A 106973-nucleotide genomic window follows, 5' to 3' on the forward strand; every position below is an offset into this window, starting at 1 on the left:
GTTGATCACCCACAGCGCGACCACTGACAGCAGGCCGCCCAGGGCCGCCACGACGGCGAGCGTCGAGAGGGGGATCATCGTCGATCGACCTCCCCCCGCATGCGGGGTGTCTGTTCGTCGTTCATCTGTTCGGAATCCGTCATGAGTTTGAGTTCCGTCGTTCGTTGAGGTTCTTCGCTATCCGATACAGCCCGTACACGGCCGTCACGAGGGCGATAGCCGTCGAGAGGCTCGAGAAGAGCCCGACCGGCAGCCACGCCACGTTCGGCGCCGCCGCCGCCAGCCTCGCCGTGACCATGTAGATCAGCCCGCTCTGGTTCAGGAAGAAGTCGAGCGCGAGCATGAGCGCGCCTCCGCCGTTGATCAGCAGATCCGCGCCCGCTGCGAACACTCCCCGATCCCGAGAGCGAGCCCGCCGTCGCGCTTGCTCATGTGATGATCACCACCAGTCGGTAGGTCGCGTACAGCAGCGCTGCCGTGATCGCCGCCACCGCGGCGAAGATCAGTGCCGAGACCAACGGGGCGAAAACCCCGGCCGACTCCGCGATCCCGCCTATCGCACTGATCGGCGTGTCGACAGCGACCGAGACGAACATGTCCCCGATCTTCCCCAGCTGCGAAGCGATCTCCGAGCCGCCGCCGAGGAGCACTCCGCGAATCGTCGAGATGACGTTGATCCCGGAGCCCACGACCGCTGAGACCAGTCCGAGAATCCCGCCGACGAAGATCGACAGCACGACGCCGCGAATGTACCCGTCCGGGTCGTTCGCGAACTTCTCCATCGCGGAGCCTCCGTTGGAGGAGCTCCCACTCGAACCGTCTCCGGAGGTGCTCCCGCTCGATCCGCCGCTCATCGTGTTGAGCGAGGAATCACTAGACAAAGCGAGACACCCCCCAGAGGATCAGGGACAGCGATAGCACGGTCACGAGCACTGCCATCGGGAACGCCAGCAGTCCCCACGATGTGATCGCCGTTCTGCCCGTCTCGATCGCAGCCTCTACCTCGCCCGCTCCGGCCTCGAACGGGGCGCTCAGCAGCTTCGCGTACCACGACCCGTAGCCCGAGATCACGCCGTTGATCCCGGTCACGATCAGATCGATGAAGGACGCGTACATCCACCCGAGGAGGGTGACGAACGTGCCGACGATCCCGGCCGCGAGGCCCTTCCGTCCGGTCCAGACGATAGAGCCCCCCTCGATGTACTGGTCCGGGTCGGTGTCGGCGCCGCTCATGTTACTCGTCCTCGTCGGAGAACACCGAGAGCGGGTTGATCTCCGTGTTCGTGATCCACCAGAGGAAGATGCTCATCCCACCGACCGAGACCAGCACCGCGACCGGGAACGCGAACGGCCCCAGCAACGACGCTGTACCCGTAGCCAACGACTCGGCGGAAGTCTCCGCGCCCGCGTCAGTGATGATCACCGGCGCGCCGATCGTCCCTCCGATGTAGTCAGCGATCGATCCCGTGAACGCGCCGATCGGCTCGAAGATCGTCGACTGGAGGTTCAGGATGAAGCTCGCGATCGCGATCCCGAGCGCCGAGAGCGACGAGCCGATCACCGCGCCCTGCGCGTAGCCACCGACGCCTTGCTCCTCGACGCCAGTAGTCCCGTCTTCGACCGCGTCTTGGGCAGTGTAGTCGTCGGCCATCCTACTGCCCCTGACCCGAGCCTCGGGCCTTCCAGATGCCCAGCGTGCCGACCACGCCGGTCAGAGCAGCCACGATCCAGCCGATCGGATCGCTCATGAACCCGCCGCTGTTGTTCGACATCGGTGCAGCACCGCCGCCGCCGGAGCCGGACGAGACCGCCATCTCGGTGACGATCCCCTCGTCCTCGGTCACGACCGCGTGGATGCCGATCTGGTCGCCCGCGCTAGCATTCTGCGAGATCGTCACCTCGGCCTCCATCTCGGCGTCTTGGAAGTGATTGGTGACATCAGTCCACGATACTTCATCGAGATTGTCCAGCGTCGGTAGCGAGGAGAGGTCGTGTGCGTACTCGACGGTCTGATAGGCGCTCTCCGGGTGCCGGACCTCGCCCACCAGCGTCCCCGCCTTGACTACGTCTACGTCGTACAGGCCTCCGGGAACCTCGAGCCCGCCAGCCATCTTGAAGCGATGGGAGTAGGTACCGCGCTCGACCGGCTCGATCGCCGCGTCCCAGTTACTCGCGGGCGACTCGTCTGCGCGGACCTGCGTCTTGTACTCGAGGTTCCGGATCGTCGCGTCGCTGAACTGCTCGGTCAGCGTCGAGAGCGACGTGATCCACGACATCCCCGTCGGCTCGACGAGTGTCTCCGTGACCACCGTCTCCTCCGCGGAGTCGTACACTTCGCGCTCGCCGAAGGGTCCACTCCGTGTCGAGTTCGAGGTTCAGGCCGTGGATCGTCAGGTCCGCGTTGGCTTCGGAGATCTCGATCACGATCTCCTCGAGCGTGTCGAGGTTCGTCCCGCCGGACAGCTTCCCGAGCTCGACTTGGTAGACGATCCCCTTGACCCTGTGTGGTCGCGATCGTCGACTCTGCCGCGGAGTCGGCCGCCGAGTCGATCGTCGTGACGACCGACGCACCGCCGGCGTCGACGGCCTTCACGTTGACCACTGCGCTGGCCTCGAGCGTGTTCACGTCCAGGACCAACTGGAGCATCTTCCGCTGCTCGCCGGAGTCGATCGTGAAGTTCGAGAACGTCGCCGAGGCCACATCGCCGCTCGTCTGACTCGAGGTCGAGACCGTGAGCGCGTCTTCGGCGTCGCCGACGGTGATCGAGCCGGCAGTGCTCGAGGCGTCGGTCGTCCACTCTTGGGCGTCGAGCGCGGAGACGGGCTCTTCCTCGCCGTCGGCGTTGGTCCGCGTCACGTCTCGCGGGAACGCGGTGTACTCGCTTGTGTCGATCTCGCTAGGGTGGAAGCCCACAGGGTTGTGGGTCTCGTCGTCCGCCTCCGGCGGCTCGGCGAGGACGGCCCCGAACTCCTCGGTGAACGACTTGATGTTCCCGTCGTTGTCGACGTAGTCGAGCTCGCCCATGTCGGCCACGTCGTGCTCGGTCACGCGGAACTGCGCGCCCCGTGAGCCGCGGCTGGGGCGTGTACTCGCTGTCGAAGTTGGGAACGAGGTCCTGCTGTTCGGTCTCGGACTGGGCGGCTGCCGTACCGGCCGTCGCTGCGGTCGCGGCGGCGGCGCCGACGCCGGCGAGGAACGCTCGCCGACCCATCGGCGTGTCCGAGATCGCCGGGAACGCGAAGGTGACACTCCCCGGGTGCGCGAAGTGTGCGGCCCCCAAGAACGCGTCTCGGTAGGTCGTAGTCGATGCTGTCTCGTCAGTAGTGTCTTCGGTCATGAACTCAGAATGGACGTTTCCGCCGTCCTCGGCGCGGTTGTCGTGCGTTTCTCGGAGTCCGTCGACGTAGGCGCGGAACCTCTCGCTGAGGTCGATCCCCGTCGGCGACCAGCTCGGCGTCACGCTGCGGCCCCCGCTGGGTCAGCGCTGTCGTCGACGCCGGCGCCGCGCCGAACTCGGTACTCGACCGCGAGGATCGCGAGGATCGAGACGATCACGGCGACGCCGACGCTCGCGACTAGCGCGAGATCGAGCGTCCAGTACGGCCCGAAAAACCCGTAGTCGTAGTAGGTCGTTCCCCAGCCCGCGCCGTCCGGGTTCTGATAGACGCTACCGTTCGGTTCCTCGTAGAACTCCCCACCCGCCAGCGCGATTTGGAACAGCACCGACTGGGCGATCAACGGCAGCCCCGCCGCCGCTACCAACTGGCGCGCCGACGCTCGAGGTCGGAGTCGATCCCGGATCATGCCAGCCCCACGATGAACTCGGCGCCGTAGTACGCGATCACGAGCATCGAGATCGAGAGCAGCATCGCGACCACGATGATCAGCGAACGGGCGAACTGCCAGAGGAGTCGGTTGAACTCCTCCATCGCGTCCGCTGCTGATCCGAGCCGCTCTCCTGCCTCGAGATCGACCCCACCCTCCGGCTCTGGGAGATCCTGCTCGCTCTGTGTTGCCGGGAGGTCGCCCTCACTCATACTGGATCAGGTCCTCGTCGACGCCGACCTCTTGCAGCGCGTCGGTGAGCGCCTCCGAGGTCTCCTCTGACACCCCTCGGATCACGACGCCGGGCTCTCCGGCGTCGGGCTCGCGCGCTCCGCATCGCGGGCAGAAGATCGAGTCGTCAGGAATCTCGATCCCGCAGGCTGAGCAGGTCGTCGAGGACGGCGCGATCCGGTCCGCGATCCGCTTCCGGACCGTCCTCACCATCGCCGCCTCCGGCGCTCCCAGCGCTGTGGGTCGTGCCTTTTCTCCGCCGTGTCGGGCTCTGTCTCAGAGCCCCGAGTGTCGTCGTCCATACTTGTCGTCGGCCGAGCCGCTCGGCCGATACTCGCGAATGGCAACGACAGCGCCTAAATCGCAGAAAATTGGGGGGAATCTAATAGACTTTATGAGAATCTGTTCGGTTCTCCCGTTTTATGATAGACCACGAGAGTCGAGACGTATGGGCATCGAGGAACGATTCGCGGACTGCCGGACCGCACAGGAAACCAAGGGCAGCGTGACGGTCACGATCCCCAGTCCGCTCGCCGAGGAGTGGGAGATCGAGCAGGGAGACCAGATACCGTTCTACGCGGAGGAGGGCGACGACACGGCCGAGATTCGCCGTCCCGGGAAGCGCGACGACTGAGTTCTAGAGAATATTCTCATAGAAGACACTGAAAGCAGCTATCCCAGAAGCAACTGTGATGCACATAAGGGCCGCAATAAGCCCGAAAAACACAATATAAACCCTGAGCGGTGAGCCACCAAACCCGGACGCGAACGGCGTTATCGAGAATATTGCAGCGAGGCCCATGAAGGATACTGAACCTAACACCAGAACAATCCCCAAATTGAGTGATTCTATTTCGAACAGTTCCCTCAGATTGGAGAACGCTACGAGAAGTAGAGCAAGCGCAGGCAGTGATAGAGCGATGAGACGGAGTAGATCGCCGTATGATGCCGGGTCGGCCATGTCAAACGGTCGGAGATGGTATTGTTTAGGCTTTACCCTGAGAGGCCGAAAACGATCGAACCCACGCCTGTACTACGCGAACCCCGCCTCCTCGAACGCCTCGTTCACGACGCTCGGCGTCGGCGCGTTCAGGTAGGGCTCGATCGCTTGGAACGAGTCCCAGCCGCCCACCTGCATGACCACGCGAGGGTTCATCTGTCGATCGACGAGGAGCCGCTGCGCGAAGCGCCGGCGGAGATCGTGGCTCGAGACGTAGCGGAAGTCGCCGTCGCCGGTGGCCTCGGCCGCGCGCTCGGCCGTGCGTTTGACCACCGCCCGGACGCCCCGCTCGGAGAGATCGACGAGCTGCTCGTGGCGGCCGATGTCCTCGGCGGTCTGGTAGCGGTGGATGTCGCCCTCCACGTCGCGCGGGAGGTAGGCGTCCCGGGGCTTCCCACCGCCGCCGGTCGTGTCCTTCCCCTCCGGAACGCGGAGCCGGAAGTGGTCGCCGTCCTCGGTCCGCTTGACGTGCTTCGGGCAGATTTGGGGAATCTCGAACGCCCGGAGGCCGACGTAGCCGCCGAGTTGAACGATCAGGTCGTCGCGATGGCTCGAGGCCGCGCGGCGGAGCTCCTCCAGCTCGTCGTCGGTGAGCCAGCACTTGTACTGATCCGGCTTGTTGGTGGCCTCCAATCGCATAGAGCCTTGTAGAAGAAGATCGCACATAATGGGTGAGAACCGACCGGGTTTCGGCCGTGATCGGGGCGGGTTTGCGGGGGGTCGCTTCCGACTTGTGCAAGAAGTAGGTTGAGTCAGTCCGATAGACTGTCCCCACTAATTTCGTTGACCGTTGAACTAACCGTGATTTTTATGATCGGGACGAGCCCAATTGCCCAATATCAATGAGGGCTGGCGAATTTTTCAGGGAGAAGTTCGGGGTCCTCTTTTGGCGTAGTTCAGAACGCCGAGAAGACCTATCTAAATCGAAAGCCCTCGAAATCACCGAGTCTGATCTAAGCAGGTGCCAAAAAGAGACGAGGTACCTACGGGCGGAAATCGACTGTAGCGACGACGAGATGGTCGAGAAACGCGTCCACTCTCTAAGAAACCAGATCCAGAGCATAGACGACACGCTCGAGTCTATCGAAAAGGAATACTAACAGAGGATATATTACGGAAGAAGGTATTCCATCAGACAACATCTTCTTCCATGAGTCAGCTTCCTTCGTTTATCGATCGTCAGGAAGAGCTACGGACTGTATTTGACGGAATCGAATCTTCTAGTGGGTCTTTCTACTCCATAGTCGGGCCTAGTGGTCACGGGAAAACACGCTTTCTCGAAGAAATCAGACAGCAGTACGCGGATGAAGACGACGTCTTCGTCCTCGATTTCCAGTTCAACAGCGGGCTAACTAGTATCAAACAGTTCGGGGCAGAATTCCAAGAACGGTGGAAAGAAGAAGTTCCGTCGGGAAAGACGAAGAGGGCCAAACAGGCCCTTCACCGGGTAATTCGTTCTAAGTACACGGACCCCGCCATCGACCTACTCTCTGCCGGAGGCGGCGCAGTCGTACCCGGACTTAGCACTCTCTCAGTGGGTAAGCACCTCCTCCCCGAAGAAGATTCAGACTCTAACGTCCCACTGTACGGAGAAATCTTGACCGACTTCCTCGGGGAATTCTCTAACCTAAACCCCGACTGCACGCTCTTGGTCCTCCTAGATCACTACGATCGAGTCGAAGCTAGGCAAGAGGAGTTCGACCGCCTCTTCAAAAGTCTCTCAAGAGACCTTCCGGAGAACGTCGTCTTCTGTGTTGGCTCTCAACGAAGATTGGCTACAGAGCACGACATCCCGATCACTACAGTCGAACTAGGTGAATTCGACACGGAGGAAACTGAAGCGTACCTATCGGAAGCAGGACTCGACCCATCGGAGGAAGAAATCTCAGAAGTCGTAGAAGTCACCAAAGGTAATCCTTACTACCTGAATCGGTTTGCCTCGATAGCTGTCGAAAGTAGCGTCGAGTCCGCACTCAACGACCTCCCAGAGTCTCAGATTCACAGCTACCTCGAGAGTGAATTCCTGAACGAACTCGCCGAGGACCAAGAACGATTACTTCGAAACATCTGTGCTCTGTCGGAATTCCGTCGAGATATTGTCTCAAAACTTATTGGGGAGGATACAACGAAAACGAGGAGAGAACTACAGAGCCTCTACCGCGAATCGGTGCTCGAGAAGATCGGCCACCACTCGTATCCGGTCTACAAACCACACGATCTGCTGCACGATTATCTCAGGAACTCTATATCTGAAGAACGTCTCGCAGAACAACACAGGGAGTGTGCCACAATATACGCGAACGACGTGACTGAAAGCCCTCTAATCGACGTTCTGGAGGATTTTCTGTGGGACTTTGTTCTGGGAAGCAACCCTAATTCCGAGGCAGTCGAAGAGTTTGCACGTACCACGGGGGATCGGTTCGCTACCGGTGTAATGGTTGACTTACACCTTGACCAAGTACCAACCAAGGAGTCGAAAGAACAGCAACTGGTGAATTTACTCCAAGATCCAGCTGTAAACGAAGACGAAGCGGAAACTAGTCTATCGCTCTACTACAGTGGGCAGGAGGACGTAGACTGGTCAGATGTCACCGAACGAGCGAACGGCGACGATCAGAGTTCAAAGCCTGTCGAAGAAATTCTGGAGACCGAGACAGACAAACCGCCGGAGAAGACCCTAGTAACCGAAGTCGCGAGAGCCGTCACCCTCGCGGGATCGTTGGAGGACCACAACAAGGACGACAAGATCGAGAAGACGTTCGAAGAGATCACCGAGACGATTCGCAGACTAACGACCAACCAAGACATCCATCTCGTAGCGGGCCTCGGGTACCTCATCTCGAAACTCGCAGAAGCGATGTTTTATGACAGCATCGGCGAGACGAACAAGGAAGACACAGCCCGAAACGAGGCGAAACAGTTCATCCAAGACTTCTACGGGCTTAGCCAAGACGACTATATATTCTGTAAAAACCTGCTGAAGACCCTAGACTATCACCTCCAGAACCCCGATCTCGATATCTCTGTTGACCCCGAGTCGGACCTCGAACAGGCCATCGAAACCCGAGGAGTCTACGGAGGAGCACAATCCGGGTTCCGGAGCATGATCGTTGAGTTAGCCTCAGATCTGAACCAAGCCCGGCAAGACAACGATCCCCTCATCCAAGACAGGCAAACCCTGAAAGACGCCAGTCGTGAAGCGGCGATCTACTTCGCGAACGAGGATCACGACGTAATCGCCGCGGTGATTCGCGATCTTGGAAACCTCGTCGAGTACGCACTCAGCTCTGACGGCGTGGCGTCTAAGGACGACATTGATTACGCCTTTGAGGACACGGAGTTCGCCGACCAACTCGATCACGTCTTCTCGACCGTGGAGTGGCACAGCGAAGAGTAACTGGCTTTGCCCACCAGTGATCTCTGCACGAAGAGCCGTCGTCTCAGAGGCTATTGGTCGTTTGCTGGGTCTTCCGCTGATACTTTCCACTGCTTGCCACCCTCAAGGGCTGTCCGAATGCTCTCGGCATCAAATCCTCCGCGCCATTCGGAACCATTCGGAACTGCAGGGGTTCCACTTATGGAGTGTTCCGTTGTCTAATCTGAGTAGATGCTGAGAGACGGGACCGTCTTCGACGAAGACCACCTCCCACGGGAGATAGTTGGCCGAAACAGCCAGATGAACGAGGTCACCGACGCTCTCGCGCCGATCGAGGACGGCTTTCGCGCCGAGAACTGCTACCTCTTCGGGCCGAGCGGTGCCGGAAAAACCACGGTCGCCCGAGCTGCCGTACGGGAACTCCGGCGCGAGGTACTCGAGGTCCCAACGGCATACGTGAACTGCTGGAAGGAATCGACGCGTTCCGGCGTCTTGGAGCGTGCCGCGAAGGACCTTGCCAACGCGGCCGTGCCGAAGAATGCCCCAGCGCGGGATTTGGTCGATAAGCTGGAGTCGTCGCTCGACTCGCCGAGTGTGATCATTCTCGATGAAGTCGACCAGCTTCGCGATCCGGACACGCTGTACGATCTCCATTCGATCTACGGGCTCTCTTGGATTTGCATCGCGAACCGCGAGGTCGACCTCCTTGCCCGCCTTGAGGAGCGTGTCCGCTCGCGAGTCTCAGTTGGATATCGGGTTCAATTCGACAGATACACTGCCGACACAGTGACGGAGATTCTCGCCCGACGCGCCAGTCAGGGTCTCGATCCGGGGGCTGTCGAGCGCGAGACGCTGAAGGAGATCGCCGAGATGGCCGACGGCGACGCTCGTCGGGCCATCACGGCGCTGCGGGTTTCGGCACGCAAGGCAGCCGACGAGGGACTGTCGTCAATTCCACGTCGTCTCGTGCGCGAATCAGTTCTTGACGCCGAAGAGGAGGTGCGCCAGAAAGCGATCTCGAAGCTGAACGACCACCAGCGTGTCCTCTACGAGTGTCTTGAGGAGGCCGGTCCGCTGATCCAGAAAGAACTCTACGAGCACTACAAGCGAGAACACCCCGACCCGATCACGCTCCGAGCGCTTCGAGAGCGGCACCTTCCGAAGCTCGAGCACTACAACCTGATCACCACAGATAGCGAGGGAGGTGCGAAAACGTACCAGATCGTGGAGTAGCCTCCGGAACACCGTTCGGAACTACCGTCTCCGCGTCCCCGTTGGGCGGTTTTGGCCTATCCGGAACCGTTCGGAACCTCCCGAGAGACACTCTTGGAGCTGTTCCCGGTTGTTGGAGATATGCTACACCAGAGGAACGACTCCCCATCATTGACGATCCCTGAACTCCCGTCACTCGATTCAGGTATTACGCTGGTCGAAGCTGAGAACGACCCGCGTCTACCTCTTCAGACCCTGATGGTGGACCGCCTGTTACTCGAAAGTGGTCGCGCAGTCTGGGTCGGGACCGGGCGATATTGCACGACAGACACGCTCGCCGAGGTGTCTCCGGATAGACGGGTGCTCGAACGGGTCGACGTGGCTCGAGGATTCACTCCCTATCAGCACACCGCGCTCATCGGAAACCTCGAGGCGAATCTCGGCGAGAACACCGAGGTGGTCGTGTTACCGGACATCGACGCCCTGTATCGAGGGAGTGATCTCCAAGGTGATGACGGGCAGGAGATGTTGGTTCGTGCCCTTGCCAAGCTGGCCGGGGTAGCCCGTGAGTACGAAATTCCGGTTCTGTGCACCCGTTCGAAGGCGGACGGGTTCAGCGAGCCAGTCGAGACCGCGGCGACATCGACTCTCGCCGTTCAGGACACACCGATGGGGCCGCGGTTCGTCGGCGATGAGTTCGAGACGATGGTCTACGAGCTGGAGGATGGCTGGGTTCAGACGACGATCGCGTTCTGGCAGGAGGTTCTCCAAGCCCGCCAGCCGATCCACGAGACCGCCAACATCTCTTCAGGGGTGTTTGCTCGTGGGACGGTCTAACCCAACGTACCGCGACAGTCTCCGGCGTCTCGAGGAGCAGTGGGGTGACTTCCGCCGGGCGCTCCGGTATCGTGACCAGCAGCACTGGGACGACCTCTGGGAACAAGCCGCTGGACACGCCGACGCCGCAGGGTACCAGAACACGGAACGGAAGCTCGATCTGGTCCTGATGTCGATCGTGCTCGCACAGGAGCGTCGGATCGCTACGCTCGAGGAGGAACTAGAGGGTACAGAGTGACCTACTGTATCGATTTCCCCGACGAGGAAACCGCAGTCGAGTGGTCGCTTACTGAATCCGGAGCGGAGCGCGAGGAGGTGAGCTACCGGCCTCGGTTCTACGTCAACACTACCGACGGTTCGCTCAACGAGGTCGAATCGTCGATCGGCGCGCATCCCGAGGTGGCCGAGGTCGAGAGGGAAGAACATCGCCCCGGTTGGCGCCACGATGCGTGCGAAATGCTGGCCGTAGAGGTGATGAATCTGGACGTGATTCTGCGGTTAGCGTCGACGATTACGCAGTTAGGCCGACCGGGAGAGTATCGCTGCTACAACGTCGACCTCTCGCCGGAGTTCCGGTACTGCGTCGAGACCGGCACCGATCCGGCGCCGGCCCGGGAGCCGACGATGATGGAACTCGAAACGCCGCCGATAACGGAGTCAGGTGGCCTGAGGTCAGTGACAGTGACGGCCTCGAGTGGGGAGACGTACGTCCTCGAAGAGGATCCGTCGACGATCGCCCGTGACGTGGAGGCGCTGATCCAGGAGCACAATCCGGATGTCCTGCGAGTTTCCACGGCCCAGTTGATCCCCCAGTTGTTCAACGCCGTCGACGACAAGCCGCTCCAACTGGGTCGGGAGCCGGGGTACACACAGTTAGCGACGAAGAGTACGTACGAGAGCTACGGCCGGATCGGACACTCGCCGGCTCGATACAACGTTCCGGGCCGCGTGCTCGTCGACGCCTCGAACTCCTTCTTTCTGAAGGAGGCCAACCTCCACGGGATTCTCGACCTCGTAGAGCGTTCGCACAAGCCGCTACAGGAGGCGTCGTGGGCGAGCATCGGGAACATCCTCACCGCCATCCAGATCCGCGAGGCGCTGGATCGGGATGTGCTCGTCCCCTGGCGTGCGTGGCGGCCGGAGTTCTTCAAGAGCGCTGCCACGCTGGAGGAGGCCGATCGTGGAGGGTACACGTTCTCACCGGATGTCGGTGTTCACGAGAACGTCCACGAACTCGACTTCTCCAGCCTCTATCCGAACATCATGTGTACGCGGAACATCTCGCCGGAGACGGTCTGCTGTGACTGTCACCCCGAGCGTCAGGACGTGTCGGGATTGGGGTACTCGATCTGCCCGGAGCCGGGATATCTCCCCGACGTGCTCCAGCCCCTGATCGACGATCGGGACGAGATCAAGCGCCGGATTCGCGAGGAGGACGGCGACACCGAGGTGCTCGAAGGAGCATCGTCGGCGATCAAGTGGATCCTCGTCTCCTGCTTCGGGTATCAGGGGTTCTCGAACGCGAAGTTCGGCCGGATCGAGTGCCACGAGGCAATCAACGCGTTCGCTCGTGAGATCATCCTTGAGGCCAAGGCGACGTTCGAGCAGCACGGCTGGCGCGTCGTCCACGGGATCGTCGACTCGCTCTGGGTGACGCCGATGGACGATCGCGAGCAGACTGGCCTGGAGGCGGTCGCCGAAGAGATCAGCGAGGACGTGGAGATCCGGCTGGAGTACGAGGCCGCGTACGACTGGATCGCGTTCTGCCCGCGGCGCAACGACGACGCCGGCGCGCTGACGCGATACTTCGGGAAGCGAGCCGGAGAGCCCGTCGACGAGGCGTCGAGCTACAAGCGTCGCGGGATAGAGGCACGGCAGCGATCGACGCCGGAATTCGTCGAAACCGCGCAGTTGGAACTGATGCAGGAGTTCGGACGAACGCGCTCGCCCGAGGGGGTGTGCGAGCGGCTCCGAGAGTTTATCGAGGAACTCCGCACCGGCGACGTGGATCCGACTCGACTAGCGATCACGAACCGCGTCTCGAAGCGCGTGGAGGAGTACACACAGACGACGAAGAACGTCGCCGCACTGGAGCGCGCGTCCGATCTCGGCTTGGAGAAGAACCCCGGGCAGGACGTGGAGTATGTGGTCGTCGACGACGAGAAAGACGGTCGGGCTCGCGTTGCCCTCCTACACGAGGAGCCTGAACGGTACGACGCCGATTTCTACCGGGATGAGCTTTGTCGAGCGGCTGAGTCCGTGCTCGCACCGGGTGGTTTCCGACGCAGCGACATCGAAGAGCAGTTGGCTGAGCGGGTGAACGGCTCCGTGTCTATGTTTTGATTCTTGTCTCCCTACTGGTTTTGACCCAGTATCGGCCACGTATACTTTGGGAGGGTACAAAACCGAACTATTCAGTATTTCCACTTTCACCGTGCTCCAGCCAAGTTTATTCTTCAAACACAGGAATCATCGTCTAATGAGTTGGCAACACCACTTTGATCGAGCTAGAAGATCACCCGTTCCAATCGATATAGACAAGGAGGAGGTAGGTCCGATTCCTCCAAGATTTGAAGCTCAAGGGCCGGGCATCAAGGGCCTCTGGAGAGTCTACGAGTGCGAAGAAGGGTTGGATCAGATGCAGATCATCGAGTTACCATCGAAGTATCGTGTGTCTGTTTCTAACCCTGTGTCAGATGATAACCAGATATCTCAGCCCGTACCCCAGTCGTCAAACGGAGCTGAGTCTTCAAAAGGGAAAGTTCTCGCAGCACTTGCCCTAGGTGGTATTGGACTTGCTGCCCTTGGGAAGGTTTTCGGCGAATCACGTAGTAGTACAGCTCCGGATCCAGAGCAAGCCCACCGGGTCTTTATCAGCCACTCTTGGGCATATGAGGAGCACTTCGAGGAGGTCAAAGAACTCCTTGACGATGCAAACGGCTTCGAATACTTTGACCACAGCGTTTCCTCGGACGACCCACTTGATGCTCGGCTTCCCAATCACCTCCGGAAGAAAATCCGAGATCAAATGCGTTCGGCTTCTGTCGTACTCGTGCTATCCGGGATGTACGTCACGTACAGTGATTGGATCCAAGAAGAGATTGAGATGGCAAACGAGATGGAAAAGCCAATTATTGGTGTGATTCCTGCAGAGAATGACCGTGTCCCCGGAATTGTTCAGGATCACGCAGTCGAGCTTGTTGAAGCCGACGGGAAGGCGATCCTGAACGCGATCGACGAATATGCAACATGAACGACGATAGTGAATCCCCTGATTCCGATCAAACGGAATTGATTGACCAGTATACAGCCTATGTGAACACGACGCTGAACGTCAGCAACCGGCGTATGCGGAACAACCGATTTTACGTTCTGTTGCTCTCTGGGACTCTTGCTGTCCTTTCTGTACTTACGGATACCCAGATAATTGAGGAGGTAGGCCTACTGCTTGCCGGACTTCTCGGATTCGCTCTTTGTATCCTCTGGTATCTCAGTATCGTCTCTTACAAGCAGCTAAACAGCGGGAAGTACAAAGTAATCAACTCGATGGAGGATGATCTTCCGGCGGAGCCGTTCGCCGACGAATGGGAGATTCTCGACGAGGGTGATAATTGGAGAAACTACATCACCCATACTCGTGTTGAGCGGAAGATTCCGTTTGTCCTCGCTATTCCTTACCTCCTTATCTCTGTTTACGCACTTTCCCAGATTATTTGAGGTTTATTTCGATGCTATGACTTCGATTCCAGAAGCTTCGTGATGAGGACAAGACCTCCGCCTAGGAACCATGTTGCACCCCCGGAAGCAGCGAGGCCGGCGCCTATCACGATGAGTGCGGCATCGGTCAACTGGATCGATAGTGCGGAAGTTACTGGATCAGAGATGGCGACCATGACGATCAGCGCCCCGAGGAGCATGAACCCGACTCCGAGAAACCGGGTCACCTCGAAAAATTCACGCATCTCTTTGTTGAACCGGGCGAGCCGGTCCAATTCGGGCGGTATTGGGTTCTGAATCTCCGTCGGTGGGAGGCCCCAAACATCTGCTCCACCCACCTGCTGCTTTATTACTCGATCGTCCTCCTGAAGGGCGTTAAGATGCTCTCGAACAGCCGTATCACTCAGGTCGACAGCACCTGCTATATCCCCGGTTCCAAGTACTAGCTTGTCGCTCTCCCGGAGGACGTTCAGCAGTTCTTCTGGATGGGTTCCGTTCCCGTCGTGCGTCGAGAGGATTCCATTCTTGGTCATGCTCATTATCGGAACAGTGTCTGGACCGCGACTGCGGTGACGAGTACTACTCCCACTATCCCGGCGAACAGATACAGTACACCCATGAGAGTGAAGTTAAATAATTCACTCGTTGCTACTGATCCGAACACGAGCATCACGATGCCGCCGATGATGAGCGCGAAGGCGGCCTCGATCGCTTCTACAAACTCACTCATTGTGATCTATCCTCCATTTCTGGGGTTTTCTCTTCGAACATCGCATCTTCCACTAGTGTAGGTGGCATAATAGAGCCTATAGACAGTTTAGAACAGTTTATTCTATCACAGCGGGTTGGAGATCGCCAATCTATAGTTCGTGGTCGGAAACACGGGGTTCGTGTCTGGAAACCCGACGCAGGCGTTCGTTTTTCCGGATCACCCTTGATCCGAACACGGTCGGCCGTGGTATGCCACGGTGGGAGCCAACCGTTCAGACTCCAGTTCCAGAGAGGGTTGTCCGGAACTCGGCCCGGAACATCGATACCCGGCTGAGTACTGCGGTTCTCTCTATCCGGAACCGTCCGGAACCCGCCGGACGAGACTCTTGTCGGTAACGTGGCTGTGTCTAGATATGGCCACTAAGAGCCAGACCGAGAGCGGTCGCACAGCGGAGTTCGTAATCGACCCGACCGAACGCCTCGACGCCGAGTCCATCGACGACGAGACGCCGACGCACGTCCTCGTCCAGGTGAGCAGTAACGGACGCTCGCAGATGGCCATCGTCGCCGCCGGAGCTGCCGGCCGGTGGAGCTTCGACTTCCAGATTGACTCCTCCGGAATCGAGGTCGAGCGTGCCTTCGAGGAGGGAATCCGGACCAACGTCGAAGACCTGCCTGCGTGGATGGTTCCAGTCAAAGACGCGGTCGCCGGTCTAGTCCTGTCGGGGCAGTAGCGGTCAGTAAATGCCCCACGCAATGAATGCAACGAGCCCGATGCCGAGGAGCAGAACGAACAGCGGCGTCCAGATGATCAGCTTGTGGAGGGTCTCGTCGCGCATTAGTCTTCCATCTCTTCGATCCCGATTTCGTCGTCAAGCCATTGCTCTCCCTTCCCGCTCAATTGGTAGTACCCCGACTCGGCTTTCTCGACGAGATCGTGGTCTTCCAACTTGGACAGTCTCAGCTGCACTGTCGAGTACCCAATATCGTGCCCGTGCCGATTCAGATTCGCCCAGAGTGCCTTCGGAGGAAGCTCTAGATCGTGCTCATGGAGAAACTCCAGCACGACCGTATCGTTCAGAGACATCCACTCTGGCCGGGGGCGCATTCGAACCCACGGTACGACTGCTGGGGCTTATTTCCAGCCGTTCAAGAAGTTTGGTAGGTTATATACACTCTCGAAATAGGTCTTTTAGCCTAACAGTTAAGGTCCTCCATGCCGATGCACGTTGTAACGAAGGTCTCTCGCGGACCCGTCGGTCGCCGATGGGTCCATGCTCGAAAACTGAAGCGGACCCCGTGCTGGTGACACGGGTCCGCGCGGGCCTTCGTGAGACAGGCACGAAAGCCATGTACGACGACGCCGCGCCGGGGCTTGAAACCTCGGTCCTGACCGTCCCGCCGCCTTCTGAGCCGCGCGTTCAGAATGGTGTGTCTCGACCCAGTGCTCTCCTCCCTACCAAAGTCGGGAGCACTGGGCCGAGCACCACGGCCTCGCACAGCCAGAGCATCACCCTCGGAGAGGGTTATCTCCGGACTTCACGAGACCATGAGTTCCAACGCTTCTGACGACGAAAAACGTACCGACAGCGAACAGTCTAGCAACAGTATCATTGACGGCGGGACACGGATGTCGCGCGACCGCTTCGAGTGCTTCGAGTGCGGTTTCGCGGCGGAAGACCGGGAGGGGTTCGATACGCACGGCCTCGCGATGGCCTGCCCGAAGTGCAAGTCGCTCCGCGTCGAACACGTCTTCACTGACGACGACGATCTCATCGCCGACGGCGGCGTCTCGTGGTACGACCTCACCGCGTTCAGGCGCGACTGCCTGCTGACGCTCGCGCGGATGGAGAACGACGACGCGCGGATGCACGGGCTCGGGATGAAGGAGCGCCTCGGGGCCCGGTACGGTGACGAGATCAATCACGGGCAGATCTACCCGAACCTCGACGCGCTCGTCGACGCCGGACTCGTCGAGAAGAGTGCGCTCGACCGGCGGACGAACAGCTACACGCTGACCGACGCCGGCTGGCGGATGCTCCGCGAGCAACGGGAGGGGTGGGTTGAGCTGGACGTTCGGCGCCCCGCTGTCGCCGACGGGGGTGATGACGAATGAGCGACGAGGATTCGATCTGTGACGACTGCGGACAGCCGTACGACCACACGACAACTGCCGGCCCCGGGAAGACCAAGCGCTCCTGTGGCTGTGACACGGTGCTGAAGCCCGTCGCCGACGACACCGAGAACGCGTTCGCGAACAGCGCAATCCGGGCGATGAACGCGGCCGGGGACGTGGAGACGGCCGCGCGGATCTACGAGGGCACTCGCGGGCGGTTGGTCGCCGACGGTGGAGAAGACCGAACCGTCGTTCAGGTCGGTCAGTTCGAGACCTACATCCTGCCAGACGATACCGTCGAAGACCTCTACGAGCGTGTCGGGTACTCTTCGATCAGCATCGACACCGAGACGACGGCTCTCTGTCGCCCCTTCAGCGATCGCGGCGCGCCGACACCGCCCGAGGATGACCAGATCATCCCGTTCGACCTTGAGGGCGTGGAGTACGGCGACAAGCTGGAACTCTACCGGCTCCCGGCTAGTGAGCGACCGGCGTACCCGGAAGCCAACGACGACGAGAAGGAACTCGTCACCGACGGCGGCGCTCGCGAGGAGACGATCGAGAACTGGCTGGTGATCAATTGGCGCGAAGGAACGACGCGTACGCGGAAGTCGAAGCCCGACGCCGCGAAACTCGGCACCCACGAACTCGCGACGAGCCTCACGCTGAACGTCACGATCCCGGATGTCGACGTTCCCGAACTCGTCGCCGACGTGGAGGTGCCCCAGCCCCGTGTGGAAGCGTCCGAACTCTCCGACTTGGAGACCGAGGACAGTCCCGACTGGATGGACGTGGCCGACGAGATCGTGGATGAGCACCCGGAGACCGATCCGTTCGACGAGATTGATCAGCTCGTCGTCGCCGTCCTCGAGGACACGCCGGGCCGGCCGGACGTGGAAGAGGTGAAGCGGTACCTCCAGCAGCAGCTCCGAGAGCTTCAGCGAGGTGAGAACCAGTGAGCGACCGTAGTTCTCCAGAGGACGCTCAAGCCAATTCTCTCCGCGCGAATGCTACGACTCGTCCTCGGTCTCTGAGGCGTATCCGAGTAGACCGCCGATCGCTCCGCCAACTAGTGCTCCTCCGGGACCACCGAGGGTTGCTCCGAGCGTTGCTCCTGTACCCATCGCGGTTGCTGTTCTCTTGCCGCCTTCAGAGTCATTCTCTGCCATACGTCGGGATAGTGTATGAGTATGTAAAAATGACACTACGGCGCGGTGAAAGTGGAACCTCTGACTATGGCTCCGCTGGGGAGGCCCACCTTGACTAGTGAAAACGACTCTGAAGTCGACGACGACGATCCCGACGTTTCCGACGTGATGGACCAACTCGACGACCTGCGAGAGTCCATCGACCCCGAGGCCGACCTCGAGCCGATGTCACCTCGCGAGGCTCGCGAGGACTGGCTCGACCGGCAGGAAGAGAAAGCCGATTCGACGGTCCGCTCCTACGAGGATCGGACGATCCACTTCATCCGGTTCTGCGATCGCGAGGGAATCGATGACCTGAACGATCTGACCACCCGCCACATCAAGCAGTACGAGTCTGAGCGACTCTCGAAGGGGATCACCGAGTCTACCCAGAAGAACGAGTGGGGGACACTGGGCCGGATGCTCGAGCACGCCGCCAAGCTGAACGCGGTGCTGCCCGAGGTCGCGGAAGCGCTCGACGTGCCGGAGCTCTCGAAGGACGAGCGGGTCAACACCGAGACGCTACCCGCCCAGCGTGCGCTGACGATCCTCGAGAACCTCGAGCGGTACGAGTACGCTTCGCGCGAGCACGTCTCGTTCATGCTGATCTGGCGGACGACGATGCGGCTCGGCGCGATCCACGGGCTGGACCTCCGGGATCTCTATCTGGAGGAGGACGACCTCGGACGCCTTCGGCGCCAGCTGCTCGAGGACGGCTACACGCCCGCGGTCGTCGACGACGTGATCGACGAGGCCGAGACGCCGTTCATCTACCCCCGGCACCGTCCGGAATCGGCGTCGGACACCACGCTGAAGAACGGCACCGACGGCGAGCGCGTGATCAACATCTCGGACGACACCGCCGAGGTGCTCGAGGCGTACATCCGGGTGAACCGTCACGAGATCGAGGACGAGGACGGCCGGAAGCCGCTGCTGACCTCGAAGAAGGGCGGCGGCCGGCTGGCAGATACGTCGATTAGGAACTGGATGTACATCCTCACCCAGCCGTGTAACTGGGGCGGGGAGTGCCCGCACGACCGCGATCCGGAGGAGTGCGTCGCTCGCGAACACGGCCGCGGAAGCAAGTGTCCGAGCGCGCGATCTCCCCACAGAATCCGGACGGGGAGCTACACTTGGCACCGCGACAAGGGCTGGCCGCGTCGTGATCTCGAGGAGAAAGCGAACACCTCGCTCGACGAAGTGTACGACCAGCCGTTCGAGCTGACGCGCGGGATGAGCCGTCGGCAGCACCTTGATCGGCTCGACGACAACGGAGGTGATTCCGCGTGACCCGAGTAGGAAGTGGACTCCTGACCTCGGCGGTCCCACTTCTTCGAGTCGATCAACAGCGCACAGCGGTAGTGCTGTCCGGGGGGCGTCGACGGCCGGCGCGCCCGTACCACCGACTACCTCGCTTCCGGGAGCGTTATCCGCACGGTCGTCCCCTGCGGACTGCCCTCCAGCAGGTCGAGCGTTCCGCCGGACATCTTGACGGTCCAGTAGATGATCCACAGCCCCAGCCCCTGCGTGTGGTTGAGCGGTGTTTCCCGCTGCCCCTCGATCGCTTCGACGTCGAACTTGGGGATTCCTCTCCCCCTGTCGCTGATCTCCAGCACCGCCATCCCGTCCTCATTTCGCCGGACGCGGGCAGTTATCGGCGTGTTCTCGGGGGTGTGTTCGATCGCGTTTTCGAGCGCCTCCCTGATCGCTTTGGGGAGCGCCGAGTGACACTTCACACGGCAGTCCGCTTCGAACCGTGTCCTGATCTCGACGCCCGGATGCTCCGCTCTGGCCCGCTCGATCTGCTCTTCCACCACCGCCGCGAGGTCGAACTCCGCGGTCTGGTCGTGCTCCCAGATGGAGACGATCTCCCTCGTCCGGTCGGTCGTCGTGAGCAGCCGTCGGAGGTGCTTCTCGATCATCCGAACGTCCTCGGTCGTCGCCCCCGACCGATCGGCCGCCTCGATGTTCTTGAGGTAGCCGAGCGAGACGGAGAGCTCGTTTCGAAGGTTGTGCCGGAGCACCCGTTGATTGATCGTGAGGAGGTTCGTGAGGTCCCGAGCCTCGTCGAGCCGTTCCTCGGACTCGATCGCGTACAGCCCGCCGCGGACGCCGACCGCCGCCCCGAGGCTGCTCGCGAACGAGAGGAGGAAAGACAGCTCCGTCTGGTCCCCTTCGAGCGTCCAGATCAGCCAGATGGAGAACGCCAACAGCGCGAACGACACTGTCACCCCCGCTCCGACCCCGACCGTTCGCCACTGTCCCCGATTCGTGATCGGCCGGGCCGGGAGCTGATAGCCGGTCACGAGGACCAGCCCCGACATGCTGCAGATGATCACCGATTCGAGCAGCGTTCCCAGCCCCTCCCCCTCGGTGAGGAGGTGAACGACCCCGAGCCCGAAACAGAGCAGCCCCAGAGAGTAGACGCCGTGTTTCGGCCGGACTCCGTGGGGTGAGAACGACACGAGCCTCCTATGCAAACTGTGCACATAGTAGTTACCTTATTCTCGATTTTCCGAAAACGAGTAAAATATCGGATACTGGACGGACAACCGACAGTTTCAGGCGGGATATTGCACTCGATCTACACGTACGGTCAGGGCCGTACCGGCACCGACCGACGGCCGCCCGCCGGGGACGGCCCGTGCCGGCCGTCACGCAACGATCTCGACCGTATCGCCGGGTTCGACGCCCTCGGCGGCGCCCGCCGGGAGTTCGACCACCGTGTCCGCGAGCCCGTGGGCCAGCCCCCGGAACGGCCGGAGGCGTTCGACGTTGACCACCTCGTCGTCGACCAGCCAGAGCACGTCGATCGGCCGGAACACGAACAGCGTGTGGATCGTCCGGCTCGCCGGCGCCTCGAACGGGAACGCCAGCGCGTACCCCTCGGGGATCGACCGGCGGAACATCAGCCCCAGCGCCTGCGCCAGCGGCCCCTCGGCCAACTCCACCTCGTCGGCGAGTACCCGCCGCTCGACGCCGTCGGCGTTCCCCTCCTCGTCTGTGGTGCCGGCCTCGTCGGCCGTCGGTGGGCGTGCCCCGCCGTCGCGGTGGTGGACGAGTCGCACGCCACCCGCTCCCGCCGCCGCCCTACTAAGCGTTCCCCCGGGACCGAGCGTTCAAGGCCGAGCGCGCCCCACCGCGGCTATGGAGGAGACGCCCGAGGGGACGCCGGTTGGCGTCGACGACCCCTACGCGGTCGCCGGGCGCTGTGACCACCTCACGAGCGACGGCCGCTGCCGGTACGCGCTGGATCACGCCGAGGGCGACCCCGAGTTCGCGGCCGAGCGCCGCAGCGAGGGGTACGCCTGCGTCGTCGCCGACACCGAGGCGGCGGCGACCGACGGCGAGTCGCCGGACTGGTCGCGCTGCCCGCACTACCGCTCGACCACGGACGCCAAGGCGTGTGCGCGCTGTGGGCTGGAAGAGGTCCGACTCGCCCACGACGAGGAGGCACGACCGCTGATCGAGGAACACCACCTCTCCTACGGCAACCGCGGCGAGGACGACGCCGACACCGCCCACGAGATCACGGTCGGCCTCTGTCGCTGGTGTCACACCAAGGTCCACCGCTCGTTCGCCCGGATCGACGACGACGCCAGCCCGGACCCGGAGGGGATCGCCGAACGCGAACGCCGTCGTAGCGAGGAACTCTCCGAGATGGGGTTCCGGTCGGCCAGCGAGCGCCGCGAGGAGTGACCGCCGCCGGCACAAATCACGCCCCGCTCGGGCGCGTCGGTCCGGTCATGCCCGCCGACCACCTCGGACACGTCCACCTGAAAGTCACCGACGTCGACCGCGCCGTCGCGTTCTACCGCGACGTGCTCGGCCTCGAGGTGACCGAGCGCGTCGACCGCTACGCGTTCCTCTCCCTCGGCGAGCACCACCACGACCTCGCGCTCCAGGGGATCGGCGCCGAGGAGGTCGACGACGGCGTCCCGGCGGCCCCGAGAGGCCCGCGCGTCGGCCTCTACCACTCCGCGTGGGAGGTCGACAGCGCTGACGAACTCCGGGCGACCGCCGAGCGGCTGGCCGAGCGCGAAGTCGCTGTCTCGCCGGTCGACAACGGGGTCAGCAAGGCGCTGTACTTCGATGACCCGGACGGCAACGGCGTCGAGGTGTACCTCGACACCCGCGAGGAGCGCGACATCGAGCAGTGGAACGGCCGGAACGAGCGGTTCGACCCGTTCTCGCTCTGAGACCGGAGCTGTGGTTGCACGGACGTGCCTATATCGCCCCGGTTCCGAGGCGCTTTTGAGCCTCGTCAGCCAACCCCGCCCATGACCAGGATCGTCGTCATCGACAATCACGGGCAGTTCACCCACCTGGAGGGGCGCGCGCTCCGGGACATCGGCGTCGACACCGAGATACTCGACAACGACACCGACCCCGCCGAGATCGACGCCGACGGACTCGTGCTCTCGGGTGGCCCCTCGATGGACCGCGTCGGGCGCTGTGCCGACTACCTCGACCTCGACGTGCCCGTGCTGGGCATCTGTCTCGGGATGCAGTTCATGGCCGAGGAGTTGGGCGGCAGCACCCACAGCGGCGAGTACGGCGGCTACGCCGACGTGACCGTCGAGGTCCTCGACGACGAGGACCCGCTGATCGGCGACCTCGCGCCCGAAACGCGGGTGTGGGCCAGCCACGCCGACGAGGTCGACGAGGTGCCCGAGGGGTTCGAGCGCACCGCCCGGAGCGACGTCTGCGAGGTCGAGGCGATGAGCGACCCCGCCCGGGGGTTCTACGGCGTCCAGTGGCATCCCGAGGTCGCCCACACCGCGGAGGGCGAGGCGGTGTTCGAGGCGTTCGAGACGATCTGCGAGAACTGGTAGCCGGCGGCGGCCCCCCACCGGGGACGGAAAGTCACGGGTTTTAGGCCGTCCGGGTCACAGCCAGTACCGATGACGGCGTCCCAGAGCAACCTCGCGGGGCTCTCGCGGTTCATCTTCCGGGCCCCGAACTGGTACACCAGTCTCGCTTTCGCCCTACTGGTGGCCGCCGTCGCGGGTATCGGCGCCTTCGACAGCGGCGAGGCCGACGCGGTGTTCCGCGGCATCCTCTTCGTCGGGCAGGACGCGTGGGAGGGGATCTTCTTCATCGGCGTCCCGACGGTCGTCGCCGGCTTCGTCACGCCCTGGGTCGACCGCTACACGGGCGGGCGCCTGACGTACAACCGCGCGTCGCTGCTCGCGCTGATCTGTGAGCTCCTGATCGTCGCGGTGGTGAGCGCCGCTGCTCTGGCCGCGTATCTCGTGCCCGAACTCGACCAGACGTTCGTCTTCGACGCGCTGATGTTCGCGCTGGCGTCGGTGTTCGCGCTCCGCCTGCTGGTGGTGATGGCGGTGTCGCGCACCTCGCTACCGGTGGCGGTGCTCCCCGCCAGCATCCAGACCGTGGCCGCGGCCGCGCTGCTGTTCGTCTACAGCGGCACGATCCGGTATCTGGCCGACGGCGGCTCGGCAATGGAGGCGTTCCTCACGCCGTTCCTCCACGAGTCCGCCGAGGCGCCGGGCGTGCTGACGACGCTCTCGCCCCAGCAGTTCCTCCTGCTGAACGTGCTCTGTGTGATCTACGCCGTCGCAGTCTGGGTGTTCCTCGTCGCGGTCGACCAGCCGTGGCGGCGCTCGATGGGCGTCTCGATGCTCGACTTCCTCCGGGGGTTCATCGGCCACGTCGCCGAGGGCACCCGGGAGCTGGAGGACTTCTTCGAACAGCTCGGGGAGGAGGCGATCGTCCCGGTTACGGTGCTCGCGTTCCGCCGCCCCGACGGCACGGAGAAGGCGCGGTTCGTGCTGCCGATGATCCACCCCGGGCCGATGGGCGAGATCGGCGGCGGGAACCTCCCCGAGCGCGTCGCCGAGACCGCCGAGGGGCTGGCGTTCCCGCCACACGCCACCGCCGGCCACGACTTCAACCTCGTCACCGAGCGCGAGGTCGACCGGCTGATCGACGCCGCCGACCGCGCCCACCGCCGCATCGAGTACGACGACGAGGCCACCCGGAGCGCCCGCACCGTCGCCGGCGACGCCAAGCTGCTCGGACAGGCGTTCGGCGGCGACGGCCTGCTCGTGAACACGTTCTCCCCCGACTTCGCCGACGACGTGGAGTACGGCGTCGGCCTCACCGCGAGGGAGGGCGCCCGGACCAACGGCCTCGACGACGTGTTGCTCGTCGACGCCCACAACTGCAACAACGGGCTGGACGGCCCGGATCTGGGCCACGTCACCCCCGGCAGCCCCCGCTCGTTCGACATGATCAACGCCGCCGAGCAGGCGGGCGCCCGGCTCGGCGACGCGCCCGAGGCGTCGCTCTCGCTGGGGACGGCGTGGGACGAGACCGACTGGGAGCCACAGGAGGGGATCGGCCCGCTTGGCATCCGGGTCGCGGTGACGGCAGTCGACGGGCAGGAGACGGCGTACGTGCTCGTCGACGGCAACAACATGGAGCCGTGGCTCCGGGACCGAACCGTCGACGAACTGCTGGAGACCGTCGACGCCGCGGAGGTGATGACCACCGACACCCACATCGTCAACACCGTCGAGGCCGACAATCAGGTCGGCGCCGAGATCGACCACAGCGCGTTCATCGAGGTCGTGTCCGACCTCGTCGAGGCCGCCCGCGCGGACATCGAGCCCGTCGAGGCGGGGATGGCGACCGAACGCGAGGAGGTGACGGTGTTCGGCAACGACCGCACCGAGACGCTGGCGTCCCACGCCAACGCGGTGGTCTCGCTGGGCGGGGCGTTCGCGGTCGCGGTCATCCTCGCGGTGGTCGCGATCAGCGTCCTGCTGTTCTTCGTGGCGTAGCGCGGTTCCACGGTCGGCCGCCGGCAACTCCCGACTCCGCGCCCGCGTCTCGCCGCTACCGACCGACTCCCGCCGTCGTGGTGGTCCGAATCCGTTCGAAGCAGTGATCGGACGACCGTCTTCGCGCTACTGCACCTACCCGTCACGAGTCACGTAGAAAGCGCTCACCCCGAGCGGGGCGCTGGTGGACAGTGAGCGTCGCGGGGGGAGATCCCCCGTCAGTCGAAAAGCTCGTCGACCGCGTCCTGCGCCGCGAGCGCCGCCTCGTCGGCGACCGTCTCGGCGTCGGGCTCGGCGTCCTCGGGCGGATTAACGTACACGTCCACGTCGAGCACGCCGTCCTCGAACGTGACCGTCACGTCGAGGTCGGTCAGCTCGGACTGCTTGTAGCGGTCCAGCACGACGCCCTCTGCGGCCGCGCTGGCGGTTTCGACGACCTCCTCGTCGGTCGGGTCCGCCTCGCTCATCTACGCGCCGGCGCCGGGGCCGCCGGGACCCATCGGGCCGCCGTCGCCGCCCTGCAGGAGCTGCTGGAGCTCTTCCTGAAGCTCCTCGAACTGCTCCTGGGTCTTCTGCTCGCGCTTCTCGAGCTGGTCGACGCGCACTTCGAGGCTGTCGACCTTCTCCTCGAGGTCGTCCTTGGCGCTCTCGTAGTCGGTGTGGACGAGGAGCTCGCCGATCTCTCGGTACATCGTCGTGTCCTCGTCGATGTCGTCGAGCGCCTCCAGCGCGGTCTGGGCCTCGTTGAGCGAGGTCTCGGCCTGCGTCTTCTGGGCCGCGAGCTGCTCGGTGGTCTCCTGAAGGTCCTGTAGCTCCTCGATCTTCTCTTGTGCCTCGGGCGGCAGACTACCCTGCATAGCTCGAACGAGGTCCTTCGGCCTGAAAAAGCCCCGTATTTAGGCCTGGCGCAGGTTCGCGGCGGCTCACCACTCCTCCGCCGGCGTTCCTCGCCGTGTTGCATCGGTTCACCTCGTTCACCATGCTGGACTGACCAACGTCCAGCCCGCCTCACCGTGCCGAGTAGACCCACGTCCAGCCCGCCTTACCGTGCCGGGCTGACCCACCGGACTTACGGCCTCCCCCGCCGTCGATCCGCCCATGCTCGAACTGATCGCCGGCGCGCTCTGGGCGATGCTCCCGGCGTACGTCCCGAACAACGCGGCCGTGCTCGCGGGCGGCGGCCGACCGATCGACGGCGGCCGGACCCTCGGCGGCGCCCGCCTGCTCGGCGACGGGAAGACCTGGCGCGGCACCGCGGTCGGCACCGCCGTCGGCGTCGCGCTCGCGCTCGCGCTCGACGCCGCCGCGCCCGCGGTCGGGGACGCGCTGGGGATCACGCTCCCGGGCTTCCCGATCAACGCGGCGCTCGGACTCGCCCTCGGCGCGATGCTGGGCGATATCGGCGCCTCGTTCGTCAAACGCCGCAGCGGCCGCGAGCGCGGCGCGGCGTTCCCGGGACTCGACCAACTCGACTTCGTCGTCGGCGCGCTCCTGCTCGCGCTACTGTTCGCGCCCGACTGGACCACCTCGACGTTCTCGCTCGCCCGCGTCGCCGTCGTCGTCGTCGTCACGCCGCTGCTGCATCTGGGCACAAACGGGATCGCCTACTGGCTCGGCGTGAAAGACGAGCCGTGGTGAGCGCCGCACCGACCAGTTTTTGCCGACCCCGCGCCCACCCACGCCCATGACCGACGACCTCATCGAGGCGCTCCGGGACGCCGACGCGGTCCAGTTCGGCGAGTTCGAACTCTCCCACGGCGGCACCAGCGACTACTACGTCGACAAGTACCTGTTCGAGACCGACCCGCGCTGTCTCCGCCTGATCGCCGAAGCGTTCGCCGAACGGCTCGACGGCGAGAAACTCGGCGGCGTCGCGCTGGGTGGCGTTCCCCTCGCTGCGGCGACGAGCATCACCGCCGACGTCCCCTACGTCATCGCGCGCAAGGAGCAGAAGGAGTACGGCACTGGCAACCGGATCGAGGGCCGACTCGCGGAAGGCGAGGAGGTCGTCGTCGTCGAGGACATCGCGACCACCGGCCAGTCCGCCGTCGACGCCGTCGAGGCCCTGCGCGAGGCCGGCGCCGAGGTGAACCGCGCGCTGCTGGTCGTCGACCGCGAGGAGGGCGGCCGCGAGAACCTCGCTGATCACGGCGTGGAGATGGAGGCGCTCGTGACCGCCTCCGAACTGCTGGACGAACGGTAGGCGGCCGGCGACCGCTGGACACGCCGCTGTTTCCGCTTTCCGCACGCGCGGCCTTCGACGTGTTCATGGTTGTGCAACCGTGAGGGTGTCCATGAACCGTGCAGAGAAGGCGGCCCTGCAGCTACGGGCCGTCGCCGTTCTGCGGACGCTGAAGCGCAGCCGAACGTACGACGAGCTTGCTGAGCTCACCGGCCTCCCGGCGGGCGACTTGAACCGCTACGTCAACGGGCACGTCCTGCCCGGCATCGAGCGCGCCCGCGAGACCGTCGAGAGCGTCGGCCGCGAGGCGCTGGCCGAGGAGCTCGAGTCCCGGATCAGCGTCGACGACGAGGGGTACGTCGACAACAGCGCGGCCGTGTTCGACCAGTCGTTCCTCGACCTCGTCGCGCCCGTCGCCGCCGAGTCGTTCGCGTTCGACCGCCCGGACGTGGTACTGACCGCCGCGACCGACGGGATCACGCTGGGCGCCGCGATGGCCTCCTACTTCGACGCCGACATCGTCTACGCCAAGAAGCGCAAGGAGACCGCCGTCGAGGAGTTCGTGGAGTCCCGCCAGCGGCTGGCCTCGGGGATCGAACTCACCTACTACCTCCCCGCCGACGCCATTTCCGCCGGCGACACCGTGCTCGTCGTCGACGACCTGATCCGCTCGGGGGAGACACAGGAGCTACTGCTCGACATCGTCGAGCAGGCCGACGCGACGGTCGGCGGCGTGTTCACCCTGATCGCGGTCGGCGACGAGGGGATGGAGCGCGCCCGCGAGATCACCGACGCGCCCGTGGGCGCACTGACGACGTTCGACGACCGCTGACGACGCCCGTCACCCGCTGACTATCCACGTTCGTGTGTACTCTTCCCGGATAGCCCCGCGAATACGCCACCCGAACGTCACGTTTGAGCGCGTTTGTGTATACCGTAGGGAAAGCCTCAAGTAGGACACCGGCTCGATGTGCACCCATACGGATGGGTCTCACAGAGACGCTGGCCGACTACTTCGACCTGGACAGCCACGACACCACCGTCAGGACCGAACTCTTGGCCGGGTTGACCACGTTCTTGACCATGAGCTACATCGTGGTCGTCAACCCCGCGGTGCTCGCGAACGCGATCACCATCGAGGGGATCGGCGACGGGCGGATGCGGGCGATGATCGCCGTCGTCACGCTGCTGTCGGCGGCGACGGCGACGCTTGTGATGGCGCTGTACGCCAACCGGCCGTTCGCGCAGGCCCCCGGGCTGGGACTGAACGCCTTCTTCGCGTTCACGGTCGTCCTCGGCATGGGCGTCCCCTGGCAGACCGCCCTCGCCGCGGTCGTCGTCGAGGGGGTGATCTTCATCGCGCTCACCGCCGTCGGCGCGCGGGAGTACGTGATCAGGCTGTTCCCCGAGCCGGTGAAGCTCGCGGTGGGGTCGGGGATCGGACTGTTCCTCGCGCTGATCGGCTTCGAGTCGATGCGGGTCGTGGCGGGCGATCCGGCGACGTTCCTGACGCTCTCGCCGGTGTTCGCGAAGGACCCGGTGGCGCTGATCTCGGTCGCCGGGCTGCTGTTCACGTTCGGGCTGTACGCCCGCGGGGTCCGGGGGTCGATCGTGATCGGCATCCTCGGCACCACCGCCGCCGGCTACGTCGCCGCGGCGTTGGGCTACACCGCCTACAACCCCGAGAACGTGACCGGCGCCTCGATCGCGACGGACATCTTCCTCACCGGCTCGACGACGACGTACAGCCTCGCGGCGTACGACATCCGGCCGCTCGTGGGCGCCTTCCTCTCCGGCTTCGCGAACGTCGACGCGTTCACGTTCGCGCTGATCGTGTTCACGTTCTTCTTCGTCGACTTCTTCGACACCGCGGGGACGCTGGTCGGCGTCGGCCAGTCCGCGGGCTTCCTCGACGAGGAGGGGAACCTCCCCGACATCGACAAGCCGCTGATGGCCGACGCGATCGGCACCACCGTCGGCGGGATGCTCGGGACTTCGACGGTGACGACGTACATCGAGTCCGCCTCCGGCGTCGAGGAGGGCGGCCGCACCGGCCTGACGGCGCTGACCGTCGCCGCCCTGTTCCTGCTCTCGCTGGCGTTCGTCCCGATCGCGGCGGGGATTCCGGAGTACGCCTCCCACATCGCGCTGGTGGTCATCGGCGTCGTGATGCTGGGCAACGCCGTCGAGATCGCGTGGGACGACCTCACCTACGCGATCCCGGCCGGGATGACGATCATGGTGATGCCGTTCACGTTCTCGATCGCCTACGGGATCGCCGCGGGGATCGTCTCCTACCCGATCGTGAAGCTCGCCGCGGGCGAGCGGAAGGAGATCCACGCCGGGCAGTGGCTGCTCGCGGGCGCGTTCGTGGTCTACTTCGCGGTGCGGACCAGCGGCGTGATGTAGCCCGCGCCGGATCGCAACACCTTCCCACGCGCCAACGTTTGCGCGAGTATGCAACGCAGTCTCCCACCCCGACTCTGGCTCGTTCGCGGGGTGGCGCTCCTGTTGGTCCTCTCGCTGCTCGCGCCCGCCGCGGGCGCCGCCCTCGGCGTCGGCGGTGAGGAACCCGCCGGCTCCGTGAGCGAACTCGAAGCCGGCACGATGGAACAGCCGGCGAACGACTCCACCGTGATCGGGATTCAGGGCTACCACTTCCAGGGCGAGGGCAACGCCAAGAAGCCCGCCCGGGTCGTGTCGACCAGCGGCAACGGCACCACCGAGTGGGTGTACGAGGACATGATCGGCGCGCGCTGGTTCTACGACGTGGACCCGATGGAGAACGGGAACCTCCTCGTGGTTTCGACCAACCCCGACGGGACGAACGTCTACGAGCTCGACCCCGAGACCAAGGAGCGCGTCTGGGAGGAGACGCTGCCCTACCACGACACCCACGACATCGACGTGTACAACGACACCCACCTCGCGATCGCCAACATGCGAAACTGGAACGAGTCCTGCGAGTGCTCGGACGATCGTGCGGTGCTGTACGACCGCGTCGACGGCGAGGTCGACTGGGAGTGGACGTTCCGCAACCACTACCCCAACAGCACGGACGGCGGCTTCGCGGAGGACTGGACCCACGTCAACGACGTGGAGGTGATCCGCAACGGTTCGGAACTGCTGCTCTCGCCGCGGAACTTCGATCAGGTGATCGCGGTGAACATCGAGTCCAAGGAGATCACCGAACGCCTCGGGGAGGACGGCGACCACTCGACGCTGTACGAGCAGCACAATCCCGACTGGCTGACGACGGAGGACGGCGACCCGACGATCCTCGTCGCCGACAGCGAGAACGACCGCGTGATCGAGTACACCAAGAACGATCAGGGCGAGTGGGAGCACGTCTGGAGCGCCGGCTCGTCGGCGTCGCTCTCCTGGCCGCGGGACGCCGACCGGCTCCCCAACGGCAACACGCTGATCGTCGACTCGATGAACCACCGCGTGATCGAGGTCACCCCCCAAGGTGAGATCGTCTGGGAGTACTTCGCCACGTGGGGTCCCTACGACGCCGAGCGCGTCGGCACCGGCGACGAGTCCAACGGCCCGACGATGCGCGATCAGGGCGTGAGCGGCCACAAGGCGATCTACGGCTCCGCCGGCGGGCTGTCGGCGACGTTCTCCTCGTGGCTCGCGGCGAACGCACAGGGGACGATCGTCGAGGGACCGGTCACCGAGTTCGCGGGACTCTGGGGGCGGCTGGCGCCGTGGTTCCAGCCGGTCTGGCTCGACTCCTGGGAGTTCACCGGCGTCGTCGGCGCGGTGCTGATCCTGTTCGGCTGGGGACTCTCCGAGGCCGTCCGCGAACGCGACCGGATCGCCGACGCTGCCCGCTCGCTACGGGAGCAGGCCGTCTGAGGTCGCCGGCTCGCTCGCCGCCGCCGCGTCCCTTTTGGGTCGCGGTCCCCTACTCACGGGCGATGGCGAACATCACGCTCTACGAACTCGAGGGCTGCCCGTACTGTGCGAAAGTGATCGACAAGCTGAACGAGCTCGGACTGGAGTACGACTCGGTGATGGTCCCCTCCAGCCACGACAAGCGCGACGAAGTGCAGGAGGTCTCGGGCCAGACCGGCGTGCCCGTCCTCGTCGACGAGGAGCACGGCGTCGAGGGGATGCCCGAGAGCGACGACATCGTCGAGTACCTCGAAGAGACGTACGGCAGCGCGGCGTAAGCGCCCGTATTTCGACTTCGTTTTCCGCGAATCGGCCGGGTAGCGACGGCTCGGTTACGACTGCGGTCGTGGTGCGGTGGACGCCTCGCGAGCGCCAGCGGTCGGCGCTCGCGGGGGGAGGGGTGGGGACTCGGTGCTGTGCCGTCGACGAGAGCCGCAGGCTCTCGTCTGCCAATCAGAAATCTCCGATTTCTGATGATGGGCCTCGTGCCCGGCACCCTGCGGTCGCAAGTGGCCAACGATCGAACTGCTGTCGCGGCCGCTGTTCCGGTAATCGGCGAAGCAAAACACGCGAGAAACCGCTACTCCTCCAAAGAATCAGGCTTCGCCCGGCTCCGCGGCGCGCTCGCGGATCAGGTCCCGAACCGCCTCGGGGTCGTCCGTCTCGGCGAGTTCGTCACACGACACCAGCGCGGTGCCCTTGATGGACTCCCGGCTGGCCTCGTCCTCGACGAAGTACACCGAGCGCGTCTTGGTGACCTGCCCGAGCGAGGACATGATCCGCGCGCGCTTCTCGGCGCTGGGGGTGAACTCCGAGTGGCCGGTCAGCAGCTTCGCGCCGTCGCGGCCGCGGCGTTCCTCGTCCTCGCTCACGCTGTTGAACGGCGCCCGCGTGGTCGGGTGGACGGTGAAGCCCGCCCGCGTCAGCACGCCCACGACGTGCTCGTCGTCGGGGTCCGCTTCCGGCGGGTCGGGCGTGGGTTCGGCGTCGCGGACCTCCTCGGCGCCCTCCATCACGTTCATCGGCGCCGTAAAGGGGCGGTCGAACAGCTCCTCCAGCTTCACCGCCACGTCGATGGAGGCGTTCATTCCGTCCTCGTACTTCGAGACGGTGCGCCGGGAGACGCCGAGTTCGGAGGCCAGCTTTCCGAGGCTCCAGTCCTGCTCCTGACGGCTCTCCGAGAGCAGGTCGCCGTCGATGTTGACGTACAGCCCACCGGGGGCCGCGTAGATCAGCGGCGGGACGTCCTCGACGAACAGGTCGAACGCGGTGTCGGGGTGGATCGCGGGCACGCCGTGGCGGAAGTACACCACCTCGGGCTTCAGCTCTTCGTCGCGGGTGCGCATCCCCACGACCATCGGCGTCGCCGAGAGATACTCCCCGAGGCGGCGCATCTCCCGCCCGGTGGCGGCGTCGAACGCGTCCACGTTGCCGAGCACTTTCAGCAGCACGAGCTCCTCGCCGCGGCGGGCCGCGACGTCGAAGCTCTTGGGCCGGATCGCACAGCGCTCGCTGACGAGGAACCCGGCGTCCTGCAGCATCGCCGTGACGTTCTCGATAAGCGCTGTACGGCTCATAGACGTATTTAGACGATTCGTCGTATAAATGCGTTGTGCAGAACCCCCTCCACGGCCGTCACGTTCCGCCCGACGCGAAACCCCCTTGCCCGCCGACCGCCTCCCTCCCCCCGTGACGGTCATCGGCGTCGACGACACCGACTCCCGACGGCGGGGGATGTGCACGACCTACCTCGCGGCCCGGATCGCCGAGCGGATCGCGGCGGCGGGGGGGCACGTCGACGAGCGACTGCTGATCCGGCTCAATCCCGCGGTCGAACGCAAAACGCGGGGGAACGCCGCGCTCGCGATCCACACCGATCTCGACGCCGACCGCGCCGCAGACATCGCCCGCGACGAACTCGAACCGCTGGCCGAGACTGACGACCCACGGACCTCGCCCGGACTCGTCGTCGCCGACTGCGAGGCCGACGAGGTTCCCGACGCCGTGAGGCAGTTCGCCCGCGACGCCGTCCGCGAGATGCACGACCTCGACGACGCGCTCGCGCTCGCCGACGACGCCGGCTTCCACACCGAGGGGTGGGCGGGCGGCCACGGCCGGATCGGCGCGCTCGCGGCGGTCGGCGCCGCCGGCGCCTTCTCCGAGTGGACGTACGAACTGATCGCCTACCGGGAGTTCGAGCGCTGTGGTACGCCGCGCGAGGTCGACGAGGAGACGCTGTTCGCCGCGGCCGACGACGCCTACCCCGACGCGTGGGACACCGTCGACCGCGGCGAGGGGGAGGCGGTCTGCGTCCCCAGCGCGCCCGGGCCGATCCTCTACGGCCTCCGCGGCGACGACCCCGACGCGCTCCGCGGGATGGCTGCGAGAATCGACTCGGAACCGGTCGAACGGACCGCGCTGTTCCGGACGAATCAGGGCACTGACGCCCACCTCCGCGACGCCGCTGTCGACGACCTCGCGGACCTCGAAGACGGCCGCGCCTACCGCGTCGACTGCGTCGTCGCGGGGGAGCCGGAAACGCGAGAGGGCGGCCACGTGTTCGTGCCGATTCGCGGGGAATCGGGGGACTCCATCGCGGCCGCGGCCTTCGAGCCGACCAAGCGCTTCCGCGACCGCGTGCGCGCGCTGCGCCCGGGCGACGAACTCACCGTCTGCGGGGAGGTGAGCGCCGGGACGCTCAAACTGGAGAAGTTCGCCGTCCGCGCGCTGAACCGGACGGAACTCACCACCCCGATCTGCCCGGACTGCGGGAACACGATGGAGTCGGCGGGGCGAGACCAGGGCTACCGCTGTCGGGACTGCGGGACGAGCGCGCCCGGGAGGGTCGAGGTCGCGGTCGACCGAGAGTTGGAACGCGGCTGGTACGAGGTGCCGCCGTGTGCCCGCCGGCACGTCGCGAAACCGCTCGTTCGCGGCGGGTTCGACGCGCCGACACACCCCGAGCGGTAGGCCCCGTCGTGTGATCTGCGTGAACACGCCCGTAACGTTGTTGCCCCGCCGCGACGAACGATGACCGAATGGCCCGCAGCCCGTCCGTCCCCGTCGTGCTTCTCGTCCTCTCGCTGCTCGCGGTGGCGGGCGTCGCGGCCGCGGTCACGACGCCGTTTGCGGGCGTGCTCACGGACCCGGCGCAGGTCAGCCTCGAGATCGAGCAGCCCCGGACCGCAGGCCCCAACGAGACGGCGGCGACGGTGACGTTCACCCACACCGGCGGTGACGCGATCCCCGCCGACAGCGTTTACGTCGTCGTCGACGGCGAGCGCGTCGCCGGTCGGGAGAACCTCACGCTGTCTCGCTCGTCGTCGACGTTCGAGATCGGCGAGCGGATCGTCGTCGAACAGACCGGGCCGAGCGGGCTCGTCGGCGGCGAGCGAGTGGTGCTCGTCTACGAACACGAGGGGACGGCGTACCGGCTCCGCGCGGTGACGGTTCCTTAGTTCAGAACCGCGAGAGCGCTGCCTCGACGGTCTCCCGGTCGTGGGCCAGCGACTCGCGTTCCTCGTACGTCGCGGGGGTGAGAAACGCCACCGCCGCGGCGTCGTCGCCGGCGACCGGCTCGCCGGTCGTCGCGTCCCGGCTCACAGCGAAGTGGACCGACGCGTGGTTGCGCTCCGGCCCGGTCGAGAGCCGGGTCCGGACCGGCTCCAGATCGTCCGGGTCGACCGCCAGCCCGGTCTCCTCCGCCAGTTCCCGCGCGGCCCCCTCGGCCAGCGGTTCGTCGTGTTCGGGGTGGCCGCCGGGCAGCGCCCACGCACCTTCGGCGGGCGGCTGTCCGCGGCGGATGCAGCAGACGCGCTCGCCGTCGACCACCGCGACGGCGACGCCCGGGACGGCCGTCCGCCAGAGCACGCGCTCACAGTCCGGGCAGTAGGCGCGCTCGCGGCCGTCGATCTCGCGGTGTTCGACTGGGGTGCCACAGAGCGGACAGTAGTCGGCGTCGACGGCGATCACGGACGGTGGTTCGTGGGCGCGGGGAAAACGGTTCGGTCCCCGGGGTTGATCTACCTCCGTCGAGAACGCGGTGCCGTGTCACAGGACCTGCTGCTCTACGGTCCCCTCGTCGTCGCTGCCGGCGCCGTGCTGTACTACTTCGCCCGTCCGCTGGCACGGTTCAGCGAACAGCTGGACGCTATCGGGAGCACGACTCCCGCCCACGAGGTCGAGCCGGCCGGCTGGAAGGTGTGGCTCTACCGCGGCATCGCGATCGTGCTCGTCGTCGCCGGAATCGGGCTGTTCGGCGAGGGCGTGCTCGCTTACACCTGATCGATCGCCGCCCGGCAGACCGCCGGGTCCCCGGTGTAGGCCCACGGGAGCGTCTCGAACTCCGCCGGAGCGACCCACTGGACCGTGTCCAAGTCGTCGGCGGCCGCCGGCTCGCCACTCGTTCGTGCGAACGAAACCGCGTAGTCAGCACAGATCACCTGCTTCTCCTCGGTGATCCCCGTCTCGTCCACTTCGGCGTCGAGATCCCGGACGCCGAGCAGGATTAGCGCCTCGGGGTCGACCGCGAGGCCGGTCTCCTCTTCCAGTTCGCGGGCGGCGGCCGTCGCTGGCTCCTCCCAGAGATCCACGTGGCCGGCCGGCATCGTGAGCCGGCCTTGGCTCGGCGGCGTCCCGCGTTCGCCGAGCAACAGCTCCCCCGTCGTCTCGTCCACGACGGCGACGGACGCCGCGATACTCGGACTGTGGTACACCGAGCGTTCACAGCCGGGACAGCGGTAGCGCGGCGCGCCGCTGGCGTCGAGTTCGCTTCCGCAGTACGGGCAGAACTCGGGCGGATACTCGGTCATCGTCCCGGCTCCTCCCGCGCCAGCGCCCGCTCGGCGAACCGACGGTTGTGCTCGCGCATCGGCTCGGGGAGCCCGCCCCGCTCGAAGAACCGCGCATCGTCGGCGTCGCTGCCCGCCGACGGCTCGCCCTCGACGTGGGCGCGGTCGACGACGTAGCGAACGAGGAAGACGTGCTGCTCCCGGAAGGACGCCCCGCCGGTCTGCTCGCGGAGGTGCGTGCCGAGCAGTCGAAGCCCGTCGGGGTCGGCGTCGACGCCTGCCTCCTCCCGGAGTTCGCGGACCGCCGCCGCCGGCGCCGGCTCGTCGGCTTCGAGGTAGCCGCCGGGCAGCGTCCAGAACCCCTCGCTCGGCCCGCCGGCACGCCGGACCAACAGGAGTTCGTCCCCGTCGCGGACGCCGACGCCGGCGGTCGGGACGGGGTTGCGCCAGACGAACTGCTCACAGTCGGGACAGAAGCGGCGCTCGCGCCCCTCGAACGCTCGGGAACGGAGGGCGGCGCCGCAGGTCGGACAGTAGTTCGCGTCGACGGCGACCATCGTCCGGACCTCTCCCGGCGGCGGCAAAAGCGGTTCGGCGCGGGCCGGGCTACGACTTCAGCCCGCTCCCGGTCAGCGGCACCACCACGTCCTCGGATTCCGCGATCTCCCCGCGCTCGCGCAGTTTCGCGAGCGCCGCGGGCGCGGCCGCACACGTCGGCTCGGTGTAGAACCCCGCCTCGTGGAGCCGCTCCAGTTCGCGATCGACCGGCCGCTCCCCCATCGCGATCGCGTCGCCGCCCGTCTCCTCGATCGCGTCGAGGATCGCGTCCTTCTGAACGGGATCGCGAATCTGGATGCCGTCGGCAACGTCGTTCGAGCCCGCCGCGTCGCCGTGAAGTTCGGCGGCGATCGGCGCGTAGCCCGCGGCCTGTGCCCCGTACATTCGGGGCACCTCGTGGATCCAGCCAGCTTCTTCCAGTGTGCGGAAGCCACGGTAGGCGCCGAGGAACAGCGTGCCGTGACCCAGCGGCGTGACCACCGCGTCGGGGGCGTCCCAGTCCCGTTGGAGCGCCGTCTCGTAGGCGAACGTCGCCGTGCCGGCGAAGAAGGCGGGGTTCCACGCGTGAGAGGCGTACCAAGCGTCCGAATCCTCGCTCACAGCCTCCGCCACGCAGGCGTCGGTCACGTCCTGCCGGCTCCCCTCGACGCGGACGGGCGTCGCGCCGGCGGCCTCGATGGCCCGGAGCTTGCTCGCTTTCACCGACGCGGGGACGTAGATCTCGGCGTCGATCCCCCCCCGGGCGGCGTAGGTGGCGATCGCCGCGCCGGCGTTGCCCGAGGAGTCCTCGACGACGCGATCGACGCCGAGTTCGAGCGCCCGCGAGAGCGTCGCCGTCGCGCCGCGGTCCTTGAACGAGCCGGTGGGGAACACGTACTCCAGCTTGAACTCGGCGTCCCAGTCTGGCGCCGACTGCAGGGGGGTCATCCCCTCGCCGAGGCTGACGCGCTGCTCGACGGGCAGGAGGTCGGAGAACGCCCACAGCCCGTCGCGCGTGTCGAACGCCGCGGGGTCGGGCGCGGGACCGTCGGGGCGTGGCTGGCGGGCGAACTCAAGCGGGTGGCCGCACGTACAGCGCCAGCGGTCGGCGTACTCGGCGCCGCAGTCGGGGCAGACGAGGGGGGTGGGATCCGTCATCGCTCAGTACGAGTCGATCCCCGTCGCGACAGAGCAGACGTACTCGCCGGTCGCGACCTGGGGCAGCCGGCGGGAGCGCCAGAAGATCCCCTCGCTATCGGCGGTGACGCGGCTCGTAAGCTGGCCGAACGGGTCGATCACGTCGAACAGCGTGTCGCCGGGGTGGATCTCCTCGCCCAACTCGGCGCGGAAGCGGATCAGCCCGCCCGACGGGGTGCGGTACTGGTCGAACCCCGCGGCGCGCGTCTGGCGGTCCATCGGCGCCTCGCCGTCGAGGAAGCCGTAGTGCCGGAGGACGTTGAACACCCCTTCGACGCCGTACTGGATGCTCTCCTCGTCCCAGCCCACGCAGCCGCCGAGCTCGGGGTCGATCGTTGGGATCCCCTCGTCCGGCGCCGCGCGGGCGAGCTGGCCGTCGGGTCCCTTCTGGTCGAGCACGTGGCCCGTCCCGAACGCCTTTGCGAGTTCGAGGCAGTCGGTGTGGAGCCGGTGGTGGCGGCCACACCGCACCCGAGCCTCGTTGAGCATCCGCGAGGTCGAGCCCTGGTGGAGGTCGAGCACGTAGTCCGCACGGCTGGCGGCGTCGAACGTCGCCGCCGCGATGCGCTCCGAACTGGTCCCCTCCTCGTCGCCGGGGTAGGCCCGGTTCATCTTCGTGTCGTCGATGGGGTTGCGATGCTCGGCGACCTCGAAGGCGTGGCTGTTGACGATCCCGACGATCAGCACCGCGCCCGAGAGTTCGGCGGGGTCGAGCCGCGGGACGACGCGGGTCAGGACGCCGAGGCCGTTGAGTTCGTCGCCGTCGGACACCGCCTGTAGGTACAGCGTGTCGCCGTCGTCGGCACCGTTGACCACACAGACCGGCAGGGAGACGGGGCTCCCGTCGCGGCGTTCGCCGACCCGCAGCCGCCCGGTGGCGGTCTCGCCGGGGGCCGCGGTGGCGTCGCCGAGCGTGAGACTCATTACTCGGTGATCGTCCGTTTCCGCCTTAGTGCGTTCGATACCGGGCAAGGGCACCGATACTGGGGACGCTGCTAACTCGGATCGGGAAATTTTCGGGTCCTTTTGGCGACGTGAGAGGGAGCGGATTCGGGGTTCTCGCTTCGACGGTAGACGCGGTAATTGCGTTCGTCGATCCGTCGACCACCGCGACAGCAACAGCATCTCGACGCTAGACCACTTGCGACCGCAGTGCGCCGGACACGAGGTCCGGCGCAGCACCGAGCCCCCACCCCTCCCCCCGCGCCGGCGACAGGTCGCCGGCGCGAGGCGTCCACCGCCACCGCACCGCGGTGGCTGTCGGCGCGCGACGTGAGCGGCTCCGTGCGCGAACGAGCGCGCGAGGGACGACTGAGTGAACGCAGTAAACGAAGGAGTCGGCTGGGGAGGTGTGAGGACTGTGCGGAGCGGTGCGGTCACAAGTGTGCTACGAACGAGGTGCTGTTGCTGTTCGCGGTCAAAATACCGAAGCAAACACCCCCGCTTCCACCAAAACGATGACGCCGATTACTCCGTAATAACGTTCGAGTCCAGATCCCGCGGGTAGTACGTCAGCCACTCGATCCCGTCCTCGGTGATCGCGATGGTGTCGGAGTGACGATACCCCTCGCCGTCGGTGTAGATCCCCGGCTCGATCGTGTACACCTGTCCCGGCTGCATCTCGGTGTCGGTGTCGTCGACCTGATCGTATCCGCCCCAGCCTTGATCGATGTACGGCGGCTCGTGCCCGCCGAGGCCGATGTTGTGGCCGACGTGGTGCTGGGCGAGGTCGGTGATCCCCTGCTCCTCGTAGAACTCCCACACCTGCTCGTCGACGTACGAGAGCGGGACGCCCGGTCCCAGCGCGTCGATCGCGATGTCCTGCGCTTCGAGCATCAGGTCGAAGTAGTGCTCCTGTTCGCTACTCACCTCGCCGACGAACATCGTCCGCTCCAGTTCGGAGCGGTAGCCGTCGACGTTCGCGCCCGCCCCGGTGATCAACACGTCGCCGCGCTCCAGCCATTGGTTGGGGGTGTGCCCGTGCGGGAGCGCGGTCTCGTGGGCGGAGATGTAGCCCGCGTGGGCCGGGCCGTCGCCGCGGACGTTCTCGACGAACTGGTCGCCCAGCGTGTCGAGCATCGCCCGCGAGGCCTCCATCGACGCCCGCTGGGAGACGGTCGCGGGGTGGGCGCCGGGCTCGGTGTACTCCGCGAGGTAGCGGTGGGCGAGGTTCCCCCACTTCGCCGACTCCCGGATCAGGTCGATCTCGGCGTCGGTCTTCTCCCAGCGCATCCGGGACACCCACGACTGGGTCTCCACGTCGACGAACTCCGAGAGCGCGGGGCCCTCGTACCCCATCACGCCCGGCGCGCCGTCGCTGTCGGCGGCGACCTTGTCGGCACCGAGTCCGTCGAGCATCTCCGCGACCGTCTCGATCGGTCGCCCCTGCGGGTAGTCGAAGTAGTGATGCACGGCGTCGATCCGGTCGACTTCTTCGACGCGCTCGACCTCCAGCCGCGGCACGACGATCTCGATGCGCTCGTCGGTGACCGCCAGACAGACCGGGCGCTCGGTCTGGACGTGCTCGAACCCGGAGACGTAGTGGATGCTCGTCGCGGCGAACCAGACGGCGGCGTCGGCGTCGGTGTTCGCGAGCTTCCCCCGTATCTCGCGGAGTCGGGAGCGGTACTCGGCGTCCGGGAGTTCGGTGGCCATGGCCATCGGATCGCGCCCAGCGCGCAAAAGCCTCAGGGTGGACCGCCCGGGCTGCCGGCTCGTCCGACCGCCGCGGGCGACGGCCGGGAGTGCCACTCCCACGCGTCGACCCCCCTCTCGGACCGAAAACGAGGTGTCCCCGGCCGATTCGACGCCGACCGGGGTTAGTGGGTTAGAGGAATTTATAAACAGTCTAAAGCTATCTAAACGGCTCGTAAAACGTCGCCCGCCCACCCGTTCTCGGCGTGAAACGTGACGAACCGTCGGGTACGAACGCACCCTTATACGTGGTCCCCGATCCTTGGGTGGAGTAGAGTCACCATGTCCACCTCCGAACCCTCCACGCCGGCGCAGATCGCCGGCGACAAACTCCCGCGGTCGGCGCTGTCGGCCGTGGCGTCGCTGCTCGTCCCCGTTCGCACCGCGGCGTTCTGGTCGGCAGTCGCACTCCCGCTGGTCTACCTCCCGCTCGTGGCGACGGGCGCGGTGTGGGACCGGCCGCTGATGTTCTGTGCGCTGCTGGCGCTGAACGCCGTCGCGTTCCTCGTCGGTCACGACCACGAGCCGACCCGCGCCTGAACTCGTTCGGTCCCCGGCCGGCCTGTCCGGCTCCCCGCGGCTCACTCCGCCTCTTCGTCCCCCGCTGACTCGTCTCCGACAGCGTCCACGTCGTCGGCGTCCTCCGGATCGTGGCCCAGCCCGAGCGCCGCCGAGGGCGCCGGCGAGAGCGGCTCGCCGTGGATCAGCTCCGGGACGACGACGTTGAGGAACTGCACCGCGAGCACGACCAGCAGCGGCCCGAGAAAGAGGCCGTACCAGCCGAAGTACGCCGCGCCGAGCACGTACGCGAACAGCACCAGCCCCGTGTGGAGCGAGCGCCCGGAGATGATCGGCCGGAGCACCGCCTGCGGCAGCAGGTCGAGGAAGACGAACGCCACGACGAGGAAGGACAGCGGCGCCCAGAGCAGGCCGGCGCCGTCCTGGGAGGCTAGCCAGACCAGATACCCCGTCACCGGGACGTAGACGAGCTTGCCGACGACCAGCGGGACGAACGTCGCGACGCCGGTCAGTAGCGCCAACAGCGTCGGGAACGGGATCGCGACTGCCGACGGGACGACCGCATTGTAGCCGTTATAGACGACGACCGCCAGCACCGTCACCAGCGAGACGGTGATCACGTTGCCGAAGTACACCGTCTGCAGGTCCGCGTCGACCGCCGAGACGTAGGCGTGCGGGACGCTCCCGTCGCCGCCGATCTCCTCGCGGAACCACTCGTCGACCCGGTCGCCGTCCCGCAGGAGGAAGAAGCTCATCGAGAGCGCGAGCGTGAGGTGGACCAGCCCGTTGGTGAAGACACCCAGCTGCCGGAGGCCGGCGGTCAACTGATCCCGGATGGCGCCGAAGTTGTCGAGCCGGGTGAGGTAGCCCACCGGGTCGCGTATCAACTGCCGGACGGCGTCGGGCGTCGACGACCGCTCGCCCACCGCCGCGAGCAGCCCCGGATCGAGCGCGATCGTCAGCTCCCGGATCGCCACGAGGCCGACGTAGCCGAGCAGGGTCAGCCCCGGGACGACGATGGCCAGCAGCGTCAGCGTCGCCGCGGCGCCGCGGTGGCCGACGGCGTCCTCGATCCGTTCACAGATCGGCCGCGCGCCGTAGTAGATGAACAGGCCGAACACGAACGTCCCCACGAAGTGGAGCGCGAACCGGCCGACGACGAGCAGCAGGAACAGGCCGACCAGCCACCAGGCGACGCGCTGCCGTTCCGCCTCGCGGGGCCACTGCATGGCTCCTCAGGCGGCGGGCAGGGACTTCGGTTTTACCCCTCGACAGGGACCCCGCCGCTACCCCTCCAACTCCCCGTCGAGTCCCCACTCCTCGGCCCGCTGCTCGGCCTCCGCACGAGCCTCCTCCTGGATCGCGGCGATACGCTCCTCGTCCTGCAGGAACGACTCGAGCGCGCTCGCGCCGGTTTCGCCGGCGTCGTCGGGTGCGTGTTCCCGCGCCCGCCCGGCGAGCGACGGGTCGTCAGCCAGCTCCTCGGCTGGCGCGCCGGGCGGCACGGTAAAACCGGGCGTGTCGTGGACCTCCTCGAGCGCGTCGTCGGGAAGCTCGTACAGCTCGACGGAGCAGGGGCCGGGACCGGCCAGCGCGGCGAGGGCGTCCGCCCCGCGGCTGTCGGCACGCGTGTTTCCGTGGCTGTCGCCACGCTCGCAGTAGGCGGCACGCGGAACGCCGTCGGCGAACGTGAGGACGCCCGGCTCGCCGTCGCCCAGCAGCGAGTCCGGGTCGATCCGGGCGTACCCCGTTAGATCCCGGGCGAGAGCGGCTTCGAGCGCGCTCGCGACGCCGACTCGGGAGCGGACGAGCCGGCCCTCGGGGATCTCCAGTTCGGCGTCGATCCCGTTCATGGGGGCTCGGGGATCACCGCCGAGCGGAACCGTTCGGCGACTGCCGCCTCGTCGCCGTCCCGCAGATCGAGGCGGTCGGCCGCCCGTCGGTACGCTCCCGCCGCCGCGGCGTCGGGCGCGTACGCGAGCAGGGGCTCGCCCGCCCGCCGGGCCGCCCGCGCGGCGTCGCTCTCGGGGATCGTCGCCAACGTCGGCCCGCCGAAGTACTGCTCGGCCTGCTCGGCGACGCGGTCGATCGCCTCGTCGTCCTGCACACGGTTGAACAGCACGCCGGCGGTCTCGGTGCCGTAGGAGCGGGCGTACTCCTGCACCTTCAGCCCGTCCGAGAGCGAGGGGATCGTCGGCTGGAGCACGACCACTGTACGGTCCGCCAGTACGAGCGGGAGCACCGCCGACTGCGAGCCAAGCGCCGCCGCGGAGTCGAACAGCAGCACGTCGGTGTCGGTGGCCAGTTCGGCGACCACTTCCCGGAGCCGAGTCGGGTCGGCGTCGCGAAACGCGGCGAGGGAGGTGCCACAGGGGACGAGCGAGAGCCCAAACCGCTCGTACACCGCGTCCTCGACCGCCGCGTCGGCGTCGGCCAGCAGCAGGTCCTGCAGCGTGGTGTCGGCGTCCGCGAGCCCGGTATGGAAACAGAGGTTCGCCATCCCGGTGTCGGCGTCGACGACCGTCACATCGTGGTCGTCGGCGAGCGCCATGCCCAGCGCGAGCGTGCTGGTGGTCTTCCCCACCCCGCCCTTCCCGCTCGCGACAGCCAGCGCTTCGACCATGCGTTCTTTCTCCTCGCTATCCGATTTAAACTTTCTCCCCGAGCGGTCGTGTCACTCCCACCACTCTCCGAGCACCCGTCGCCAGTTCCCGGCCGCGATCGCCTCCCGCTCCGCGCGGTCGAACCCCCGGGCTTCGAGCCCGTCGAGCACGTCCCGGAGTCCCGTCACGTCCCCGACGGCCTCCGGCACCGTCGCGCCGTCGAAGTCCGACCCCAGCCCGACGTGTTCGACGCCCATCCGGTCGGCGAAGTACTCGATGTGGTCCAGCAGCGTCGAGAGTTCGGCGTCCTTCCCGCGCTCCCCGTCCGGCCGGAGGTGGGCAGTCCCGAACGTACAGCCGACGATCCCGCCGCTGTCGGCGACGGCGTCCAACTGCTCGTCGGTGAGGTTCCGCGACGCCGGCGAGACGCCGTGTGCGCCGGCGTGGGAGACCACCAGCGGCGAGTCGACGGTCTCCGCCACGTCCCAAAAGCCCGCGGCGTTCAGATGGGCGAGGTCGACGACGATCCCCCGGTCCTCGCAGGCCTCGACCAGATCGAACCCCGCGTCGGTCAGCCCCGGCCCGATATCCGGGGTCGCGTCGTGCTCGAAGGGAACGCCGTGGGCGAAGGCGTTGGGCCGGGACCAGACGAGTCCGAGCGATCGCAGCCCGGTTTCGTATAGCGAATCGAGATTTACGAGCTCCGGATCGACGGCGCCCGCGCCCTCGATGTGGGGGATCCCGCCGACCGCGTTGCCGGCGAGACAGGCGTCGAGGTCGTCGATATCGCCGATCACGCGGAAGCGGTCGGTCGCCTCCGCCCACTCGTGGAGCGTTTCGAACTGCTCGTCGACGATCCGGCGGGCGCGCTCGGGGTCGACCGCCGGCGGGAGTTCGCTCCAGTCGTCTATCTCTCCCTCGTTGGGGACGAACGCGGCGAAGATTCCGGCCGCGAGCCCGGCTTCCTCCGCACGGGCGAGGTCGAGGTGGCCGTCGTCGGTCTCCTCCAGGAAGGCGCCGCCCGCGCGGTCGCTGGTCGCCGCGAGCAGCGTGTCGTTGTGGCCGTCGATGATGGGGGTCACGGTCGTTCCTCTGACCGCGCCGACTTCGGGCTTCCGGCGCCCGCCGCGGTTGCCGGAACGAAGCGCCACCCTTCAAGCCGGTCGCCGTCCCCTATCCGGTATGAGCGACGGTCTCTGTGTGGAGTCCTGCGAGCGCTGTCCCGCGCTCGTCGAGTCGCGGAGTCGCATCGTCAACGGCGACGGGCCGGCCGACGCCGACCTCCTCCTCCTCGGCGAGGCGCCCGGCCAGCAAGAGGACGAGGGCGGCGAGCCGTTCATCGGTCGCTCGGGCGACGTGCTCGACGAGGCGCTCCGGGACGCCGGGCTCGCGCGCTCGGACGTCCGGATCACCAACTGCGTGCGCTGCCGGCCGCCGGAGAACCGCGATCCTCACCAGGAGGAGCTGTCGAACTGCCGGAGCTACCTCGAATGCGAGATCGAGGCCGTCGACCCGGAGCTGGTGGTCACGCTCGGCAAGGTCCCCAGCGAGCACCTGCTCGACCGCGACGTGGCGGTGACGAAGGAGGCGGGCGACGTACAGGACGCCCGCGTCGGCGACCGCTCACAGCGCGTCCTGATCTCGGTCCACCCGGCGGCGACGCTGTACGACGCCTCCCAAGGGGACACGTTCTCGGAGGCGATCGCCCGCGCGGCCGACCTCGCCGGCATCGCCGACGGCGAGGACGGGCAGTCCCGGCTGGGCGATTACTGACGCTGCGGGTGACCGTTCCCGGCGCGACTACTGACGCCGCGAGCGTTCCCGCGACGACTACTGCGGCTTCTCCAGCAGCGCGCGCCACATCACCGACTCCTCGTCGCTGGCTGGATGCCCGTCGGCGGTGTCGACGACGTCCCACGGGGTGCCGACGGTCGCGTCCCGCAGCCGCTCGATGGAGAACAGCCGGAACACCAGCGTCTCCCCCACGTCGCCCTCGTACTCGCTGTGGAACACGCGGTGGGCCAGCCCCGGCTCCGGGTCGTCGCGCACGGCAAACAGGTCGACCTCGACCGCGAACTCGGGCTTGTAGCCGTCGAGCATCGCCGTCGCGTCCGTCGTCGTGACGTGAGCGAGATCCGCGAGGAACGCCCGCAGCGCGTGCTGGCTCGGGGCGAGCTGGAGCTGCGAACCGATCGACAGCGCGGCGTCGAAGCGGTCCCGCCCGAACTGCTCCCGGAGCGCGAACATGTCGCCGACGCGGGCGTCCTCGACGCCGCGGTCGCGCATCGTCTCGACGAGGTGCTCGCTGGGGTCGATCGCGACGGTCTCGACGCGCTCCTGGAAGTACAGCGCGTCCCGGCCCGCGCCGGCGCCCATGTCCAGTAGCGGCCCGTCGATCCGCGGCTCGAACCACTCGTCGGGCCGGTGGTCGCCGAAGTAGAACTCCTCGATGGTGTGTTCGCGGGTCTCGTCGCCGTCGCGGTCGATCAGCGGCTCGGCCCGCTCGCCGCGGTGGTGGTCGCGGATCGCCCGACCGAAGGGGTCCGTCATGACCCGTGCTTTGGCCGGGATGGGCAAAGGAATTCTGTGTAAGTGTCACACACTAACGTACCAAACGCCGCGACGGAAAGTCACTTGAGCGCCCGAACCGCAGGCTCGCGTATGGACTCCCACGCCGACGTGGTCGTCGTCGACTACGGCCTCGGCAACCTTCGCAGCGTCACGAAAGGGCTGGAGCGGGCGGGCGCGTCGGTGACGATCTCGGACGACCCCGAGCGATTCGACGACGCCGACGGGGTGGTGCTGCCCGGCGTCGGCGCGTTCCGCGAGGGGATGGAGAACGCCGACCCGTACCGCGACGCGCTCGAGGACGTCGCCGCCTCCGATCGCCCGCTGTTCGGCATCTGTCTCGGGATGCAGATGCTGCTCTCCGAGAGCGAGGAGGCCGACCACGAGGGGCAGGGCGCCGTCGAGGGCCTCGGCTTCGTCCCGGGAACGAACGTCCGCTTCCGCGGCGACCAGAAAGTCCCCCACATGGGCTGGAACGAGCTCGACGTGACCCGCGAGCACCCGCTCGTGACCGGCGTCGAGGGCGGCCGCGGCGGCTCCGTCGACGGCGAGCACGCCTACTTCGTCCACTCCTACTACGCCGACCCGGAGAACGACGACGCGATCGTCGCCGAGACCGACTACGGGGTGACGTTCCCCGCGATCGTCGCCAACGACGACGGGACGGTGTTCGGCACGCAGTTCCACCCCGAGAAGAGCGGGGAGACCGGGCTGACGATCCTGAAGAACTTCGTCGACCTCTGCTGAGGCGTTTCCGACTGTGAAACGCCGCGGGAGAGTTATGCTCCCCCGACACGAACGCCCGCTGTGTCCCCCACAGTTCCCTCCGTCCCCCGAGATTGGCGCGTTCCGCTGTTCCTCGGCGGCGCGTCGATCCCGTTCTCGCTCGTCACCTACCTCCAGTCCGGTTCGACGATGTCGCTCTGGCCCGTCGTGATCGCGGGGCTGATCGCCGGCTACCTGACCGACGACGCCGACCGCGTCGGCGCCCGGACCGGGTTCGTCGGCGGGCTGGCGGTGTTCTGGATCGTCGCGGAGATGGTGCTGCTGGTGCCCGAACTGACCGGGCCGTGGTGGTTCCTCGTCGCCGCGACCGGCACGAGCGTCGTCTTCGCGGTGCTCGGGGTGGCGCTCTCGGTGCTACTGGCGGCAGTTGCGGCGCGCGTCGGCGGGTGGCTCGCCCAGCAGGGCGGCCGGTACCGGCCCGCTCCCGAGGCCTGACTCCGCCCGACGCTAATGGTTCTCTCGGCTGTTCCCGAGTACCACCTGTCGTCGACGCAGGACGGTTCGCTCGACGCTGTCGCTCGTGAATTTGAGTGTACGAAAAGCAAGTACAGCCGCCGAGGCGGCTATTAGTTGCGGACGAGGTTCGTCGCGCGGGGGCCCTTGTCGGCCTGTTCGATGTCGAATTCAACTTCCTGCCCTTCCTCGAGGTCGTCGCCGCCGACATCTTCCATGTGGAAGAAAACGTCGTCGTCCGCGTCCTCAGTGGAAATGAAACCGTAGCCGCCCGTGTCGTTGAAGAAATCAACCTTACCGTTTGCCATTGCAAACAAACGTATGCCCCGTCACGGGATAACCCTTCCGAGGGTCGTGGTACCACGACCTGTGACCGACGAGCGTTCGGCGCCGTCGATCACCCAACGACGCCGAAGCCGTACTGCGCGTACGGCCAGAGGTGATAGAGGCCGACGCCGACGAGCACCGCCGGCACCGTGGTGTAGATCGTCGCGATGAGGGCGGCCTTCGCGTCGATCGCCAGCAGCGGGAACAGCGCGTCGCCGTCCTGACTGATCGCGTTGGCGGAAAGCGCCGAGAACGGCACCGCCTCCTCGATGGCGTACAGTTGGGCGAACACGATGTGGGCCGCACAGCCGGGGATCAGCCCCAGCAGGGCGCCGAACACCGGCGTCAGCACGCCCGCGGAGTTCGCGAGCGACTGGATGTCGAACGCGAAGATCGCCATCCCGTACTCGTAGAGCAGGTAGCCCGCGATCACCCAGACGGTCACCATCGCGGTCTCCATCGCGGCGTGCTGGAACGTCTTGTACAGCGTGCCGAAGCTGTCCCGGTTCCGACCGGCGTCGCCGGTCCCGATGTAGTGCCGGCCGACGAAGTAGAGGTAAAAGGAGAGCGTAGTGCCGAGCAGGCCGGCGACCGTGAACAGCCCGTCGTAGCTGAATCCGACCTCCCACGCTGGCTCCACGGCGCCCTTCGCGAGGTACATCGTCCCGGCGACCAGCGCGCCCACGAGCGTCACCCACCAGAGGACGTGGACGCCGTGGCTGACTCGTTCGAGTATCGCGGCGTCGGGCAGGTATCCGGGTCGGTCGCTGCCGCCCTCGCAGTCGGGCTGCTCGTACTCCGAGACGCTCGGGCCGCCCGCAGCGACGCTGCTGGTGGCGAAGCCACCGTCAGTGACGGGGCGGCTCACGCGCTCGACCGCGCGGTCGACGCGCCCGACGCCGAGGCCCCAGAGGTCGATCGAGTAGCCGAACGCGACCGCGGCGACGAACGCGAGCCCGTAGGCGTAGACTGCGGCCTCCGGCGCCAGCGCGAGGATGATGAACGCCGAGTCGCCCGCGGTCGCGCCCAGCGCGGCGACGACGGTGCCGAAGCTGACGGTGCCGCGGATGTACAGCGGCATCGCGATGATGGCGCCGCCACAGCCCGGCGTTACCCCGAGCAGCCCGCCGACCAGCGGCTGGGCGCGCTCGTGTTCCTGCAGCAGCTCGGTCAGCTTCCCGTCGAACCGGTACTGGACCAGGCTGAACAGTAGCACCGTCGCGCCGACGAAGCCGGACACCTGCACGAACCCCTCGCGCCACGAGCCGATCAGGACCTCGAGCGCCTCCCGACCGACGGGACCGAACAGGTCCGGCGGCACCTGCAGCGGGATCACGGGGAACCACCGCCTCGGGGTGCCCGCGGCGGCGGCCGAGCCTGTGTGTCGAGCATGAGTGTTCTTGTCGTACCATGGCCGGCCCAACTACATAGTTGTTCCCCACGTACTCTATTTTTAGATACCTCTAATTCTCTTCGCGGTGGGAACCGTTTTGCCCCGGCGGACCCGAATCCGGGTATGGACGCAGGGTTCGACGCGACGCTCCGGGCCGACGGCGTGGCCTTCGCCGAGCGCGACGCCGAACTGCTCCGGGCGGTCGACGAGTCGGGGTCGCTCAACGCCGCCGCGTCGTCGCTCGGGCGGTCGTACTCCCGGGCCCACGACCGGCTCACGGAGCTCGAGGACGCGTTCGGCTCGCTGGTCGAGCGCCAGCGCGGCGGCAGCGGCGGCGGCGGCAGCGCGCTCACCGACCGCGCCCACGAGCTGTTGGCGGCGTTCGACCGCCTGCGCGCGGGCTACAGCGCGATCGCGGAGACTACGGAGACGGTTCTCGACGGCGAGGTGGTCGAACGGGACGGCGAACTCGGCACCGTCGAGACCGCCGCCGGGACGGTTCGGGCGCTCGTCCCGCCCGACGCGGACTCCGTCGAGGTGGTGCTGCGCGCCGACGCCGTGACGCTGCACGACCCCGCGGACACGCCGACCGGCGACGCGACCAGCGCCCGAAACCGCTTTTCGGGCGAGGTCGTCGCGGTCGACCGCGGGGAGTCCGTCTATCGGGTTTCGGTCGAGGTGGGCGCCGACGCGCCGCTCGTGGCGCTGGTGACCGAGGAGAGTCGCGACCGACTCGACCTCGAACCCGGCCGGGACGTGGTGGCGTCGTTCAAAGCGACGGCGACCCGTGCGACACCGCGGTGACGGCCAACCGTGGTGGTGAGAGCGACACCGCGGTAGTTGGTAACTGCGAGAACTCTCTCAGCCGCCACAAAGTTCTCTTATCACACGCCAGTACCGCTTCGCGCATGCTCGACGCTGATTTCGAGGTCTGCACCGAGTGTGGCAACCTCCACATGGAGGGCGGCAGTGCCCCGTCACACGTCGAGGAGTGTGCGGTCTGTGGCGGGCGAACCGACGACGTGGAACTGGACGACATCGTCGGCCTGTAGCGCGCTCCCGCCGACGCGCTTTTCTCCACCCCTCGTGAACCCCGGGGTATGCAAGTCGTCACGCTGGGTCCGGCGGGGACGTACTCCCACCGCGCGGCGGGGTCGATCGCCGACGACGGCGCCGTCAGCTTCCGGGAGTCGGTGACGGGGATCGTCGCGGCCGTCGCCGACGGCGAGTTCGACCGCGGCGTCGTCCCCGTCGAGAACAGCATCGAGGGCTCCGTCGACGAGAGCCTCGACGCGCTGGCCGACCGCGCGGTGAGCGTCGTACAGGAGGTCGTCTCCCCGATCCGGCACGCCCTCCTCGCACAGGGGCCGGAGTTCTCGACCGTCGCCTCCCACCCGCAGGCGCTGGCGCAGTGCCGGGAGTATCTCGCGGAGCACTACCCCGACGTGAGTCAGGAGGCGGTGGCGTCGACCGCCCGCGGGGTCGAGCGCGCTCGCGAGGACCCGAGCGTGGCGGCGATCGGCCACCCCGCGAACGCAGGCTCGCCGGGACAGGGAGCCGGCGAGGACGGTGACGGTACCCTCCAGCGCATCGCCGAGAACATTCAGGACCACGACTCAAACGCCACCCGCTTCCTCGTCGTCGCTCCCGAGAGCGAGCGCTCGGAGGCGGGCGGGAAGACCAGCATCGTGGCCTACCCCGGCGCGAACTACCCCGGCCTGCTGCTCGAACTGCTGGAGTCGTTCGCCGATCGGGACATCAACCTCACCCGGATCGAGTCTCGCCCCAGTGGCCGCCGGCTGGGGGACTACTGCTTCCACGTCGACTTCGAGGCGGGGCTGTACGAGGCCCGGGCGCAGGAGGCGCTGGCGGAGATCGAGGAAGTCTGTGCGGACGGCTGGGTCAAGCGGTTAGGCTCCTACGACACGACTCACGTCGTCGGGTAGCCGAAAACCGCCCGACTGAGTCGGGATAGGGGGACCGGCGGTAACCCTTAACCATCCGTGGCGCCTCTTTTCGGGTATGAGTGGCCGCCGTGATCCGTTCGACGAGATCGAGGAACTGTTCGAGCAGCTGAACTCCGGGTTCGCCGACCTCACCGGGGAGATCGAGGGGGCCGTCGGCGGCGGCATCCACGTCGACGTGGCCGACGCCGACGACGAGATCGTCGTCGTCGCGGACGTGCCGGGCTACGAGGCCGACGACATCGACGTGTCGGTCAGCGACCGCCAGCTCACCATCTCGGCGGAGCGCGGGAGCGAGTCAGAGACCGACGACGACGCCCAGTACTACCGCCGCGAGCGCACCCGGCAGGCGGTCAGCCGCACCGTGACGCTCCCGACGGCCGTCGACGAGCACGAGGCGTCGGCGAGCTACGAGAACGGCGTGCTGACGGTCGAACTGCCCAAGGCCGACGGCGACGACGGGATCGACATCGAAGTGAGTTAGATCGGCTCTTTCGCGTTTTCGAGGCGGCTCTGTTCGGTCGTGGCGGCGATTGCGACGTTTCGGTTCGTTACCGCGACTGCATCTCGTTCGTTGGCAACTGAGACAGCACCGGCGACAGCAACAGCATCTCGTTCGTAGACCACTTGCGACCGCAGTGCGCCGGACACAGGGTCCGTCATCAGAAATCAGAGATTTCTGATTGGCAGACGAGAGCTTCGCTCTCGTCGACGGCACAGCGCCGAGTCCCCACCCCTCCCCCGCGGGCCGGCGACCGGTGCCGGCCCGCGGCGTCCACCGCTACCGCAGCCGGCGGTGGCGCGAAGCGCGAGCACCTCCGTGTGCGAGCCGAGCGCGAGGTCCTCGCGAGTGAAACGAGCGAGGGCACGAGGGAGCTTTGCTCCCTCGGAGGACGACCGAGCGAACGGACGTGAGCGAGTGAGTCGGCTGGGGAGGTTCGTGGGCTGTGCGGGGCGGCGCGGTCACAAGTGGCCAAGCTCACTCCGCGGTTCTGTTCGTGGCGGAACCAGCGAACTCCGCGGTCGTGCTTCTGGCCCGAACAACGAACACCACGACCCAAAACACCGATCGACCTACTCCCGTCCGTCCAACCACCGCTGCAGCGCCGCATCAGTCGCGATCGAGACGGCGAAGAACAGCACCGGTACGATCGCGTTGATCGCCCAACTCACCGCCGAGCCGGTGGCGTAGTCGTACGCCACCAGCGCGACGAACACCACGACCGCGGTCACGACCCGTCGACGGAGCGTCTTGCCGGCGATCTCCATACCCGAACTGGGTCGCTCGCCCCGAAGAAGCTCCCGGTCTCAGCCCCGCAGCGTCTCCACGGGGCGCTCGTTGGCCGCCTTCCACGCCGGGTACAGCCCGCTGAGCAGGCTCGCGACGACGGCGAAGGCGAAGCCGAACACGAGGTACTGCATGCTGGCCCACTCGAACACCAGCGTCGGATCGTTGAACAACACCTGATTCAGCAGCAGCCCCACCCCCAGCGCCACGACCGCGCCGACCGCGCCGCCGATGACGCCGAGCAGCCCCGCCTCGGTCAGGATCATTCGCAGCACCTCGCCCCGGCGGATCCCGACCGCCCGCAGCACGCCGATCTCGCCCCGGCGCTCGATCGTGCTCATCAGCATCACGTTGAGGATGCTCACCGCGGCGACGACCAGCGAGATCGAGCCGATCCCGATCAGCGCGAGGTTGAGCGTGTTCGTCAGGGAGTCGATGCTCTCCTGTACCGCCGCCAGCGTCGTGACGCTCACGATTTCCTCGCGGCCGTTCATCCCGCGCTCCACCCGGTTGGCGACCGCCTCCGCGGCCGCGCCGTCCTCGGCGACGATCGTCACCGTCGAGTAGTACTCTTGATCCGCCAGCGCCGAGACCGGCAGCACGACTGACGCGCCGCCGCCGAACCCCTGTTGGGGTTCGAGAATCCCCCGGATCCGGTAGAGCTGGCCGTCGTACTCGATCGGGTCGCCGATTTCGAGGCCGAACTCGTCGGCGACGGTGCTGCTCACCAGCGCGCCCGAGCGCAGGCGGTCGGGCACCTCGCCCGCCTGTGCGTCGTACAGCGCGCCGGCCTGCGTGAGGCCCGTGACGCTCACCCGTTCTGGCTCGCCGTCGGCGTCGATCGTCGTCGTCCCGGTCTTCTGAGCGATCACGTCGGCGTCGGCCACCAGTCGCTCGATGTTCCGGACCTGCGACTCGGTCAGCGCGGGCTCGGGGTTGTCCTCGCCCGCGGTCACCGTCACCTGGTTTGCGAGCCCGCCCAGTTCCTGGTTCGTGCTGTACTGGATCGAGGCGCCGGCCATCCCCAGCGACGCGATGGCGACGACGCCGATGACGATCCCCAGCGCCGCAAGCGCCGTCCGCGCGCGGTTCCGACCGAGGTTGCGCCACGCCATCAGCGCGCTGGGGAACCGCCAGAGCCACGCCTCGACGCTCACTCCTGGATCACCCCGTCGACGAGGTTGACCACCCGGTCTGAGTACTCCACGAGTTGCTCGTCGTGCGTCACCGAGACGATCGCGATGTTCTCCTCCTCCTTCAGCCGCGTCAGCTCGTCGAGGATCGTCCGGCCGGTGTCCTGATCGAGGTTCCCCGTCGGCTCGTCGGCGAGCACGATGTCGGGCTCGTTCACCAGCGCCCGCGCGATCGCGACGCGCTGTTGCTGCCCGCCGGAGAGCTGTCGGGGGGTGTGCTCCAGCCGCTCGCCGAGTCCGACGCGTTCGAGTAAGTCGATCGCCCGATCGTGGCGGTCGACGCCGGTGTCCCACATCGACGGCAGTTCCACGTTCTCGACCGCGGTCAGCATCGGCAGCAGGTGGAAGTCCTGAAACACGAAGCCGATCCCGTTGCGCCGCTCCTCGGTGAGTTCGTCCTCGGTGAAGTTCGTCACGTCCCGCCCTTCGAGCTTCACGCTCCCCTCGGTGGGCGTGTCGAGTAGCCCGATCATGTTGAGCATCGTCGACTTGCCCGAGCCGGAGGGGCCGATGATCGTCACCATCTCGCCGCGGTCGGCGTGGAAGTCGACGCCTTTCAGCGCCTCGATGGTCTCCTCGCCGCTCTGGTAGCGCTTCACCACGTCGGCGAGTTCGATGACGTGCATCAGTCCCTGTATCGGCGGTAGGCGATCGTGAGCGCGACCCCGAGCGCGACCGCCAGCAGCACGACCAGCGCGCCGAGCAGCAGCGACAGCCCCGAGCCGCCGGAGCCGCCCTGTCCACCGCTCGACGGCGCGGCGTCGCTCACGTCGAGTTCCACTACCCGCGAGAGCCGTTCGCCGTCGACGGTGTACTCGATCCGGACCGGCACCGCCGTCACCGACGCCGAGACGTTGGCGGTGAGCTGGAACGTCGCGAACTCGCTCGAGTCCACCGCGCCGACGAAGTACTCCTTGTTGGGGTTCACCGGCGTCACGCCCTCGCTCGCGACGACGCGCATCACGACCGAACTCGCGTCGAGGCTGCCCACGTTGGCCGCGTCGCCGCTGATCGTCACGACCCCGCCGCTCCGGCTCGCGTCGACGCCCGTGACGGTCACGCCCGTGCTCGGCGCCGGCGCGTACGAGATCGTCGTCTCGCTGGTCGCCGTCTCCCCGGCGGCGGTGTACTCGGCGACGATCGTCACCTCGCCGGCGGGGATCGCGCTGCCGTCGAGCGTAGCGACCCGGCTCCCGCCGGCGGGCACGTCCGCCAGCCGGGTTCTGGTGACGGTCTCGCCGTCGACCACCGCCCGGAGCTGCACGTCACGGAGCTCGACGTTGCCGAACTCCGACAGCGTCGCCCGCACGACCGACGAGCCGTTCGCGGTCGTCCCGGTCGCCGTCAACTGCGGGTCGAGGGTCGCTGGCTCCACGTCGGCGGTGACGTTGCGCGTCACCGTCCGCGTGACCCCCTCGTCGGTCTTGTACGTCAGCGTCGCCGAAAGCGTCCGGTCCCCCGGCTCGTCGAACGTCGTGGCGAACGTGTGGGTCGTCTGGGTCCCCGGCGCGATCGACGCCGAGACGCGCTCGGGGTTCTCCACGTCGGCGTCCCCGGTCAGCTCCAGCCGGACGTTCGAGAGCGCCCCGTCGTCGCCGTTGGAGACGCTCACGTCGATCGCGGTCTCCTCGCCGGCGACGGAATCGAGGCCGGCGAAGGAGAGCACCGCCTCGTCTGGCTCCTGTACGTCGACGTACAGCGGATAGCTCACGGACTCGAAGTCGCCGTCGCCGTCGCGCACGACCGCGTTGACGATCAGCTTCTTCTCGCCCGGCTCCTCGATCGACATAGTCAGCGGGATCGAGCGCGTGTCGCCGCGCGCGATCGAGCCAACGTCCTCGATCCGGGCCAGATCCTCGCCGCTCCCGGCCTCGCGGACGTAGAGGTCGGTCACCTCGACCGGGCCGGCGCTGGACTCCAGGTTCGCGATCGTCGTCGTCAGCGTGAACGTCTCCCCTGGCGCGGGCTGATCGACCGAGAGGTCCACGGACTCGATCGCCACGTCGGTGTTCGCCGCCGCGGCGGGGACCGCGACGCCGGCGACGATCGAGAGCACGACCATCGCGGCGACGGCGAGCGATCGCCGGGTCACGGCGACCCCTGCCCGGTCGTCCCGACGAACGCTACGTTTCCAGTCACGAACATGTGTCCCACTCCCGCTGAGACGACATTATAGCTTTCGGAAGGAATATTACAACAGCTCTGTAAGCGTCGTTCGAACAGATGAACGACGGGATCTCTCCGCGACGGCGACCGCGCTCCGCTCGCGCGCCACGTCGAGGGACCGATGCGTAGCGACGACGAGGCGTTCGACGCGATGGGGCGGCTGGGGTTCGGCACCAACGAGGCCGAGGTGCTCGTCACGCTCCACGAACTCGGCACCGCGACCGCCCGCGAGGTGAATCAGGCCGCCGACGTGTCGCGGCCGCAGGTGTACAGCGCGGTCGAGTCCCTCGAGAACCGCGGTTTGGTCAACGTCCAGCACGCCAACCCCCGCGAGTTCCAGCCCGTGACCGTCGAGGAGACGGAGTCGCTGCTCACGCGGCGGTTCGAGCGGGACATCGAGCGGGTCGGCGACCGGCTCCGGGAGGCGGCCAGCCGGCGCGAGGGGCCGAGCGAGGAGCGCGAGGACATCTGGACCGTTCGCGGCCGGGAGTCCGTCACTGAACGGGTCACCCAGCTCGTCCGGGACGCCGAGGTGCGCGTCGTGTTCGGCGCCGAGACGGCCGACCTGCTGACGGAGGGCATCTACGACGCGCTCACGGAACGGGCGGCGGCGGGCGTCGACGTGACGGTGGTCAGCACCGACCCGGCCGTCCGGGAGCGGTTCGCCGACGCGGACGTGACGGTGCTCGCCCCGGATATCCACGACGACGAGGCCAACCACACCGGCCGGATGCTGCTGGTCGACGACCACACCGTGCTCCACAGCGTGCTGGGCGAGGAGGCGCTCCCGGGTGCCAGCCGCGAGACGGCGTACTGGAGCGCCGACTCGGGGTTCGCCTCGACGCTCATCGCGATGATGGAGCGGACGCTGCAGAACCAGACGGCGTAGGCCTGCCACCGATACCGTTTTGTCAGCGATCGCCCAAGCCGCGGCCGTGCCAGTCCCCGCCACACAGCGCGCCGTCGCCGGTCTACTCGGCGCGACGGCCGTCTGGCGGACGCTCTCCGGCGTCGCCGCCCTCGTGCGCTGGCTCTGGCTCGGCGAGGTGGTCGGCAACGGCTCGATGGCGCTGCTGCTGATCTCGGTCGTGATCGGGCCGATCGTCGGCGCGGGGGCCGCCGACGCCGCACTCCGGCACGGCTACTGGTCGCGGGACCGCCGAGCGCACCGACGCCGGCTCGCCGCGGTCGCGGGGCTGCTCATGCTCCCGTTTCTCGCGACGACGGCGGCGGGCCGGCTCCTCGGGAACGGGCCGCCGTCGCTGCCGCTGTACGGCATCGTGACGCTGTCGGTGACGACGTTGGTGGTGCTGGCGCTCGCCGGCTCAGGCCGTCACGAGTGAGACCACGGCGACGCCGGCGCCGACCGCGAGTACGGGAACCGCGGCGCCGAGCGTGAGATAGCCTGCGAGCGCGCCCAGCGTGACGGGCACCATCGCGAGCAGACAGAGGAGACCGAGTCCGAACGCCAGCAGGGGGGCGCCGTCGCGAACCGTCGAGGGTGTGCTGCCGGCGTTGGTCATTCGTGTCCGTGAAGGGGCGGGTTCCGAGCAAAAGGGCTTCGGTCGGAAAATCGGCGTGTGAGAAGTCAGCACACCGCTCGACGTGCGCTCGTCGGCGCGTGTTCGCTCGCTGCCGGGCGCGCCAGTCAGAACTGATGGGTATTTTTACGCGGGGACGGGAGGAACGGGTATGGACTACGACCCGCAGGCGATCGAGGAGCGCTGGCGGCAGCGCTGGCGGGAGGCGGGCCGCTACGAGGCCGATCCCGCCCCCGAGGGGGGCGAGGACGCGACCTTCGTCACGGTTCCGTACCCCTACCCCAGCGGCGGGATGCACATCGGCCACGCCCGCACGTACACGGTGCCGGACGCCTACGCGCGCTACCGGCGCCAGCAGGGCGACAACGTGCTGTTCCCGATGGCGTGGCACGTCACCGGGACGCCGATCATCGGCGCCGTCGAGCGCCTGAAGAAGGGAGAGGAGGAGCAGCTCTCGGTGCTGCAGGACACGTACAACGTCCCCGAGGAGGACCTGAGCGACCTGGAGACGCCGATGGGCTACGCGGAGTACTTCATCGAGGAGCACTACAAGAAGGGGATGAAGTCCCTGGGCCTGTCGGTCGACTGGCGCCGGGAGTTCACCACGAACGACGAGCGCTACTCGAAGTTCATCGAGTGGCAGTACCAGCGCCTGAAGGAGGAGGGGCTGGTGGAGAAGGGACTCCACCCGGTGAACTACTGCACCGAGGAGGAACAGCCCGTCACCACCCACGACCTGCTGGAGGGCGAGGAGGCGGAGTTCCAGGAGTACACGCTGATCCGGTTCCGGGGCGATTCCCCGGATAACGGCGACGCCGTCTTCCCGATGGCCACCCTCCGCCCCGAGACGGTTCGCGGCGTCACGAACGCCTACGTCGACCCCGAGGCGACGTACGTCCGCGCGACCGTCGACGGCGAGACGTGGGTGATCTCCGAAGACGCCGCCGAGAAGTTCGAACTGCAGGACCGCGAGGTCGAGGTCGAGGCGGAGTTCGACGGCCGCGAGATCGTCGGCACGAGCGTCGAGAACCCCGTGACCGGCGACGAGGTGCTGATCCTGCCCGCCGGCTTCGTCGACGCCGACAACGCGACCGGCGTCGTGATGTCGGTGCCGGCCCACTCGCCGGACGACTACGTCGCGCTGCAGGAACTGAAAGAGCGCGCCGACGAACTGACCGAGTACGGGATCGACCCCGAGGCGGTCCGCGAGATCGAGCCGATCCCGATCCTCACGATCGAGGGGTACGGCGAGATCCCCGCGAAGTCCGCCGTCGAGGAGCACGGCATCGAGTCCAGCGACGACCCCGCGCTGGAGGAGGCGACGAACGACCTGTACAACGCGGAGTTCCACTCCGGGATTCTGAACGACGAGTACGGCGAGTTCGCGGGCGAGGTCGTCGAGGACGTCCGCGACCGCTTCCGCGAGCACCACGCCGGCGACGCGTTCGACACGATGCAGGAGTTCAGCGAGGAGGTCGTCTGTCGCTGCGGCGGCGACGTGGAGGTCGCCTACCAGGACACGTGGTTCCTGCGCTACAACGACGAGGACTGGATGGAGAAGACCCGGCGCGCCATCCAGAACCTGGACGCGATCCCGGAGAACACCCGCGGCGAGTACGAACACACCGTCGGCTGGCTGAACGAGTGGCCCTGCATCCGGAACTACGGGCTGGGCACCAGACTGCCGTGGGACGACGAGTTCGTGATCGAGCCGCTGTCGGACTCGACGCTGTACATGTCCTACTACACGGTCGCCCCGCACATCCAGGACGTGCCCGTCGAGGACCTGGATCCGGACTTTTTCGACGCGATGTTCTACGGCGAGGACGCCGTCGACGACCCGGACGAGAAAGCCCTGGAACTGGGCGAGGAGTGGGACTACTGGTACCCCGTCGACTACCGCTTCTCGGGCAACGACCTGATCACGAACCACCTGACGTTCTACCTCTACCACCACGCCGAGTTCTTCCCCGAGCCGAAGTGGCCTCAGGGGATCGTCGTGATGGGAATGGGCCTGCTGGAGGGCCAGAAGATGTCCTCCTCGAAGGGTCACGTCGTGCTGCCGGGCGAGGCGATCTCGGAGTACGGCGCCGACACCGTTCGGTTCTTCCTGCTGAACGCCTCGGAGCCGTGGCAGGACTACGACTGGCGCGAGGACGCCGTCGAGAGCACCCACGACCAGCTGCGGCGGTTCTACAACCGCGGGCAGGAACTGGTCGAGGGCGACGCGGGCCGGAAGGACGCGATCACCGACGTGGACCGCTGGCTGCTCTCGAAGCTCCAGACCACGATCGAGACCGCGACCGACGCGATGGAGCGCTCGGAGACCCGGACCGCCACGCAGGCGGCCTTTTACGGCTTCGACGAGCACCTGAAGTGGTACCGTCGCCGCGCCGACCTCGACCGGCCGGGCGCGCGCTGGACGCTGCGACACGTCCTCGAAACCCGGCTGCGCCTGCTGGCGCCGTTCACGCCGTTCCTCGCGAACGAACTCCACGAGGAACTGACGGGGACGGCCGCCGAAGACGCGCCGTGGCCCGAGGTGGACGACGACCTGCGCGCCCCCGATCTGGAACTGCAGGAGGAGCGCGTGCAGGCGCTGGTCGACGACATCAACGAGGTCGCGGACGTGACCGACACCGATCCGGAGACGATCCGGATCTACACCGCCGCCGACTGGAAGCGGACCGTGTTCGAGGCGGTCCGGGAGGCCGGCACGGACGTGGGCGCGGTGATGAGCGAGGTCATGAGCGACCCCGACCTGCGCGAGAAGGGCGACGAGGTGAACCAGGTCGCGCAGGACGCGGTGGAGTTCGCCCGCGACTACGACGACGAGGAGTTGGCGGCGCTGCTCGACGTGGACGAGCGCGGCGCCTACGAGGCTGCGGCGGCGTTCCTCGAACGCGAGTTCGATGCCGACGTGGAGGTGTACGCCGAGGACGACGCGGACGTGGTTGATCCGGCCGATCGGGCCGGGAACGCGATCCCGTTCCGGCCGGCGATCCATCTGGAGTAACTCGACCTTTTGCTGCGGTCGCTCGTTTTTCACTCGCTCCCTGGCAAAAGCTCGGCCATCACCAGAAGCCGTCGGCTTCTGGTTAGCAGCCAGAAATCGGAGATTTCTGGCGACAAAAACCGTCGTCACCCCCTTCGGGGGTTCCTCGGCCTGCTCGCTCACGTTGTTCGCTCGCAGTCCGCGTTCGGAGTGGCGACAGCATCTCGAAGCATGACTACTTGCGACCGCAGCGCGCCGGGCATGAAGCCCGGCGCAGCACCGAGTCCCCACCCCTCCCCCGCGGGCCGGCGACCGGTGCCGGCCCGCGGCGTCCACCGCTCCGCCACCGCACCGCCGTGGCGGTCGGCGCGCGACGTGAGTGCCTCCGTGCACGAACGAGCGCGCGAGGGACGACCGAGTGAACGCAGTGAACGAGGGAGTCGGCTGGGGAGGTCTGTGGGCTGTGCGGGGCGGTGCGGTACAAGTGGTCTAGCTCACTCCGCGGTGCCGTTCGCGGTTGCAGTCGTACAGATCACCTCACTCACACAGCAGTTCGAAAAGGAAGCTCCTGGCGATCTATCGACTCCGAAACCGACGAATCAGGCCAGACCGAGCAGGTCGAAGCCCGTCCCGTTGTCCCGCTCGCTCGCGTGCTCGTACACAACGTGCGCGGCGGCGACGTCCTGAATCGCCAGCCCCGTCGAGTCGAACACCGTCACGCCGTCCTCGGCGGTCCGACCGGCCTTCTTCCCGACGACGATCTCGCCGATCTCGCCGTAGAGGTCGTCGTCGTCGAGGACCCCGTTTGCCCACGGGACGTTGATCTCGCCGGAGTGGGTGGTCTGGGCGTAGTCGTCGATCACCAGCTTCGCGTTCAGCAGCACGTCGTCCTCGATCTCGTGTTTCCCCTCGGCGTCGGCGCCCATCGCGTTGATGTGCGTGTGTTCGCCCACGTCGTCCGGGCCGATGATGGGGTTCCGAACGGGCGTCACCGTCGAGAGCACGTCACAGTGGGCGGCGTCGCGAGGCGTCCCCGAGCGAACCGTGAAGCGGTCCTCGAACGTGTCGATGAACTCCGCGACGCGGGCCTCGTCGAGGTCCGAGACGACGACCTCCTCGATGTCCCGGATCTCCGAGATGGCCTCCAGTTGGCTGTACGCCTGCACGCCGGCGCCGACGATCCCCATCGAACTGGCGTCCTCGACGGCGAGGTGGTCGGTCGCGACGGCGGCGGCGGCGCCGGTGCGCTGCATCGTGAGCTCGGTCCCGTCCATGATCGACAGCGGGAACGCGTTCTCCGGCTCGGAGTAGATCATCGTCCCCATCACCGTCGGGAGGTCGAACTGCTCCTCGTTGTCGGTGTGGACGTTGACCCACTTGATCCCCGCCGCGTCCCACTCGCCCGTGTCGAGGTAGGCCGGCATCGACCGGAAGTCGCCGTTGTACTGCGGCAGGTCGATGTAGGACTTCGCGGGCATCTTCGCGTTCCCGTTCTCGTAGGCCGCAAAGGCCTCCTCGATCGCGGGAATCAGCTCCGCCATCGACGTGTTGTGGTGCACGTCCTCGCTGTTCAGAAGCAGCGTCTCCATGGCCCCGAGTACCGCCGGTAGGGCCTTAATTGTGTCACAATCGCCCGCAGCCACGGCCGTCTCCGGCTCCCGAAGTCGCCGAAGCTCAGCCCTCGAAGCCGCCGGCCGCCAGCGCGTCGTCGACGCCGGCGTCGTCGTGGATCACCGCCGACACCGCGGCGGCGATGTTCTCGGGCTGCTCGTGCTGGAAGATCGAACGACCCATCGACACGCCCGAGGCACCGGCGTCCATCGCCCCCCGAACCATCTCGACCGTCTGGCGGTTCGTCCCCTTGCTCCCGCCGGCGATGAGGACGGGCAGCTCCGTCGACTCGACGACGCGCTCGAAGCTCTCCGCGTCGCCGGAGTAGCCCGTCTTCACGAGATCCGCACCGAGTTCCTCGCCCAGCCGGACCGCGTGGCCCAGCGACTCGGGGTCGGTGCTGTCGACGCCTTCGCCCCGGGCGTACGTCATCGCGAGCACGGGCATCCCGAACTCGCGGGCCTGCTTCGTCACCTCGGCCAGCTGTTCGATCTGCCCCGGCTCGTACTGGCTGCCGACGTTGAGGTGGAGTGAGACGGCGTCGGCACCGGCCTGTACGGCCTCCTTCACGGTCCCGGTGACGCGCTTGTCGTTCTCGTCGGGACCGATAGTGGTCGAGGCGTTGAGGTGGATCACGTAGCCCGCGTCGTTCTTGTTCGGGTGGACGCGCGGGGCGATCCCCTTCTGGGTCAACACGGCGTCGGCGCCGGCACGAGTGACGGCGTCGATCGTCGATTCGATGTCGGCCAGCCCCTGCACGGCACCCATGGTGATGCCGTGATCCATCGGCACCATCAGGATGTTGCCGTCGGTCGAGAGTCGGTCGAGTCGGGCTGCTCTGCCGGCGTCGGTGGGTGTGAGTCGTGTCATGCTGAGAGTGGTGTGGTTGGTGTGGTACTCTGTGGCAAGCGGGGGCTTGAGGGTTGCGCTCCTCGCCGCCCTATTTTCCTTCCGCTTCCGGCGATTCTCGGGCGCCCCGGAGCGCGCCCTCTTTCAGTTCGCGGGCTTTCGCCCGCAGGTCGTCGGCCACGTCGGCGGTCGTGCGGTCGTTCTCGACGCCGTCGGCGACGATGTCCACGAGGGCGGAGCCGACGATGATGCCGTCGGCGCCGGCGGAGACGACGCGGGCGGCGTGGTCGCCCGTGGAGATGCCGAAGCCGACGGCCTTGGGCACGTCCCAGTCCGCGATCCGGGCGAGGCTCTCGGCGGTCTGGTCGGAGACGTCCGCCTGCGCGCCCGTGACGCCCAGTCGGGCCTGTACGTACACGTAGCCCGAGACGCGCTCGCGGATGGTCGCGAGGCGGTCGTCGGTGGTCGTCGGCGCGACGATGAACACCAGATCGAGGCCGAACTCGTCGCACGCCGCCCGGAGTTCGTCGGCCTCCTCGGCGGGCAGGTCCGGGATCACGAAGCCGTCGATGCCCACCTCCGCGGCGCGCTTCACGAATGGGCGCGGGCCGGGCGCGGTGTGGTCGCCCTCTCCCGCCGCGGTGCCGGAGTCGGCGCCGTAGCGGAAGACGAGGTTGTAGTAGGTCATGCAGACCAGCGGCACGTCCACGTCGAGGTCGTCGACGAACTCGAAGTACGCCTCGGGGGTGATCCCGCCCGAGAGCGACCGGACGACAGCCTGCTGGATCGTCGGCCCCTCGGCGATGGGTTCGGAGAACGGGAGGCCGAGTTCGACGCAGTCGGCACCCCCCTCTACGAGCGCCTCGACGTACTGCTTCGAGGCCGCGATGTCGGGGTCGCCGACCGCGAGGTAGGGGATGAAGGCCGGCTCGTCGTCGCTGAACGCGTCGGCGAGCCCGCTCATAGTCCACCCGAGAACTCGCTCATGTCCGGCGCGTTCGGGATCTCGCGCTTGTCGGTCTCCTCGATCACGGTTTCGAGGTCCTTGTCGCCCCGCCCGGAGAGGTTCACGACGATGCGGTCGCCGAGTTCGGCGGCTGCGTCGGTGTCACCCTCCGAATCGGGACCTAACACCTCCTCCAGATACGCCAAGGCGTGAGAGCTCTCCAGTGCGGGGATGATCCCCTCCTCCTGGGAGAGCCGGTGGAACGCCTCCAGCGCGGCGTCGTCGCCGACGTTGACCGCGGTCACGCGGTCCTCGTCGACGAGGTAGGCCAGTTCGGGGCCGACGCCCGCGTAGTCCAGCCCCGCGGAGACTGAGTGGGACTCGACGATCTGGCCCCACTCGTCCTGCAGCACCTTCGTCCGGGCGCCGTGGAGCACGCCCTGCCCGCCCGTCGAGAGCGAGGCGGAGTTCGGGGCGACGCCCTCCTCCTCGTCGACGGCCAGCGAGGAGCCGCCCGCCTCGACCGCGAGCAGATTCACGTCCTCGTTGTCGACGAACCGGGCGAACGCGCCCATCGTGTTCGAGCCGCCGCCCGCGCAGGCGACGACCGAGTCGGGGAGGCTGCCGAACTGCTCTTTCGACTGTGTCTTGGCCTCCTCGCTGATCACGGACTGGAACTCCCGGACCATCTCGGGGAACGGCGCGGGGCCGACGACGCTGCCGACGACGTAGTGGGTGTCGCCGACGTTGGTCGCCCAGTCCCGCATCGTCTCGCTGATCGCCTCCTTCAGCGTCCCGCGGCCCGCGGTGACGGGGTTGAGCTCGGCGCCGTTGATCTTCATCCGGAACACGTTGGGGCGCTGGCGGGCGATGTCGGTCTCGCCCATGTAGATCTCGCAGGGCATGTCGAGGTGGGCCGCCGCCATCGCCGTCGCGGTGCCGTGCTGGCCCGCGCCGGTCTCGGCGACGATGCGCTCTTTGCCCATGTACTTCGCGAGCAGCACCTGCCCGAGGGCGTTGTTGAGCTTGTGGGCGCCGCCGTGGACGAGGTCCTCGCGCTTGAGGTAGATCACCCGACCGTAGCGCTCCGAGAGGTGTTCGGCGTGCTGCAGCGGCGTGGGTCGCCCGCCGAACTGTCGCAGGCGCTCGCGGAACTCGTCCATGAAGCCGTCCTCGTTCTCCAGCACGTAGCGCTCGTAGGCCTCCCGCAGCTCCTCGATCGCGGGCATCAGTGCCTCCGGTACGTACTGGCCGCCGTACTCCCCGAACTTCCCGTCCGCAGATGAATCAGAGCTCATGCGTTGACGAACTCGCTCGTGTTCTCCCGTGGGTCGCCGTCCATGATAGCGGTGCCGATCAGCAGGCCGTCCGCGCCCGCCTCGCGCATCCGTCGCACCTCGGCGGGCGTCGAGATCCCCGACTCCGCGAGCAGCGTCGCGTCCTCCGGCACCGCGGGCGCGACTTCCTCGAACGTGCCGAGGTCGACCTCCAACGCCGCGAGATCGCGGTTGTTGACCCCGATTATCTCCGCGCCGGCCGCGACCGCGCGCTCGACTTCCGCCTCGCTGTGAACCTCGACGAGCACCTGCATCCCGCGATCGCGTGCCGCCTCGATCATCGGCGCGAGATCGTCGCCGAGGAACCGAGCGATCAGCAGCACCACGTCCGCTTCGACCGCGTCCAACTGCGCCTCCTCCAGCAGGAAATCCTTCCGCAGGACGGGCACGTCGACGGCCTCGCGGACGCGCTCGTAGTGCTCGACCGAGCCACCGAAGTGCTCGGGTTCGGTGAGCACTGAGAGCGCGGCGGCGCCCCCGGCGACCATCTCTTCGGCCAGTTCGACGGGGTCGGCGTCGCTCTCCCCCTCGGTCGTGGGGCTGGTCGGTTTCACTTCGGCGACGACCGGGGTCCGCCCCTCGGCCTCGGCGGCCGCGAACGCCGCCGGGAGCGACCGCGCGTCCTCGACGGCCACGCGCTCGTCCCCGCCGGGGCGCTCGCGGGCGGCGTCGAGGATGGACCGCACCGCGGGCGCCACCTCATTGCTGTTCATACTTGTACACTAATGTACGGAACTGTTCAAAAGACTTGCGACCCCGGTCGGCCGTCCCCGGCGCTGCCGCCGGGTTCAAGGCCGCGAGCGCCCTCCGTTCGAGCGATGGAAGACGCCGGCATCTACGCACGGGAGTCCGAGGTCCTCGGCCGTCCGGTCCAGATCGGGGTGGCCAGCAGTCAGGTGATCGACGTGTCGTTCCCCGAGACGATCCCGGACGACGCCGAGCCCGAACACCCGATCCTCGACCGCGTGTTCGACTACCTCGACGGCGTGGAGGACGAGTTCGAGGACGTGGAGGTCGCGATCACCGTCCCGACGGACCAGCGCGCGGTGCTCGACGCGGTCTGTCAGATCCCCTACGGCGAGGTCGGCAACACGCGACAGGTCGCTCACATGGCCAATCTGAACCCGGACGACGAGGACGACGCCCAAACCGTGAGGACCGCGCTCCGGGCGAACCCCGTGCCGATCTTCGTCCCCGATCACCGCGTCGAGGACGTGCCGGGCGCGACGCCGAGCGACGTGGCGGCGACGCTCCGGCGGATCGAGGGGTAGCGAGGATTCAAGTAGGAGAGCGGGACCAGCCCCAGCGTGACCTGAGTACCGACGCTGGTGGGGAAGCGGGAGTGTGGCAGTCCACCAGCGAGCGATCGTGCCGCCTGTCAGCCCCAGTCAGTCCAGCCTGACCACGAAGTACGCGACGGCGATCACGAACAGCGCCTGCCCCGCCGTCGCGACGGCGTCGACGCCGAGGTTCACGCCCCCGCCGTACGCCGCGGCGGCGCCGAGAAACAGCGCGGTGTTGCCGACGGCGTTCACCTGTGGCCCGGAGTGGATCGCAAGCGAGCGGTAGCCCGCGACGACGGCGACGCCGAGGAACGCGAGCGCCAGCAGCTCCTCCACCGTTCCGGTGCCGTACCGGACGCGGTAGCCGCCGAAGACGACGAGCGCGACGCCGAGGAACCCGGTGAACGCGGTGCCGGCCTGCGCGAGTCGGTCCCTCATACCGACCGAAGAGACGGCGGGAGACCACTTAACACCGCCGGGATCGCCGACCCTCGCCGAACCACACGCTTTTGCCCGATGGCGCGGAACCCCGGGTCGAATGGAGTTCACGGCCATCCCGGGGGTGGGTGAGAAAACGGCCGCCTCGCTGGCCGAACTCGACGACGCCGAGGACGCGCTCCGGCGCGGCGACGTGGCCGCGATCGCCCGCTCGCCGGACATCTCCGAGGGTCGGGCCGCGGCGATCGCCCGCGGCGCCATCCGTCGGGAGCACGGCGACGACGGCGGCTTCCTCGCCACCGACCGGGCGCGAGAGATATACGACGACGCGCTCGGCCTATTGCAGGAGCGTGCGGTCACGACCTACGGCGAGAAGCGGCTGGCGACGTTCTTCCCCAGCACCGAACGGTCCCGAATCGAGGAGGTCCGAACGTTCGCGACGCGGGCGATGGAGCGCGACCCCGACCCCGAACTGCTCGACGCGCTCGCCGGCGTCGAACCCCTCGAACCCGCCGAGGGGATCCGGGTTCGGGAACGCTGTGTCGCGACGGCCGACGCCGAGCGCTACGCCGAAGCGAAGGAGGCGCTGCCCGAACTGCCCGTCGAAGTGATCGACGACCGCCGAGAGCTCGGCGAGCTCGGTCGCTCGTACTCCACGGTGTACGTGCTCGACGCGGAGTTCGCCGGCATCGACGTGGAGGGCGACGTGCGCGTCGTCCCGGACGCGCTGGAGCGCCCCGAGGAGTTCGTCCCCGAACGGACGCTCACCTTCTTCGCCGACAACCGCGAGCGACTGCTCGCCGCCGCCGAGGTCCACGAGACCGCCGGCACGGAACCGGACTGCGACCTCGACTCGCTGCGTGCGGCGCTCGACCGGGTCGACGAGGAGGGCGGCATCGTCGGCGACGAGGAGCTCGATCGCCTCTCGGTGGCGGTCGACGACCTCGACGCCGCCGTCAGCACCGCGGAGTCAGTCGGCAACGACCACTTGCGGGACGCCATCGGCGAACGCGACGTGACCATCGAGGGCACCGACTTCCTCTCGCTGGTCGAGCAGGGCGCCCGGGTCGACTCGCTGCTCTCCCGTGAGTTGGCCGACGACTACGACCGGGCGGTCGAGCTCGCCCGCGAGCACGTCGTCGACAGCCTCGACCTCGATTCGGGCGAGGCGGAGTTCGTCGAGCGGATCTTCGGCGGCGAGCCTTCGTTCCCGCTGGAACACAACGAGGAGGCGGTCTCCCGGCTCCGGACCGAACTGACCGCCGACCGCGACCGCCGGGCGAACCAGCTGGAGACGGAGCTCGCGGCCGAACTCCGGGAGCTCCGCGATCCCGCGGCATCGATGGTCGAGACGGCGCTGGAGCTCGACGTGGAGCTGGCGGTCTCGCGGTTCGCCCGCGACTTCGACTGCACGATGCCGACGATTGCCGGCGAGGGGTTCGAGATCGAGGGCGGCCGCTCGCCGCTGCTCGACGTGCCGTTCGACGAGGTCGACCCCGTCGACTACGGCGTCGAGGGCGTGACGCTGCTCTCCGGGGTGAACTCCGGGGGGAAGACCTCCACGCTCGACCTCGTGGGGCTGATCGTCGTGCTCGCGCACATGGGCCTCCCAGTGCCGGCCGAGGAGGCCCGCGTCGGGCAGGTCTCGGAACTGCACTACTACGCCAAGTCACAGGGCACCCTCGACGCCGGCGCGTTCGAGAGCACGCTCCGGGAGTTCGGCGAGCTCGTCGAAGGCGCACACGGCCGGCTCGTCCTCGTCGACGAACTGGAGTCGATCACCGAGCCCGGCGCCTCCGCGAAGATCATCGCCGGCATCCTCGAGGAGCTCCACGAGCAGGGCGCGAGCGCCGTGTTCGTCTCCCACCTCGCCGACGGCATCCGGGAGGCGGCGAGCTTCGAGGTGGCGGTCGACGGGATCGAGGCGGTCGGGCTGGTCGACGGCGAACTCCGCGTCGACCGCTCGCCGAAGAAGGACCACCTCGCGCGGTCGACCCCCGAGCTCATCGTCGAGAAGCTCGCGGGCGACAGCGAGGACGGCTTCTACCGGAATCTGCTGGAGAAGTTCTGAGCCTCTCGGAACGGTAAAACGGCTCTTTGTCTTTACCTAACCCCTTTGAAGTATCCACCCCAAGCGTCGGGTGTCCCTGCTTCGGCCCTCCAACACGCCTCGCAGGGCGCTACCCGTTCTCGACCGTGAAGCGGTCGAACGTCTCCCCGTCGACGGTCGTGAGTCGCCCGTTCAGGCCGTCACCGTTCGGTTCGAGTACGGCGAACGACTGCTTCGCCCCCCGCGGGTCGGCGTGGCTCCCGGGGTTGAGTAGCGTCACCGCTCCCTCCTGATCGACGAGGGGGCGGTGGGTGTGTCCGGAGACGACGAGGTCGGCGCCGCGTTCGCGCCCGAACATGGCCAGCCCGGTCGCCCCGCCGCGCTGGCGGTGGGTGGCGGCGATGCGGACGCCGGCGTAGGACAGCGTTGTCGCCTCGGGCAGCCGGTCGGTCACCGCAGCGTCGTCGCGGTTGCCGTAGACGGCGCGCAGGTCGGTCGCGGCGTCGTGAAACGCGTCGAGAACGGCCTCGGTCGTGAAGTCGCCGGCGTGGAGCACCAGATCGGCGTCGGCGACGGCGTCTTCGGCGGCGCCGACGAGTCCGGTCCCCTCGGTGCGGTGGGTGTCGGAGAGCACGACGAGCATGGCGCGTTCTCCGCGCCCGGCCGGGAAAAGCGGTGCGGGGCCGTCGCGACCGGCGACACCGATAAGGCGCTGTCTCGTGACGGCTGGACCATGGCTAGCAGCACTGGCGTCGTGCTGGCGGCGTTGATCGCAAACGGCGCCATCGCGATCATGAAGTTCGTCGGCTTCCTGCTGACCGGGAGCCCGTCGATGCTCTCCGAGACGTACCACTCCATCTCCGACACCGGCAATCAGGTGTTCCTCCTCATCGGTATCCGCTACTCGAAGAAGGACTCCAACCGTGAGCACCCCTTCGGCTACGGCAAGGCCCAGTTCTTCTACGCCTTCCTCGTCTCCGTGCTCCTGTTCGGGATCGCGGGCTGGGAGAGCCTGAACCACGGGATCCACGCGATCCAGACCGCCGGCCACGTCGAGGCCGGGAAGTTCACCGTCCCCGTCGTCGGCGCCCGGGTCGAGACGTTCTGGCTCAACGTCACCGTGCTCTCGGCGGCGATCGCCTTCGAGGCGTGGGCGCTGGCGAAGGCCAACGCCGAACTCCAGCGGCAGATGACCGAGTTCGGCTGGGGGTCGATCCGCGAGGCGTTCGACAAGACCAGCGACGTGACCACGCTGACGGCGTTCACCGAGGACACCATCGCACTGTCGGGGGCGGCGATCGCGCTGGTCGGCGTCGTGCTCTCGCGGTACACGGGCAACGGCATCTACGACGCCATCTCCGCGGCGATCATCGGCCTCCTGCTGATGGCCTTCGCCCTCGCGCTGGCGTGGGAGAACAAGCGCCTGCTGCTCGGCGAGAGCCTCCCGGCGGGCGTCGAGCGCGAACTCCAGAGTATCGTCACCGACCACCCGGCGGTCGTCCACGTCGACTCGTTCCGGACCGTCTTCTTCGGTCCCCAGAACGCGATGGTCGCCGTCGAGGTGAGCCTCGATCCCGACCTCGTGACGGAGGAGGTCGACGACGCGGTCCGGGAGATCGAGGCCGAGTTACAGGACGCCGACAGTCGCGTGTCGACCATCTACATCGAGCCCCGGATCTGAGCAGCGATCGGGGACTCTAAGGCGGGCGATACGGTACGGGGGGCTGTGCCGCGGTTCGACTACCCCTGTCCCGACTGCCACGCCGCCAGCAGCCTCCACGACGCCGGCTGTCGCTTCGAGGGCGTGGAGTGGCAGACCGTCGAGCGCGCCTACGCAGACGTGCTCGCGCCCCTGTCCGCCGGCGCCCGCGAGGAGGACGACCTCCGCGATCTGGCGCCGGAGTGGGACGCGCTCCACCAGGCCGCGCTCTCACACCTCCGTCGCAGCGGCCGGGTCCAGCCCGACACCAACGGCCGGCTCGAACTCCTGACCGCCGAGGCGTACCGCGAGCAGGTGTCCGAGCCGACGACGGACCCGATGCGGACCATCTACCGGCGGGGGTCCTACCCCGGCTGCCACGACAACGCGGTGTTCGCGATGATCGCGTGGTACGAGATGGTCGGGCTGACGTGGCCCGAGACCCGCGAGAAGGTGCTGGAGTGGCTCGAGGAGTCCGGCACGTGGGCCCGCGGGGGGTTCGAGGAGTCCTCGCCGCAGGAGCTGGTCGACAGCAAGCGACACGTGTACGAGGCGGGCTACGGCTGGAAGGAGAAGGCGCAGGCGGCGAAACACGTCATCGAGCGCCACTCGTAACCGAGTGGGGGTCGGGTCGCCCTCGACACCGCCATCGTTCCTGACCGATGCGTTGCGTCCCGTCCCCATCGGCCGCGTTTTCGGGTGTTCGACGGGGTGAGCGGTAGCGCAGCACCCACCACGATAGCTTTACCCCCCAGGTCGCCGTCGTGACCCACAGATGCCGCTCGATCTCCTGCCCCCGTGGCCCGCAGTCGGTGCTATCGCCGGCGGAGCGGGGGCGCTCGCGCTCGCGTGGCGGATCCGGGAGCACCGGGGGCGACCGGGCGTCGACTGGTTCCTCGGCGTGTTCGCCGCGCAGACGGCGTGGTGTCTCTCCTACGGGTTCGGCCTGCTCGTGTGGGATCCGCCGCTCCGGGGCGCGCTGGAGGCGACGATGTGGCTCGGGATCGTCTGGACCGGGATCGCTTTCCTCGGCTTCGCACTCGAGTACACCGGCCGGAGCGACGTGATCCGGAGCCGCCTGTTCGGAGCGATCGTCGGGTTCGGAATCGTCTCGACCGCGCTGGTGACCACCAACCCGATCCACGGCTGGTTCTGGACCGGGTTCGAGATCGATCCCGCGTTCGGCGTCGCGACGGTCTCGTACATGTTCAGCCCGTGGGCGTACCTCGTCGTCGCCGTGGAGACCGTGCTCGTCGCCAGCGCGGTCTTCCTTCTCGTCGACACCCTGCTCAGCTACGGGCCGCTGTACCGGCGGGAGAGCGCCGCCGTCGCGCTGAGCTCGCTGCCGCCGGGGTTCGCGCTCGTCGCGTGGGCGCTGGAGATCGGCGCCGTGCCCCAGCTCCAGCTCGCGCCCCTGATGTTCGTCCCGCATCTCGTGCTGGACGCGTACGCGTTCGACCGGGCGGAGATGTTCGAGCGGAACCCGACGACGAGCCGCGCCGCCGAGCGGACCGCGATCGACGACCTCGCCGACCCGATCATCGCGCTCTCGCTCGATCGGCACGTCGTCCGACTCAACCCCGCGGCCGAGGCGGTGCTGGGGGTCGACGCCGAGACCGCGCAGGATCGCCCGCTCGACGCGTTCCTCGACCTTCCCGCCGGCGACAGCGAGGAGACCGACGGCGGCGAAAGCGGGGATGCCCTCGCTCGCGAGACGGTCGAGATCGACAGCCGCGACGGGACGGGGCGCCGTACGTACGCGGTGTCGACGTCGCCGCTGACCGATCCCAGCGGGACCCACGTGGGCTACACGGTCGTGCTCTCGGACGTGACCGTCCGGGAGCGGCAGCGCCAACGCGTCGAGGTGCTGAACCGCGTGCTCAGACACAACCTCCGGAACGATCTCACGGTCGTGCTCGGCTACGCAGAGACGCTCGCCGACCGCCTCGACGGCGAGGAGCGCGAGATGGTCCAGCTCATCGAGGAGAACGCCCGACAGCTCTCCGACCTCGGCGAGAACGCCCGGCAGGTGGAGGCGTTCCTCGACGCCGACGAGACCGCGTTCGACGCCGCCGACCTCACCCGCTCGGTGCTCAGGGACGTCTTCAGCGAGGCGCCCGACGCGACCGTTCGGACCGACATCGCCGACACGCTGCCGTTCCACGGCGTGGATCGCGCCTTCGCGGCGGTCGTCGAGAACCTCGTCGAGAACGCGATCCAGCACGGCGACGAGCCGGTGACGGTGTCGCTGACCGCCGGCGACGGGGTCGCTCGGCTCGTCGTGACCGACGCCGGCCCGGGGATCCCCGAACACGAGGTGGCGGTGCTGCGCTCGGGCGGGGAGACGGCGCTCGAACACGGCAGCGGCCTCGGCCTCTGGTCGGTCTATTGGGGCACGGCGCTCTTGGGCGCGACGGTCGATATCGACACGCCCGACGACGGCGGCACGCGCGTCGAAGTAGAGTTCCCGATGGACGAGGCGTAGTCAGAGCCGCGCGAGCGTCCCCAGCCCGTCGACGCGAACGATCCCCGACTCGGACTCCGTGTCGACGTGAACCGCGAGGAACCCCGCCTCCCGCGCGGGCAGCGCGTCGTGCTCCAGCGAGTCGCCGACGTAGACGTACTCGTCGGCGTCGAGTCGTTCCCGTGCCGCCTCGAAGATCGCGGGATCGGGCTTGTGTGCCTCGATCTCGTAGCTCGGGAGGTAGGCGTCGAAGCGGTCGAACAGCCCGACGGACTTCAGTTTCCGGCGCTGGACGTCGGTCACGCCGTTCGTGAGCAGCCCCAGCGCGGTGTCGGCGTCGTCGAACGCGTCCAGCGCCTCGCGGGCGCCGTTGGCGGGCGTCGACGCGGCGACCTCGGCGTCGACGTAGGTATCCCGGAGCGCGTCGGGATCGGCGTCGAGATCGCCGGATTCGACGGCGGCGGCCATCCCGGCGCGGTACGGGTCGGGGTGGAACGACTCGAACGCCTCGAAAAAGGCCTCGGCGTAGGTCGCTTGCAGGTCGGCGGTGGCGTCGACGTTGGCGGCGTCGCAGGCCGTCTCGAACAGGTCGTCGTACGAGCAGTCGAGCGTGAGGAGGGTCCCGTCGCAGTCGAAGTAGACGGCGCGCATGGTTCTGGGTGGTGTCGATGGGTGAAAAAGACGGGTGGGGGTGATTCTGGGCAGTTGACGGTACGACGTTTTCTCAGATCGTTAGTGACCGCGACAGCAACAGCACCTCGATGCTAGACCACTTGTGACCGCAGTGTGCCGGGCACGAGGCTCGTCATCAGAAATCGGAGATTTCTGATAGGCAGACGAGAGCTTCGCTCTCGTCGACGGCACAGCGCCGAGTCCCCACCCCTCCCCCACGGGCCGGCGACGACTGCCGGCCCGCGGCGTCCACCGCCACCGCACTGCGGCCGGCGGTGGCGCGAAACGCGAGTCCCTCCGTGGACGAGCCAGCGCGAGGGACGAGCGACCAACGGGAGCGAGTCGGCTGGGGAGGATCGAGGGCTGTGCGACGCGGTTCGGTCGCAAGGTGCCAACGATCGAGTTGCTGTTGCCGTCGTCAACGTCGAAGCAGTGCGTACGGAGAGCACACCTCGCACGTGGAGCCTACCCCCTCGACCGTACCAAGAAAACCGACCCGCAGAAAGACCGATCAGTCGCTCTGGATACGCGGCGCGAGCATGAACGTCACGTTGCCCAGCCCTTCAGCGAACTCGTAGTGGAGCTTCACCGGGAACTCCTCACCCAGCTCCACCCGAACCTCGGCGTCGGAGGCGATCGCCTTGTTCATGTCCTTCAGGTAGTCGAGGCTGAACAGCGAGTCCGCGGGTCCCGCGGTCAGCGCGATCAGGTCCTCGGACTCCAGTTGGAGGTCCACGTCGTCGGTGTCGCCCTCGGCCTCGATGTGGAACGTCTCGTCGGTCTCGTCGACGCGCAGGCGGATGTGGTCGCTCACCATGTCGGCGGCGGTGATCCCGCGGTCGAGCTGGGCGCCCTCCAGCGTGATCTCCGCCGGCAGGTCCAGATCCGGGATGTCCGGCTCCTTGCGGATCGAGTCGGGGTCGATCAGCGCCAGCGTGTAGGAGAGACCCTCGCACTCGATGTGGAGCTTCCGGGTCTCCTCGTCGAGTTCGAGGTGGATCAGGTCGTCGGCGTTGGCCATCCCGGCGACCTCCTCCAGTCGCGTGAGGTTGACGCCGATGACGCCGCCGTCGGCCTCGTAGGACTCGAACGCCGCCGCCTCGAGCGTCAGATCGACCATGCCCACGTTGGCCGGGTCGACCGCGCGGATCGACAGCTCCTCCTCGTTCAGCCGAATCTTGCACTCGTCGACCAGCACGCTCACGGCGTCGAGGGAGTCCCGGAGCGTCGACGCGCTCACGATGGCCTTGAACATGGTCGTTCGTTCCGCCCGACACTCAAAAAGCCTCCCGATTCTTGGCCCCCCGAGCGCGCGGATCGACCCCGCCCGTTCGACTCCGCAAGGGGTATGGCTCGCTCTCCCCGACCGCTCACGTATGGATCCACGAGTCCGTGAACACGCCGAGACCATCGTCGAGCACTCCACCGGTATCGAGGCCGGCGACGACGTGATCGTCTACGTCCCCGGCGACGCCGAGGACCTCGCCGTCGCGCTCCACGAACTGCTCGGCGAGAAGGGCGCCAACCCCCTGCTGCTCACCTACTCCGAGCGCGCCGACCGCGCGTTCCTCCGCAGCAGCGACGAGTTCGACACGCCCGACCACGAACTCGCGATGTACGAGAACGCCGACGCGACGATCATCGCCCGCAGCGGCCCGAACCCCAGCGAGAAGGCCGACGTGGACCCCGAGACCACGGCCGCGTACAACCGCGCCCACGACCCGATCAAGAAGGCCCGCCTCGACACGACGTGGTGTCTCACGCAGTACCCAAGCCCCGGCTACGCCCAACTGGCGGGGATGAGCACCGAAGCCTACGAGGAGTTCGTCTACGACGCCGTCACGCTCGACTGGGAGGCCCAGCGGGAGTTCCAGGAGAACCTCGTCGAGATCCTCGACGACGCCAGCGAGGTCCGCATCCGTGCGGGCGAGGAGACGGACATCACCATGTCCATCGAGGGCAACACCGCCGCGAACGACTACGGCGAGGCGAACCTCCCCGGCGGCGAGGTGTTCACCGCGCCCGTCAAACACAGCGTCGAGGGCGAGGTGTACTTCGACATGCCCCTCTACCGACAGGGACGGGAGGTCGAGGGCGTCCGGCTCACCTTCGAAGACGGCAAGGTCACCGAGTTCTCCGCGGAGCGTAACGAGGACGTGCTGCAGGGCGTCTTCGACACCGACGAGGAAGCGCGCTACCTCGGCGAACTGGGTATCGGGATGAACGACGCCATCGACCAGTTCACCTACAACATGCTGTTCGACGAGAAGATGGGCGAGACGGTTCACATGGCCGTCGGGAGCGCCTACCCGCAGTGTGTCGGCGAGGGCAACGAGGTCAACGACAGCGCCGAGCACGTCGACATGATCCTCGACATGAGCGAGGACTCGGTGATCGAGGTCGACGGCGAAGTGGTGCAGGAGGACGGGAAGTTCATCTTCGAGTAGCGAAGTCGCTCGTTGGACGCGTTGTTTTCGGTTCCGTCGAGTGCCGCGACAGCACCTCGTTCGTACACTTCTGGAACAGCAACCGCGACAGCACCTCGTTCGTAGACCACTTGCGACCGCAGTGCGCCGGGCATGAATCCCGGCGCAGCATGGAGTCCCCACCCCTCCCCCCGCGGCGGCCGACCGTTGGCCGCCGCGAGGCGTCCACCGTCCCGCTACTGCACCGCGGTCGGCGCGCGACCTGAGCGCGACGGCGCGAACGAGCGCGCGAGGGACGACCGACTGAGCGGAGCGAAGGAGGGAGTCGGCTGGGGAGGCCTGAGGGCTGTGCGGGGCGGTGCGGCCGCAAGTGGTCTAGCTAACTCCGCGGTCGTGTTCGCGTCGATATTTTCGACACAAACCAAAGAATCGGCGTCGCTGACGATCAATACGCAGCGTTCGCCCTACTCCTCGTCGACGTCCAACTCGAACTGCTGATCCTCGACGACCGCGTTCAGTACGACCGACGTGTTCGACTCCCGCACGTCGTCGTCGGTCAGGACGCGCTTGATCCGGTCGTTCATCTCGTCGGTGTCCTCGAACTTCCCGACGGCGACGACGTCGTGGTCGCCCGTCACCTCGTACACCGACACCATCCCGCGGAGATCCGCGAGCCGGTCGGTGATCTCCGGCAGCGCCGTCCCCTCGACTTTGAGTTGGAGGATCGCCGTCACGTCGTACCCCAGCTTCTGGTAGTTCACGTCGGGGCTGTACCCCTCGATCACGCCCTCGTCCTCCAGATCCTGCAGGTGGTTCGACACCGTCGTGACCGACACGTCAAGCTCCTCGCCCAGGCTGCGGAGGCTCGCACGACCGTTGCCCAGCAGGGAGTTGATCAGGCGCGCATCGAGGTTTTCGTACGTCATGGTACTCCACTCCGCTCGCGCCGGGGAAGAACTTTACGAACATCCAATTATCAGACTCGGACCTCGGCAGTATTCTGGTGGGAAGGGAATATTCTTGTAGTATGGGGCGTAGTAGCCGGTAGAGCATGACGGACAACCCGGCTCCTGACGGCGGACTCACCGAGGAGGAACGCGACGTTCTCGAACGTATCGACCGCGAAGGGATCGACTTCCTGCGGCTCCAGTTCACGGACATCCTCGGGACGGTGAAGAACGTCTCCGTTCCCGCGGATCAGGCGGAGAAGGCGTTCACCGAGGGTATCTACTTCGACGGCTCCTCGATCGAGGGGTTCGTCCGCATCCAGGAGTCGGACATGCGCCTCAAGCCCGACGCGAGTACGTTCGCGGTGCTGCCGTGGCGCGACACCTCCGCGCGGCTCATCTGTGACGTGATCGACACGTCGACGGGCGAGCCGTTCGAGGGCGATCCGCGTGCGGTGCTGAAGAACGCGCTCGAGCGCGCCGAGGAGATGGGGTACGAGGTCAACGCCGCGCCCGAACCGGAGTTCTTCCTGTTCGAGGAGGATGAGGAGGGCCGCGCGACCACGAAGACCAACGACGCCGGCGGCTACTTCGACGTGGCGCCCAAGGACCTCGCCAGCGACGTGCGCCGGGACATCATCTACGGCCTCGAGGACATGGGGTTCGACATCGAGGCGTCCCACCACGAGGTCGCCGAGGGCCAGCACGAGATCAACTTCGAGTACGACGACGCGCTCTCGACGGCGGACAACGTCGCGACGTTCCGCACGGTCGTCCGGGCGATCGCCGCCCAGCACGACCTCCACGCGACGTTCATGCCCAAGCCGATCCCGAAGATCAACGGCTCGGGGATGCACACCCACATCTCGCTGTTCCAGGACGGCGAGAACGCGTTCCACGACGAGGACGACGAGTTCGACCTGAGCGAGACGGCCAAGCAGTTCACCGCCGGGATCCTCGAACACGCGCCCGCCCTCGCCGCGGTCACCAACCCCACCGTGAACAGCTACAAGCGCCTCGTCCCGGGCTACGAGGCGCCCGTCTACGTCGCGTGGTCCGACCGCAACCGCTCGGCGCTGATCCGCAAGCCGGCCGCGCGCGTGCCCGCCTCCTCCCGCATCGAGGCGCGCTTCCCGGACCCCTCGTGTAACCCCTACCTCGCGTTCGCGGTGCTGATCCACGCGGGGCTGGACGGCGTCGAGAAGGGCCTCGACTGCCCGGACCCGATCCGCGAGAACATCTACGAGTTCGACGAGCAGAAACGCGAGGAGTACGGCATCGAGACGCTCCCGACCAACCTCGGCGAGGCCGTCGACGCGCTCGAAGACGACGACACCATCTACGAGGCGCTCGGTCCCCACGTCGGGCCGAAGTTCGTCGAGGCGAAGAGCACGGAGTTCGCGGAGTACCTCGTCGACGTCTCCGACTGGGAGCTGGACCGCTACCTCGAGAAGTTCTAACCCTCAACCGCTTTTCCCGGGGGCATCGGCGAGCGCCGCAGGCGCTCGCCTCAACCCCCGGCAAAACCCGTTGATGCCGCCAGAATCGAAGATTCTGGCTGCTAATCAGGATCGCTCCGCGATCCTGATGATGACAAAATGCCGGACCCTCCCTCCGGTCGGGTCCGGTGAACCGCTCGCTCCCAGAGGTCGCTCGCGGACTCTCTACGCACGAGACTTTCCTTCCAGCGTACGCCGCTGGATTCAGGGTGCTGCTCCGCTAACCCCCGAAGTATGGCCGACGTAACGATCCGGGAGGCGGGGGTCGACGACGTCGACGCCGCCGCGCTGGCGGACGCCTACCGCGACGCCTACGCGGCGAACCGCGAACTCGGCTTCCCCGCAAAGGCCGGCTCCGCCACGCCCGAGCAGGTCATCGAGTGGCTCCGCGAGCACCGCGTGTTCGTCGCCGAGACCGAGGGTGAGGTGGTCGGCGGCGTCCGACTCGAACGAGCCGACGCCGGTACGCGGAAGCTCAGCCGCCTCGGCGTCCGCGAGCGCTGGAAAGGCGAGGGGATCGGGAGTCGGCTCCTCGAACGCGCCGAGCGGGCGGCCCGCAATGCCGGCGCGGGGACGATGCGGCTCACGACGCCCGGCGAGCACCCGTTCCTCCCCGAGTTCTACTACGCCCACGGCTACGAGATCGTCGACGACTACCCGCTCGACTTCCGCGACTACGACGAGGTCGTGATGGAGAAATCGCTCGACTAACGCCCATCGACCGCCCACGGCAGCGCGACGACGGCGCCGACGGCCACCGCCGAGCCGACGACCGCCGCCGGCAGCGGGAACCCCCCGGCGTAAATCCCGCCCCACGCGGCACCGAGCACGAGCGTGGCCGGAAGCGCGATCCGACCCGGGAGCGGCGGGTGCTCGCCGCCGATCCGGCGCCACGCCACGGCCGCGCCGATCCCCCCGCCGACGGCGATGCCGGCTTTCAGCGCCTCGTCGGGGTGGTCCGGCGCGAACACCGTCGCGGCGACGAGCGCGACGACGCCGATCGCCGCCGCAGCGAGGAACGCCCGGTCAGCCCGGCCGTCGGCGGCCCACCACACGGCGAGCAGCACCGCGGTGCCGCCGACGATCCCCGCCAGCACGTCGGGGAGGTGGTGGACGCCGATGACGAGCCGGGAGAGCGCGACGACGGCGACGATCCCGCCGGCGGCGAGGAGCCGCTTCCGGCGGGTCCAGAGCCGGTCCAGCGCGAGCGCGAGGCCGCCGTAGACGACGCTGCTCGAGGTGGCGTGCCCGCTGGGGAAGCCGAAGCCGTCGCCGGTCGAGATGTTCGCGTATACGGGGTCGAAGAGCGCGGGCAGCCACGCCGGCGGTGTCGCCGTCCCCGCACCTGCCGGCCGATGGACGCCGAAGGTGGTTTTGAACGCGACCGTGGCGGCCAGCGCACAGATCGCGAGCGCGATCAGCGTCGCGCCCGCCCGTCGCGGCTCGCTCGCGAGGCGCTCGTCGGCGAGCAGATAGAGGAGGGCGAGCCCGCCGAAGACGAACCACGCGTCGGCGAGTTGGGTCAGCAGCGCGAACAGCAGCGCGACCCAGTCGGGGAGGCCGGCCAGCGCCTCCGTGACGCCCCAGCCGTGCATCTATCGCAGGCGTTCCGCGATCCCGCCGGCGGTTCTCGCGGCGCCGATGACGCCGCCGAACAGGACGAAGAGCACGTAGAGGCCGAGCGTGGAGGTGAACGCGACGAGCATCGCCGCGACGGCGGCCCAGTCCGAGAGCCAGTAGAACGCGCCGAGGCTCAGTGCGACGCCGTACAGCAGGATCAGGTACGGCCCCCAGCCCGTCGCTTTCCCCTGTCGCATCCGGGCTCGGACGTACGCCTTGAGGTCCTCCTCCAGTTGGGGCTTGTCGACGGTCCGCCGCTGGACGTCGTCCTCGAAGCCGTCGAGCTCGGACCGGAGCTCGTCGACCTCCTCCGCGAGTTCGGCGACGTCGGGCGCGCCGCGGGGTTCGCGCTCTGCCATGTACCCCGACGCTGGCTCCGGTTGCCCTTGGAACTGCCGGTCGGCCGCCGTCGGCGTACCAGCGCCGGTCTCCGGTCCCACCTCGCGGTCCTCGGCGAGCACGACGTTGATCACGGCGCCGAGGATCACGACCGCGCCGGCCATGTAGAGCCACGTCACGAGCAGGATCACCCCGCCGACGATGCCGTAGGCGGAGGTGCTGGCGACGCTGGCGTACAGTTGGAACCCCGCCTGCATCGCGGTCCACGCCACGGCGGCGACGACCGCGCCGGGCAGCACCTCCCGGACCGTGACCGACGTGTCCGGGAACCGGTAGTAGATCGGGAGGAACACCGCCGTCAGCAGGATCGGCAGCGTGAGCACCCCCAGCGCTTCGACGACGACGCCGAGGTTGAACGCCGCGAACGCGCCGGCCAGCGCGAACATCAGCGCCATCGAGAGCCCGATGCCGAGCACCACCACGAACGAGTCGATCACCTGATCGAGCAGCGTGTCCTGCTGCTCGGTGCCGTACACGTTGGCGAAGGCGGTGTCGAGCGCGCGGAACACCTTCAGCGTCCCCCAGAGGAGGAACGCCAGCCCCAGCACGGTCGCGCTCCCCCGGCCGTCGCCGGCGGTGAGCGCGGTGGTGAGCACGTCCTGCCCGCTTTCGGTGAGGAACTGGCTGGTCGACTCCAACAGCACCGTGGCGAACTGCTCGCCGCCGAACGTGCTGGCGACGATCAGCACCAGCACCGCCGCGGGGATCAGCGAGACGAACGCGTAGTACGCCACTGCCGCCGCCAGGAACGTGAGCTCCTGTTCCTTGGCGACCACGCCGACGCGTTTGGCCGTCTCGTACGCGCTACGGAGGCGAGATTGCACTACTCCGTCGTACAGGAGCGCGCTACAAGAACCCCGGGGGAGCGCCACCTTCGACGCCCGACCCGTCGTTTCACTTATGCGTGGTCCAACCCAACACACCACATGGGCATTGCTCGGCACGGGAGCGGTCCCGCCGCCCTCCTCGGCGCGTACGCCTCGCAGGTCCACCCGGTGTTCATGCTCCCGCCGGTGGCGACGGCGCTGTTCGGCGCGGCGCTTTCGGGCGCGTTCGACCCCGCGGTCGCGCTGGTCGCCGCCGGCGCCGCGTTCTTCGCCGTCTACACCGCCCACGTGAAGGACGGTTACGTCGACTTCCACCGCCGCGGCGAGGACGACGACCACCCGCTGACCGTGGCGGGCTGTCGGCTCGGACTCGTCGGCGCGACGGTCGGCTTCCTCGGCTGTCTCGGCGGGCTGGCGCTGCTCGCCCGCCCCGTCGCCGTCGCGTTCGCGGCGCCGATGTGGGCGATCGGCTACCTCCACGCGCCGCAGTTCGACACCAACCCCGTGACGACGACGCTGGGCTACCCAGTCGGCATCGGCCTCTGTCTGCTCACGGGCTACGCGGCCCAGACGGGCGCGCTCGCGTCCCGGCCCCTCGCGCTGGCGGCGGTGCTCGTGATCGTACTCGCGGGCGTGAAGATCATCGACGACGCGCAGGACTACGAGTACGACCGCTCGATCGAGAAGCGGACGGTCGCGGTCGCGCTCGGTCCCGCCCGCTCGCGCTCGCTGGCGGTCGCGCTGCTCGCCGCGGGGTTGTTCGCGGTCGTCCCCCTCTCGATCACCGGCGTCCTTCCGCCGAGCGCGCCCGCGGCGAGCGTACTTTTCGGCGCCGTCGCCGCCGTGGCGGTCCGCCGCGATCCCGAAACTGCGACGATGCTGCTGGTCCGCGGCGCGTACCTCTTTCTCGCGGCGCTGCTGGTCGCGGTGTTCTTCGAGCCGCTGGCGGGGGTCCCATTGCCGGACATCACCGCGATGGGGCCGTACACGTACCTCGCGACGGAGGTCGTCTTCGGCGCGCTCGCGTTGGCGTTGCTGGTCCACGCCGGCGAGGGTGCGCTCCGCCGCGCCGCCCGGACGATTCCGGCGCTGTACCCGATCGCCTACGTCTGGGACTGGTACACGCTGGAGGTCGGCGTGTTCGCGATCCCGATGCGGACCGGGATCGAACTGCTGGGCATCCCGCTGGAGGAGCACGTGTTCATGGTCGTGGTGCCGGCGGTGGTGCTGGGCATCCACGAGACGGCGAACCCACGGAACCCCTGATTCTCAGTCGTCGACCGAGGGTTCCCACAGCCCCGGCATGGGCTCCGTGGTCGTGACCGTCCTCACTCCCGGTCGCTCGCCGGGGCTGGCTTCGCGGCCTCGCGAATCTGTTCGACGTCGGCGTCGGTCTTGAAGCAGGTCCCGCCGTAGTGGGCCGGACTGGCCTCGTAGCCGGCGTCGCGGAGGTCGTCGAGGAACGTCTCCAGCTTGTTCGCCGGCGCGCCCCACTGCTTGCAGAGGCGGTGCTGGTCGTAGTGGGTCGGCGTGTCGAGTTCTTCGCCGAGCGTATCGAGCAGCCGGCTCACGCGCTTCCACTCGCCCATGTTCGGCGTCACCTCCTCGGCGACCGAGTCGACGAACTCGCTGTCGGCGATGGGGCCAAGCCAGATCGGCCCGGCGGCCGAGCAGCGCGCGGAGCCGCAGTTCGGGCAGTCCTCGGGCGGGTGGGCGATCCGGCCGAACTCGTGTTCGCGGTAGAGACAGTCCTCGCAGTGGTAGACGAAGCCGAGCCACTGGAGGGCCTTGTCGGCAGCAGTGGCCTTGTGGGTGAGATCGAGGTACGTCCGGGCGTAGTGGCGGGTCGCGTGGGAGACGATCGGCTCGACCGCGACGTCCCGGCGGGCAGCGACGCGGGCCAGCGCGCCGATCAGCACGCGCAGCCCCATCTCGCGGTGGAAGTCGGTGTTCCGCGGGACGGTGTCGTACTTCCGCACCCCGGAGTCGAAGTGGGCGCCACACAGCGGCGCGGTGTCGGTCGCGGTCACGCAGAGCAGCTTCCGCGTGCCGGCGACGGCTGCGTCGGCGAACGGCATCGGCGTCCCGAAGGGGTCGAGGTCCACCACGTCGAACCGCTCGGAGTGCATGAGCACGTTAGCGTCGGACTGAACCGCCTCGCCGGGGAGGTCGTTCAGCGCGAGGTTCTCGCGGGCCAGTTCGACGGCGTCGGGGTCCACGTCGGCGGCGGTCACGTCGTAGCCGGCTTCGGCCGCGCGGGCGGCGCGGACGCCGGTGGCGGTCATCGCGTCGAGGTAGGAGAGCGTGCGTTCGTCGTCTTCGCTCTCGGACTGCTCGACGTTCGCTGCGCCGGCCTCTGTTCGCTCGGCGTAGGCTCGCAGGACCGCGACGGTGAGGTCGCGGTTCAGCTCCATCTCGGGGTTGAAGAACACGTCCTCGCCGGCGCCCTCGCTGCTGCCGTCCCGCGGGTCGGGCGCCTCGACGTCGACGTCGCCCTCGCTGACGCGCATGGTCGTTGGTGGTCGTGGTGTGGGGAAAGCGATTGTGTTCGGGACTCGGCTTCGTCGGCTATTCCGTCGGGGATCTGGTCAAGAACCGCATCAGCAACACTGTGAAAGCCCCTGTCGTCTGGACTCCCGCGACTCGCTGCGGTCCTCACTACGTTGCGGTCCTTGCTTCGTCGGGGTTCGTCCAGACGACAGCCCCTTCCAGTCCCACCCGTACAGCCCACGAACCTCCCCAACCGACTCCCTCCTTCACTACGTTCAGTCGGTCGTCCCTCGCGCTCGCTCGCGCACGGAGGCGCTCGCGCTTCGCGCCGATTCCGGCTCTATCGCTTCGTTTCGGCCCCTCCTTCTTAAGCGAGCGCGCCGAACGGTCGGTATGGACGTGTTCGTCTACGGCACCCTGACCGAGCCCGAGCGGGTCGCGTCGGTCGTCGACGCCTACGCCTTCCTCGGCTCGGCGGTGCTGTCGGGGCTTCACCCCGTGCAGGGCGAGTACCCCACGCTCGCCCCCGGCGGCGAGACGGGCGGGCGGCTGCTCCGGACCGACGATATCGACGCTCTCGACGCCTACGAGGGCGTCGACGACGGGCTCTACGTCCGGGTATCCGTGCCGGTCGAGCGCGCCGACTCGTCGGGGCTGGACGACACGGCGGCGGTGTACGTCGGCCACCCCGAGCGACTCGGCGTCGGCGACGAGGTGACGTGGCCCGACGGCGACGACCGCGACGCGTTCGCCGACCGCGTCCGCGAGTACGTCCGCCGACACGACGTTCGCGTCCGCCCCCAGTGACGGCAGCCGTCGGCTGGCCGACGTACGACGGGCGTTTTCACTTTCACCGCGGTCGGGGTAGCCTTATGCCGGGGGCTACCCAAGGAGTGAGTGCACGCAGGTGACGCGTGCGTTTCCCCCTTTCCCCTTCGCATCGAAACGCCTTAGCGCCAGCCGTGGGACCGTCGAGGGTATGCTCTCGCTCGCCGATATCGAGGCGGCACGCGACCGCGTCGACGAGGTCGCACGGACGACGCCGTTGGAGTACTCCCACAGCTTCTCCCGGATGACCGGCGCGGACGTGCGGCTGAAACTCGAGAACTTCCAGCGCACCGGCTCGTTCAAGATCCGCGGCGCGGCCAACCGGATCGCGACCCTCTCGGAGGCGGAGAAGGCGGCCGGGGTGATCACCGCCAGCGCCGGCAACCACGCACAGGGCGTCGCGCTCGCGGCGACCCGGGCGGGCGTCGACGCCAAGATCGTGATGCCCGAGCACGCGCCGATCGCGAAAGTCGACGCCACCGAGAGCTACGGCGGCGAGGTGATCCTCTTCGGCGCCGACTACAACGACGCACAGGCCCGCGCCCACGAGATCGAGGAACTCGAGGACCGGACGTACGTCCACGCGTTCGACGACGAGTACGTGATGGCCGGCCAGGGGACGCTCGGTCTCGAGATCGCCGAGCAGTGTCCCGACGCCGACACCGTGGTCGTCCCGATCGGCGGCGGCGGACTCATCTCCGGGGTCGTGACGGCGCTGAAGGCCACGCTCGACGACGTGCGCGTGATCGGCGTGCAGGCGGAGGGCGCCTCCAGCGTCGCCCGATCGCTGGAGAAAGGCGAGCGCCACGAACTCGACGCCGTCGACACGATCGCCGACGGGATCGCCACCCGCTCGGTCGGCGAGCGGCCGTGGGAGATCATCCGGGAGCGCGTCGACGAGGTGGTGACCGTCTCGGACAACGAGATCGCGCTGGCGCTGACGTACCTGCTCGAACGCTCGAAGACGCTGGTCGAGGGCGCCGGCGCGGTGGCGCTGGCGGCGGTGTTGAGCGAGGCGTTCGCGTACGAGGAGGACGAGACGATTGTCCCGGCGCTCTGTGGCGGCAACATCGACCTCAACGACCTCACGACCGTCGTCGTCCGGGGGCTGGTCCAGATGGGTCGGTACGTCAAGATCCGGACCGAACTCAAGGACAACCCCGGCTCGCTGGAACGCCTGGTGGAGATCATCGCCGAGCACAACGCCAACATCTACGGCATCCAGCACGACCGCACCTCCCGCGACGTGGCGATGAACGCCGCGGAGGTGGTGCTGGATCTGGAGACCCACGGCCACGACCACGTCGACGAACTGCTCGCCGCGCTCGAAGCCCGCGGCTACGAGACCGAGACGCTGGTCTAAGCGCGCTCGATCTCGTACTCGACGGTGAGGAACGGCCGCCCGAGCAGCCACATCTCGTGGGTCGCGCGGAGCCGTGGCTCGTCCCCGTCCTCCGCGGGCCACACCTCGAACCGTTGGCCCCCCGGCACTGCGAACGGGCCGACGGGCGTCCGGAGGAACAGCCCCGGATCGCCTGATCCCTCGGTCGTGAGGCGGATGCCGGTGCCGCCGTCGACTCCCTCGCCGAGGTGCTCCGGGCGCAACACGGTGTCGACGCCGCCGCCGGGCACCGGGACGGAGATGTTCGCGAAGCCGTTGCCGTCGCGGTGGTGGGTCGCGTAGAGGGCGACGAACACCGCGTCGCCGCTCTCGGGGTCGGTCCGGACCCACGCCCGCACGTCCTCGCGGGCCGGCTCGGCGGGGGCGTCGTCGATCGCGACCGAGCCGGGTTCCTCGACGTCGAGGAACTGACTCTCCAGCCGGTGCCACGACTCGTCGCCCGGCCCCGGCAGATTGAGCTGTTCGATCCGGCTCGTGAGCCGGCTCGCGACGGCGGCGCCGGTCCGGAACGGTCGGTGCCACTGTGCCCGGTAGCGCATCTCGTACTCCGCGGTGCGTTCGTAGAAGCGCCGTACTTCGGGGTGGAGCCGTTCGGGATCGAACGTCTCGCCCGCGAAGTGGGCCACGTCGGCGACCTCGCCCGCAGGCTCCTCGCCCGTCGTCAACCCCTCGCGTTCGACGAACCCCGGGCCGACGTACCAGCCGGCGGTGATCGGCGAGAGCGGGACCTCGCGAGCGCGCTTCCGGGCGCGCCGGAGCGCGAGCGCGAGGAGGGCAACCGCGGCGACGGCGACTGCTCGGAGGGCGCGGTGGACGGTTCGGTGCACGATCGTCGTTGGCGCGCCATCGTACTTGAAGCGTCGGCCGCGGGTCGCGCCGAGTGTGTAGATTTTTCCATAAATATGACTTTTATGACTAATAGAACCCAAAGGTTGATTAAGAAACAATCATGAAATTTTGGTCAATAGGATGTTTTCTGGAAACAATCGGAAAGTGGCAACCCAAAAATATTATCCGTCCCACCTCATACCCCGTGAATAAATGCCACCGTCAGAGATCACAGCCTTCCGCCAAACTTTGAGACAGGCTGAAGAAGAGGATTTTTCGCGTTATCATAAATGTAGAGAGACATTACAGAGGGTTGGCTCCACCGCTGTAGTAAACGATGATACTCTCACCCGCTCGTGGATGCAACATGTTAAACTACTCCTCGAATTGTTAAATACTTGGGCGACAGATAGGTTTCAGACCCAGTTCCGGAGACGAATTAGCGAATTTATACAAAATGACGAATCCGGGCAATTAGGGGAAACTACTCAAAAGATATATTCAAAATTGCCGGAGAATCTATTGGAATCAATACTGCTAAAGGGTATTGATAACCTCCAATTTAGTGAATGTATAATAGATAATTCCGCATCACCTGACCCAAACGGGTTTTCTGAGGCTGTTTCTGCAGGACTTTCTTCATTTGTTGAGGAGCGCCAGTCCAATATAGCAGTTGTTACATTAGAAGTTTATACGCTGATAGCTGAAGACTTGATCCCCGAAATTGATGCGTGGGTGGGTGAGAGAGTTGGTGAGTTGATGGATTTAGCATTACAGGAGTGGGACAAAAGTCGGAGTGAAACAGAAAACTGGACAAATGTGCTAGCAGAAGTAGATATATTGCTAGGCAAATGGGACGGGGAAGTTAGGTATTTAGGTGATCGATGATGTCCGATAATAAAGCGATTATCGATACCTCAGGAGGTCATGGGCCAAAAGGTGCAGATGAGGTAGGAATTGAGACTGAGGTTAGTCCATTATCACCAAATAAAGATACTCTAGACACAGAACCCACGCTGAACGAGAAGGGTACGACGAACGATGAGATATATCATTCTATAGAAGAAGATAGCGAAGACACACAACCGATTATTTCGTGGGATGCCTACCTACAGCATGTTGCTAGAGAAGAGACTAAGGATATCTTGAGTGATGGAGAAATATTAGAAGAGCAAACTGAAATACCACACATTATCTCGGATAGGTTACAGGAAGATCTCAGTAATGAGTATGACATTGAAAAAGATACGATTCCAGCACTGAATAAATTCAAAGATAGAACTATAGAATTTCACAAAGAAAATACAGAAATTCGTTGGCAAAGGCGTCTTGTCGAGTCCGTATCTATCTCTGCAGTCGGATTTGCCGTATTATTCTTCACATTCTATATCTCAGATAGAGTTACTAGCGTCTTGTCGGGTGTTGTTGGATACACCTCAGTAGGTCTACTTGCGGTGATTGGTATTGGGTTTGTGATCGCAGGATTCTCAGGCATTTATAAAACACGACAAAATAATGTCTAGTCATGTTCGGATTGGCGCTGTAGTTCTATCCGCTATTATCTATATTGGAGTCATCTGGCTTATTCCTGGAGAAATTCGACAATTGATAACAGATATGTTAAGAGATGTGATTTCAGACGGAATAGAAGACCCAATTAAATCAATATCCGTATTCGCAGGGATTTGCGGAGTAATTTTAGTCACTTTTACTATATTATTTAACATTTCAATTATCACCCTTACTAATCTCATGCTTAACGAAACGCGCCCACATAGTCTTGCTAGGGTTATATTTTTACTAGGTGGTGTGTTTCTACTGATATTTGGGATCGGCTTCTACTCTCACCACTACGAGACAAACGAAGAGGATGTCTCAAACCTAGAAGAACGAATTGCAGAACTAGCTGAATAGATTCTATCCTTTTGAACCGACGTTCAGAAGGGTGGTTATATCAGGAAATTAACCTATCAATCTCACCGCGCTGATTAATGACGGAGTCTTTCTCGTCGATTCTGCACCGTGGCTGCAAGCAACTCTCCACCGCCATGACCTCGATTACAGATACGAGAAATACGGTAATCGAAACAGCGTCGAACGTGTCTTCCGAGAACTAAAACGCCGAACCAACCAGTTCTCAAACTGTTTCAGCCATACCGAAGCAAACACCGTCGAAAATTGGCTTCAAGTGTTCGCCTTCGCATGGAATCAGCTTATCTGACACTACCGGCGCGGTCAGTTGGACTTAAGGGGAGTCCGGCGCCAGTTCCGGCCATGAAGGAGACGGTCCACACCGACGACGCCCCCGAGGCGGTGGGCGCGTACAGTCAGGCGACGACGAACGGCGAGATCCTGTTCACCGCGGGGCAGATCCCGATGACCCCCGACGGCGAACTGCTGGACGACGAGGACATCGCGACGCAGGCCGAGCAGTCGCTCTCGAACCTCAAGGCGATCGTCGAGGAGGCCGGCGCGTCGATGGACGACGTGCTCAAGACGACGGTGTTCCTGGCCGACATCGACGACTTCGAGGAGATGAACGACACGTACGCGAGCTTCTTCGGCGACGAGCCGCCGGCCCGCAGCGCCGTGCAGGCCGGCGCGCTCCCCAAGGGCGTCGGCGTCGAGATCGAGGCCGTCGTCAGCGTCGAGTGAGGTGACCCCGCGAACGAAGTCGGCGCTGCTGTGGGGCGCGGTGGGCCTGCTGGCCTTCCTCGCGGCGGTGCAGGGGTATCAACTGCTCGTCGCTCCGGTGCCGGTGTCGATTCCGGCCGTGGGCGCCGTCGCGGTCGGCGTCGGACTGCTGACCGCCGGCGTCGCGTACGCGACGGAGCACCGACTGCGGACGAAAGGAAGGACTTAACCCACACAGGGCGGTAGATTCGTCCGAGCCAGGATGGCCGAACGGTAAGGCGCACGCCTGGAAAGCGTGTTCCCTTCCGGGATTCTGGGTTCAAATCCCAGTCCTGGCGTTTTTCCGCAGTCCACGTGAGCGAGGAGCGGAGCGACGAGCGAACCGACTGCGGAAAACAACATCTGACTGGATTTGAACCCCTATCAGTCGCAGCGACCGAGCAGCGCGAGGTCGACCGTCTGATTCCGGTTCAAATCCCAGTCCTGGCGTTTCTTCCGTACTCCCGCGTGAGACGTAGCGGTTCGTACAGCGACCACGAACGGCACCGCGGAGTGAGCATGACCACTTGTGACCGCAGGGTGCCGGACACGAGGCCCGGCACAGTACCGAGTCCCCCCGCGCCCCGACCGTCGGCGCCGGCGAGGCGTCCACCGCGACCGCACCGCGGCGGCGGTGGCGCGCGACGTGAGCGCCTCCGTGCGCGAACGAGCGCGCGAGGGACGAGTGAGTGACCGAAGGGAACGAACGAGTCGGCTGGGGAGGTCTGTGGGCTGTGCGGGGCGGTGCGGTCACAAGGTGCCAACGATCGAGTTGCTGTTGCTGGGCGAGTCGCTGATCCCGACACCTCCGACCGATCCCACCGAAAAAGACTCGACGACCGCTTACTTCTCGATGATGCTCTCCTCGATCTTCTCGCCGAAGTGCCGGCCGCCTTCCTCGTAGTACAGCAGCACCTCGTCGCCGGCTTCCAGATCCGTCACGGCCTTCCGCCCCTCCTTCGTCGCGACCTTCACCGTCTCGGCGTTCTGCAGCAGCGTCTCGACCACGTCCGGGCCGTCGTCGGTCTCGACTTCCGCCTGCACGCGGAACATCGGGCGCTTCTCGATCTTCACGCGGCCGACGATCGCCTCGCGGGTGTGGCCGGCGGTGTCGGCGACCTGCACGCGGTCGCCGGACTGGAGTTCGGCGAGGTACTTCGTCTCGCCCTCGGGCGTCCGGACGTAGGCGTGGACCGCGCCGGCGTTGACCCGGAACGGCCGGGAGGCGACGTACGGCGAGTCCGCGGTCTCGCCGTGGACGAAGAACAGGCCGCGGGAGAGCGAGCCGACGAGCATCCCCTCGTCGTCCTCCAGCAGCGAGCCCGTGTCGATGCAGACGCGGTCGGCGGCGCCGGTCTCCTCGACCTGCTTGACCTCGGCGTAGCGCAGGTCGAGCCGTTCACGCTCGCTGCGGTCCCGGACCTCGACGGTCTCGCGGATCACGTCGGGGTCGTCGGTGTCGAGCAGTACGTCGTCGACGCCGATCTCGAGCGTCTCGAACGCGGTCGCGGCCTCGTCGGCGGAGTCGACGCCGGCGACGAGGTTCGTCTCCTCGCCGACGCGGGCGATCAGGTTCTCGAGCGGGATGATGTCCCAGTCCTCCGTGGCGACGATGGTGTACTCGGCGTCGCGGGCGGCCTCCTCCGCGAACTCCTCGTAGTCCTCGTCGAACACGCGGACGTAGGACCCCTGCGCGCGGTCGTCCGAGCGTCGGAGCGTCGTCAGGTCCGCCGAGCCGGAGAAGTCCGAGGGGAGGTCGACGGTCCCGTCGCCCTCGCCCTCCTTCCCGACGACGTAGATGTCGGGCTCGGTGTCGCGGCTGGCGTCGACGATCTCGGCCTCGTGGTCGCCGGCGTCCTTGAACGCCGCAATGTTGACGCTGCCGAGCTCGCGGACCCGACCCACGTCGGCCTCGTCGACCAGCACCCAGTCCACGCCGGCTTCGAGGCCGGCGGTGATCCGCCGCTTTCGCGCTTCCCAGTCCCCGACCGCGTCGTCGGCTTTCAGCCACACGGAACGCGTCATGTCGGGACACTCTCCGTGAGGCGGCTTGAACGTGGCGAATCCTGCAGCCTTCCCGAGATCAGTTCGGCAGCCGGCCCGACCGCTGGAGCACGAGCAGCAGGACGACGACCCCGCCGACGACGGCGGCCAGCCCGCGGAACGCCGTCACGTAGGCGACGCCGGACTCCGCGAGCGTCCCCACGAACCACGACCCCGGCGCCTGTGCGAGCATCATCGCGCCGCTGTACACCGCGTAGGCGCTGCCGCGGTGGTGGTCGGGGAACGACCCGAGCAGGAACGAGTCGATGACGGGGTAGATACTGTGGACCGTGTACCCCAGCAGGGCCGACACCGCGAGCAGCGACGCCGTCCCCGGCGCGACGGTGAGCGCGAACACCAGCACGACGAAGGCGGTGACCAGCCCCAGCAGGTACGGCACTTTCGGGAGCCGATCAGCGAGCGAGCCGCTGACGGCGAACGCCGGGACGCCGGTGACGAACACGAGCGTCAGCGTGTTCCGGGCCAGCCCGGGCGCGACGCCGCGGGACTCCATGAACAGCTGGTAGAAGTTGAACACGCCCTGCCACGCGAAGCCGAGCGTCCCCATCACGGTGACGCCGAGCAACACGGTCCGCCACTCCGCCCGGACGGCGCCGGCGAGGTCGCGGTCGGCGGCGCCGGCGTCGGGGAGATCGACGCCCCGGGAGAGCACGACCGTCGCCGCGGTCGTGAGCAGCCCGCCGGCCGCGAGCGCGACGAACACCAGCCGCCAGGGCTCGTCGGCGGGCAGCCCCAGTGCGGCCAGCACGGGCGTCCAGTCGACGAAGCTGCCGACCGCGAGAGTCACCACGGGCGCGGCGATGGCGGCGGCGATCTGGTTGGCAGTGCCGTGGATGCCGATCATCCGGCCCACCCGCGAGGGGAACAGTTCGCTGACCAGCGTGTTGCCCGTGACGAAGTAGAGCCCCGAGGACAGCCCCGCGAGCCCGGCGCCGAGGATCAACAGCGGGACGCTCCACGCGACGGCGGCGACGCTGGCACCGACCGCCAGCACCAGCCCCGCCGAGAACACGACCGTCAGCCGCGACACTTTCGTCAGCAGGTAGCCGGTCGGGATCCGGGGGAGCGCGCTGCCGATCCACGCCGCCGAGGCGACGAGGCCGGCGGTCCCCTCGCCGACGCCGAACGTCGCGATGAACACGCTCACCAGCGGCGCCATCACCACCCGCGTGAAGTTGACGAGAAACGCGTAGCCACAGAGTGCACCGAAGAGCCGAGAGCGGGACACGCCAGCCGCTTGCCGGCGGGCGGGGTCAAGCGTTCCGAATTGATCGTCTCCGGACCGACCCGAGGGGGGCGGCCGGAAGACGCTCCGCGGATCAGGCGTCGGCGTTCGGCGTCTCGGCTTCCGCGGGCACGTCGTCGCCGCGCTCGGCGACGTGTTCGGCGACCGCTCGGCGGTTCAGTTCGCCGATCCGATCGGCGGTCGTGTCGACGAACTCGAAGAGGTCCTCGCGCACGTCGCTCTCCTCGTCGCGGACGGCCGGCCCGTCGGCGTCCTCGCTGTCGAAGTCGGGGTGGACGGGGAGCTCCGCGAGCACCGGGACGTCGTAGTCCTCGCTGATCTCCTCGGCGCCGCCGGCGCCGAACGGGTCGTGAACGTCGTCGCAGTTCGGGCACTGGAACGCGGACATGTTCTCGACGACGCCGAGCACGGGCGCGCCGTGCTCCTCGAAGAGGCGCAGCCCCTTCCGGGCGTCCGCGACCGCCATCTCTTGGGGCGTCGTGACGACGACGACGCCCGCGACGGGCAGCGTCTGCAGGAGGTTCAGCGAGGCGTCGCCCGTCCCCGGCGGCAGGTCGACGACGAGGTAGTCCAGCCGGCCCCACTGGACCTCGTTCACGAACTTCATCATCACGTTGTTCACCATCGGCCCGCGCATGACCGCGGGCTGGTCGTCGTCCTCGGGCATCATGTGATCGGTGCTCATCACGCGCACGCCGTCGGAAGCGGGGGGGACGATGTCCCCCTCGGGCGTGACGCCGGGTTCGTTCTCCGTGGGGAGGATCCGGGGGACGTTCGGGCCGTGAACGTCGGCGTCGAGGATGCCGACGCGGGCGCCGCGGTCCTGAAGCCCCGCCGCGAGGTTCGCGGCGACGGTGGTCTTACCGACGCCGCCCTTCCCGGACGCGACGGCGATCACGTTCTTCACTGACGGGAGGATGTCGTCGTCGAAGCCGTGGCTCTCGTCGACGCTCGCGCGCAGGTCCGGCTCCAGCCCCGCGTCCTCGACGACGTCGCGGATCTCGTTGCCCAGTTCGATCTCGGTCGGGGCGTACGGCGCGTTGAACGCCAGCCGGACGCGCGCGGCGTCCTCGGTGATCGCGACCTCGTCTACCAGCCCCATGGAGACGATGTCGTCGCCGTTCTGCGGGTCGTCGATCTCGCCGAGTCGGTCCCTGAGTTCGGTCGCGGTGATGGTCATGGTGTTTGGGGAAGTCGGGTGCGGTTGGCGGGCGGTTCCGGGGCCGCGTTCAGAAGAACACGGCCTTGATCAGCATCGTGACGACGAACAGGCCGCCCCACAGCGCGGTGGTGAGACCGGCGAGGTAGGCGAGCCCGAGGCCGGCGGTCTTCCGGTCGCTCGGGTCGCCGAGGAACCACGCGGCCACCATCACGTAGACGGGCAGGAGCACGATCCCGAAGATGAGGTACGTGCCCGGCCCGACGAAGGGCAGCGTGTACGACGCCGACGAGAGCGGGATCATGGGTCACTCACCTCCTCGTGGTCGCCTTCGATCGCGTGCAGTTCGACCACCGGGATCACCTTCGAGACCCCGAGGAAGAACAGCACGACGATGCTGACCGCGCCGAGTACGGACGACAGCTCGACGACAGAGGGGACGTACACGCCGGGGACGGCGTCGTACAGCTGGAAGTGGGCGTGCTGCAGCCCCTCGACGACGAACAGCGTCTTCTCGATCAGCGTGCCGACGAGCACCAGCACGGACACTGCGACGATGCGCGGGATCGTGAACAGATCCGCCTTCAGCGCGCACGCGAACACGTACAGCTCCGCGAGGATCACCAGCCCGATCGCGACCCAGTAGATCGGCGTCGCGATCTTGACTTCGGTGGCGTGCTGGAGCGTCGTCGGCGCGGCGAAGATCCCGGTGATGACCTGCTGGAGCTGGAGCCACAGGAAGAGGAGGCCGAAGAAGCCCAGCCACTTCGAGAGCCCGTAGAACACCTGCGTCGGGATGAGCTCCTCCCAGTCGTAGGCGTACCGGAACGCTGCGGCGACGATGATGATCCCGCTGACCGCCGAGGTCAGCGCGATCGAGAGGAACGACGGCCCCTGGACGCCGCCCGCCCAGCCGGCCATCGACGGCAGGAGCGCGAACAGCCACGGGATCACGCCCCCGTGGAGCAACAGCGGCGCCATGATGATGATGGCGAACGCGAGCCACCACACCATGCGCTCGACGACGGCGTCCTCCTTCTCGGTGTAGCCGATCGTGAGCGCCTCGTACAGCGGTTCGAAGCGATCCGGCAGCCGGTCGCGTAGCCGGACAATGTCGTACCGGATCGTCAACAGCAGGTACGTCGCCGTCAGCACGAAGTACGCGGTGATGACGGTGACGTCCCAGACCAGCGGCGACCAGTGGACGCGCCACGGCCACGCGGGCAGGACGCTCGTGACGAGGCGGTCGGGCCGGCCGACGTGGATGAGGATGTAGAGGCCGGCACAGGACAGCGCCGCGATCGTCAACAGCTCCGCCATGCGCGCGACGGGCTGGTACGTGTCCATGCCCAGCAGCCGCACCGCCGCCGAGAGGATGATGCCGCCGTGGGCGATGCCGACCCACCAGATGAACGCGCCGATGTACAGCCCCCACGGGACGCCGCCGCCGGAGCCCCAGTCGCCGAGATGGGTGACGATGAGGCCGTGTTGGAGCTGCTGGAGGTAGAAGTACAGCCAGATTCCGAGGCCGGCCAACGCCGCCAGCAGCACCGCGACCGTGTACTTCGAGCGCGTCTGGATGGGCCGGACGAGCGTCTCCCGGTCGACGCCGGTGACGTCGACGCTCACGGTCGCTCACCCCCGTCGGGACGGGCCAACGGAGCCGACGCGCAGTCACGAAGGGGGCGGATGCCGGCGGCCGTCATGCCTGCTCCCCCTCCTTGTTCGCCATCGCGCCGTTGTCGAGCACTTCCTCCTTGCGGTTGTCGACGATGCCCCGTTCCTCGTACGTGACCGGCCCCTCGACCTGCTCGGCGTGAGGCGACGGCTCGTTCCCGATGTAGTGGACGTTGGGGCTGGTGCCGCGTTCCTCCATGAGCTTGAACGTGGAGACGGTGTGCTCCTTCCGGTTGGGGTAGGTCATGTCGTTCTCCTGTTGGTCGCGGTACTCGCGGAGGTGCTGGTTCGGGTCGCTCTCCGGGTCGTTCAGGTCGCCGAAGTGGATGGCGTTCATCGCACACGCCTCCTCGCAGGCGGTGGTGCCGACCTTCTCCTCGCCCATCTGACCGTCCTGCCGGTCGACACAGAACGTACACTTGCCCATCACCCCCTTCGGGGGGCGTGCGCCGACCCACTTCCCGCGGTCGTCGATCTGGTTCTCGTCGGGGATCTCGGAGTCCGGGACGTCGGGCTCGCCCCACTGGAAGTAGTTGACGCCGTACGGACACGACACCTCGCAGTACCGGCAGCCGATGCAGATGTCGTAGTCCGTGAGGACGAGGCCGTCCTCCTCGCGGGTGTGACGTGCGCCGACCGGACACACCTTCGTACACGGGGAGTCCGTGCAGTGCTGACACGGCCGGACGAGGAAGTTCTCGTCGTCCTGATCCTCGTCCTCGTAGGTGAACACGTACATCCAGTTCGCGCCCCGGGACGTGCCGTGCTCCTCGTTGCACGCGACGACACAGGCGAGACAGCCGTCGCAGTTGTTGAGGTTGATCGTCATCCCCCAGCGCGTCCCGTCGTCGCTCTCCTCCGACTGCGCGTTCGCGGTTCGCTGGCCGGCGGCCGCGAACATCGACAGCGCGAGGGCGGCCGCGCCGCCTTTCTTCATGATCTCGCGCCGGGAGAGGTCCTCGCGCTCGGCCAGCGAGGAGAGCGTCTCGTCGATGTTGTCGCCCTCGAACTCGCCGTCGAGCAGGCCGGATATCTCCCGGTCGTCCTCGCCGAACTCCTCGAGGACGTCCTCGTGGTGGCGGCGGTAGAACTCCGCCTCCGAGAGTTCGCCCGCGGCGACCCGCCGGGCGTCCTTGGCCATCTCGACGCCGAGTTCGGTGTCGTACTCGGTGTCGTCGAGGGCGCGCTCCATGCGGTCCAGTTCGTCGTCGTCGATCGATATCGAGATGTCGTCGTCTGGCTCGTGCATTCGTATCAGCCTCCGATCGGGGCCGACGTGCTCTCACCTGCTTTTCGCTCGCTACAGCGCGCGCTTCGTTCGAAATCCGTCGCGAAAACCCGAAAAACACCCCTCGAATTTTCACACGCTGGGAAGAATCGAATATGTTCGTCCACCGTCGTGCGCGCGCCGACAGCGCGGGGGGTATCAGTTCGAGCCGATCGCTCGGTGCCCGAACGAGTGCGGATCCGTGCGGGGCCTTTTTGCGTTGGCACCCGAACCGGGGGGTATGAAGAGCACGCGGAAGGGGCTACGCAACGACGAACTCTACAAGGACACCTACCAGCGGCTCAACTGTGCGGAGTGTGAGAAGACCCTCGCCACCGAGAACCCGCCGGACGAGGTGTACAACGTCCGGAAGTGTCCGGACTGCGGGAAGGAGTGGAAGGAGCTGCCCTAGCCCGAACCGCTCCGTCGACAACGCCCACGCACCGAGCAAGCCTCAGGCTTCGATGATCTCGTCCTCGTCGTACTCCGGCACCGTCAGCGACCCGTCCAGCGACACCACCGCGTCGCCGCCGACCTGCACCGTCCGGCCGTCGACGCGCACGCCGACGTAGCCCGGCCGGTCGAGGAAGTGGCCCTGCTCGAACGTCATTCGTTCGGGAAACTCGTCGTCGAACGCCGCGAAGTGGTCGAGGTAGGCGCCGCAGGCGCCCGAGGCGGTGCCGGTCACGGGGTCCTCGTCGACGCCGAGACCGGGGACGAACGCCCGGCCGTGTAGCGTCGAGTCCTGACTCCGGCCGATCGCGTCGAACGTGAACGTGTAGATCCCCTCGGTGTCGTGTTTCGCCGCCAGCGCCTCGACGGCGTCGTAATCCGGCTCCATCGCCGAGAGGTGTTCGAGGAAGTTCACCGGGAGGATCAGGAACGGCAGCCCGGTCGAGGCGTACGCGGGCGGGAGGTCCGCGCCCACGTCCTTGAACGCCGCCTCGTCGATCCCCAGCGCGTCGGCGGCCGCGCCGTAGTCGAGGTCGACCTCGAAGATCTGCGGGGCGTTCTGGGTCATCCACACCGCGCCCGTCTCGGTCACCTGTATCTCCAGCACGCCCACCTCGGTCTCCAGCGTGTAGCTCCCGGCGTCAATCACGCCGTCGTCGAACAGCGCGCCGTGGGCGGCGATCGTCGCGTGGCCACAGAGGTCGACTTCCTGTGTCGGCGTGAAGTAGCGCACCTTCCGGTCGGCCTCGGTCGAGGGGAGGAGGAAGGCGGTCTCGGAGACCGACAGCTCGCGCGCGATCGCCTGCATCTGCTCGTCGCTCAGCCCAGAAGCGTCGGGCACCACCCCGGCGGCGTTGCCCGCCAGCGGCTCCGTCGTGAACGCGTCGACGAGAAGCGTCCGGTAGCTCTCCATGGCCGGAGATCGGCCCGGGTCGGTTTAGACGTGGCGGGCTGTTGATCGCCGAGGTCGTGGCGGTGCGGTCGTCGAAACCGTGGCGAGCTCAGAAGCCGCCGAACAGGACCACGAGCGTCAGTGCGGCGCCGAGAACGACGAACCCGACGCCCTCGGCCGTGGGGTCGCCCGGCTCGATCGGCGCGGGCTCGTACCCCGTCGTCCCGTCTTCGCCCTCTTCGAGGTCGTCGAGGCTGATCGCCCACTCCTCGTCGTCCCCGTCCGTCGTGCGACTCATCGACCGAACGGAGGCCGTCGGCGCGGAAAGCCGTTTGGGTGGCGGCCGCTCTCCGGGCGTCGAAACCCCTTTGTCCACCAGCACCCCAAGCGAACACGTGACACGCGGCGTCGACGAGGAGAAACGGGCGACGCTCAAGCGGTTCGCCGCCGCCGGCGCGGCCGCGCCCTTCGCGGCGTTCAGCGGCGACGCCGGCGACAGCGACACCCGGGACGCCATCGTCGGCTACGTCGCCTCGACGCCCGGCGCACACTTCTCGAAACTCCGCGACGACCTCAAGTTGGGCACCGGCGAGACCCAACACCACGTCGAGCGCCTGCTCTCCGAAGGGAGCCTCGTCTCCCGGCGCGACGGCGACTACCGCCGCTTCTACCCCGCCGACCGCTTCTCCGAGTTCGAGCGGACGGCGCTTGGCTACCTCCGGCGCTCGACCCCCCGCGGGATGGTGATCGCGCTGCTCCGGGACCCGGACGCGACGGGCGCCGACCTCGCCGACGAACTCGGCGTCTCCCGGGCGACCGTCAGCAGCCACGCCGCCGCGCTGGAGTCGGCGGGGCTGCTCTCCCGGGCGGACGGCTACGCGCTGGAGGAGCCGGAGACGCTGCTCTCGCTGCTCGTGCGCTACGCCGACTCCTTCGACGCCGCCGCGGACGCGCTGGCGTCCGACGCCGCCGACCTGATCGCCCACGACCCGTGAGGGCGACGGTCGAACGTCTCTCCGTGTGGACAGTTCCCAATCGATAAGGCAGCGGCTCCCGTATCCCTCGCGTATGCCCGACACAGCCGTACTCTGGCTGTTGTTGGTGATCCCCATCGCGATACAGGTGCCGCTGCTGTGGTTCATGATGTCCCGGATGGAGATCGACGAGGCGCCGGACCACACCGGTTCGGATATCTGGGGCGGCGAGGACGAGGACGGCGCGGCGTACCGGCGGCGGCTCTCGGAGAGCGGCCCCGCCGCCGCCCGGGCGGCCGCCGGCGACGACGGGACCACCCGCTGCACCCACTGCGGGACGGAGAACGACCCCGCTTACCGCTACTGCTGTGGCTGCGCGCGGCGGCTCTGAGCTACTCGACGGTAACCTTCCACGTCGTGCCCGAGGAGTAGCCCCACTTCTCGATCTCGAGGCCGTGGTCCGCCGCGAGCAGCGCCCGCATGTTGGCGCCGACCTCCTTGGCGGTCATGTCCAACTCCTCGGCGACCAGCCGCGACTTGAAGTACGTCCGCTCGCCGGCCGCCGCTCGCAGGTGGTTCAGGATGCGGGTCTGCTTCTCCGAGAGCTCCGCGGTCGCCGCCACGCCTGCTTGGCTCATACGCCCGGAGACGGACCGTTCCCCCTTCAGGCGTTTGGTACGACGGCTTAATCCCGGCGCAGTCGTGCGGTTTTCGATCCGGCGACGTCCGATCCTGCCGCCCTCGCGGCGCCGTCAGGTACGCTCGGCTAACGCCCGGCCGGTCGCGCGTCCCCCGTTTCGGACCCCTTCAGAAGCTACTTACCCGTCCCCCGTCGACCGTCGGCCATGAACGACCCCGCCGACGGGAGCGACGCCGCCGAGCGGGCGGCGGGGGGTGACGGCGCGGCGCCGCCCGATCCGACACGGATCGAGGTGAGCGTCGTGCTCCCGGCGTACAACGAGGCGGACACCATCGAGAAGACGGTCCGCACCACCGTCGACACGCTCGAAGCGTTCCTCGACCCCGGAACGTTCGAGGTGATCGTCGCCGAGGACGGCTGCGACGACGAGACACCCGCGATCGCCGACCGTCTCGCCGACGAGATCCCCGGGGTCAGACACTTCCACAGCGACGAGCGACTCGGCCGCGGCGGCGCGCTGGAGCGGGCGTTCGACGCCGCCCACGGCGGGACGCTGGTGTACTTCGACACCGACCTCGCGACGGACATGAAACACCTCGAGGAGCTGGTGAACACCGTCCGGCACGGCGAGGCCGACGTTGCCACGGGCTCGCGCTGGATGCCCGACAACGTCGCCGATCGGCCCGCGAAGCGCGGCATCCCCTCGCGGGGGTACAACGCCGCGGTCCGGCTGTTCCTCCGGACCGGCCTGCGGGACCACCAGTGCGGCTTCAAGGCCATCTCCCGCGAGGCGTTCGAGGCGGTCCACGACGACGTGGAGGACCGCCACTGGTTCTGGGACACGGAGCTGCTCGTGCGCGCCCAGCGGGCCGGGTTCGAGGTGAAGGAGTTTCCGGTCGACTGGGAGCCGAAGGGCGACTCGAAGGTCGACCTCGTGCGGGACGTGTTCGGGATGGGGAGCCAGATCGTCCGGACGTGGTGGCAGCTCTCGGTTCAGCCGCGGGTGAACAAGTGGGTGACGCTGGGCGCCAGCGCGCTGCTGGTGCTGCTCGCGTTCCTGCTCTCGACGCTGTACATCGACTACGGGACGGTGCTCGACCGCATCTCGGAGGCCGACCCGACGCTGATCGGGGTCGCGGCGGTCGTCTACGCGCTCTCCTGGCCCCTCCGGGGGCTGCGCTACCGCGACATCCTCGCGGAACTGGGGTATACGGAGAAACTGGGCTTTCTCACGGGTGCGGTGTTCATCTCCCAAACGGGGAACCTCGTGTTCCCGGCCCGCCTTGGCGACGGGGTTCGGGCGTACGTGGTGAAGGCCCGGCGCGGCATCCCCTACCCCTCGGGGTTCGCGTCGCTGGCGGCCGAGCGCGTGTTCGACCTGCTCACGATCACCGTCCTCGCGGGGCTGGTGCTGCTGGGCTACGCAGCCACGGGTGATCTGGCACGCGTCGCCGAGTCGGTGACGGGGGCGTCCCAGAGCGGGCAGATCGCGGTGCTCGTCGCGATCGGCATCGCGGTCGTCGCGATCGCCGCCGTCACGGGGATCGTGCTCTCGGCGCGCTCGGACCGCAACCGTATCCGGAGCCTCGTCGAGCGGTTTTCCTCGGACTCCTACGCGGACTACGTCGCGGGCGCCCTGGAGCGGTTCGTCGGCGACGTGCAGCAGGTCGGCGGCGATCCGAAGGCGTTCACCCGCGTCGGCGTCACGAGCCTCGTCATCTGGACGCTCGACGTGATCACGGCGGTGTTCGTGCTCGCGGCGTTCGGCACCGGCCTCGAGACGGCGACGCTGGTGACGATCTGTTTCTTCGCGGTGTCGGTCGGGAACCTCGCGAAGGTGCTGCCGCTGAGTCCGGGTGGCGTGGGGCTGTACGAGGCGGCGTTTACCCTGCTCGTCGCGGGTCTGACGCCGGTGACGGCGTCGGTCGCGCTCGGCGTGGCGATCGTCGACCACTTCCTGAAGAACGTCGTGACGATGATCGGCGGCGGCATCTCGATGCTCGCGCTGAACGTCTCGCTGACGACCGCGGTGGAGGAGGCCGAGGAGATGGAGGAGGTCGAGTCCGTGGAGTCTGCTTGATTCGGAGTCTGACTTTTTGAGGGAAGTGTCGTGGCTGGGGCTGTCGTCTGCGTCTTCAACCTGTTCGTTCGGTTCTAAAAAGAGGTCAGCAGCACCGTGAAAGCCCCTGCCCGCTCCGGTCGGGGGCCTCGTTGCGCTCCTCGGTTCGCTTCGCTCACCTGCGGTGCTTACGTCGCCCGCCTTCCCGGAGCGGACAGCCCCTTTCAGTCCCACCCGGACGGCACTGCCCACGAGCCTCCCCAGCCGACTCGTTCGCTCCTTTCAGTCGCTCACTCGTCCCTCGCGCTGAGGCGCGGCACAGGGCCGCGCCCGCTTCGCGCCGGAACTGCTGTGGCGCGTGCGGGCAGCCGTTCCGTCGGCTGCCCCAGCGCACGCGAGGGACGCTGCCCGCGCCGGCGAACCCTTGTGGTGAGCCACCAGCGCGGCAGCGTCGGTTGGGGAGGGTGTGGCCGAGGTTACGGGTGGGACTGAAAGGGGCTGTCGTCTGGACGAACCCCGACGAAGCAAGGACCGCAACGAAGTGAGGACCGCAGCGAGTCGCGGGAGTCCAGACGACAGGGGCTTTCACGGTGTTGCTGACCTCCGAAACAAGCGAGAGACCAACGAAAAAGCCGACTTCGACGTACCCAATCCCGACTCAGTACCGATCTGTCACGAACGGTCCCATCGCCGCCGCCACGCCCGCAGCCAGCGCGTCGTCGCGGTCAACCACGCCCGCCGACAACGCCCCTGCAGCCCCCTGCTTCTCCGCCACGTCGTCCTCACCGAGCACGTCGTCCATTACCGGCCCGAGCTCCTCGCCCGCGGCCACACGGTCGCCGATCGACGCCGGCAGGCGGAACGACGGCCCCGCGCCGAGGCCCACCCGATCGCCGTCGGTCACCGCGACCCACATGATCAGGAACAGCCCCTCGGTCTCGGGCACCTCGGCGACGCCGCCCTCCAGCCCGACGCCGATGTCGTACTCGCCCGCCGCGAGCGCGTTCCGGGCGCGGTTCTTCGCCCCCTCGACGGTCTCCTCGCGGCCGCGGGGCTGCTCGCTCACCCCGGAGTCGACGGAGACTGCCTCGACCGTCGCGTCGTCGATAGTCTCCGCGATGGCTTGTTCGACTGCGCGCCGCTTCACCGGGTTCCCGCTGCCGACGGCGAGTCGCATGGCGTCCGCTCGGGGCCGGGGGGACGTTTCCTTTGCGGCTCCGGCTCAGTCGGCCGCCTCGTCGATCCCGTGGAAGATCCCGGCCAGCCGCTCGACGCCGGCGATCAGGTTCGGGCTGGGTTGGTTCAGCAGCGAGTCGTCGACGACGTGGATCTCGGCGTCGAGTCCCCACCCCCGCTCCCGGAACTCGTCCGGGTCCGCGCGGTCGCCTTTCCCGCAGGGGTGGAGGATCACGTACTCGGGGTCGGCCGCGGCGACCGCTTCTCGGCTCACCTCCCCGGAGCGCTCGCCCGGATCGGCGAAGGGGTACGCGCCGCCGGCGGCGTCGACGGCCTCCGGCACCCAGTTCCCCGCGGCCATCGGCGGGTCGGCCCACTCCTCGCAGTAGACGGTCGGCCGCGGTTCGTCGGCGACGGCCTCGCGGACGCGTCGGAGGCGCTCGCGCGCGTCGGCCGCGAGCCGTTCACCCGCTGCGGCGTGGCCCACCGCGCGGCCCAGCGCCGCGAACCCGTCGACGGCGTCGTCGAGCGTTTCCGGTTCGGCGTGGTAAACTTCGTGCCCGCGCTCGCGGAGGTCGTCGCGGGTGTCGCGCTGGAGGGGGTCGCTGGTGAGCACGAGATCCGGGTCGAGCGCCGCCACCGCGTCGAAATCCGTGTTGAGCCAGCCGCCGACGCGCTCCGGCTCCGCGGCCGCGTCCGAGAGGTCGCAGTGGTGTGTGACGCCGACCAGTTCGTCGGCAGCGCCCATCGCGACGAGCGTGGCAGTCGCGCTCGGGGCCAGCGAGACGAGTCGCATTGGCGGTGGTGGGGGACGGACCGGGAAATACCCCGCGGGAGCCCGAACCGGTATGGTCCCCCGGCCCCACTCCCCGACCGTGTTCGACTCGTTCACCCTCGTCGCCGCCACGGCCGACCTCGCCGACGAGCGCGCGGCCCGCGGCGTCGCCGACCTCGTGGAGTTCCGGATGGACCTCGCGTCCGACCCCGCCGAGCAGCTCGCGGCCTACGACGGCGACCTCCCGCTGCTGGTGACGAACCGGCCCGCGTGGGAGGGCGGCGAGGCCGACGGGAGCCACGCGGCGGCGGAGGCTGCCCGCCTCGACGCGCTCGAAACCGCGCTGGGGAACGACGCCGTCGCGGCGGTCGACATCGAACTCGCCGCGCTCCGGCGATCCGAGCGCGCCGTGGCGGTCGCCGACGAGGCCGACTCCCGGGGGGTCAGCGTGGTCGTCTCGGTCCACGACTTCGAGCGGACCCCCTCCGAGCGGGCGATGGTCTCGCTGCTCTCGGCGGCTGCGTCGGCCGGCAATGTGGGGAAGCTCGCGGTCACCGCGACGGACCGCGAGGACGCGCTGGCGCTGCTGTCGGCGACACACGCCGCCGACGCCGCGGGCGAACGTGTGGCGACGATGGCGATGGGGGAGGCCGGCCGCCACACGCGCGCCGTCGCGCCCCTCTACGGCTCGAAAATCGGCTACGCGCCGGTCCACGCCGCGGACGCCACCGCGCCCGGGCAGTACGACCTCGAGACGCTCGCCGAACTGGTCGGTCGCCTCCGCTCCCAGTAACCGATAAAGAGGGCACCGTTTTTGCCGACCGGGAGCCGAAATCGTGGGCATGCCCACCATCAGAGAGAAGCGGGTGTACGACGAGGCGGCCGTCCCGACGCCCGTGTTCGTCACCGCCGAACAGGGGCTGGTGGTCGCCCAGCTCTCCGACGCCGCAGTCGGCGAGTTCTCACTGGCCCATCGCTGTACCGCGCGGGACATCGCTGTCGGCCCGGACGGGACGCTCGCGCTCGCGACCGACGAGTCGTTGCTGCTCGCGCCCGACGCCGACCCGGAGCGGTTCCACGAGACGGGGTTCGGGCCGGCGGCCGGCGTCTCGCTCGTCGACGGTCCCGAGCGGTCGGTCGCCGCGGCTGACGAGTCGGGCCGGATCGCGCGGCTCCCGCTTCCTGCCGGCGAGTTCGAGGCGTCGATCGAGAACGCCGACTGGACCGCCCTCGGGAGCGTCGACGGTCCTCGTGCGCTCGACGGCCGACTCGTCGCCGCCGCCGACGGCGTGCACCGCCTCACCGCGTCGGGCGTCGACCACGCCGGCCTCGACGACGCGCGGGACGTGGCTGCTCGCGGCGCGCCGCTGGCGGCGACGAGCGAGGGGCTGTACGAACTCGGCAACGGCTGGATGCTCGCCCGCGAGGGCGGGCACGAGGCGGTCGCGACCGACGGCGAACAGGCCCACGCAGTTGCGGCGGACGGAACTATTCTCGGACGCTCGACCGACGGCGGCGAGTGGAACGAACTCGACGTGCCGGCCGACGACCGGATCGTCGACTTCGCGTACACCGCCGACTCCGTCGTCGCCGCCACCGAGTCGGGATCGCTGGTCGCGAACGCCGGCGAGGGCTGGCGGTCGCGGGCGGTCGGGGTCACCGGCGTGCGGTCGATCGCGGCCGGGCCGCGGTCCACCGAGTAGCGCGCTCGGGACCAACGGAAACGTGTTTACCGGCGCGGGCGCGAGCCTCGCGCATGATACTCCCGGGCTCGCACTCCCAGTCGCTGGCGGCGCGGCTGGCGGCGGCGACCGACCACGACCTCGCGAGCGTGACCTACGACCAGTTCCCGGACGGCGAGCTCTGTGCGGCGCTGCGTGAGCCGGACGCCGACGCGCTGACGGGCGAGCACGCGGTCGTCGTCGCGTCGACGCTCACGAGCGACGCCCACCTCGAACTGCTCCAACTGCAGGACGCCGCCCGCGAGGCGGGCGCGACCGAGGTGACGACGGTAGTCCCGTACATGGGGTACGGCCGGCAGGACGAGGCGTTCACGCCGGGCCAGCCCGTCTCCGCCCGCGCGGTGGCCCGCGCGATCTCGACCGGCACCGACCGCGTGCTGCTCGTCTCGCCCCACGAACCGGACGTGGCCGACTGCTTCGACGTGCCCTGCGAGACCGTCGAGGCGGCCCCGCGGCTGGCCGAACCGCTACCCGACGACCTCGCTGACCCGGTGTTCGTCGCGCCCGACGAGGGGGCGATCGCGATCGCCGAGCGCGCCCGGGACGCCTACGGCGCCGGCGACGCGGACTACTTCGAGAAGGAGCGCGACTACGACACCGGCGAGGTCGACATCTCGCCGGGGAACGCCGACGTGGCCGGTCGGGACGTGGTGCTCGTCGACGACATCGTCGCCACGGGGTCGACGATGAGCGAGGCGATCGACGCGCTCCACGGCCGCGAGGTGGGGCGAGCGTTCGTCGTCTGCGTCCACCCGCTGCTGGTCGGCAACGCGCGGACGAAGCTCGAACGGGCCGGGCTGGCCGGGATCTGGGGCACGGACACGGTCGAGCGCGACGTGTCGGCGGTCTCGGTCGCGCCGTTGCTCGCCGAACTGGTCTGACTACCGGGCCACGCGCCGGCCGAGGACGAACACGACGAGTGCGATCAGCAGCGCGCCGAAGTACGCCTCCAGACTCGCGAGCCAGCGGGTGAGCTCGCTGGACGGCGAGCCGACGTACTCGAGGGTGATGAACGTCGCCGTCGAGAAGTAGAGGTTCTCCGCGATGACGAACAGGCCGTCGACCGATGCGAGGTGGCCGGCGTCGTCGATCCCCTGGAGCGTCCCCGTCTCCGTCGCCGTGCTCGCGGTGAGGGTGTAGAGAATCCCCCAGAACACGACGGCGATCGTGGAGATGTAGACGATCCGCCAGAGGCGCTCGCCGTAGCCACACGTCTGGTAGAGGGTGGTGTTGCCCGCCCACTTGCCGAACGCCTTGAGCCGCGTCGTGATCCGGGTCCGGTCGTTCAGGTCGCTCGCGATGGTCGCCACGTCCACGTCCCGGCGGGAGCGCGTGTCGTCGCCGTCGTCGCTCCCGAAGGCCACGTGCCAGTGTTTCTTCCGCCGGTAGGTCATCTCCCGGAGGAAGAACTCCGCGGCGGCTTTGGTGTCGCCGTCGGCCTTC

The 106973-nt window shown here is 67.4% G+C and carries 125 protein-coding genes, 1 tRNA gene and 1 pseudogene (1 of these 127 running past the window's edge); 64 read left to right on the forward strand and 63 right to left on the reverse strand.

Annotated features, from left to right (window positions below; genetic code table 11):
• Positions 1-139 precede the first annotated feature (139 nt).
• From ACYQZ5_RS00280 to ACYQZ5_RS00300, 5 genes are all read right to left on the reverse strand, one after another.
• Positions 140-343: a hypothetical protein gene (locus ACYQZ5_RS00280; protein WP_459844746.1), complete on the reverse strand. Its 204-nt coding sequence runs from the start codon at positions 341-343 to the stop codon at positions 140-142.
• Between the two features lie 85 nt (positions 344-428).
• Positions 429-782, reverse strand: a complete 354-nt coding sequence (locus ACYQZ5_RS00285; protein ID WP_379730425.1) for a hypothetical protein — start codon at positions 780-782, stop codon at positions 429-431.
• A 91-nt stretch (positions 783-873) separates the two neighbouring features.
• Positions 874-1233, reverse strand: coding sequence for a hypothetical protein (locus ACYQZ5_RS00290; protein WP_379730424.1), 360 nt, complete (start codon positions 1231-1233; stop codon positions 874-876).
• Between the two features lies 1 nt (position 1234).
• On the reverse strand, positions 1235-1651 hold the full coding sequence (locus ACYQZ5_RS00295; RefSeq protein ID WP_379730423.1) for a hypothetical protein: 417 nt from the start codon (positions 1649-1651) through the stop codon (positions 1235-1237).
• Between the two features lies 1 nt (position 1652).
• The gene (locus ACYQZ5_RS00300) at positions 1653-2333 is read right to left on the reverse strand and encodes a hypothetical protein (protein ID WP_459844748.1); all 681 of its coding nucleotides are present in this window, start codon (positions 2331-2333) and stop codon (positions 1653-1655) included.
• A gap of 171 nt (positions 2334-2504) precedes the next feature.
• On the opposite strand from ACYQZ5_RS00300, the gene ACYQZ5_RS00305 reads away from it, so the two are divergent.
• The gene (locus ACYQZ5_RS00305; RefSeq protein ID WP_459844750.1) at positions 2505-2717 is read left to right on the forward strand and encodes a hypothetical protein; all 213 of its coding nucleotides are present in this window, start codon (positions 2505-2507) and stop codon (positions 2715-2717) included.
• An 83-nt stretch (positions 2718-2800) separates the two neighbouring features.
• Positions 2801-3070, forward strand: a complete 270-nt coding sequence (locus ACYQZ5_RS00310; RefSeq protein WP_459844752.1) for a hypothetical protein — start codon at positions 2801-2803, stop codon at positions 3068-3070.
• A gap of 387 nt (positions 3071-3457) precedes the next feature.
• Here the strand turns inward: ACYQZ5_RS00310 and ACYQZ5_RS00315 are convergent, their stop codons facing one another.
• From ACYQZ5_RS00315 to ACYQZ5_RS00325, 3 genes are read right to left on the reverse strand one after another with little or no spacing between them, the layout of a single operon-like run.
• Entirely contained in the window at positions 3458-3805 is a 348-nt protein-coding gene (locus ACYQZ5_RS00315) for a hypothetical protein (RefSeq protein WP_379730421.1), read from the reverse strand.
• Positions 3802-4038, reverse strand: a complete 237-nt coding sequence (locus tag ACYQZ5_RS00320; RefSeq protein WP_379730420.1) for a hypothetical protein — start codon at positions 4036-4038, stop codon at positions 3802-3804. The genes ACYQZ5_RS00315 and ACYQZ5_RS00320 overlap by 4 nt, the downstream gene beginning before the upstream one ends.
• Positions 4031-4270 (reverse strand): zinc-ribbon domain-containing protein, encoded by a 240-nt coding sequence (locus ACYQZ5_RS00325; protein WP_379730419.1) that lies wholly within the window; start codon positions 4268-4270, stop codon positions 4031-4033. The genes ACYQZ5_RS00320 and ACYQZ5_RS00325 overlap by 8 nt, the downstream gene beginning before the upstream one ends.
• Before the next feature lie 235 nt (positions 4271-4505).
• Here ACYQZ5_RS00325 and ACYQZ5_RS00330 point away from each other — a divergent pair, with 235 nt between their 5' ends.
• The gene (locus ACYQZ5_RS00330; protein WP_379730418.1) at positions 4506-4691 is read left to right on the forward strand and encodes a hypothetical protein; all 186 of its coding nucleotides are present in this window, start codon (positions 4506-4508) and stop codon (positions 4689-4691) included.
• Positions 4692-4694: 3 nt separating this feature from the next.
• Here ACYQZ5_RS00330 and ACYQZ5_RS00335 read toward each other — a convergent pair whose 3' ends face one another.
• Positions 4695-5018 carry a hypothetical protein gene (locus ACYQZ5_RS00335; protein WP_379730417.1) on the reverse strand — a complete coding sequence of 108 codons (324 nt, stop codon included), beginning with the start codon at positions 5016-5018 and terminating at the stop codon, positions 4695-4697.
• A gap of 72 nt (positions 5019-5090) precedes the next feature.
• Complete coding sequence (locus ACYQZ5_RS00340; protein ID WP_379730416.1) at positions 5091-5696, reverse strand: site-specific integrase; 606 nt, start codon at positions 5694-5696, stop codon at positions 5091-5093.
• Between the two features lie 203 nt (positions 5697-5899).
• On the opposite strand from ACYQZ5_RS00340, the gene ACYQZ5_RS00345 reads away from it, so the two are divergent.
• From ACYQZ5_RS00345 to ACYQZ5_RS00380, 8 genes are all read left to right on the forward strand, one after another.
• A complete protein-coding gene (locus tag ACYQZ5_RS00345; protein WP_379730415.1) occupies positions 5900-6157 on the forward strand; it encodes a hypothetical protein in 258 nt (85 codons plus the stop codon).
• Positions 6158-6207: 50 nt separating this feature from the next.
• The gene (locus ACYQZ5_RS00350) at positions 6208-8454 is read left to right on the forward strand and encodes an ATP-binding protein (RefSeq protein WP_379730414.1); all 2247 of its coding nucleotides are present in this window, start codon (positions 6208-6210) and stop codon (positions 8452-8454) included.
• Between the two features lie 210 nt (positions 8455-8664).
• On the forward strand, positions 8665-9666 hold the full coding sequence (locus ACYQZ5_RS00355; RefSeq protein ID WP_379730413.1) for a Cdc6/Cdc18 family protein: 1002 nt from the start codon (positions 8665-8667) through the stop codon (positions 9664-9666).
• 120 nt (positions 9667-9786) lie between these two features.
• A complete protein-coding gene (locus tag ACYQZ5_RS00360; protein ID WP_379819011.1) occupies positions 9787-10482 on the forward strand; it encodes a hypothetical protein in 696 nt (231 codons plus the stop codon).
• Positions 10469-10720 carry a DUF8156 family protein gene (locus ACYQZ5_RS00365; protein ID WP_379730411.1) on the forward strand — a complete coding sequence of 84 codons (252 nt, stop codon included), beginning with the start codon at positions 10469-10471 and terminating at the stop codon, positions 10718-10720. The genes ACYQZ5_RS00360 and ACYQZ5_RS00365 overlap by 14 nt, the downstream gene beginning before the upstream one ends.
• Positions 10717-12825: a type B DNA-directed DNA polymerase gene (locus ACYQZ5_RS00370; RefSeq protein WP_379730410.1), complete on the forward strand. Its 2109-nt coding sequence runs from the start codon at positions 10717-10719 to the stop codon at positions 12823-12825. Before ACYQZ5_RS00365 ends, ACYQZ5_RS00370 begins: the two co-directional genes overlap by 4 nt.
• A gap of 136 nt (positions 12826-12961) precedes the next feature.
• Positions 12962-13735 carry a TIR domain-containing protein gene (locus ACYQZ5_RS00375; protein ID WP_379730409.1) on the forward strand — a complete coding sequence of 258 codons (774 nt, stop codon included), beginning with the start codon at positions 12962-12964 and terminating at the stop codon, positions 13733-13735.
• Positions 13732-14199: a RipA family octameric membrane protein gene (locus ACYQZ5_RS00380; RefSeq protein WP_379730408.1), complete on the forward strand. Its 468-nt coding sequence runs from the start codon at positions 13732-13734 to the stop codon at positions 14197-14199. Before ACYQZ5_RS00375 ends, ACYQZ5_RS00380 begins: the two co-directional genes overlap by 4 nt.
• Positions 14200-14213: 14 nt before the next feature.
• Here the strand turns inward: ACYQZ5_RS00380 and ACYQZ5_RS00385 are convergent, their stop codons facing one another.
• Complete coding sequence (locus tag ACYQZ5_RS00385; RefSeq protein ID WP_379730407.1) at positions 14214-14738, reverse strand: helix-turn-helix domain-containing protein; 525 nt, start codon at positions 14736-14738, stop codon at positions 14214-14216.
• Entirely contained in the window at positions 14738-14929 is a 192-nt protein-coding gene (locus tag ACYQZ5_RS00390; RefSeq protein ID WP_379730406.1) for a hypothetical protein, read from the reverse strand. The genes ACYQZ5_RS00385 and ACYQZ5_RS00390 overlap by 1 nt, the downstream gene beginning before the upstream one ends.
• Positions 14930-15323: 394 nt before the next feature.
• Between ACYQZ5_RS00390 and ACYQZ5_RS00395 the strand changes: the two genes are divergently transcribed.
• A complete protein-coding gene (locus ACYQZ5_RS00395; protein ID WP_379730405.1) occupies positions 15324-15644 on the forward strand; it encodes a hypothetical protein in 321 nt (106 codons plus the stop codon).
• A gap of 104 nt (positions 15645-15748) precedes the next feature.
• Here the strand turns inward: ACYQZ5_RS00395 and ACYQZ5_RS00400 are convergent, their stop codons facing one another.
• Positions 15749-15997 carry a winged-helix domain-containing protein gene (locus ACYQZ5_RS00400; RefSeq protein ID WP_379730404.1) on the reverse strand — a complete coding sequence of 83 codons (249 nt, stop codon included), beginning with the start codon at positions 15995-15997 and terminating at the stop codon, positions 15749-15751.
• 543 nt (positions 15998-16540) lie between these two features.
• On the opposite strand from ACYQZ5_RS00400, the gene ACYQZ5_RS00405 reads away from it, so the two are divergent.
• Both ACYQZ5_RS00405 and ACYQZ5_RS00410 read left to right on the forward strand, forming a co-directional pair.
• On the forward strand, positions 16541-17026 hold the full coding sequence (locus ACYQZ5_RS00405) for a PadR family transcriptional regulator (RefSeq protein WP_379730403.1): 486 nt from the start codon (positions 16541-16543) through the stop codon (positions 17024-17026).
• Positions 17023-17985, forward strand: coding sequence for a hypothetical protein (locus ACYQZ5_RS00410; RefSeq protein ID WP_379730402.1), 963 nt, complete (start codon positions 17023-17025; stop codon positions 17983-17985). The genes ACYQZ5_RS00405 and ACYQZ5_RS00410 overlap by 4 nt, the downstream gene beginning before the upstream one ends.
• 51 nt (positions 17986-18036) lie before the next feature.
• Here ACYQZ5_RS00410 and ACYQZ5_RS00415 read toward each other — a convergent pair whose 3' ends face one another.
• Positions 18037-18231, reverse strand: coding sequence for a hypothetical protein (locus ACYQZ5_RS00415; protein ID WP_379730401.1), 195 nt, complete (start codon positions 18229-18231; stop codon positions 18037-18039).
• Positions 18232-18285: 54 nt separating this feature from the next.
• On the opposite strand from ACYQZ5_RS00415, the gene ACYQZ5_RS00420 reads away from it, so the two are divergent.
• Complete coding sequence (locus ACYQZ5_RS00420; RefSeq protein WP_379730400.1) at positions 18286-19503, forward strand: tyrosine-type recombinase/integrase; 1218 nt, start codon at positions 18286-18288, stop codon at positions 19501-19503.
• Between the two features lie 116 nt (positions 19504-19619).
• Here the strand turns inward: ACYQZ5_RS00420 and ACYQZ5_RS00425 are convergent, their stop codons facing one another.
• Positions 19620-20678 carry a sensor histidine kinase gene (locus ACYQZ5_RS00425; RefSeq protein ID WP_379730399.1) on the reverse strand — a complete coding sequence of 353 codons (1059 nt, stop codon included), beginning with the start codon at positions 20676-20678 and terminating at the stop codon, positions 19620-19622.
• A gap of 189 nt (positions 20679-20867) precedes the next feature.
• Positions 20868-21281, reverse strand: coding sequence for a DUF192 domain-containing protein (locus tag ACYQZ5_RS00430; protein ID WP_459844736.1), 414 nt, complete (start codon positions 21279-21281; stop codon positions 20868-20870).
• 79 nt (positions 21282-21360) lie between these two features.
• On the opposite strand from ACYQZ5_RS00430, the gene ACYQZ5_RS00435 reads away from it, so the two are divergent.
• From ACYQZ5_RS00435 to ACYQZ5_RS00450, 4 genes are all read left to right on the forward strand, one after another.
• Complete coding sequence (locus ACYQZ5_RS00435; RefSeq protein WP_379819013.1) at positions 21361-21912, forward strand: DUF7097 family protein; 552 nt, start codon at positions 21361-21363, stop codon at positions 21910-21912.
• A gap of 47 nt (positions 21913-21959) precedes the next feature.
• Positions 21960-22412, forward strand: coding sequence for a VOC family protein (locus ACYQZ5_RS00440; RefSeq protein ID WP_379731814.1), 453 nt, complete (start codon positions 21960-21962; stop codon positions 22410-22412).
• An 81-nt stretch (positions 22413-22493) separates the two neighbouring features.
• A complete protein-coding gene (locus ACYQZ5_RS00445) occupies positions 22494-23048 on the forward strand; it encodes a GMP synthase subunit A (RefSeq protein ID WP_379731815.1) in 555 nt (184 codons plus the stop codon).
• A 69-nt stretch (positions 23049-23117) separates the two neighbouring features.
• On the forward strand, positions 23118-25022 hold the full coding sequence (locus ACYQZ5_RS00450) for a DUF2070 family protein (protein WP_379731817.1): 1905 nt from the start codon (positions 23118-23120) through the stop codon (positions 25020-25022).
• Between the two features lie 218 nt (positions 25023-25240).
• Here the strand turns inward: ACYQZ5_RS00450 and ACYQZ5_RS00455 are convergent, their stop codons facing one another.
• Both ACYQZ5_RS00455 and ACYQZ5_RS00460 read right to left on the reverse strand, forming a co-directional pair.
• Positions 25241-25489: a DUF3194 domain-containing protein gene (locus ACYQZ5_RS00455; protein WP_379731818.1), complete on the reverse strand. Its 249-nt coding sequence runs from the start codon at positions 25487-25489 to the stop codon at positions 25241-25243.
• On the reverse strand, positions 25490-25879 hold the full coding sequence (locus ACYQZ5_RS00460; protein ID WP_379731819.1) for a prefoldin subunit beta: 390 nt from the start codon (positions 25877-25879) through the stop codon (positions 25490-25492).
• A gap of 241 nt (positions 25880-26120) precedes the next feature.
• Between ACYQZ5_RS00460 and ACYQZ5_RS00465 the strand changes: the two genes are divergently transcribed.
• The 6 genes from ACYQZ5_RS00465 to ACYQZ5_RS00490 all read left to right on the forward strand — a co-directional run bounded on the left by ACYQZ5_RS00465 (position 26121) and on the right by ACYQZ5_RS00490 (position 31382).
• A complete protein-coding gene (locus ACYQZ5_RS00465) occupies positions 26121-26660 on the forward strand; it encodes a CDP-2,3-bis-(O-geranylgeranyl)-sn-glycerol synthase (RefSeq protein ID WP_459844755.1) in 540 nt (179 codons plus the stop codon).
• A gap of 46 nt (positions 26661-26706) precedes the next feature.
• Complete coding sequence (gene pyrE / locus ACYQZ5_RS00470) at positions 26707-27225, forward strand: orotate phosphoribosyltransferase (protein WP_379731338.1); 519 nt, start codon at positions 26707-26709, stop codon at positions 27223-27225.
• A 91-nt stretch (positions 27226-27316) separates the two neighbouring features.
• A complete protein-coding gene (locus ACYQZ5_RS00475; RefSeq protein WP_379731339.1) occupies positions 27317-28036 on the forward strand; it encodes a phosphoribosyltransferase family protein in 720 nt (239 codons plus the stop codon).
• Positions 28037-28188: 152 nt separating this feature from the next.
• Positions 28189-29613 (forward strand): NCS2 family permease, encoded by a 1425-nt coding sequence (locus ACYQZ5_RS00480; protein ID WP_379731340.1) that lies wholly within the window; start codon positions 28189-28191, stop codon positions 29611-29613.
• A 48-nt stretch (positions 29614-29661) separates the two neighbouring features.
• Entirely contained in the window at positions 29662-31065 is a 1404-nt protein-coding gene (locus tag ACYQZ5_RS00485; RefSeq protein WP_379731341.1) for an aryl-sulfate sulfotransferase, read from the forward strand.
• 62 nt (positions 31066-31127) lie between these two features.
• Positions 31128-31382, forward strand: a complete 255-nt coding sequence (locus ACYQZ5_RS00490) for a glutaredoxin family protein (RefSeq protein ID WP_379731342.1) — start codon at positions 31128-31130, stop codon at positions 31380-31382.
• A 318-nt stretch (positions 31383-31700) separates the two neighbouring features.
• On the opposite strand, the gene ACYQZ5_RS00495 is transcribed toward ACYQZ5_RS00490, so the two are convergent.
• Positions 31701-32681 (reverse strand): transcriptional regulator, encoded by a 981-nt coding sequence (locus ACYQZ5_RS00495; protein ID WP_379731343.1) that lies wholly within the window; start codon positions 32679-32681, stop codon positions 31701-31703.
• Positions 32682-32793: 112 nt separating this feature from the next.
• Between ACYQZ5_RS00495 and ACYQZ5_RS00500 the strand changes: the two genes are divergently transcribed.
• Entirely contained in the window at positions 32794-34074 is a 1281-nt protein-coding gene (locus tag ACYQZ5_RS00500; RefSeq protein WP_379817729.1) for a TiaS agmantine-binding domain-containing protein, read from the forward strand.
• A gap of 68 nt (positions 34075-34142) precedes the next feature.
• Entirely contained in the window at positions 34143-34562 is a 420-nt protein-coding gene (locus tag ACYQZ5_RS00505) for a type IV pilin domain-containing protein (protein WP_379732860.1), read from the forward strand.
• 1 nt (position 34563) lies between these two features.
• Here the strand turns inward: ACYQZ5_RS00505 and ACYQZ5_RS00510 are convergent, their stop codons facing one another.
• On the reverse strand, positions 34564-35076 hold the full coding sequence (locus ACYQZ5_RS00510) for an NUDIX domain-containing protein (protein ID WP_379817727.1): 513 nt from the start codon (positions 35074-35076) through the stop codon (positions 34564-34566).
• 75 nt (positions 35077-35151) lie between these two features.
• Between ACYQZ5_RS00510 and ACYQZ5_RS00515 the strand changes: the two genes are divergently transcribed.
• Positions 35152-35388, forward strand: coding sequence for a DUF6199 family natural product biosynthesis protein (locus ACYQZ5_RS00515; RefSeq protein ID WP_379732905.1), 237 nt, complete (start codon positions 35152-35154; stop codon positions 35386-35388).
• Here ACYQZ5_RS00515 and ACYQZ5_RS00520 read toward each other — a convergent pair.
• The 5 genes from ACYQZ5_RS00520 to ACYQZ5_RS00540 form a co-directional block, all read right to left on the reverse strand.
• A complete protein-coding gene (locus tag ACYQZ5_RS00520; protein WP_379732907.1) occupies positions 35379-35915 on the reverse strand; it encodes an NUDIX domain-containing protein in 537 nt (178 codons plus the stop codon). The two genes, ACYQZ5_RS00515 and ACYQZ5_RS00520, sit on opposite strands and share 10 nt — an antisense overlap.
• Positions 35912-36451 carry an NUDIX domain-containing protein gene (locus tag ACYQZ5_RS00525; RefSeq protein ID WP_459844760.1) on the reverse strand — a complete coding sequence of 180 codons (540 nt, stop codon included), beginning with the start codon at positions 36449-36451 and terminating at the stop codon, positions 35912-35914. The genes ACYQZ5_RS00520 and ACYQZ5_RS00525 overlap by 4 nt, the downstream gene beginning before the upstream one ends.
• 49 nt (positions 36452-36500) lie before the next feature.
• Positions 36501-37589 (reverse strand): pyridoxal-phosphate dependent enzyme, encoded by a 1089-nt coding sequence (locus ACYQZ5_RS00530; RefSeq protein ID WP_379817725.1) that lies wholly within the window; start codon positions 37587-37589, stop codon positions 36501-36503.
• A gap of 3 nt (positions 37590-37592) precedes the next feature.
• Positions 37593-38552 (reverse strand): succinylglutamate desuccinylase/aspartoacylase family protein, encoded by a 960-nt coding sequence (locus tag ACYQZ5_RS00535; RefSeq protein WP_379732419.1) that lies wholly within the window; start codon positions 38550-38552, stop codon positions 37593-37595.
• 543 nt (positions 38553-39095) lie between these two features.
• A complete protein-coding gene (locus tag ACYQZ5_RS00540) occupies positions 39096-40283 on the reverse strand; it encodes a M24 family metallopeptidase (RefSeq protein ID WP_379732199.1) in 1188 nt (395 codons plus the stop codon).
• Between the two features lie 321 nt (positions 40284-40604).
• On the opposite strand from ACYQZ5_RS00540, the gene ACYQZ5_RS00545 reads away from it, so the two are divergent.
• On the forward strand, positions 40605-40862 hold the full coding sequence (locus tag ACYQZ5_RS00545) for a DUF8028 family protein (RefSeq protein ID WP_379732198.1): 258 nt from the start codon (positions 40605-40607) through the stop codon (positions 40860-40862).
• A 41-nt stretch (positions 40863-40903) separates the two neighbouring features.
• Here ACYQZ5_RS00545 and ACYQZ5_RS00550 read toward each other — a convergent pair whose 3' ends face one another.
• Genes ACYQZ5_RS00550 through ACYQZ5_RS00565 form a run of 4 tightly spaced genes read right to left on the reverse strand, consistent with a single transcriptional unit; the run spans position 40904 to position 44526 of the window.
• Positions 40904-42070, reverse strand: coding sequence for an AI-2E family transporter (locus ACYQZ5_RS00550; protein WP_379732196.1), 1167 nt, complete (start codon positions 42068-42070; stop codon positions 40904-40906).
• A gap of 57 nt (positions 42071-42127) precedes the next feature.
• Positions 42128-42694, reverse strand: coding sequence for a DUF8054 family protein (locus ACYQZ5_RS00555; RefSeq protein WP_459844763.1), 567 nt, complete (start codon positions 42692-42694; stop codon positions 42128-42130).
• Entirely contained in the window at positions 42691-43464 is a 774-nt protein-coding gene (locus tag ACYQZ5_RS00560; RefSeq protein WP_459844765.1) for a nucleotide-binding protein, read from the reverse strand. The genes ACYQZ5_RS00555 and ACYQZ5_RS00560 overlap by 4 nt, the downstream gene beginning before the upstream one ends.
• 51 nt (positions 43465-43515) lie before the next feature.
• Positions 43516-44526, reverse strand: coding sequence for a dipeptidase (locus ACYQZ5_RS00565; protein WP_379731675.1), 1011 nt, complete (start codon positions 44524-44526; stop codon positions 43516-43518).
• A 100-nt stretch (positions 44527-44626) separates the two neighbouring features.
• Here ACYQZ5_RS00565 and ACYQZ5_RS00570 point away from each other — a divergent pair, with 100 nt between their 5' ends.
• Positions 44627-45217: a uracil-DNA glycosylase gene (locus ACYQZ5_RS00570; protein WP_379731674.1), complete on the forward strand. Its 591-nt coding sequence runs from the start codon at positions 44627-44629 to the stop codon at positions 45215-45217.
• A gap of 57 nt (positions 45218-45274) precedes the next feature.
• On the opposite strand, the gene ACYQZ5_RS00575 is transcribed toward ACYQZ5_RS00570, so the two are convergent.
• Entirely contained in the window at positions 45275-45994 is a 720-nt protein-coding gene (locus ACYQZ5_RS00575; protein ID WP_459844768.1) for a class I SAM-dependent methyltransferase, read from the reverse strand.
• 111 nt (positions 45995-46105) lie between these two features.
• Here ACYQZ5_RS00575 and hisH point away from each other — a divergent pair, with 111 nt between their 5' ends.
• Both hisH and ACYQZ5_RS00585 read left to right on the forward strand, forming a co-directional pair.
• Positions 46106-46759, forward strand: a complete 654-nt coding sequence (gene hisH, locus ACYQZ5_RS00580; RefSeq protein WP_379731672.1) for an imidazole glycerol phosphate synthase subunit HisH — start codon at positions 46106-46108, stop codon at positions 46757-46759.
• A 60-nt stretch (positions 46760-46819) separates the two neighbouring features.
• A complete protein-coding gene (locus tag ACYQZ5_RS00585) occupies positions 46820-47233 on the forward strand; it encodes a DUF5518 domain-containing protein (RefSeq protein ID WP_379731671.1) in 414 nt (137 codons plus the stop codon).
• Positions 47234-47364: 131 nt separating this feature from the next.
• On the opposite strand, the gene ACYQZ5_RS00590 is transcribed toward ACYQZ5_RS00585, so the two are convergent.
• Both ACYQZ5_RS00590 and ACYQZ5_RS00595 read right to left on the reverse strand, forming a co-directional pair.
• Complete coding sequence (locus ACYQZ5_RS00590) at positions 47365-47559, reverse strand: cold-shock protein (protein WP_053949249.1); 195 nt, start codon at positions 47557-47559, stop codon at positions 47365-47367.
• Between the two features lie 89 nt (positions 47560-47648).
• Positions 47649-48914, reverse strand: a complete 1266-nt coding sequence (locus ACYQZ5_RS00595) for a putative manganese transporter (protein WP_459844771.1) — start codon at positions 48912-48914, stop codon at positions 47649-47651.
• Positions 48915-49094: 180 nt separating this feature from the next.
• Here ACYQZ5_RS00595 and ACYQZ5_RS00600 point away from each other — a divergent pair, with 180 nt between their 5' ends.
• The 4 genes from ACYQZ5_RS00600 (at position 49095) to ACYQZ5_RS00615 (ending at position 51419) form a co-directional block, all read left to right on the forward strand.
• Positions 49095-49775 carry a TOBE domain-containing protein gene (locus tag ACYQZ5_RS00600; protein ID WP_379817715.1) on the forward strand — a complete coding sequence of 227 codons (681 nt, stop codon included), beginning with the start codon at positions 49095-49097 and terminating at the stop codon, positions 49773-49775.
• Positions 49776-49879: 104 nt separating this feature from the next.
• Complete coding sequence (locus tag ACYQZ5_RS00605; RefSeq protein ID WP_379731214.1) at positions 49880-50023, forward strand: hypothetical protein; 144 nt, start codon at positions 49880-49882, stop codon at positions 50021-50023.
• Positions 50024-50071: 48 nt separating this feature from the next.
• A complete protein-coding gene (gene pheA / locus ACYQZ5_RS00610) occupies positions 50072-50917 on the forward strand; it encodes a prephenate dehydratase (protein ID WP_379731215.1) in 846 nt (281 codons plus the stop codon).
• A 76-nt stretch (positions 50918-50993) separates the two neighbouring features.
• The gene (locus tag ACYQZ5_RS00615; RefSeq protein ID WP_379731216.1) at positions 50994-51419 is read left to right on the forward strand and encodes an Hsp20/alpha crystallin family protein; all 426 of its coding nucleotides are present in this window, start codon (positions 50994-50996) and stop codon (positions 51417-51419) included.
• 590 nt (positions 51420-52009) lie between these two features.
• Here the strand turns inward: ACYQZ5_RS00615 and ACYQZ5_RS00620 are convergent.
• Genes ACYQZ5_RS00620 through ACYQZ5_RS00635 form a run of 4 tightly spaced genes read right to left on the reverse strand, consistent with a single transcriptional unit; the run spans position 52010 to position 55508 of the window.
• Entirely contained in the window at positions 52010-52204 is a 195-nt protein-coding gene (locus ACYQZ5_RS00620; RefSeq protein WP_379732345.1) for a hypothetical protein, read from the reverse strand.
• 39 nt (positions 52205-52243) lie between these two features.
• Positions 52244-53380, reverse strand: coding sequence for an ABC transporter permease (locus ACYQZ5_RS00625; RefSeq protein WP_379732346.1), 1137 nt, complete (start codon positions 53378-53380; stop codon positions 52244-52246).
• Positions 53377-54042, reverse strand: coding sequence for an ABC transporter ATP-binding protein (locus ACYQZ5_RS00630; protein WP_379732347.1), 666 nt, complete (start codon positions 54040-54042; stop codon positions 53377-53379). The genes ACYQZ5_RS00625 and ACYQZ5_RS00630 overlap by 4 nt, the downstream gene beginning before the upstream one ends.
• Positions 54042-55508: a COG1361 family protein gene (locus ACYQZ5_RS00635; protein ID WP_459844775.1), complete on the reverse strand. Its 1467-nt coding sequence runs from the start codon at positions 55506-55508 to the stop codon at positions 54042-54044. The genes ACYQZ5_RS00630 and ACYQZ5_RS00635 overlap by 1 nt, the downstream gene beginning before the upstream one ends.
• 195 nt (positions 55509-55703) lie before the next feature.
• On the opposite strand from ACYQZ5_RS00635, the gene ACYQZ5_RS00640 reads away from it, so the two are divergent.
• Together ACYQZ5_RS00640 and ACYQZ5_RS00645 are read left to right on the forward strand one after the other, a co-directional pair.
• Positions 55704-56471 (forward strand): TrmB family transcriptional regulator, encoded by a 768-nt coding sequence (locus ACYQZ5_RS00640; RefSeq protein ID WP_379732573.1) that lies wholly within the window; start codon positions 55704-55706, stop codon positions 56469-56471.
• A gap of 46 nt (positions 56472-56517) precedes the next feature.
• Entirely contained in the window at positions 56518-56925 is a 408-nt protein-coding gene (locus ACYQZ5_RS00645; RefSeq protein ID WP_379817709.1) for a hypothetical protein, read from the forward strand.
• On the opposite strand, the gene ACYQZ5_RS00650 is transcribed toward ACYQZ5_RS00645, so the two are convergent.
• On the reverse strand, positions 56908-57105 hold the full coding sequence (locus tag ACYQZ5_RS00650) for a hypothetical protein (protein ID WP_379732138.1): 198 nt from the start codon (positions 57103-57105) through the stop codon (positions 56908-56910). The genes ACYQZ5_RS00645 and ACYQZ5_RS00650 overlap by 18 nt on opposite strands.
• Before the next feature lie 169 nt (positions 57106-57274).
• Here ACYQZ5_RS00650 and leuS point away from each other — a divergent pair, with 169 nt between their 5' ends.
• A complete protein-coding gene (gene leuS / locus ACYQZ5_RS00655) occupies positions 57275-60139 on the forward strand; it encodes a leucine--tRNA ligase (RefSeq protein ID WP_379732140.1) in 2865 nt (954 codons plus the stop codon).
• A gap of 578 nt (positions 60140-60717) precedes the next feature.
• On the opposite strand, the gene ACYQZ5_RS00660 is transcribed toward leuS, so the two are convergent.
• The 5 genes from ACYQZ5_RS00660 to trpC form a co-directional block, all read right to left on the reverse strand.
• The gene (locus ACYQZ5_RS00660; protein ID WP_379731755.1) at positions 60718-61707 is read right to left on the reverse strand and encodes an ornithine cyclodeaminase family protein; all 990 of its coding nucleotides are present in this window, start codon (positions 61705-61707) and stop codon (positions 60718-60720) included.
• Positions 61708-61792: 85 nt separating this feature from the next.
• The gene (locus ACYQZ5_RS00665) at positions 61793-62599 is read right to left on the reverse strand and encodes a 2-amino-3,7-dideoxy-D-threo-hept-6-ulosonate synthase (protein ID WP_379731754.1); all 807 of its coding nucleotides are present in this window, start codon (positions 62597-62599) and stop codon (positions 61793-61795) included.
• Between the two features lie 70 nt (positions 62600-62669).
• Positions 62670-63542, reverse strand: coding sequence for a tryptophan synthase subunit alpha (gene trpA, locus ACYQZ5_RS00670; protein ID WP_459844779.1), 873 nt, complete (start codon positions 63540-63542; stop codon positions 62670-62672).
• The gene (gene trpB, locus ACYQZ5_RS00675) at positions 63539-64822 is read right to left on the reverse strand and encodes a tryptophan synthase subunit beta (RefSeq protein ID WP_379731752.1); all 1284 of its coding nucleotides are present in this window, start codon (positions 64820-64822) and stop codon (positions 63539-63541) included. Before trpB ends, trpA begins: the two co-directional genes overlap by 4 nt.
• Entirely contained in the window at positions 64819-65574 is a 756-nt protein-coding gene (gene trpC, locus ACYQZ5_RS00680; RefSeq protein ID WP_379817701.1) for an indole-3-glycerol phosphate synthase, read from the reverse strand. The genes trpB and trpC overlap by 4 nt, the downstream gene beginning before the upstream one ends.
• Positions 65575-65679: 105 nt before the next feature.
• On the opposite strand from trpC, the gene ACYQZ5_RS00685 reads away from it, so the two are divergent.
• Entirely contained in the window at positions 65680-66132 is a 453-nt protein-coding gene (locus ACYQZ5_RS00685) for an MGMT family protein (protein ID WP_379730937.1), read from the forward strand.
• Positions 66133-66249: 117 nt separating this feature from the next.
• On the opposite strand, the gene ACYQZ5_RS00690 is transcribed toward ACYQZ5_RS00685, so the two are convergent.
• Positions 66250-66582, reverse strand: coding sequence for a hypothetical protein (locus ACYQZ5_RS00690; protein ID WP_379730936.1), 333 nt, complete (start codon positions 66580-66582; stop codon positions 66250-66252).
• Positions 66583-66682: 100 nt separating this feature from the next.
• On the opposite strand from ACYQZ5_RS00690, the gene ACYQZ5_RS00695 reads away from it, so the two are divergent.
• On the forward strand, positions 66683-68653 hold the full coding sequence (locus tag ACYQZ5_RS00695) for a MutS-related protein (protein ID WP_459844782.1): 1971 nt from the start codon (positions 66683-66685) through the stop codon (positions 68651-68653).
• Between the two features lie 109 nt (positions 68654-68762).
• Here the strand turns inward: ACYQZ5_RS00695 and ACYQZ5_RS00700 are convergent, their stop codons facing one another.
• On the reverse strand, positions 68763-69275 hold the full coding sequence (locus ACYQZ5_RS00700; protein WP_459844784.1) for a metallophosphoesterase: 513 nt from the start codon (positions 69273-69275) through the stop codon (positions 68763-68765).
• 90 nt (positions 69276-69365) lie between these two features.
• Here ACYQZ5_RS00700 and ACYQZ5_RS00705 point away from each other — a divergent pair, with 90 nt between their 5' ends.
• From ACYQZ5_RS00705 to ACYQZ5_RS00715, 3 genes are all read left to right on the forward strand, one after another.
• Positions 69366-70313: a cation diffusion facilitator family transporter gene (locus tag ACYQZ5_RS00705; RefSeq protein WP_379731396.1), complete on the forward strand. Its 948-nt coding sequence runs from the start codon at positions 69366-69368 to the stop codon at positions 70311-70313.
• 45 nt (positions 70314-70358) lie between these two features.
• Positions 70359-70946, forward strand: coding sequence for a DUF7474 family protein (locus ACYQZ5_RS00710; protein ID WP_379731395.1), 588 nt, complete (start codon positions 70359-70361; stop codon positions 70944-70946).
• Positions 70947-71106: 160 nt separating this feature from the next.
• On the forward strand, positions 71107-72816 hold the full coding sequence (locus ACYQZ5_RS00715; protein ID WP_379731394.1) for a histidine kinase N-terminal 7TM domain-containing protein: 1710 nt from the start codon (positions 71107-71109) through the stop codon (positions 72814-72816).
• On the opposite strand, the gene ACYQZ5_RS00720 is transcribed toward ACYQZ5_RS00715, so the two are convergent.
• Together ACYQZ5_RS00720 and ACYQZ5_RS00725 are read right to left on the reverse strand one after the other, a co-directional pair.
• Positions 72817-73446: an HAD family hydrolase gene (locus tag ACYQZ5_RS00720; protein WP_379731393.1), complete on the reverse strand. Its 630-nt coding sequence runs from the start codon at positions 73444-73446 to the stop codon at positions 72817-72819. It abuts the gene before it with no gap.
• A 532-nt stretch (positions 73447-73978) separates the two neighbouring features.
• Positions 73979-74722 carry a DNA polymerase sliding clamp gene (locus ACYQZ5_RS00725; RefSeq protein WP_379731392.1) on the reverse strand — a complete coding sequence of 248 codons (744 nt, stop codon included), beginning with the start codon at positions 74720-74722 and terminating at the stop codon, positions 73979-73981.
• A 121-nt stretch (positions 74723-74843) separates the two neighbouring features.
• On the opposite strand from ACYQZ5_RS00725, the gene ACYQZ5_RS00730 reads away from it, so the two are divergent.
• Positions 74844-75914 carry an aminopeptidase gene (locus ACYQZ5_RS00730; protein WP_379731391.1) on the forward strand — a complete coding sequence of 357 codons (1071 nt, stop codon included), beginning with the start codon at positions 74844-74846 and terminating at the stop codon, positions 75912-75914.
• A gap of 443 nt (positions 75915-76357) precedes the next feature.
• Here ACYQZ5_RS00730 and lrp read toward each other — a convergent pair whose 3' ends face one another.
• Positions 76358-76819 (reverse strand): HTH-type transcriptional regulator Lrp, encoded by a 462-nt coding sequence (gene lrp / locus ACYQZ5_RS00735; RefSeq protein WP_379732247.1) that lies wholly within the window; start codon positions 76817-76819, stop codon positions 76358-76360.
• Positions 76820-76944: 125 nt separating this feature from the next.
• On the opposite strand from lrp, the gene glnA reads away from it, so the two are divergent.
• Both glnA and ACYQZ5_RS00745 read left to right on the forward strand, forming a co-directional pair.
• A complete protein-coding gene (gene glnA, locus ACYQZ5_RS00740; RefSeq protein ID WP_379732246.1) occupies positions 76945-78300 on the forward strand; it encodes a type I glutamate--ammonia ligase in 1356 nt (451 codons plus the stop codon).
• A gap of 273 nt (positions 78301-78573) precedes the next feature.
• The gene (locus ACYQZ5_RS00745) at positions 78574-79050 is read left to right on the forward strand and encodes a GNAT family N-acetyltransferase (RefSeq protein ID WP_459844789.1); all 477 of its coding nucleotides are present in this window, start codon (positions 78574-78576) and stop codon (positions 79048-79050) included.
• Here the strand turns inward: ACYQZ5_RS00745 and ACYQZ5_RS00750 are convergent.
• Entirely contained in the window at positions 79047-79934 is an 888-nt protein-coding gene (locus ACYQZ5_RS00750; protein ID WP_459844791.1) for a phosphatase PAP2 family protein, read from the reverse strand. The two genes, ACYQZ5_RS00745 and ACYQZ5_RS00750, sit on opposite strands and share 4 nt — an antisense overlap.
• Positions 79935-81182, reverse strand: coding sequence for a YihY/virulence factor BrkB family protein (locus ACYQZ5_RS00755; RefSeq protein ID WP_379732697.1), 1248 nt, complete (start codon positions 81180-81182; stop codon positions 79935-79937).
• Positions 81183-81284: 102 nt separating this feature from the next.
• Between ACYQZ5_RS00755 and ACYQZ5_RS00760 the strand changes: the two genes are divergently transcribed.
• Positions 81285-82451: a lycopene cyclase domain-containing protein gene (locus tag ACYQZ5_RS00760; RefSeq protein WP_459844793.1), complete on the forward strand. Its 1167-nt coding sequence runs from the start codon at positions 81285-81287 to the stop codon at positions 82449-82451.
• A 62-nt stretch (positions 82452-82513) separates the two neighbouring features.
• Here the strand turns inward: ACYQZ5_RS00760 and ACYQZ5_RS00765 are convergent, their stop codons facing one another.
• The gene (locus tag ACYQZ5_RS00765; RefSeq protein WP_379732452.1) at positions 82514-83695 is read right to left on the reverse strand and encodes a tRNA (guanine(26)-N(2))-dimethyltransferase; all 1182 of its coding nucleotides are present in this window, start codon (positions 83693-83695) and stop codon (positions 82514-82516) included.
• A gap of 373 nt (positions 83696-84068) precedes the next feature.
• Between ACYQZ5_RS00765 and ACYQZ5_RS00770 the strand changes: the two genes are divergently transcribed.
• The gene (locus tag ACYQZ5_RS00770; protein ID WP_459844795.1) at positions 84069-84482 is read left to right on the forward strand and encodes a gamma-glutamylcyclotransferase family protein; all 414 of its coding nucleotides are present in this window, start codon (positions 84069-84071) and stop codon (positions 84480-84482) included.
• A 172-nt stretch (positions 84483-84654) separates the two neighbouring features.
• Entirely contained in the window at positions 84655-85866 is a 1212-nt protein-coding gene (gene ilvA, locus ACYQZ5_RS00775; protein ID WP_379732648.1) for a threonine ammonia-lyase, read from the forward strand.
• On the opposite strand, the gene ACYQZ5_RS00780 is transcribed toward ilvA, so the two are convergent.
• Positions 85863-86732: a hypothetical protein gene (locus ACYQZ5_RS00780; protein WP_459844797.1), complete on the reverse strand. Its 870-nt coding sequence runs from the start codon at positions 86730-86732 to the stop codon at positions 85863-85865. The two genes, ilvA and ACYQZ5_RS00780, sit on opposite strands and share 4 nt — an antisense overlap.
• A gap of 214 nt (positions 86733-86946) precedes the next feature.
• Here ACYQZ5_RS00780 and ACYQZ5_RS00785 point away from each other — a divergent pair, with 214 nt between their 5' ends.
• From ACYQZ5_RS00785 to ACYQZ5_RS00815, 7 genes and pseudogenes are all read left to right on the forward strand, one after another.
• A complete protein-coding gene (locus tag ACYQZ5_RS00785; protein ID WP_379731860.1) occupies positions 86947-87621 on the forward strand; it encodes a hypothetical protein in 675 nt (224 codons plus the stop codon).
• Entirely contained in the window at positions 87621-88256 is a 636-nt protein-coding gene (locus ACYQZ5_RS00790; RefSeq protein ID WP_379731859.1) for a hypothetical protein, read from the forward strand. Before ACYQZ5_RS00785 ends, ACYQZ5_RS00790 begins: the two co-directional genes overlap by 1 nt.
• Positions 88249-88647 (forward strand): hypothetical protein, encoded by a 399-nt coding sequence (locus ACYQZ5_RS00795; protein ID WP_379731857.1) that lies wholly within the window; start codon positions 88249-88251, stop codon positions 88645-88647. The genes ACYQZ5_RS00790 and ACYQZ5_RS00795 overlap by 8 nt, the downstream gene beginning before the upstream one ends.
• A gap of 73 nt (positions 88648-88720) precedes the next feature.
• Positions 88721-88954: pseudogene (locus tag ACYQZ5_RS00800) on the forward strand (IS6 family transposase); the annotation flags it as partial.
• A gap of 53 nt (positions 88955-89007) precedes the next feature.
• Entirely contained in the window at positions 89008-89388 is a 381-nt protein-coding gene (locus ACYQZ5_RS00805; protein WP_379731855.1) for a Rid family detoxifying hydrolase, read from the forward strand.
• Position 89389: 1 nt separating this feature from the next.
• Complete coding sequence (locus ACYQZ5_RS00810) at positions 89390-89596, forward strand: DUF7981 family protein (protein ID WP_379731854.1); 207 nt, start codon at positions 89390-89392, stop codon at positions 89594-89596.
• A 27-nt stretch (positions 89597-89623) separates the two neighbouring features.
• Positions 89624-89705: transfer RNA gene (locus tag ACYQZ5_RS00815), tRNA-Ser, on the forward strand.
• Between the two features lie 544 nt (positions 89706-90249).
• Here the strand turns inward: ACYQZ5_RS00815 and ACYQZ5_RS00820 are convergent.
• From ACYQZ5_RS00820 to ACYQZ5_RS00845, 6 genes are all read right to left on the reverse strand, one after another.
• Positions 90250-91431: a 3-dehydroquinate synthase II gene (locus tag ACYQZ5_RS00820; protein WP_379732588.1), complete on the reverse strand. Its 1182-nt coding sequence runs from the start codon at positions 91429-91431 to the stop codon at positions 90250-90252.
• Between the two features lie 58 nt (positions 91432-91489).
• The gene (locus ACYQZ5_RS00825) at positions 91490-92698 is read right to left on the reverse strand and encodes an MFS transporter (RefSeq protein WP_459844801.1); all 1209 of its coding nucleotides are present in this window, start codon (positions 92696-92698) and stop codon (positions 91490-91492) included.
• A 91-nt stretch (positions 92699-92789) separates the two neighbouring features.
• Complete coding sequence (locus ACYQZ5_RS00830) at positions 92790-93896, reverse strand: Mrp/NBP35 family ATP-binding protein (RefSeq protein ID WP_379730718.1); 1107 nt, start codon at positions 93894-93896, stop codon at positions 92790-92792.
• A gap of 49 nt (positions 93897-93945) precedes the next feature.
• Complete coding sequence (locus ACYQZ5_RS00835) at positions 93946-94179, reverse strand: hypothetical protein (RefSeq protein WP_379730719.1); 234 nt, start codon at positions 94177-94179, stop codon at positions 93946-93948.
• Positions 94176-95504 (reverse strand): NrfD/PsrC family molybdoenzyme membrane anchor subunit, encoded by a 1329-nt coding sequence (gene nrfD / locus ACYQZ5_RS00840; protein ID WP_379730720.1) that lies wholly within the window; start codon positions 95502-95504, stop codon positions 94176-94178. Before nrfD ends, ACYQZ5_RS00835 begins: the two co-directional genes overlap by 4 nt.
• A gap of 73 nt (positions 95505-95577) precedes the next feature.
• On the reverse strand, positions 95578-96801 hold the full coding sequence (locus ACYQZ5_RS00845; protein ID WP_379730721.1) for a 4Fe-4S ferredoxin N-terminal domain-containing protein: 1224 nt from the start codon (positions 96799-96801) through the stop codon (positions 95578-95580).
• 259 nt (positions 96802-97060) lie between these two features.
• On the opposite strand from ACYQZ5_RS00845, the gene ACYQZ5_RS00850 reads away from it, so the two are divergent.
• Positions 97061-97231, forward strand: a complete 171-nt coding sequence (locus ACYQZ5_RS00850; protein WP_379730723.1) for an HVO_0758 family zinc finger protein — start codon at positions 97061-97063, stop codon at positions 97229-97231.
• 42 nt (positions 97232-97273) lie between these two features.
• Here ACYQZ5_RS00850 and ACYQZ5_RS00855 read toward each other — a convergent pair whose 3' ends face one another.
• Positions 97274-98185: a PhzF family phenazine biosynthesis protein gene (locus ACYQZ5_RS00855; protein WP_379730724.1), complete on the reverse strand. Its 912-nt coding sequence runs from the start codon at positions 98183-98185 to the stop codon at positions 97274-97276.
• An 88-nt stretch (positions 98186-98273) separates the two neighbouring features.
• Positions 98274-98462 (reverse strand): DUF7312 domain-containing protein, encoded by a 189-nt coding sequence (locus ACYQZ5_RS00860; RefSeq protein WP_379730725.1) that lies wholly within the window; start codon positions 98460-98462, stop codon positions 98274-98276.
• A gap of 97 nt (positions 98463-98559) precedes the next feature.
• On the opposite strand from ACYQZ5_RS00860, the gene ACYQZ5_RS00865 reads away from it, so the two are divergent.
• Together ACYQZ5_RS00865 and ACYQZ5_RS00870 are read left to right on the forward strand one after the other, a co-directional pair.
• On the forward strand, positions 98560-99159 hold the full coding sequence (locus ACYQZ5_RS00865) for a winged helix-turn-helix transcriptional regulator (protein WP_459844805.1): 600 nt from the start codon (positions 98560-98562) through the stop codon (positions 99157-99159).
• A gap of 73 nt (positions 99160-99232) precedes the next feature.
• Positions 99233-99529, forward strand: a complete 297-nt coding sequence (locus tag ACYQZ5_RS00870) for a DUF7577 domain-containing protein (RefSeq protein ID WP_379731918.1) — start codon at positions 99233-99235, stop codon at positions 99527-99529.
• Between the two features lies 1 nt (position 99530).
• Here ACYQZ5_RS00870 and ACYQZ5_RS00875 read toward each other — a convergent pair whose 3' ends face one another.
• Positions 99531-99776, reverse strand: a complete 246-nt coding sequence (locus ACYQZ5_RS00875; RefSeq protein ID WP_379731917.1) for a DUF7123 family protein — start codon at positions 99774-99776, stop codon at positions 99531-99533.
• A 207-nt stretch (positions 99777-99983) separates the two neighbouring features.
• Here ACYQZ5_RS00875 and ACYQZ5_RS00880 point away from each other — a divergent pair, with 207 nt between their 5' ends.
• A complete protein-coding gene (locus tag ACYQZ5_RS00880; protein ID WP_379731916.1) occupies positions 99984-101858 on the forward strand; it encodes a flippase-like domain-containing protein in 1875 nt (624 codons plus the stop codon).
• Positions 101859-102495: 637 nt separating this feature from the next.
• Here the strand turns inward: ACYQZ5_RS00880 and yjjX are convergent.
• Together yjjX and ACYQZ5_RS00890 are read right to left on the reverse strand one after the other, a co-directional pair.
• On the reverse strand, positions 102496-103014 hold the full coding sequence (gene yjjX / locus ACYQZ5_RS00885) for an inosine/xanthosine triphosphatase (protein ID WP_379731915.1): 519 nt from the start codon (positions 103012-103014) through the stop codon (positions 102496-102498).
• Positions 103015-103059: 45 nt separating this feature from the next.
• Positions 103060-103809, reverse strand: coding sequence for a cobalamin-binding protein (locus ACYQZ5_RS00890; RefSeq protein WP_459844809.1), 750 nt, complete (start codon positions 103807-103809; stop codon positions 103060-103062).
• A gap of 79 nt (positions 103810-103888) precedes the next feature.
• Between ACYQZ5_RS00890 and ACYQZ5_RS00895 the strand changes: the two genes are divergently transcribed.
• From ACYQZ5_RS00895 to prs, 3 genes are read left to right on the forward strand one after another with little or no spacing between them, the layout of a single operon-like run.
• A complete protein-coding gene (locus ACYQZ5_RS00895; protein WP_459846575.1) occupies positions 103889-104581 on the forward strand; it encodes a type I 3-dehydroquinate dehydratase in 693 nt (230 codons plus the stop codon).
• A gap of 49 nt (positions 104582-104630) precedes the next feature.
• A complete protein-coding gene (locus ACYQZ5_RS00900; RefSeq protein WP_459844811.1) occupies positions 104631-105491 on the forward strand; it encodes an HVO_0234 family beta-propeller protein in 861 nt (286 codons plus the stop codon).
• Positions 105492-105544: 53 nt separating this feature from the next.
• Complete coding sequence (prs, locus tag ACYQZ5_RS00905) at positions 105545-106411, forward strand: ribose-phosphate diphosphokinase (RefSeq protein ID WP_459844813.1); 867 nt, start codon at positions 105545-105547, stop codon at positions 106409-106411.
• Here prs and ACYQZ5_RS00910 read toward each other — a convergent pair whose 3' ends face one another.
• A protein-coding gene (locus ACYQZ5_RS00910) for a pentapeptide repeat-containing protein (protein ID WP_459844815.1) crosses the window boundary here: on the reverse strand, positions 106412-106973 show its 3' end. It continues 3461 nt past the right edge of the window; 562 of the gene's 4023 nt are visible here — the last part of the coding sequence; its start codon lies beyond the right edge, outside the window; it ends in the stop codon at positions 106412-106414.

This window comes from Halolamina salina (genome assembly GCF_054653455.1).

Excerpts from the sequence above, each read along its gene's own strand:
- ACYQZ5_RS00280 (WP_459844746.1), bottom strand. The coding sequence starts at position 343 with ATGCTCGCGCTCGACTTCTTCCTGAACCAGAGCGGGCTGATCTACATG.
- ACYQZ5_RS00285 (WP_379730425.1), bottom strand. The coding sequence starts at position 782 with ATGGAGAAGTTCGCGAACGACCCGGACGGGTACATTCGCGGCGTCGTG.
- ACYQZ5_RS00290 (WP_379730424.1), bottom strand. The coding sequence starts at position 1,233 with ATGAGCGGCGCCGACACCGACCCGGACCAGTACATCGAGGGGGGCTCT.
- ACYQZ5_RS00295 (WP_379730423.1), bottom strand. The coding sequence starts at position 1,651 with ATGGCCGACGACTACACTGCCCAAGACGCGGTCGAAGACGGGACTACT.
- ACYQZ5_RS00315 (WP_379730421.1), bottom strand. The coding sequence starts at position 3,805 with ATGATCCGGGATCGACTCCGACCTCGAGCGTCGGCGCGCCAGTTGGTA.
- ACYQZ5_RS00320 (WP_379730420.1), bottom strand. The coding sequence starts at position 4,038 with ATGAGTGAGGGCGACCTCCCGGCAACACAGAGCGAGCAGGATCTCCCA.
- ACYQZ5_RS00325 (WP_379730419.1), bottom strand. The coding sequence starts at position 4,270 with ATGGTGAGGACGGTCCGGAAGCGGATCGCGGACCGGATCGCGCCGTCC.
- ACYQZ5_RS00330 (WP_379730418.1), top strand. The coding sequence starts at position 4,506 with ATGGGCATCGAGGAACGATTCGCGGACTGCCGGACCGCACAGGAAACC.
- ACYQZ5_RS00335 (WP_379730417.1), bottom strand. The coding sequence starts at position 5,018 with ATGGCCGACCCGGCATCATACGGCGATCTACTCCGTCTCATCGCTCTA.
- ACYQZ5_RS00340 (WP_379730416.1), bottom strand. The coding sequence starts at position 5,696 with ATGCGATTGGAGGCCACCAACAAGCCGGATCAGTACAAGTGCTGGCTC.
- ACYQZ5_RS00345 (WP_379730415.1), top strand. The coding sequence starts at position 5,900 with ATGAGGGCTGGCGAATTTTTCAGGGAGAAGTTCGGGGTCCTCTTTTGG.
- ACYQZ5_RS00350 (WP_379730414.1), top strand. The coding sequence starts at position 6,208 with ATGAGTCAGCTTCCTTCGTTTATCGATCGTCAGGAAGAGCTACGGACT.
- ACYQZ5_RS00355 (WP_379730413.1), top strand. The coding sequence starts at position 8,665 with ATGCTGAGAGACGGGACCGTCTTCGACGAAGACCACCTCCCACGGGAG.
- ACYQZ5_RS00360 (WP_379819011.1), top strand. The coding sequence starts at position 9,787 with ATGCTACACCAGAGGAACGACTCCCCATCATTGACGATCCCTGAACTC.
- ACYQZ5_RS00375 (WP_379730409.1), top strand. The coding sequence starts at position 12,962 with ATGAGTTGGCAACACCACTTTGATCGAGCTAGAAGATCACCCGTTCCA.
- ACYQZ5_RS00380 (WP_379730408.1), top strand. The coding sequence starts at position 13,732 with ATGAACGACGATAGTGAATCCCCTGATTCCGATCAAACGGAATTGATT.
- ACYQZ5_RS00385 (WP_379730407.1), bottom strand. The coding sequence starts at position 14,738 with ATGAGCATGACCAAGAATGGAATCCTCTCGACGCACGACGGGAACGGA.
- ACYQZ5_RS00390 (WP_379730406.1), bottom strand. The coding sequence starts at position 14,929 with ATGAGTGAGTTTGTAGAAGCGATCGAGGCCGCCTTCGCGCTCATCATC.
- ACYQZ5_RS00395 (WP_379730405.1), top strand. The coding sequence starts at position 15,324 with ATGGCCACTAAGAGCCAGACCGAGAGCGGTCGCACAGCGGAGTTCGTA.
- ACYQZ5_RS00400 (WP_379730404.1), bottom strand. The coding sequence starts at position 15,997 with ATGTCTCTGAACGATACGGTCGTGCTGGAGTTTCTCCATGAGCACGAT.
- ACYQZ5_RS00405 (WP_379730403.1), top strand. The coding sequence starts at position 16,541 with ATGTCGCGCGACCGCTTCGAGTGCTTCGAGTGCGGTTTCGCGGCGGAA.
- ACYQZ5_RS00410 (WP_379730402.1), top strand. The coding sequence starts at position 17,023 with ATGAGCGACGAGGATTCGATCTGTGACGACTGCGGACAGCCGTACGAC.
- ACYQZ5_RS00435 (WP_379819013.1), top strand. The coding sequence starts at position 21,361 with ATGGAGGAGACGCCCGAGGGGACGCCGGTTGGCGTCGACGACCCCTAC.
- ACYQZ5_RS00440 (WP_379731814.1), top strand. The coding sequence starts at position 21,960 with ATGCCCGCCGACCACCTCGGACACGTCCACCTGAAAGTCACCGACGTC.
- ACYQZ5_RS00445 (WP_379731815.1), top strand. The coding sequence starts at position 22,494 with ATGACCAGGATCGTCGTCATCGACAATCACGGGCAGTTCACCCACCTG.
- ACYQZ5_RS00450 (WP_379731817.1), top strand. The coding sequence starts at position 23,118 with ATGACGGCGTCCCAGAGCAACCTCGCGGGGCTCTCGCGGTTCATCTTC.
- ACYQZ5_RS00455 (WP_379731818.1), bottom strand. The coding sequence starts at position 25,489 with ATGAGCGAGGCGGACCCGACCGACGAGGAGGTCGTCGAAACCGCCAGC.
- ACYQZ5_RS00460 (WP_379731819.1), bottom strand. The coding sequence starts at position 25,879 with ATGCAGGGTAGTCTGCCGCCCGAGGCACAAGAGAAGATCGAGGAGCTA.
- ACYQZ5_RS00465 (WP_459844755.1), top strand. The coding sequence starts at position 26,121 with ATGCTCGAACTGATCGCCGGCGCGCTCTGGGCGATGCTCCCGGCGTAC.
- pyrE (WP_379731338.1), top strand. The coding sequence starts at position 26,707 with ATGACCGACGACCTCATCGAGGCGCTCCGGGACGCCGACGCGGTCCAG.
- ACYQZ5_RS00475 (WP_379731339.1), top strand. The coding sequence starts at position 27,317 with ATGAACCGTGCAGAGAAGGCGGCCCTGCAGCTACGGGCCGTCGCCGTT.
- ACYQZ5_RS00480 (WP_379731340.1), top strand. The coding sequence starts at position 28,189 with ATGGGTCTCACAGAGACGCTGGCCGACTACTTCGACCTGGACAGCCAC.
- ACYQZ5_RS00485 (WP_379731341.1), top strand. The coding sequence starts at position 29,662 with ATGCAACGCAGTCTCCCACCCCGACTCTGGCTCGTTCGCGGGGTGGCG.
- ACYQZ5_RS00490 (WP_379731342.1), top strand. The coding sequence starts at position 31,128 with ATGGCGAACATCACGCTCTACGAACTCGAGGGCTGCCCGTACTGTGCG.
- ACYQZ5_RS00495 (WP_379731343.1), bottom strand. The coding sequence starts at position 32,681 with ATGAGCCGTACAGCGCTTATCGAGAACGTCACGGCGATGCTGCAGGAC.
- ACYQZ5_RS00505 (WP_379732860.1), top strand. The coding sequence starts at position 34,143 with ATGGCCCGCAGCCCGTCCGTCCCCGTCGTGCTTCTCGTCCTCTCGCTG.
- ACYQZ5_RS00520 (WP_379732907.1), bottom strand. The coding sequence starts at position 35,915 with ATGACCGAGTATCCGCCCGAGTTCTGCCCGTACTGCGGAAGCGAACTC.
- ACYQZ5_RS00525 (WP_459844760.1), bottom strand. The coding sequence starts at position 36,451 with ATGGTCGCCGTCGACGCGAACTACTGTCCGACCTGCGGCGCCGCCCTC.
- ACYQZ5_RS00530 (WP_379817725.1), bottom strand. The coding sequence starts at position 37,589 with ATGACGGATCCCACCCCCCTCGTCTGCCCCGACTGCGGCGCCGAGTAC.
- ACYQZ5_RS00535 (WP_379732419.1), bottom strand. The coding sequence starts at position 38,552 with ATGAGTCTCACGCTCGGCGACGCCACCGCGGCCCCCGGCGAGACCGCC.
- ACYQZ5_RS00540 (WP_379732199.1), bottom strand. The coding sequence starts at position 40,283 with ATGGCCACCGAACTCCCGGACGCCGAGTACCGCTCCCGACTCCGCGAG.
- ACYQZ5_RS00545 (WP_379732198.1), top strand. The coding sequence starts at position 40,605 with ATGTCCACCTCCGAACCCTCCACGCCGGCGCAGATCGCCGGCGACAAA.
- ACYQZ5_RS00550 (WP_379732196.1), bottom strand. The coding sequence starts at position 42,070 with ATGCAGTGGCCCCGCGAGGCGGAACGGCAGCGCGTCGCCTGGTGGCTG.
- ACYQZ5_RS00555 (WP_459844763.1), bottom strand. The coding sequence starts at position 42,694 with ATGAACGGGATCGACGCCGAACTGGAGATCCCCGAGGGCCGGCTCGTC.
- ACYQZ5_RS00560 (WP_459844765.1), bottom strand. The coding sequence starts at position 43,464 with ATGGTCGAAGCGCTGGCTGTCGCGAGCGGGAAGGGCGGGGTGGGGAAG.
- ACYQZ5_RS00570 (WP_379731674.1), top strand. The coding sequence starts at position 44,627 with ATGAGCGACGGTCTCTGTGTGGAGTCCTGCGAGCGCTGTCCCGCGCTC.
- ACYQZ5_RS00575 (WP_459844768.1), bottom strand. The coding sequence starts at position 45,994 with ATGACGGACCCCTTCGGTCGGGCGATCCGCGACCACCACCGCGGCGAG.
- hisH (WP_379731672.1), top strand. The coding sequence starts at position 46,106 with ATGGACTCCCACGCCGACGTGGTCGTCGTCGACTACGGCCTCGGCAAC.
- ACYQZ5_RS00590 (WP_053949249.1), bottom strand. The coding sequence starts at position 47,559 with ATGGCAAACGGTAAGGTTGATTTCTTCAACGACACGGGCGGCTACGGT.
- ACYQZ5_RS00600 (WP_379817715.1), top strand. The coding sequence starts at position 49,095 with ATGGACGCAGGGTTCGACGCGACGCTCCGGGCCGACGGCGTGGCCTTC.
- ACYQZ5_RS00605 (WP_379731214.1), top strand. The coding sequence starts at position 49,880 with ATGCTCGACGCTGATTTCGAGGTCTGCACCGAGTGTGGCAACCTCCAC.
- pheA (WP_379731215.1), top strand. The coding sequence starts at position 50,072 with ATGCAAGTCGTCACGCTGGGTCCGGCGGGGACGTACTCCCACCGCGCG.
- ACYQZ5_RS00615 (WP_379731216.1), top strand. The coding sequence starts at position 50,994 with ATGAGTGGCCGCCGTGATCCGTTCGACGAGATCGAGGAACTGTTCGAG.
- ACYQZ5_RS00620 (WP_379732345.1), bottom strand. The coding sequence starts at position 52,204 with ATGGAGATCGCCGGCAAGACGCTCCGTCGACGGGTCGTGACCGCGGTC.
- ACYQZ5_RS00630 (WP_379732347.1), bottom strand. The coding sequence starts at position 54,042 with ATGCACGTCATCGAACTCGCCGACGTGGTGAAGCGCTACCAGAGCGGC.
- ACYQZ5_RS00640 (WP_379732573.1), top strand. The coding sequence starts at position 55,704 with ATGCGTAGCGACGACGAGGCGTTCGACGCGATGGGGCGGCTGGGGTTC.
- ACYQZ5_RS00650 (WP_379732138.1), bottom strand. The coding sequence starts at position 57,105 with ATGACCAACGCCGGCAGCACACCCTCGACGGTTCGCGACGGCGCCCCC.
- leuS (WP_379732140.1), top strand. The coding sequence starts at position 57,275 with ATGGACTACGACCCGCAGGCGATCGAGGAGCGCTGGCGGCAGCGCTGG.
- ACYQZ5_RS00660 (WP_379731755.1), bottom strand. The coding sequence starts at position 61,707 with ATGGAGACGCTGCTTCTGAACAGCGAGGACGTGCACCACAACACGTCG.
- ACYQZ5_RS00665 (WP_379731754.1), bottom strand. The coding sequence starts at position 62,599 with ATGACACGACTCACACCCACCGACGCCGGCAGAGCAGCCCGACTCGAC.
- trpA (WP_459844779.1), bottom strand. The coding sequence starts at position 63,542 with ATGAGCGGGCTCGCCGACGCGTTCAGCGACGACGAGCCGGCCTTCATC.
- trpB (WP_379731752.1), bottom strand. The coding sequence starts at position 64,822 with ATGAGCTCTGATTCATCTGCGGACGGGAAGTTCGGGGAGTACGGCGGC.
- trpC (WP_379817701.1), bottom strand. The coding sequence starts at position 65,574 with ATGAACAGCAATGAGGTGGCGCCCGCGGTGCGGTCCATCCTCGACGCC.
- ACYQZ5_RS00685 (WP_379730937.1), top strand. The coding sequence starts at position 65,680 with ATGGAAGACGCCGGCATCTACGCACGGGAGTCCGAGGTCCTCGGCCGT.
- ACYQZ5_RS00690 (WP_379730936.1), bottom strand. The coding sequence starts at position 66,582 with ATGAGGGACCGACTCGCGCAGGCCGGCACCGCGTTCACCGGGTTCCTC.
- ACYQZ5_RS00695 (WP_459844782.1), top strand. The coding sequence starts at position 66,683 with ATGGAGTTCACGGCCATCCCGGGGGTGGGTGAGAAAACGGCCGCCTCG.
- ACYQZ5_RS00700 (WP_459844784.1), bottom strand. The coding sequence starts at position 69,275 with ATGCTCGTCGTGCTCTCCGACACCCACCGCACCGAGGGGACCGGACTC.
- ACYQZ5_RS00705 (WP_379731396.1), top strand. The coding sequence starts at position 69,366 with ATGGCTAGCAGCACTGGCGTCGTGCTGGCGGCGTTGATCGCAAACGGC.
- ACYQZ5_RS00715 (WP_379731394.1), top strand. The coding sequence starts at position 71,107 with ATGCCGCTCGATCTCCTGCCCCCGTGGCCCGCAGTCGGTGCTATCGCC.
- ACYQZ5_RS00720 (WP_379731393.1), bottom strand. The coding sequence starts at position 73,446 with ATGCGCGCCGTCTACTTCGACTGCGACGGGACCCTCCTCACGCTCGAC.
- ACYQZ5_RS00725 (WP_379731392.1), bottom strand. The coding sequence starts at position 74,722 with ATGTTCAAGGCCATCGTGAGCGCGTCGACGCTCCGGGACTCCCTCGAC.
- ACYQZ5_RS00730 (WP_379731391.1), top strand. The coding sequence starts at position 74,844 with ATGGATCCACGAGTCCGTGAACACGCCGAGACCATCGTCGAGCACTCC.
- lrp (WP_379732247.1), bottom strand. The coding sequence starts at position 76,819 with ATGACGTACGAAAACCTCGATGCGCGCCTGATCAACTCCCTGCTGGGC.
- glnA (WP_379732246.1), top strand. The coding sequence starts at position 76,945 with ATGACGGACAACCCGGCTCCTGACGGCGGACTCACCGAGGAGGAACGC.
- ACYQZ5_RS00745 (WP_459844789.1), top strand. The coding sequence starts at position 78,574 with ATGGCCGACGTAACGATCCGGGAGGCGGGGGTCGACGACGTCGACGCC.
- ACYQZ5_RS00750 (WP_459844791.1), bottom strand. The coding sequence starts at position 79,934 with ATGCACGGCTGGGGCGTCACGGAGGCGCTGGCCGGCCTCCCCGACTGG.
- ACYQZ5_RS00760 (WP_459844793.1), top strand. The coding sequence starts at position 81,285 with ATGGGCATTGCTCGGCACGGGAGCGGTCCCGCCGCCCTCCTCGGCGCG.
- ACYQZ5_RS00765 (WP_379732452.1), bottom strand. The coding sequence starts at position 83,695 with ATGCGCGTCAGCGAGGGCGACGTCGACGTCGAGGCGCCCGACCCGCGG.
- ACYQZ5_RS00770 (WP_459844795.1), top strand. The coding sequence starts at position 84,069 with ATGGACGTGTTCGTCTACGGCACCCTGACCGAGCCCGAGCGGGTCGCG.
- ilvA (WP_379732648.1), top strand. The coding sequence starts at position 84,655 with ATGCTCTCGCTCGCCGATATCGAGGCGGCACGCGACCGCGTCGACGAG.
- ACYQZ5_RS00785 (WP_379731860.1), top strand. The coding sequence starts at position 86,947 with ATGCCACCGTCAGAGATCACAGCCTTCCGCCAAACTTTGAGACAGGCT.
- ACYQZ5_RS00790 (WP_379731859.1), top strand. The coding sequence starts at position 87,621 with ATGTCCGATAATAAAGCGATTATCGATACCTCAGGAGGTCATGGGCCA.
- ACYQZ5_RS00795 (WP_379731857.1), top strand. The coding sequence starts at position 88,249 with ATGTCTAGTCATGTTCGGATTGGCGCTGTAGTTCTATCCGCTATTATC.
- ACYQZ5_RS00805 (WP_379731855.1), top strand. The coding sequence starts at position 89,008 with ATGAAGGAGACGGTCCACACCGACGACGCCCCCGAGGCGGTGGGCGCG.
- ACYQZ5_RS00820 (WP_379732588.1), bottom strand. The coding sequence starts at position 91,431 with ATGACGCGTTCCGTGTGGCTGAAAGCCGACGACGCGGTCGGGGACTGG.
- ACYQZ5_RS00830 (WP_379730718.1), bottom strand. The coding sequence starts at position 93,896 with ATGACCATCACCGCGACCGAACTCAGGGACCGACTCGGCGAGATCGAC.
- ACYQZ5_RS00835 (WP_379730719.1), bottom strand. The coding sequence starts at position 94,179 with ATGATCCCGCTCTCGTCGGCGTCGTACACGCTGCCCTTCGTCGGGCCG.
- ACYQZ5_RS00845 (WP_379730721.1), bottom strand. The coding sequence starts at position 96,801 with ATGCACGAGCCAGACGACGACATCTCGATATCGATCGACGACGACGAA.
- ACYQZ5_RS00850 (WP_379730723.1), top strand. The coding sequence starts at position 97,061 with ATGAAGAGCACGCGGAAGGGGCTACGCAACGACGAACTCTACAAGGAC.
- ACYQZ5_RS00855 (WP_379730724.1), bottom strand. The coding sequence starts at position 98,185 with ATGGAGAGCTACCGGACGCTTCTCGTCGACGCGTTCACGACGGAGCCG.
- ACYQZ5_RS00860 (WP_379730725.1), bottom strand. The coding sequence starts at position 98,462 with ATGAGTCGCACGACGGACGGGGACGACGAGGAGTGGGCGATCAGCCTC.
- ACYQZ5_RS00870 (WP_379731918.1), top strand. The coding sequence starts at position 99,233 with ATGCCCGACACAGCCGTACTCTGGCTGTTGTTGGTGATCCCCATCGCG.
- ACYQZ5_RS00875 (WP_379731917.1), bottom strand. The coding sequence starts at position 99,776 with ATGAGCCAAGCAGGCGTGGCGGCGACCGCGGAGCTCTCGGAGAAGCAG.
- ACYQZ5_RS00880 (WP_379731916.1), top strand. The coding sequence starts at position 99,984 with ATGAACGACCCCGCCGACGGGAGCGACGCCGCCGAGCGGGCGGCGGGG.
- yjjX (WP_379731915.1), bottom strand. The coding sequence starts at position 103,014 with ATGCGACTCGCCGTCGGCAGCGGGAACCCGGTGAAGCGGCGCGCAGTC.
- ACYQZ5_RS00890 (WP_459844809.1), bottom strand. The coding sequence starts at position 103,809 with ATGCGACTCGTCTCGCTGGCCCCGAGCGCGACTGCCACGCTCGTCGCG.
- ACYQZ5_RS00900 (WP_459844811.1), top strand. The coding sequence starts at position 104,631 with ATGCCCACCATCAGAGAGAAGCGGGTGTACGACGAGGCGGCCGTCCCG.
- prs (WP_459844813.1), top strand. The coding sequence starts at position 105,545 with ATGATACTCCCGGGCTCGCACTCCCAGTCGCTGGCGGCGCGGCTGGCG.